The organism is Methylobacterium sp. 142-1Y (assembly GCF_057747795.1).
In genome coordinates, this window is the sequence record NZ_CM173224.1 from 1,025,547 (window position 1) to 1,136,898 (window position 111,352).

Sequence of the window (111,352 nt, forward strand, 5' to 3'; positions counted from 1 at the left end):
TCCGGATCGACAAGCCGGGCGCGCCGGTGCCGCTGGTGCTCGACAACGTGGCCGTCGAGATCACGAGGATCCGGCGTGCCTGACGCGTTTCTCGGACTCGGCAGCAATCTCGGCGACAAGGCCGCGATGCTCGACGCGGCGATCGCGGCGATCGCCGCCACGCCCGGCATCGCGGTGACGGCCCGCTCGCGCAACTACCGCACGCCGCCCTGGGGCGATACCGACCAGGACTGGTTCCTCAATGCCGCGATCGGGATCGCGACGACGCTGTCGCCCCACGCCCTGCTGGAGGCCTGCCTCTCCGCCGAGACCCGCATCGGCCGGGTGCGGGAGCGCCGCTGGGGCCCGCGGGTGATCGACATCGACGTGCTGCATTATGCCGGCGCCACGGTCAGCGACGAGCGGCTGGTGCTGCCCCACCGTTTCCTGCGCGAGCGCGCCTTCGTGCTGGTGCCCCTCGCCGAGATCGCCCCGGACCTGGCGATCGGCGGGGAGACGGTGAGGGAGGCGCTGGCGCGGCTCGACCGGAGCGGGATCGAGCCGGTGGACGGTTCCGCGCTGTCAGGAGAGCCTGCACCGCACGGCAGAGCCTGAATCGGGCGGAGGTCGAGCGCCTGGCTCACGCTTCCCGCGTCACGGCCTCGTCCCGACGCGCCGTCGCGGGCGGCAGCCTCGAAGGCGGGCTCCAGGGATCGCAGGGAAGTCTGGAGCCCACCTTCGGAATCGGCCGATCGTCGATCGGTTCATGCGAAATCCGGGTGTTTGCTTCGTGGTTGCTTCGGGCAATCCAGTCGTATCGCTTTCGCAATGCGGATTTCGGCTTCGCTCCTGCGCGCCCGGGCGCGATGCCCCCGACCAGGCCTCATCCCGTCCGGGTCGCTGCCGGCACCTTCGACGAGGACCTGACCCGAGGACATGCCCCATGCCGGCATCCAGGCGCCGCCGCAAGAGCCTCGATCGGGCGTCTATTTCCGGTTTGTGATCAGCCGATCGACGTTTTGATTGGCCTCCTTGTTCTCCTTGTGCTGCTGCTTGATCTGATTCTCGGTGTATTTCTGCGACATCTCATCCCGCCTGCCTTGCGGAATGGTGTTCTCGGCGGCGAAGACTGGCGTCACCGACAGCAGGCAGGCGGCGCACACGGCGGCGGAAATCAGCGGCTTGATCATGGCCTCTTCCTCTTGGTCAGAGACCGGTCAACACGCACGAAACGGCCGCGGTTTCATGACAAATTCTCCATCACGAGTACGGCTTGACCGAGCCGTTGCTTGCAAGGCAGACCGCCGCACGGCAAGGCTGCACGTCCTGCCGCCGGTTCGGGATGCCGGCACATCGATTCGGTCTCGGGTGAGCCCGAGATCGACGGGCCGTCGAGTCTCACAGGCGCCGCTCCATGAGGCCGCTTGAGCGGATCGTCCGCATGACCCGTGAACGGCCCCCACGGGGCATGAAGCCGGCGGGCTCGTAGAGGGCCCGGAGCAGACACCCATCTTGTCCCACGACACGCCCGCCGCTGTCGATCGCTCCCCTACTCCGCCGGAGCCGGCCTGTGGGCCGCCTCGTGCCCCGGCGGCTCGTCCACCGCGCCGACGAAGCGCCCGAACAGCCGGCCGGTCAGGCGGGACAGGTCGTCCATCAGGAGGAAGATCGCCGGCACGAAGACGAGGGAGAGCAGGGTCGAGACGATCAGGCCGGAGATCACCGCGATCGCCATCGGCGAGCGGAACTCGCCGCCGATGCCGAAGGCCATCGCGCTCGGCACCATGCCGGCCGCCATGGCGATGGTCGTCATCACGATCGGCCGGGCGCGCTTGGCGCCGGCCTGGGTGATGGCGGTGACGCGGTCGACGCCGCGGGCCATCTCCTCGACGGCGAAATCCACCAGCATGATCGCGTTCTTGGTCACCACGCCCATCAGCATCAGGATGCCGATCACCACCGGCATCGAGATCGGCCGGTTGAAGATCAGGAGGCCGAGGATCGCCCCGCCGATCGAGAGCGGCAGCGAGAACAGGATGGTGAGGGGCTGGAAGAACGAGGCGAAGAGCAGGATCAGGACGCCCAACACCATCATCAGGCCGGCGCCCATCGCCATGGCGAAACCCTCGAACACCTCGCCCATCACCTCGGCGTCGCCGGTCTGGCGCAAGGAGATGCCGGGCGGCAGGTTGCGGGCGGTGGGGGTGTTCATCGCGAGCTTGATCTGCTCGCCGAGCGCGTCCGAGCCCTGCATGTTCGCTTCCAGCGCCACGCGCACCGCCCGGTCGTAGCGGTCGATCGCGGTCGGCCCGCGGCCGAGGCTGATATCGGCCACCGCCGCGAGCGGCACGGAGGCGCCGTTCTTCGCCGGCACTTTCAGGCTCTCCAACGCCGCGAGGTCGCCGCGCAAGGCCATCGGCAATTGCACCCGGATCGGGATCTGCCGGTCGGTGGCGTTGAACTTGGCGAGGTTCTGGCCGATGTCGCCGATCGTGCCGACGCGGACCGTCTCCGCGATGGTGTCGGTCGAGACGCCGAGATCGGCGGCGACGCCGGGTTTGGGGCGGATGCGCACCTCGGTCCGGTCGAGGGGGGCGGTCGACATCACGTTGACGAGGTTCGGCAGGGCTGCGACCTCGCGCTGCATCCTCTCGGCGACGTCGGTCACCTGGGCGGTGTCGCCGCCGGCGACGATGAGGGTGAAGTCGCGCTGGCCGCCCTCGCGCAAGGACCAGTAGCGCACGTCCGGCTCGTCGCGCATCAGGTCCATGATCGCCGCTTCCACGTCGGCCTGCTTGCGCACGCGGGCGTTCTTCGGCGTCAGGTTGATGGTGAAGGTGGCAAGCCGCACCTCCTTCTTACCCGGCAACTGGCGGCCGCCATCGACGAAGACCGAGCGGACCTCCGGCAGGGTACGGATGCGCTGGGCGATCCGGTCGGTGACGGCGATCGTGTCCTCCAGCCGCGCGCCCGGGGGCAGCTCGACCACCATCAGGGTGCGGGCGGCATCCTCCTTGGGCAGGAAGCCCGCCGGCAGGAGGCTCGTCGACATGATGGAAGCGGCAAACAGCGCGAGGCCGACGACCAGGGTCACGTATTTGTGCCGCACCGACCACAGCACGACGCGGTTGTAGACCCGCATCACCGGGCCCTCGCGCTCCTCGTGGTGGCCGTGGTCGCGCAGGAAATAGGCCGCCATCATCGGGGTGATGAGGCGGGCCACCAGCAGCGACATGAACACGGCCGCCGCGATAGTGAGGCCGAACTGCTTGAAGTACTGCCCGGCGATGCCGCCCATGAACGAGACGGGGGCGAAGATCGCGATCAGGGTGGCGGTGATGGCGATCACCGCCAGGCCGATCTCGTCGGCGCCCTCGATCGCCGCGCGGTAGGGCGACTTGCCGAGCCGCATGTGGCGGACGATGTTCTCGATCTCGACGATCGCGTCGTCGACGAGGATGCCGGTGACCAGCGTGATGGCGAGCAGGCTCACCGCATTGAGCGAGAAGCCCATCGCGCTCATCGCCCAGAAGGTCGGGAAGACCGAGAGCGGCAGGGCCACCGCGGCGATCAGCGTCGCGCGCCAGTCGCGCAGGAACAGGAACACCACCAGCACCGCCAGCCCCGCGCCCTCCATCAGGCTGTGCATGGCGGATTCGTAGTTGCCGATGGTGTTGGTGACCGACGAATCGATCCGGTCGAAGCGGACGCCCGGATACTCCTTGGCAAACTCCTCGATCTTCTTCGCCACCACCTCGCCGACCGAGGCGTCGCTGGCGCCGCTCGCCCGCGAGATCGCGAAGGCGACGACCGGCTCGCCGTTGAGGCGCGCGAAGGTGCGGGGCTCCTCGGCCCCGTCGGTCAAGGTCGCGAGGTCGTCGAGGCGGACCTTGCGCCCGCCCGGCAGCACGATCGAGGTCGCCGCCAGGGTGTCGAGGGTCGAGGAGGCGGCGAGCGTCCGGATCGACTGCTCCTGGCCGCCGACCTCGGCCCGGCCGCCGGCCATGTCGGCGGAGGTCAGGCGCAACTGCCGGTTCACGTCGGCCGCGGTGATGCCCAGCGCCAGCAGCCGGTCGGGCTTCAAGGTCACCCGGACCTCGCGGGCGACGCCGCCTAGGCGCTCGACGCCGCCGACGCCGCGCAGGCCCTGGATCTGGCGCGCCACCACGTCGTCGACGAACCAGGACAGGTCCTCGGGCGTCATCGCGGGCGCCGAGGCGCCGTAGACCATGATCGGCAGGCCGGCGATCTCGACGCGCGAGATGATCGGCTCGTCGATCGTCCGCGGCAGGTTCATCCGGATCTTGGCGATCGCGTCCTTGACGTCGTTGACGGCGCGGTCGGTGTTGACCTCCAGGCGGAACTCGACCGTCGTGGTCGAGGTGCCCTCGGTGATCGCCGAGATGATGTGCTTGACGCCCTTCACCCCCGCCACCGCGTCCTCGACCCATTTGGTGACCTGGGTCTGCAATTCGCTCGGCGCGGCGCCGGCCTGGGTCACCGTCACCGAGACGATCGGGATGTCGATGTTGGGGAAGCGGGTGATCGGCAGGCTGCGGAAGCTCACGAGGCCGAGCAGCCCGAGCACCAGGAAGAGCACGATCGAGGGGATCGGCTTGCGGATCGCCCAGGCGGAGACGTTCAGGCGCATCGCGCGGATCCGTTCAGGAATGAGAAGCGAGAGGTGTCAGGGACGCCGGCGAATCAGGATGGGGGCGTCAAGGACGCCCCGCCTCGGCGGTCGCGGGCATCGCGGGATAGATCGGCCGCACCCGGTCGCCGTCGCGCAGGAAGCTGCCGGCCCGGGCCACCACGGCCTCCCCGGCCTTGACCCCGTCGCGGACCTCGATGAAGCCGCCGGCCGAGAGGCCGGTGCGGATCGGGCGCAGCTCGACCCGCTCGCCGGAGACCACCAGCACGGTCGGGCCCGAAGCGCCGTAGACCACCGAGGCGAGCGGCACCGCGACGCCGGTGCGCCGCGCCGCCTCGACGGCGCCGCGGGCGAAGGCGCCGATGCGCAGGCGCGGATCGGCCTCGAGCTTGATGCGGACCTTGCCGAGGCGGGTCGCCCGGTCGACTTCCGGATAGACGACCCGGACGCGCCCTGAGACCGCGACCGGCCCGTCTGTGGTGTCGAGGTCGAGGCTCGCCGGGGCGCCGGCGCGCAGCCGCGCGAGCCCGGTCTCCGGCACCTCGCCCTCGAGCTCGATCTCGCCGCGGGCGATCAGGCGAAACAGCGGCTCGGCGGAGGCGCTCGCAGTGGCGCCGACCCGGGCGGTGCGGCGGCTGACGATGCCGCCTTCCGGCGCGCGGATCTCGGTGCGGGCGAGCTTCAGGTCGAGTTCGCTGCGTTGCGCCCGCGCCTGGGCGAGGTCGGCCTGCGCGATGGTCAGCCCGTTGCGGGCGGCCGACAGCCGGCCCTCGGCGCCCTTGGCGGCGGATTCCCGCTGCTCCAGCACCGCCGCGGTGCCGTTGCCGGTCTTCATCAGGCTCTGGGCGCGCTCGAGCGACAGGCTCGCCTCGACCTGCGCGGCCTCGGCCTGCACGATCGAGCTGCGCGCCTGCGCCACCGCGCCCTCGGCGCGGGCGATCGCGGCGGCATTCTGGGCGAGCTGGGTGTCGATCATCTCGCGGGAGAGGCGGGCCAGCACCGCGCCCTTGGCGACCCGGTCGCCCTCCTCCACCAGCAGCTCGGTGATGCGGCAGCCCTCGATCTCCGGCGAGACCAGGATCTCGTCGCGCGGCACCAGGGTGCCGGTGACGACGGCGCGCTCGACGATCTCGCGCTCGGCGGCCACCGCGACGGTGACGGCGGGCGCGGGCGCGGCGGTGACGACGGGGCCGGCGGCGGGCGCGGTCTCGGCGGCGATGGCGGGTGCAGCGGCGAGAGCGGCGAGAAGGGCGGCCGGAACGCCGGCGCGGCGACGGAGGCGGATCATCGGGCGGGTTCCGGAGTGGACGGCCCCGTCGGGACGGGGCCGGTCGGGTCGAAGCGGCCGTCGAGCGCCGCGCCGATCAGGGTCAGCATGGCGTCGATGACGGGGCCGGGGGCGAAATCGGGCGAGAGGGCGCGGCGGACCATGATGCCGTCGGCCATCACCATGGCGAGGCGGGCGAGCGCCTCCGGGTCGGCGCCGGGGAGCGGCGGGTCGCGACGATCTTGTCGGTCGAGACGGTCTTGTCGGTCGAGACGGTCTTGTCGGTCGAGACGGTCTTGCGCCCGGCGGTAGAGGCCGGAGAGGCGCGCCGAGATCTCGCGCTCGAAGTCCCGGCAGATCGCCGCCATGGCGGGGTTGCGGGTCGCCTCGGCCCACATCTCCAGGCAGAGCACCGCCTTCTCGGCCGGGGCCTCGGCGAGGTGGCGCCGCGCCAGGGAAGCGAAGGCCTGCATCAGGTCCGGGGCGGCCTCGATGCCCGAAAAATCCTCGGCCACCGCGGCGCGGTCGCGCTCGGCGAGGCCGGCGACGATCGCGTCCTTCGACGGGAAGTAGCGGTAGAGGTTGCCGGGGCTCATGCCGGCCTCCGCCGCCACGTCGTGCATCGTGGCGCGGTGGAAGCCGTGGCGGACGAAGCAGGCCTCCGCCGCATCGAGGATGCGGGAGCGGCGTCCCTCGGCCGAATCGAGGCGGGCAGGGCTGGCTTGAGGCGGCACGTGGGGAGGCCATGAGAATGAACGTTCATTCTCTACACCCGATTCGGGTGTTCCCGCAACGTTCGATGCCGTGCAACCTCCACCGAGCGGCGCGCGTTGACGGCCAGGATCTCAGTCTTCAGTGGGAGGACAGTGTTCATGGCCATCTTCCAGGTCAGGCAGACCGCGACCGGCGCCATTCTCTGGACCGGCGGCGCCGAGAACGAGCAGCAGGCCCTCGACGCGATGGCGCGCGAGGCGGGTTACGCCGATTTCGCGGCGATCCCGGAATCGTTGCGCGGGGCGGGCACGAAGGTGGACCGCCTGAACCTCGGCTGAGCCGGGCTTCACGCCCGATCGGTCGTCGACGGCGGGCCGGGGTTCGCGCCCCGGCTTTTTCGTGGCCCGTGACCTGCATGGTCGAGAATTTTGAGCGCTTTTGTGGTTAAGAAATTCTTAGCGCGAGAGGCTCTTGGATCGGTCGATTCCGATCTCATAACCAACGGCCCAAGATGCTGACGCATCGCTTCGATCTCGGGCGAGCCCGAGATCGACGGGGCCATTGACCCATCTCGAATTTTCGACACCAAGCCCAGAAGTCCGGGATCTTGGGCTTGGCGGAAAATTCGAGAACGGAACCAAAGGTCGTTTTCAACGACAGTTGGTATCAGTTCGTCACCGGCTTCGCGGTCCCTTGCGGATGAAACATATGGCAGAGTGGACTTGCCGTCGGCGGAGAGATCGGTTCGTCTTTGGTGTGCCAGACCCCGCGTATCAGTTGGATCCGGGCTCCTCTTCAGTCCCCTCGCTTGCGTCACGGGCCGGTCCTCGGGCCAGCCCCGGAGCGCGTCATTTAGATTTGATCTCACGGGAGCCTGCGCCGGCGGCCTGACGGCAAGGAGATCGTGATGAAGGTCCTCTACCCCCGCTGCGCCGCCCTCGATGTTCACAAGGACACCGTCGTCGCAGCCATCCGTCTGGCCGAGAGCAGCGAGGTTCAGCGTGAGGTGCGTACGTTTGCCACCACCACGCCCGCTCTGCTCGACCTCTCCGCCTGGCTCGACGAGCACGCCTGCACCCATGTCGCCATGGAGGCGACCGGCATCTACTGGCGCCCGGTCTGGCAGGTCCTCGACGCCGACAGCCGCACCCTGATCCTGGCCAATGCCGCCCATGTCAAGAACGTGCCCGGCCGCAAGACCGACGTCGCCGACGCGGTCTGGCTCTCCGACCTGCTCGCCCACGGCCTGATCCGCGCCAGCTTCGTGCCCGAGGCTCAGACCCAGGCGATGCGCGACCTGCTGCGCACCCGCAAGCAACTGGTCCGCGAGCAGGCCAGCCACGTCCAGCGCATCCAGAAGACCCTCGAGGAGGCCAACCTCAAGCTCGCCTCGGTGCTCACCGACATCATGGGCCAGTCCGGTCGCGCCGTGCTCGACGCGCTGGTCAAGGGCGAGCGCGATCCGGCTGGGCTGCAGGCGCTGGTCAGCCCGCGGGTGAAGGCGGCGCCCGAGGCGATCCGGGCCGCGCTCACGGGCCGGATCGGGGATCACCACCGTTTCCTGCTCGGTGTGCATCTACGCCAGTACGACGGGTTGGGGCGAGCGATCGCGGAGATCGACGCGCAGGTGGAGCGCGACCTCGGCCCTTTCCGGGAAGCGGTGAAGCTGCTGGTGACGATCCCGGGCATCAGTGACCTCACCGCGCAGGTGATCCTCTCCGAGATCGGCCCCGACATGAGCCGCTTCCCGACCGCCGGCCATCTGATCTCCTGGGCCGGGCTGTGCCCGAGGAACGACGAGAGCGCGGGCAAGCGGCGCTCGACGCGGCTGCGCAAGGGCGCGCCCTGGCTCAAGACGGCCTTGGTGCAGGCCGCCTGGGCCGGAGTGCGCAAGAAGGCGAGCTACATCAGGGCGCAGTTCCAGCGCTTGCGCGGCCGGCGCGGCCCCAAGAAGGCGATCTGCGCGGTCGCCGCTTCGATGTTGACCGCGATCTATCACATGCTCAAGGCCGGCACGGCTTACGTCGATCCCGGGCCTGATCACGGCCGCAAGGCGGCCCCGACCATCCGCGCCAAGGCGCTCGTGCGGCAGATCGAGCGCCTTGGATTTGCGTGCGAAATCAAACCCGTAGAGCCAGTTTCTATTTAGTTGTTCACCGGCTTCGCGGTCCCTAGCGGATGAAATTGTTTCGCGAGCCAAGGGTGGCAAATGCCACCCTGGGCTCGCGAATTTCTATTTGGATCGATCGACGCAACCGCTCGAACAGGCTCCCGGGATGAGCCGGGACCCTGTACCGCCCCGAATCGTCCGCGGTCCGGGGCGGCGGTCTTTCAGATCACGTCACGATCGCGCTGCAATCGCGAAGCTCTCTAAGTCCTTGTTTTGCCGCATTGTCTGCGACGAACCGGTTTCCACTTCGTCGGAAAATGCTCTAGTGTCCTGGCACTAAAGTTCGGCGACGAACGTTGTAGGGGAGGATCCTGCCACGGAGGGCACCGATGCCTCGTCCCCTGCCTGCGGTCAACCTGAGCCCGGCCGAGCGCGGCGCCCTGGAGAAATGGGCGGAGCGTCGCAAGACCGCGCAAGGCTTGGCCACGCGTGCCCGCATCCTGCTGCTGGCCGACGAGGGCGCCTCCAACAAAGCCATCGCGGCCGATCTCGCCCTCGATCCGGCGACTGTCAGCAAGTGGCGCAACCGCTTCCTGCGCGACCGCGTCGAGGGGCTCTACGATCAACCCCGCAGCGGCGCTCCCCGTCGCATCGACGATGACGCGGTCGAGGCCCTCGTGCTCGACACCCTGGAACGCAGGCCCGAGGGCGCCACGCACTGGAGTTCGCGCCTGATCGCCAAACGCCACGGCCTCTCCCACACCAGCGTCCAGCGCATCTGGCACGCCTTCGGGCTCAAGCCGCACCGCACCAAGACCTTCAAGCTCTCCACCGACCCCGACTTCGTCGGCAAGGTCCGTGATATCGTCGGGCTCTACCTCGATCCGCCGACCCGTGCCGTCGTGCTGTGTGTCGACGAGAAGAGCCAGATCCAGGCGCTCGATCGGTCGCAGCCCGTGGTACCGCTCCAGCCGGGCGACGTCGAGCGGCGCACCCACGACTACAAGCGCCATGGCACGACGTCCCTGTTCGCCGCGCTCGACATCGCCACCGGGCGGGTGATCGGGCAGTGCCAGCCGCGCCATCGCGCCAGCGAGTTCCTCACCTTCCTCGACACGATCGAGGCCAACGTGCCCACCGATCTCGACGTGCATCTGGTGATGGACAACTACGCCACCCACACCACGCCCGAGGTGCGGGAGTGGCTGGCACGCCGGCCGCGCTGGCAGGTGCATCACACGCCCACCAGCGCCTCCTGGCTCAATCAGATCGAACGCTTCTTCGCCCTGCTGACCGAGCGTGAAATCCGGCGCGGCGTCTATCGCAGCGTCGAGGACCTGGAGCAGGCGATCAACGCCTTCCTGAAAGCGCACAACGCCGATCCCAAGCCGTTTCGTTGGACCAAGTCCGCCGAACAGATCATCGCCTCGGTCGAGCGCTTCTGCCTCCGAACCGCGCAGCTCGCGGACACATAACCTCGTTCATTGCCGAACTTCAGTGCCAGGACACTAGTGGTTGTCGCGCGGCACCCCATGCGTCTGTGCGATGCGCTGGAAGGCCTCGGAGCCCTTGAGGATCATGCCCTCGGAGAGCTGGTCCACCATCGCGCGCTGGATCGCCTGCCAGGGGGTCTGGCTCGCCGGGTAGGGGTAGCCGCCCCGGGCGTTGAGGTCGTCGCGGCGCCGCTGGATCTCCTCCTCGGGGAGCAGGATGTCGGCGGTGCGCTTGTTGAGGTCGATCCGGACCCGGTCGCCGTTCTGGAGCAGCGCCAGACCGCCGCCGGCCGCCGCCTCCGGCGAGGCGTTGAGGATCGAGGGCGTGCCCGAGGTACCGGACTGGCGCCCGTCGCCGATGCAGGGCAGCGACAGTACGCCCTTGCGGATCAGCTCGCCCGGGGGCTGCATGTTCACGACCTCGGCCGCGCCCGGATAGCCGATCGGCCCGGCGCCCCGCATGATCAGCACCGTGTGCTCGTCGATCTCGAGCGCCGGATCGTCGATGCGGTGGTGGTAATCCTCCGGCCCGTCGAACACCACGACACGCCCCTCGAAGGCGTAGGGATCGTCCGGGTTGGCGAGGTAGCGGTCGTAGAACTCACGGCTGATCACGCTGGTCTTCATGATCGCGGAATCGAACAGCGAGCCCTTGAGGTTGAGGAAGCCGGCGCGCTCGCGCATTGGCTCGCCATAGGGCTTGATGACGTCGCGATCCCAGGTCTGGGCGCCCGCGCAGTTCTCGGCAACGGTCTTGCCGTTGCAGGTGAGCACGTCGGCGTGGAGCTTGCCGGCCTCGAGCAGCTCCGACATCACCGCCGGCAGGCCGCCGGCGCGATAATATTCCTCACCGAGATACTGGCCGGCGGGCTGCATGTTGACCAGGAGCGGGATGTCGTAGCCGACGCGCTCCCAGTCGTCGCAGGAGAGCGGCACGCCGATCAGCTTGGCGATGGCGTTGATGTGGATCGGCGCGTTGGTCGAGCCGCCGATGGCGGTGTTGGCGACGATCGCGTTCTCGAACGCCTCGCGGGTGAGGATGTCGGAGGGCTTCAGGTCCTCCCACACCATGTCGACGATGCGCTGGCCGGTGGCGTAGGCGGCTTGTCCGCGCTCGCGGTAGGGCGCGGGGATCGCCGCCGAGCCCGGCAGCGCCATGCCGAGCGCTTCCGCCAGCGCGTTCATGGTCGAGGCGGTGCCCATCGTGTTGCAATGCCCGGTCGAGGGCGCCGAGGAGGCCACGATGTCGAGGAATTGCTGGTAGTCGATGTCGCCGGCGGCGTGGCGCTCGCGGGCCTTCCACACCACGGTGCCCGAGCCGGTGCGCTCGCCGCGGCTCCAGCCGTTCAGCATCGGCCCGACATTGAGCGAGATCGTCGGGATGTTCACGGTGGCGGCCGCCATCAGGCAGGCCGGCATGGTCTTGTCGCAGCCGGTGAGCAGAACGACGCCGTCGAGGGGATAGCCGTACAGCACCTCGACGAGGGACAGGTAGGCGAGGTTGCGGTCGAGGGACGCCGTCGGCCGCTTGCCGGTCTCCTGGATCGGGTGGCACGGGAACTCGAAGGCCACGCCGCCGGCCGCCGTGATGCCCTCGCGCACGCGCTTGGCCAGTTCGAGGTGATGGCGGTTGCAGGGCGACAGGTCGGAGCCGGTCTGGGCGATGCCGATCAGCGGCTTGCCGCCGCGCAGCTCGCCGACGGTCAGGCCGAAATTGAGGTAGCGCTCGAGGTAGAGCGCGGTCATGCCCGGGTTGTCCGGGTTGTCGAACCAGAGGCGCGAACGCAGGCGGCTGGCGTCGATGCGGGGGCGCGGCGTCTGGGCCATGGCGGGGTCGTCCTTCCCGAATTCGTTCTTGTCGAGAACCGTTCCGGGGAACCTATGGACCCGGCCGGTGCAGGAAGGCAACACCGCCGCGCGCATGCCCGGGCTTCCGCCGCCTGCGACCCCGACGAGCCATAAGTTTATCGTCCGGGCGCTGTCGCAAGGCGGGCGAGCGGTGCTATGAGGCCGGCTGAACCATACCGCTCGATCGTTCGGGGGAGCCGCCCAATGAGCCAAGAGAAGACGACCAACCCGCTGGTGCCGATCGCCATCGTGGTGTCGATCCCGGTCCTCGTCTGCCTGATCATCATGCTGACCGACGAGGGCATCGAGCGCTCGCTGCTCTGGGCCGCGATCAAGACCGGCATCATCCTGATCGTGCTGGGCGGCGCGCTCTCGTTCGGCGTCAGCCGGCTCGCCGAGAAGAACTCGTCGCGCTGATCGAACCGTCCCGACGGCACCAGAAGGCCGCGGGACCGCTAAAGGCGGGGCATGCTCCGCCTCGACCGCATTCGAGGAAACGAGAGACCGCCATGCCCGTGATCGTCCCCGCCTTCTCGCGCATCGGGGAGGAGAACGCCTTCGCGGTCCTCGCCCGCGCGACCGCCCTCGCCCAGGCCGGCCGCGACGTGATCAATCTCGGCATCGGCCAGCCCGACATGCCGACCCCGCCCCACGTCGTCGAGGCGGCGGTGAAGGCCCTGCAGGACGGGCATCACGGCTACACCCCGGCGACCGGCATCCTGCCCTTGCGCGAGGCGGTGTCCCGCGACCTCGACCGGCGTCTCGGCGTCCAGGTCTCGCCCGACAGCGTGATGATCGTGCCGGGCGGCAAGGTCACCATGTTCATGGCGATCCTGATGTTCGGCGAGCCGGGGGCCGAGATCCTGTATCCGGATCCGGGTTTCCCGATCTACCGCTCGATGATCGAGTTCACCGGCGCCACGCCGGTGCCGGTGCCGATCCGCGAGGCGAACGGCTTCGCCTTCTCGGCCGAGGAGACGCTCGCGCTCATCACCCCGCGCACCCGCCTGCTGATCCTGAACTCTCCCGCCAACCCCACGGGGGGCGTGACCCCGAAGGCCGAGATCGACACGCTCGTCGCCGGCCTCGCCGCGCATCCCGACGTGACGATCATGTCGGACGAGATCTACGGCACGATGACCTATGACGGCGAGCGCCACCACACGCTGCTCGCCTATCCGGAGATCCGCGACCGACTGATCTACCTCGACGGCGCCTCCAAGACCTACGCGATGACCGGCTGGCGCCTCGGCTGGTCGGTCTGGCCGGCGCCGCTCTACGATGCCGCCCGCAAGCTCGCGGTGAACTCGTTCTCCTGCGTCAACGCCGCGACGCAATGGGCCGGCATCGCGGCGCTGGACGGGCCGCAGGATTGCGTCGCCGCCATGATGGCCGAGTTCGACCGCCGCCGCCTCCTGGTGGTCGAGGGGCTGAACCGCCTGCCGGGCGTGTCCTGCATCACCCCGAAGGGCGCGTTCTACGCGTTCCCGAACATCTCCGAGACCGGGTGGAAGGCCAAGGCGCTGGCATCCGCGCTGCTGGAAGAAGCCGGCGTCGCGACGATCGGCGGGCCGGATTTCGGCGTGCATGGCGAGGGGTATCTGCGCCTGTCCTACGCCAATTCTGCGGAGAATATTGCGCGGGCGCTGGAGCGGATCGGGGCGTTCCTGGAGGGGAATCGGCGCTGAGGCGCCGGCTCGGCGTTTGTCAGAGCGTCGTGGCCCGATCCTCTCCGTCCGAGCATAGAGTTGGACTGTGACGGATCGCGAGACGAGGCTGAAAACGATCGATGCCGCTCTTGTTCGCGGCATCGCCGATGCCGAGGCGGGACGACTCATGCCTGTCGCAGAAGCCTTCGCCCGCATGTGCGCGCAGCTGGCCTGTGATGAGGATGTCCGTTCTGCCACGTGCAGCACGGCCATATCCAGCACGTCAGACCGAGCCTGAGCGTCTGTCTGAGTGGATTGCTCTGCCGAAAACTGAGAGGGAGCACGAAATATCCCACCCTCCCACCTCATCCTGAGGTGTTAGTCGATCGCAGATCGACTGACCTCGAAGGAGGGCTCCAGCGATCGCAGCGACTTATGGAGTCTCCTTCGAGGTCAGTCCATCTCCGATGGCCTGACACCTCAGGATAAGGTTGTGTGTGGGATTAAGTCGTTGGATCGATCAACAGATCCCGAGAGCAGAACGAAAAATATCTTCACCGTATCGATCATTTTCCAACATGTCATTTCGAAGCCGGGCAGCGGAGTCTGGAATTCAGATAGTCAGGCTGAGAACGGCAACCCGGAACACGCCTCGGCTTCGTCTGCAAGACCTGCGGTTCTGGATCCCGGGCTCCGCTGCGCGGCCCCGGGATGACGCGGAGGGTGTCAATAATTGCTGCGGGAACTCAATACACGGTACCGGGAACAGCCGTGTCACCTCTACCGGCTTCAGCCGCATCACATCACGCCATACACATCATAAACCGGCCCCTGCGGCAATCGCTGCCCCACCCCCACGGCGACCACCCGGTTGAGCCAGGCCAGATCCTCCGCCCCGGTCTCGAAGCGCAACGCCGTGCGGAAGTAATACGCCTCCGGTGTCACCGCCTCGCCGCGGCCGAGGCGGGCCAGCACCTCCGGCGGGCCGGCGCGCAGGCCGGAATACTGGCAATAGACGAGGCCGCCGCCCGAAGCCCGAAACGTGAGCCGCACGTCGAGATGCGTCGTGCCGTCAGGCTCGACCCGCAGCCAGTCGCCGGCAGGAGCAGGCAGCACCTCGGCGTCGAGGCGCGGGCCTGAGACGGTGCCGCCGGTCACCGGCACGACCCGCAGGTCGGTGCCGCGGGAGGGGCCGATCGCTTGCGGCGCGCCGACCGTCAGGGCGATGCGGAACAGGAACTCGGTGCGAAGCGGTAGCGGCGTCTCCAAGACAATCTCCTCCGATTCTCATCGCGCGATATCTTCCACCGCCCGGCGCGCCGCGTCGAGGTCCGGCGGGTCGATGCGGCGGTAGCGGGCCTGGACGAGGCCGAACACCCCGAAGGCGGCGAGGCCGGCGGCGGTGAGGCCGAGCAGCACCCAGCCATAGGGCTCGCCCCGCAGGGCCTGGAGCGCGCCGCCGAGGCCCTTGACCTCGCTCGACCGGCTCGCGAGCGCCGCCGCGATCAGGAAGCCGCCGATCAGCCCGAAGGTGAGCGCCCGCGCGGCATAGCCGAAGCGGCCGAGATGGCGCACCCAATCGCGGGCATCGTGAGGGACGGAGAGGCGCTTGCACACGTCGCCCTTCCAGGCCTTCCACGCGAAGGCGAGGCCGGCGCCGATGACGATCAGCCCGACCGCGCCGACGAGCCACTGGCCGAAGGGCTGCTGCAGGAGCCAGGCGGTCCAGTCCCGCGCGCCCTGGTCCTCCGCCTTGCGGGCGGTGCCGCGCCCGAGGGCCGCCAGCATCATCGAGGCGCCGAGGCCGCCATAGGTGACGCCGCTGACGAGGTGGCCGGCCCGGGTCGCCAGCCCCTTGGCCGAGCGGCCGTAACCGTCGGCATCGGTGAGCGCCTCGACCACCCGCCAGAGCGCGAAGGCGGCGAGGCCGAAGGCGACGATCCCGAGCAGGATCCAGCCGAAGGGCCGCTCCAGCAGGATCAGGAGTGCGCTGCGGCTGCCCCCCGTCTGCCCGCCGACGCCGATCGCCGCCAGCAGGGCGAGGCCGCCGACGAGGCAGTAGGTGACCCCGCGGGCGCCGTAGCCGAGGCGGGCGAGCAGTTCGAGGGCTTGCCGGCCTGCGGCGTGCATGGAAGCCTCGCCCCGGTCAGGCCGCGAGGCCGGATTCGACCCGCGCGATCGCACCCTCGTCGAGGTCGAGGGCCTCCGCCAGCATCCGCAGGAAGGTGCGCTCCTGCATCGTATCGGGGTCGATGGCGAGGCGGGCCGCGGCGTAGACCCGGGCGCCCGATTCGGGATCCTGGACCCGGTCGGCGATCTCGTCGATCGTCGCCGGATCCTCCAGCTCGCGGGCGAGCCATTGCCGGCCGGCGAGGTCGAGGCCGGATTCGGCGACCGCCGCGTCGAGCCGCTCGCGCTCGCGAGCATCGATCACCCCGTCGGCGGCCGAGGCCGCCACCATGATGCGCAGGCAGAGCGTCGCCTCGTCGTCGCTGAGCGCGCCGGCCTCGAAGGGGGTCGCGGGGGACTTCGACGACGGTTGCGCGGCCGGCGCCTCCGCTTGCGTCGCCCGCAGGGCAAGCCCGGCGATGAGCGCCAGCCCACCGAGGGCGGCGGAGGCCGCGAGCCCGCCGCGGCGACTGCGCACCAGGGCATCCAGCACCCGTTTCACCTCGGCCATCACGCCCTCCCGTACCCGTCACAGTTCATCTCTTTGCCGACAACGGTCTCGTGCGGCTCCGGTTCGCGGATGAACGGCGGATCGCCACGCCGGTTGCGCGGCCACGCTCGCAGCGCCATCTTGCGGTCATGCTTCTCGCCCTGGCCTGGCTGGCGCGCACCCTGGTGCTCGCCCTCGTCATCCTGTTCCTGCTGCCGCTCGCCGCCCACGCCCTGTGGTGGTGGAGCCGCGACGACGTCGCTCCCGACTGGTCCACCGCCGACTGGTCGAGCGCCCGGCTCCTGCCCGCCGCAACGGCCGCGCCGGAGGCGAAGGTGCGGATCTACGCCGCCCGGGTCGGGCGCTGGCGGGGCATCTTCGCCCACCACACCTGGATCGTGGTCAAGGAGGCGGGCGCCCCGCGCTACACCCGCTACGACGTGGTCGGCTGGGGCCTGCCGGTGCGGACCGACGCCTACGCGGCCGATGCGCGCTGGTTCGGCAACCCGCCGCAGGTGGTGCTGGCCCTCGACGGCGAGGCGGCGGAGCGCGCCGTGCCGCGGATCCGCGCCGCGGTCGCGACCTATCCGCACCGGGCCGCCGGCAGCTACAGCGCCTGGCCGGGGCCGAACTCCAACACCTTCGTGACCCATGTGCTGCGGGCGGTGCCGGAGCTCGCCGTGGCGCTGCCGCCGACGGCCCTCGGCAAGGATTTTTCGGAGGACGTGGTCGCCTGGACCCCGAGCCGCACCGGATTGCAGCTCTCGGGCAGGGGCTATCTCGGGCTCACCCTCGGCTGGGTCGAGGGGATCGAGGTGAACGTCCTCGGGGCGGTGGCGGGGCTCGACCTGCGCCGCCCGGCCCTGAAGCTGCCGGGCTGGGGCCGCATCGGCATGGACCCGGCCGGTGCCACCGAGACGCTGATCGCCCCGACGGCACGGAACTGACACACGCCGTCGATCCCTGGCAGCGCCACGGGACGGGCGCCTCGCCGCCGACGGGTCGTGTCATGTCGCCCGCTCGCATCGCCGAAGGGGCTCCCCACATCATCTGCACGCAGGTCGTGAACCAAACCATGGTGCAGCGCGTTGAGCCTGACCGCGGGGTTTGCACTGCACATGTCCAGCTCACGATTCGTCAAGGTCGATGCGGCCCCCTCCGCGCTCAACGGGACCTTCGCTCCTGTCCTCACCGGCGTCTCGCGCGGGCTGCACGACCTGTTTCCGCCGGTCGAGCTGGCGCGGCCCGCGCGCAACACGCGGGAGGAGACCGAGCGGGACGCCGTCGCCCCGGTGCTGCGGCAGCGTCAGACCCAGGCGCCGCGGCTGGCCTGATTCTCACCGCCGGATCGTGCTCTCCCGCAGGACGAGCCGGAACCCGAGATCGATCACCGCCGGGGCCGTAGCCCCCCCGTCGAGGAGCCCGAGCAGCAACCCACCGGTCCGCAAGCCGATCTCGGCGGCATCGACCGCGATGGTGGAGAGGCGCGGCACGCATTGGCGGCCGATCTCGAAATCGCCGAAGCCGAGGATCTGCACGTCCTCCGGCACCCGGATGCCGCGGCGCCGGCATTCCATCACGGCGCCGAAGGCCGAGATGTCGGAGACGAGGAACAAAGCCTCGGCGCCGCCGCGGCGCAGGAGCTCGGCCATCGCCTCGGCGCCGTGGGCGAAGGCGCCCGCCGCCCGTCCGTGATGCAGGATCAGATCGTCCGGGAGACCGGCCTCGGCGAGGCCGTCGCGCAGGCCCCTCAGGCGCTCCTCGCCGCGGAAGTCGCGGACCTCGCCGGTCCGATCCGGCCCGAGCCCGGCGATGCGGGTGGCACCGAGGTCCATCAGCGTCTTCGCCGCGAGCCGGCCGACCTCGTAGTTCGAGAAACCCACCGCCCGGTCGAGCGGCGCCTCGGGGCGGTCCCAGATCTCCACCACCGGCACCCCGGCGCGGGCCAGAAGGTCGCGGGTCGTGGGCGAATGCTGCATGCCCGACACCACGATCGCGTCCGGGCGGCGCGATAGCATCGCGCGTAAGACCACTTCCTCCTCGTCCAGCGAGTAGCCGGTGACGCCGATCAGGGGCTGGTAGCCGCGCGGGCGCATCGCCTGGGTGAGGCCGGCGGCGGTGTCGGCGAAGTTCGGGTTGGTCAGGCTGGGGACGATCAGGGCGACGAAGCCGGTGCGCCGCGACGACAATCCCCCCGCCCCGCGATCCGGCACGTAGCCGAGCCGCTCCACCGCCGCCAGCACCCGCGCCCGCGTCTCTTCCGAGACGAGGGCGGCCTGGCTGAGGGTGCGCGAGACCGTCATCGGCGAGACGCCGGCGAGGCGCGACACGTCGCGCATCGTCGGTGCCCGGCGCAAGGGCGCCCGGCGCAACGGTGCCTGGTCCTCGGCCATGGTCGTGCCCGCGCAGAGTCGGCCTAGAAGGCGAGGTGGACCTTGATCGCCTTGGTACGGTCAGCGGCGAGGGCAAAGGCCTCGTCGGCCCGCGACATCGGCATCTCGGCCGAGAGGATCGGCGCGACGTCGATCCGGCCGGCGGCCAGCAGCGCGATGGCGGTGCGGTACTCCTCGTGGAAGCGGAAGGCGCCGACGAAATCGATCTCGCGGGCCATCAGGAGGTTGACCGGCACCGGGACGTCACCCGGCGGCATCATGCCGAGTTGCACCACCCGGCCGCCGGGCCGCACCACCCGGAACAGCGAGGCCAGGGCCGAGGGCGCGCCGGTCGCCTCCAGCGCGACATCGAACGTGCCCTTGTCGGCCTCGTAAGATCCCAGTCGCTCGGGCTCGGCGGCGACGTTGATGGTCTCCGCGGCGCCGATCTCCCGGGCGATGGCGAGGGGCACGTCCGACAGGTCGGTGCAGACGATCCGGCGGGCGCCGGCGAGCTTCGCCGCCATCAGGCACAGGAGGCCGATCGGCCCGGCCCCGGCGATGAGGACGTGGCGGCCGAGCAGTTCGCCCGCGCGCCGGATTCCGTGCAGCGCCACCGCCAGCGGCTCGCCGCAGGCCGCGACCCGCATCGGCATCGCATCGGGGATCGGCACGCACTGGTCGGCACGCGCCAGGAACTGTTCGCTGAAGCCGCCCTGGACGTGCGGGAAGATCGCCGCCGAGCCGAAGAAACGCATGTTGCGGCACAGGTTCGAGCGGCCGGCACGGCAATAATCGCAGGAGAGGCAGGGCCGGCTCGGATCGACCGCGACCCGGTCGCCGGGCCTGACGCTTGCGACCGCCGCGCCGACCCGCGTCACCGTGCCGGCGACCTCGTGGCCGAGCACCATCGGCTCGCGCAAGGAAAAGTCCCCGACCCGGCCCTTGCCGTAATAGGACAGGTCCGAGCCGCAGATGCCGCCGGCGCCGAGCGCCACCACGACCTCGTCGGCTTCCGGCTCGCGCAGCGAGATCGGCTCGATCCGCAGGTCCTTGGCGGCGTGGATGCGCGCGGCGAGCGTCATGGCACCAATCTCCTCCCGGTGGGCTCTCTGGCTGCCGATTCTCCGGCGCCGCGATGCCGCTTGCGTTGGTATCGGTACCATGCTTCCCTTCGGGCATAAGCGCAACCGCGGGATCGGCCCCGAACGGCCGCCGGATGCGGGGCGCATCTGGGAGGGATTTGCCGGTGTCGACCGCCTTGTTCGATCTGTCGGGCCGCCGCGCCCTGGTGACCGGCTCCAGCCAGGGCATCGGCCTGTCGCTGGCGCTCGGCCTCGGCCGCGCAGGGGCGGCGATCGTGCTGAACGGGCGCGATGCGGCCAAGCTCGACGGCGCCGTGGCGGAGCTGCGCAACGAGGGCATCACGGCGCAAGCCGCGGCCTTCGACGTGTCCGACGCAGTTGCGGTGAAGGCGGGCGTCGACCGGATCGAGGCCGAGATCGGCGCCCTCGATATTCTCGTCAACAATGCCGGCATCCAGCGCCGCGCGCCGCTCGAAGACTATCCCGTCGAGACCTGGCACGAACTGATGCGGGTCAATCTCGACAGCGTGTTCTATGTCGGCCAGGCGGTGGCCCGGCACATGATCACGCGCAAGCGCGGCAAGATCATCAACATCGCCAGCCTCCAGAGCGAGGCGGCGCGCTACTCGATCGCCCCCTACACCGCCTCGAAGGGCGCGGTGAAGAACCTGACCAAGGGCATGTGCACCGACTGGGCCCGCCACGGCCTCCAGGTGAACGGCATCGGCCCGGGTTATTTCGCGACGCCCCTGAACCAGGCTCTGATCGAGAATCCGGAATTCGATGCCTGGCTGAAGAACCGGACCCCGGCCGGGCGCTGGGGCCGGGTGGAGGAGTTGCAGGGCGCCGCGATCTTCCTGGCGTCGGCGGCGTCGGACTTCGTCAACGGGCAGATTCTCTACGTAGATGGGGGCGTGCTGGCGACGTTGTGAGGTTGTTCCTTCCGACCGGGCGCTGCCGATAAGCCCTTGCGCTGGCGCAGGAATCCCCTCTCCCCGCGGGCGGGGAGAGGGCTGCTGACCCCTTGTCGGGTCGGCAGCAAGCGGAGGCGCAGCCGAAGCGAGGGTGAGGGGGTCTCGACGAGTGAGGCTTCTCCGGAACCACCCCCTCACCCTCGCCCTGCGGGCTCGCTGCGAACCCAACAAGGGGTTCGCAGCCCTCTCCCCGCCCGCGGGGAGAGGAAAAGCTCGCGCCACACCTTTCCCCGGACAGCCCGCCTCAGCGATGCTGCCCGACCTCGTCGAGCCGAGCCGGTCGCGACGACTCAGAACACCCGCTTCTCCCGGATCTGCCCATCGAAGCCGACATGGAGCATCCGCTCCTTGCCGTCCTGCCCCTTCGCCGCCACGTCGAGGTGGCGCGGGCCGCGGCCGGCGACGCGCACGTCCGAGTAGCCGGCATCCGTGACCGCCCTGGTGAGGGCCGGGACGTCCACGTTCGGCCCGAGCCCGACCTTGTCCTTGGCCCAGTCGAGGCCGCCGGGGGGCGGGCCGACCGGCCGGAGGGCTTCGGTCTTGCCGTCGGCCCGGGTGAGCGCGCTGGCGTGGAGGAAGCCGTTCTCGAACCGGCCCTGCACCGTGACGCTCTCGCCCTTGGCCACCAGGGTGCCGCCCTCCCCGGACCGGCCGGTCTCGACCAGCGCCCGGCCGGTGCCGTCCTGAAGGATGAACTTGTTCCCGAAGATCTCGGCGACCTCGCCCTTGGCGGCGATGGCGCCGGAGGGCTGGAGCGCGCTCACCGCGACCGGGGCGACGGGGGTGAGCCGCGTCTGGGCGGGCTGGGCGAGGGAGAGCCCGACGGCGCCGAGGGCCAGCGGCACCGCGACGGCGCCGACGAGGAGGCCGCGGCGGGGCTTGGCGCGCGGGGTGACGGCGTCGGTCTTCGAGGTTTCGACCGTGCTGGTCTCGATCTCGGTGGCCTTGCCCTCGATGGTGGTGCGGTCGGTCATGTCTGTCGTTCCCGTGTGATGAGGCCCTGTCCGGGTTGGCGCTCTTCTACGTCAGGCCCCGGGAACCGGGCCTGAACCCGGCCGTTCAGGTTCGGTTAAACCGCCGGGACTACGGCGGAATCCGCTTGTGCCACCCGGGTTCGACCGCTCATGAAGCTCCTGCTCGTCGAGGACGATGCGGCGCTCGCCGCCGAGATCCTGCGGGTCCTGCGCGCCGAGAACTGCGCCGTCGACCACGCCCATGACGGCGAGGACGGCGCGCATCTCGGCGACACCGAGACCTACGACGCGGCGGTGCTCGATCTCGGCCTGCCGAAGCGCGACGGGATTTCGGTCCTGCAGGGCTGGCGGGCCGCCGGCCGAACCCTGCCGGTGCTGATCCTCACCGCGCGGGACGCCTGGAGCGACAAGGTGGCGGGCTTCAAGGCCGGGGCCGACGACTACCTGGTGAAGCCGTTCCGGGTCGAGGAGCTGGTGATCCGCTTGCGCGCCCTGGTGCGCCGCGCCGCCGCCCATGGGGCGACCATCGTGACCTGCGGTCCCATCAGCTTCGATCCCGGCCTCGGCGCCTTCACCCGTGACGGGCTGCCGCTCAAGCTCACCGGGCTCGAATGGCGCGTGCTGTCCTGCCTGATCCTGCGCCGCGACGGAGTGGTGCCGCGGGGCGAGCTGATGGAACGGGTCTACGAGGGCGACGCGGAGGTCGATTCGAACTCGGTCGAGGTCATCATCACGCGGTTGCGCCGCAAGATCGCCCCGGCCCGGATCGAGACCGTACGCGGCCACGGCTACCGGCTCACCGCGGGCGAGGCGGCGTGATCGGGCTCGGCCAGATCGGTTCCCTGCGTCGGCGCCTGCTCCTCGGGGCGCTGGCGCTGGGCGCGACCGCGCTGGTCGTGGCGGGAATCGCCATCGCGCTGATCCTCGCCCGGTTCGTGCGGGGGCAGATCGATTCCCGGCTCGATGCGCAGATCGTCGCCCTGGTCTCGGGGCTGGAGCCCGGCCCCGATTTACATCTCTCCCGCGACCTCGACGCGCCGCCCTTCGACCGGCCGGGCTCGGGCTGGACCTGGCAGGTGCAGCGCGGCGGCACGGTCCTGCGCTCCGCCTCCCTCGGGGAGCGCAGCCTGACCGTTCCGGCGCTGCCTGAGGACGAGGAAGGACCCCGCCCGGCGGACGGCACCGGCCCGCAGGGACAGGCCCTGATCCTGCGCATCCTGACGCTGCCGGACGGAACCGTGGTGGCGGCGAGCGCCCCCCGCGCGGCCCTGAACGGCCCGCTCCGGGAGGCGGGCTTGAGCCTCGCCGCCTGCCTGGCGGTGCTGGGGCTGGTTCTGGCGGCCGCCGGCGTGGCACAGGTTCGCCTGGGGCTTCGTCCCCTCGACCGATTGCGGCAGGAGCTGGAGGCGGTGCGGGCAGGCCGGCGCGAGCGGGTGCCGGATTCCCAGCCCGTCGAGGTCCGGCCGCTCGCCGCCGAGATCAACGCCCTCCTCGACCAGAACGCGGCGCAGCTCGCCCAGGCCCGCACCCATGTGGCGAACCTCGCCCATGGCCTGAAGACGCCGCTCGCCACGCTGTCGCTCGCCCTGTCCGAGCCCGGCCGCGACCCGGACGGGCGGCTGTCGCAGTTGGCGGCCCACCTCGACCGCTCCGTGCGCCATCACCTGCGCCGGGCCCGCAGCGCCGCGCTGACCGGGGCGACGCGGCTGCGCACGGAACTGGCCGGTCCGGTCACCGATCTCGCTGCGGCCCTGGAGCGGCTGCACGCCGAGAAGGGCGTACGGGTGACCTGCGCGGTCCCGCCCGGCCTCGCCGCGGCCTGCGACCCGCAGGATCTCGACGAGATGCTGGGCAACCTGGTCGACAATGCCTGCACCTGGTGTACCCGCGCGGTGCGGGTATCGGCGGAAGGCTCCGGCGGCGACGTGGTGGTGGCGATCGAGGATGATGGCCCCGGCCTCGGGCCGGAGGCGCTGGCGGCGGTGGCGCAGCGCGGCCGGCGCCTCGACGAGACCGTGCCGGGCCACGGCTTCGGGCTCGCCATCACGACGGAACTCGCGGAGCTCTATGGCGGCGGGCTGGAACTCGACCGGTCGGCGATCGGTGGCTTGCGGGCAAGGCTGCGGCTGCCGGGGTGAGCTGCGGCCGCTGGAGCCGGAAGTTCGCTCACCTCAGCAGAAGAGACACCCTCCGCGTCATCTCAAGGGGCAGTCGGGCACAAGGATGGCGCAGGTCCTCTCCTCTCCCCGCGGGCGGGGAGAGGGCCGTGTCGACGTTCAGGAGACACGGCAAGCGGAGGCGAAGCCGGAGCGAGGGTGAGGGGGTCTCGACGAGGGAGGCTTCTCCGGAAATACCCCCTCACCCTCGCCCTACGGGCTCGCCGCTCCCCCTGAACGGGGGATCGGCCCTCTCCCCGCCCGCGGGGAGAGGAGAAAACCCGCGCCCCTATGGATTTCATGATCCCGACCGCGCCGACGAGCCCATGGATAACAGAAGAAATCCTGCTAGCTTGTACTCAATGCGAACAGGATCTCACCCCTGCATCTTCGCCAGCATCGCGTCGGAAACGGCAAAATTCACGAAGACGTTCTGCACGTCGTCCTGGTCCTCGATGGTCTCGACGAGGCGGATCAGCTTCTCGGCGGTCTCGTCGTCGACGTCGACGGTATTCTGGGCGCGCCAGATCAGGGCGGTGCGGCGGGGCTCGCCGAAGCGGGCCTCCAGGGTCTTGGCGACCTCGCCGAGGGACCCCTGCTCGCAGGTGACCTCATGGCCGCTCTCGTCGGACTTCACGTCGTCGGCGCCGGCCTCGATGGCGGCTTCCAGCATCGTGTCGGCATCGGCCACCTTGGCGTCGAAGGCGACGAGGCCGACATGGTCGAACATGAACGACACGGCGCCGGTCTCGGCGAGGCTGCCGCCGGACTTGGTGAAGGCCGAGCGCACGTCGCTCGCCGTGCGGTTGCGGTTGTCGGTCTGCGCCTCGACGATGAGCGCGGCGCCGCCGGGGCCGTAGCCCTCGTAGCGGACCTCCTCGTAATTCTCCGCGTCGCCCCCGGCCGCCTTCTTGATGGCGCGCTCGATGTTGTCCTTGGGCATGTTCTCGGCCCGGGCCGCGAGAATCGCGGCGCGCAGGCGCGGGTTCATCGACGGGTCGGGCGTGCCGAGCTTGGCCGCGACGGTGATCTCTCGGGCGAGCTTGGAAAACACCTTCGAGCGGACCGCGTCGACGCGGCCCTTGCGGTGCATGATGTTCTTGAACTGTGAATGCCCGGCCATGGTGCTCCCCGGCGGATTGGTTGATCCTTGCGCGCGGAGAGCGCCCGGCGGGGCTCTCGACGCCGCAAGGCCTTGCGTGAGACAGCCGGCTTATAGGCGCGCGCCCGGGGAGAAGACAATGCGGAAGACACTCGCGCCGCGCGAGGCTTTCGCAACCCTTCGCACTCGCGAAAACGCGGTGGAATCAGGCCTCTAACCCCGAAGGCTCAGTGCGCCGCGCCGCCGATGATCGCCCGGCGCAGGCGGGCCGAGACGAGGTCGATCAGCGCCACGGTGACGAGGATCATCAGCACCAGGAAGGCGACCTGCTGCATCTCCAGCACCCGGATCAGCTCGGTGAGGTACTGGCCGATGCCGCCCGCCCCGACGATGCCGATGATGGTGGCCGAGCGGGTGTTCGACTCGAAGAAGTACAGCACCTGGCTTGCCAGCACCGGCAGCACCGCCGGCACCAGGCCGAACCGCACCCGGTGCAGCCGGGAGCCGCCGGACGCGGTCACGCCCTCCGGCGCCTTGCGGTCGGCGGTCTCGATCGCTTCGGAGAACAGCTTGCCGAAGGCCCCGAAATCCGAGCAGGCGATGGCGAGCGCCCCGGCGAACGGCCCGAGGCCGACGACATTGATCCAGATCAGCGCCCAGATCAGCACGTCGACGGAGCGGATCACGTCGAAGCCGCGGCGCACCCCGAAGCGCAGGAAGGGATTGGGCACCACGTTGCGGGCGGCGAGGAAGGCGACCGGAAAGGCGAGGCAGGCCGCCGTCAGGGTGCCGAGGAAGGCGATCGCCAGGGTCTCGCCCAACGCGGTCAGGAACAGGCCGAACCGCCCTTCCGCGGAAGGCGGCAGCATCATGCCGGCGAACTCGCTTAAGCGATGCAGGCCGTGGAGGATGCGCAGCAGCGAGAAATCGAGCCGCATCATCGCGAACACCGCGAGGCCGACGACCAGGGCGAGGCTGCCGATGACGACCGCGCGGCGCGACCACGCGGCCCGGAAGACCGCCGGGTGGCGGGCGCGCAACCCGTCGAGGTCGGCGAGCGCGGCCTGGCGCAAGGCGGAGGGCGGGCGGTTTCTCACGCGTGGGCCTCCCGGCCGAGGAGGTGGTGGCGCAAGCGCTCGGTGGCGAGGTCGATCGCCACCACGGTGAGGATGATGAGGACGAGGATCGCGCTCACGTCCGAATAGTAGAAGTTGCGGATCGCCACCAGGAATTCCTGGCCGATGCCGCCGGCCCCGACGAAGCCCATCACGCCCGCGCCCCGCACGTTGATCTCGAAGCGCAGGAGCGCGTAGGAGGCGAAGTTGGAGAGCACCTGCGGCACCACCGCGAAGCGCACGGTCTCGAGGAAGCCCGCCCCGGTGCCGGTCAGCCCCTCGACCGGTTTCATGTCGATGTTCTCGACCACCTCGGAGAAGAGCTTGCCGAGCGCGCCGGTGGTGTGGATGGCGAGCGCCAGCACGCCGACCATCGGCCCGAGCCCGAAGGCGATGACGAAGATCAGTGCGAACACCACCTCGGGCACCGTGCGGCACACTTCCAGGAAGCGGCGGGCGCAGAAGCGGATTGCCGGGGACCGCACCAGGTTGGCCGAGGCGAGGAAGCACAGGCCAAACGCCGCGATGCCGCCGAACAGCGTGCCGAGATAGGCCATCAGGATCGTCTCGCCCAGGAGCGCGAGCCATTTCGGCAGGCCCCAGTACCAGGCCGCGACATCCGCCGGCAGGTTGGCGAGGGTCAGCGGCGGCAGGATCTGGCCGAGATAGGCGGTGAAGTTCTGGATGTTGTCGAGGAAGGTGAGCGGCCGCACCTCGGCCATCCAGCCGGCGAGCAGGTACAGGGCCACGATGACGACGAAGACCGCCAGGTTGCGTCGGCGCGCCGAGGCGACGGCGCCGGAATAGGCGGCGAGCAGGGTGTTCTCGCGCTCGGGCGGTAGTGTCTCGATGCGGACGGTCACGGGGTTTTGGGTCTCCGGTGCCGGATCGGCGCCCTCACGTCGGGAGGGCATCCAGCGAGACAGTCGAGCGCGGGTGTCCCCTCTCCCCGCGGGCGGGGAGAGGGCTCCGGCGACCTTGTCGTCGACGGAGCTAGCGGAGGCGCAGCCGAAGCGAGGGTGAGGGGGTGTTTCCGGAGGAGTCTCATCCGGAAACACCCCCTCACCCTCGCCCTGCGGGCTCGCCTCACCTCCTGAACGGAGGTTCGGCCCTCTCCCCGCCCGCGGGGAGAGGAGAAGACCCGTGCGTCACGACCGCTTGCGCTGCTCGTCGTTGTGGCGGAGCATCTCGATGATCGGCTGGTAGTCCTTCAGCGTCACCGGGGTGAGGCCGAGGTCCTTGCCGTTGGAGAGTTTGTCGAAGGCGGCCTTGTCCTTGGTCGGGAAGTCGATGAAGGCCTGGCGGATTGTCTGCTTCAGGTCGTCCGGCAGGCTGGCGAGGACCGCGAAGGGCCCCTCGGGCAGGAACTCGGACTTGAAGACGACGCGGAAATCCGACTGCTTCATCGGCGTGCCGTCGGCGTTCTTCACCATGCCCTTGGTGAGCATCCGGGTCAGGTTGCTGTCGGTGTCGGAGTTCCAGAAATTGGCGGCGGCGTCGGCCGTGCCCTGGGCCAGCGCCAGCACGGCGTTCTCGTGGCTGCCGGCGTAGAAGGTCTTGCCGAAGAACTTGTCGACGTCGTGACCGGCCTTGTGCAGGAAGAAGCGCGGGGCCTGGTTGCCGGAGGTCGAGTTCGGATCGACCAGCGCCAGGCTCTTGCCCTTCAGGTCCTCAATCGACTTGTACGGGCTGTCGGCCCGCACGTAGATCACCGAGTAATAGCCCGACACGCCGGTCTCGTGCTTCTGGTTGACCAGCGGCTCGAGCTTCACGCCGGTGATGGCGGCGCGGGCGAAGGAGGCCGGGCCGTAGAAGGCGATCTGGATGTTGCCGGCCCGCTGGCCCTCGATCACCGCGGCGTAATCATTCGCGACCCGCAGCTTCACCGGAACGCCGAGTTCCTTGGTGAGATAGGCGGTGAGCGGGGTCCAGCGGTCGACGGTGCCCGACGCGTTCTCGGCCGGGATCACGCCCAGCGTCAGCTCGGGATATTTCGCCTTCCAATCCTGCGCGAAGGCGGGGCCGGCGGCGAGCAGCAGGGCAGCGGCGCCCACGAGGGTGCGACGGTTCAGCATCGATCGAGTCCTTCTCGGAACGAAAAAAATCTCAGGCGCTCAGCGCCTCGGCATGGCGGACAGGCGCCCGCACCGGCATCGGCAGCGTCTCGGGCTCGCCGCGGTCCATCACCTCGCCGGCCTCGAGGCCGTAGAGGGTGCGGGCGACGTCCTCGGTGAGGTCGAAGCCGCGACCGTCGAACACCACCCGGCCGGCCGAGAGGCCGATCAGCCGGTCGCAATAGGCGCGGGCGAGGTCGAGGGAGTGCAGGTTGCACAACACGGTGATGCCGTAGCGCTTGTTGGCGTCGGCGAGCGCGTCCATCACCAGGCGGGTGTTGCGCGGGTCGAGGGAGGCCACCGGCTCGTCGGCCAGGATGATCTCCGGCTCCTGCACCAGGGCGCGGGCGATGGCGACGCGCTGCTGCTGGCCGCCGGAGAGTTGGTCGGCCCGGTTGGCGGCGAAGGCCCCCATGTCGAAATTCTCGAGCGCGGCGAGGGCCAGCGCCTTGTCCTCCTCGCTCCACAATTTCAGGAGCGAGCGGTGGGCCGGCACCTGGTTGAGCCGGCCCATCAGCACGTTCGTCATCACGTCGAGGCGGCCGACGAGGTTGAACTGCTGGAAGATCATCGCGCAGCGGGCGCGCCACGCGCGAAGGGCGCCGCCGCGCAAGGCCGTCACGTCGGTGCCGTCGTAGAGGATGCGCCCGCCCGTCGGATCGGCGAGGCGGTTGAGCATGCGCAGCAGGGTCGACTTGCCGGCGCCCGAGCGCCCGATCACGCCGACGAAGCTGCCGCGCTCGATGGACAGGCTGACCCCGTCCACGGCCCGGCGGGCCCCGTATTGACGCGTGAGATTCTCGACAACCAGCATCCGTTCGCCCGACTCCACTGTTCGGCGAACGTAAACGCCCGTTAAGCGACAGCCGGATGACAGTTCGTCAGTGCTTAGCCGGCGTACTTATCAAGGAAGGCTTCGATCGGAAGCTGGCGAAAATCCGGGAGCGCGGCGCGCAACCGGTCGTGGTCCCAGTCCCACCAGGCGAGTTGCAACAGGCGCTCGGACACCGCCTCGCCGAAGCGGCGGCGCACGGGCTGAGCCGGGTTGCCGACCACGATGGTGTAGGGCGCGACGTCCCGGGTGACGATGGCGCCCGCGCCGACCACCGCCCCGGTGCCGATGCTGCGCCCCGGCAGCACCACGACGCCGTGGCCGATCCAGACGTCGTGGCCGATCGTGACGGGCAAGGCCCGGCGCCGGTCGAAGAAAGCCGGCTCGTTCTCTTCTTGCGGCCAGTACGAGGCGGCGCGGTAGGTGAAGTGGCTCTGCGAGGCCCGTTCCATCGGGTGGTTGCCCGGATTGATCCGCACCATCGCGGCGATCGAGCAGAACTTGCCGATCGTGGTGTAGATCACCTCACCGTCGTTGCCGATATAGGAATAGTCGTCGAGACTCGTCTCGGCGAGCTGGGTGCGCGGGCCGATTTCGGTGTAGCGGCCGAGACGGCAGTCCCGGACCTTGGCGGTCGGGTCGACGGTGGGCTCCAGGCCAAGCTGTCCGGCCATGGCATCAACCTCCGAAGGACAGGCGCTGCACCACCCGGAACCGGCCTGCCCCGCCGTCGGGCAGGACGTCTTGGCGCAGCACCGACAGGGCGTCGAGGGTGAGGGGCGCGCTCTCGCCATAGGCCGCCGCCAGGCGCTCGCGCCAGGGCGCACGGTCGGCCTCCGGCAGGGCGTCGGTGAGGGTCATGTGGAAGCGGAATTCCTCGAAGACGTGCGGGTAGCCCCAGGCCGCCAGCAGCGCCCGACCGCGGGGGCTCAGGCGCTCCGGCCTGCGGCGGACGATCTCCGCCTCGGTCAGGGGAGCGCGGAACGGCTCGAAGGCGGCGACGCATTCGGCGGCGAACAGGCCGAGCTCCGGCGGTGCGGCCACCGGGATCAGGGCCGTGAAGGCGCCGAGCGTCGCGACCTGCAAGGGACCTACCGACACCAGCGGATGATCCGCCGCCAGGGTGGCGGCAGCCTCCAGAAGATCGGCCTCGGTGGCGCCAGTTCGCAAACGCATCGGCGCCTTCAGGGTGGCGTGGAAGCCGTAGACCCGCGGCGAGTCGGTCACGCCCGGAAGGTCGGCCAACCCACCCGGACGGGGGATCTCCGCGCCGGTATGGTTGTCATAGCCGAGGACGGCATTGCCGAAGCGGGCGAGGGCTGAACCGGGCTTCGGCGTGAAATAGAGGGCGTAGCGGGGGCTGCCGGTCACGCGGTTCTCCTTGGGCCGCCCGATTCAGCACGCGGGCGTGACCGGATGGTGACGGCGGACAGAGCATCAACCTCCGCCGCCGTCCACTGAGCTGCTCTGACTTGCGAGAAGAGGAGCGGGATGGGCTTTTCTCTCCCACCCGCGACCTCATCCTGAGGTGTTAGTCGATCGCAGATCGACTGACCTCGAAGGAGGGCTCCATAAATCTCAGCGATTCCCTGGAGCCCTCCTTCGAGGCTCGCTTTGCTCGCGCCTCAGGATGAGGTTGTGGGTGGGAGCAAGGGTCAATCGAACAGGCGCTTACACCACCGCCTCCGCCCCCACCGCCGCCAGCGCGAAGGCGTAGATCAGCGCCACCTCCTCCAGCCGGTCGAACCGGCCGGCCGCGCCGCCGTGCCCCGCCTCCATGTTGGTGCGCAGCAGCACCGGCCCACCCCCGGTCATGGTGGCGCGCAGGCGCGCGACCCATTTCGCCGGCTCCCAATAGGTCACCCGCGGGTCGGTGAGGCCGCCGAGGGCCAGGATCGCCGGATAGGCTTTGGCCGCGACGTTGTCGTAGGGCGAATACGACAGGATGGTCTCGAAGGCCTGGAGGTCGGCGCCCGGATTGCCCCATTCGGGCCATTCCGGCGGGGTCAGCGGCAAGTCGCCGTCGAGCATGGTGTTGAGCACGTCGACGAAGGGCACGTCGGCGACGATGCCGGCGAACAGCTCCGGCGCGAGGTTGGCCACCGCCCCCATCAGCATGCCGCCGGCACTGCCGCCATGCGCCACGATGCGGCCGGCTCCCGTGTAGCGCGCCTCGATCAGGGCGCGGGCGCAGGCCACGAAGTCCGAGAAGGTGTTGGGCTTCTTCTCGCGCTTGCCGTCGAGGTACCAGCGCCAGCCCTTCTCGGTGCCGCCGCGGACATGCGCGATGGCGTAGACGAAGCCGCGATCGACGAGCGAGAGCGGGTTGGTGCGGAAGGCCGCCGACATCAGCGAGCCGTAGGAGCCGTAACCGTAGAGGAGGAGCGGCGCGGTCCCGTCGAGGGGGGTGTCGCGCCGGTGCAGCAGCGAGACCGGCACCTGCTCGCCGTCCGGCGCGGTCGCGAACAGGCGGCGGGTGACGTAGGAAGCCGGATCGTGGCCGCTCGGCACGTCCTGGCGCTTGCGCAAGGTCCGGTCGCGGGTCGTCGCGTGATAGTCGTAGGTCTCCGCCGGCGTCGTCATCGACGAGTAGGTGAAGCGGATCAGATCGGTGTCGAAGGCGTGGCCCGGCGAGAGACCGAGGGAATAGGCCTCCTCGGCGAAGGCCACGGTATGCTCGGCGCCGCTCGTCGCGTCGCGCACGATCAGGCGCGGCCGGGCATTCTCGAGTTCGAGCCGCACGAGGTGGCGGGCGAGCACGTGCTGGAAGCGGATCATCACCCCGGCGCGATGCGGGATCAGGTCGCGCCAATTCGCCCGGGCCGGGTCGTCGAGGGGCGCCACCGCGATCTTGAAGTCCTCGGCGCCGTCGGCATTGGTGAGCACGAACAATTCGTCGCCGCGATGCTCGACCGAGTAGATCAGCTTGTGCTCGCGCTTCGCCACCACCCGCAGGGGGGCGAAGGGCGTGGCGCGCTCGGCGAGATGGACCTCCGAGGTCTCGTGGTCGTTCGCCGTCACCACCAGATAGGCGCCGGATTGGGTCTCGCCGATGCCGACGAAGAATCCGGAATCGCTCTCCTCGTAGACCGTGTCGTCGTCGCTCTGCGGCGTGCCGAGGCGGTGCAGCATCACGGTCGCGGGGCGGTGGTTCTCGTCGACCGCGACGTACCAGAAGGCGCGTCCGTCGCCGCTCCACACCACGTCGCCGGTGGTGGCGAGGATCTGGTCCTCCAGGTCCCGCCCCGTCGCGAGGTCGCGGACCCGGATGGTGTAGAGTTCGGAGCCCTTGGTGTCGGCGCTCCAGGCGACCAGCCGATGGTCGTCGGAATGGCTGGCATCCTCCAGGCTGAAGAAGGCGTGCCCCTCCCCTTCCCGGTCGCCGTCGATCAGGATCTCCTCGCCTTCGCCGGCGAGATCGCCGACGAGGCCGGGGGTGACACGGTCGGCCGGGCGGCGGCAGACCAGCGGGTGCTGCCCGCCCTCGCGATAGCGGGTGTAATAGGCGAAGGGGCCATCGAGGTCCGGCACGCTGCCGTCATCCTCGCGGATGCGCCCACGCATCTCGGCGACCAGCGTCTCGCGCAGAGCCTTGGTGCCGGCGAGCGCGGCATCCGCGTACGTGTTCTCGGCGTCCAGGAGGGTGCGGATCTCCGCCGGCAGGGCAGCGGGGTCCTTCAGCACGTCCTTCCAGTTCTCCGCCTTGAGCCAGGCATAGGGGTCGGTCACCGCGCGGCCATGGACCGTGACGGTGACGGGCCGGACGGGCGCCGTCGGCGCGGCGGCAGGCGGGCTCAGGCGAAGGGTCATGCGGCTCCCCGGGATGTTGCACGTCGCATGGATGTGCCGTCCCGGGGGCGCCGCTGCAAGGGCGCGCCTACGCCGCGGCGGCCACTCCTTGAGCGTCGGCCCGGATGCGGTCCATCATCGCCCGGGCGCCGTTCGAGCGCTGCGCCGTCAGGTGCTCGGAAAGGCCGAGCGTCTGGAACAGGCCGAGGGCGTCGGCGCGGGCGGCGTCCGAGGCCGTGCGGCCGTCGAAGAACGCGATCAGGACGGCCACCACGCCCTTGGTGATGTGGGCGTCGCTGTCGCCGAGGAAGTGCAGGCGCGGCTCGGGGCCGGAGCGGTCCACCTTCGTCTCGAGCCAGACCTGGCTGACGCAGCCGCGCACCCGGTTGGCCTCATTGTGGGCTTCCTCCGGCAGGGGCGGCAGCTTGCGGCCGAGCTCCATCAGGTACTGATGGCGGTCGTCCCACTCGTCCAGGAACTCGAAGTTGGAGACGATCTCGTCGATGGGCGGCAGCATGGGACCCGAAGGGATTTATGGGGATGAGACCCGGCATATAGGCGGGAGGCGCCCCGCCCGCCACCATCTCAGGCCAGGCGGGCGGGCCGCCACCGTGTCACGCCGGCAGGGTCAGCTCCAGCGGCGCCTCCGGGGTGCCTTTGCCCGAGACCGCGATCTCGGCCTGGGCCGCATAGGCGGCGATCAGCCGGGGGCCGATCCGCGGCACGCCCTCCGGCGGCTCGCCGGCGACGCCGCCCGAGGTGATCCGCACCCGCACCGGATCGGACGGCTTATCCCCCGGCACCTCGACCCGGGTGACGCAGGCTGAGCCCTCGTCGGTGCCGTCGAGGCATTCGGCGACGATCTCGGCCAGGATCATGCCGAGCGCGTTGACCCGGCGCGGCTCCAGGAGAGCGGTGCGCCCGGTCTCGACCGTCACGGCGATCCGTCCGGCCCGGCGCAGCTGGCCCAACCCTTCCGCGAGGCGGGTCAGGTATTCGGCGAGGTCGACGCTGGCGATCTGCGGCGCCTCGTGCAGGTGCTGCTGCACGAGCGCGATCGCCCGCACCCGTTGGCCGAGGGCATCGAAGGCCGGGCGGCAGGGGCCGGCCGCGGCGCGGCCATAGAGGCCGATCAGGCTGACCGTGACCTGGAGGTTGTTGCGCACCCGGTGATAGATCTCGGCCAAGAGCGCGTCCTGCTCGGCCATCGCCCGCGCGGCGTGCTCCTCGGCCTCCTTGCGCTCGGTGATGTCGAAGCAGGAGCCGGCAAAACCGGTGAAATCGTCGCCCTCGTGCAGCGGGTAGGCGTGGCCGTGGACCCACCGGAAGGCGCCGTCGTGGCGGCGCAGGCGGTACTCGGCGCTGTGGGGCCGGCGCTTGGCGTAGGCCGCCGCGAGAGCGGCCTCGTGCCCGGCCCGGTCCTCGGGATGGAGCCCGTCCTTCCAGCCGTGGCCGAGTTCGTCATCGGCGCTCCTGCCGCGGAATTCCGTCCAGGCCGGATTGACGTAGATGAGGCGCGCCTGGGGATCGGCGCGCCAGATCATGAGCCCGGCGCCTTCGGCGAAGCTGCGGAAGGCCGCGTCCGGCAGTGTCGTGTCCGCGGCCATGTCCCTCGCCTGCTCCTGTCGCCGATCGCGCTCCTTCAGGGCCGGTCAACGTACCGGGGGCGCCGCCGTTCCGGCGCCGTCCTTCGGACAAAAAGCGTCATGCTCAGCGACGGTTGAGAGCGAAGCGGCCCGGACCGGCGGCGGCGATCATCAGGAGGCCGCCGATGATCGAGAGGTTCTTCATCGCCTGGATCTGGTTCATGCGGACGGCGTCTCCCGTCATCGCCCAGAAATTGTGGAAAAACACGATCGTCGTCAGGGTGAAGACGGCGAGCAGCACCGAGGCGGCGCGGGCGTAGAAGCCCAGCGCGATCAGCAGGCCGAGGCCGAGTTCGGCCGCGATGGTGAGCCAGGCCAGCACCTCCGGGTAGGGCAGCCCCTTGCTCGAGACCGCGGCGACGACGCCGGCCGGGTTCATCAGCTTCTGGGCGCCGGAGACGCAGAACAGCACGACGACGAGGATGCGGGCGAGACTGAAGACGGCTTGGCTCATCGGACACTCCGGGATCTGATGGAGCCCGTTGGAAGACCTTGCCGCCGAACAGTCAAGCTGTCGTCAGCGCCCCCCGGTCCAGTCCGCCGGATGAGGGCGGTTCCCCGCCGGCATCGCCTCGCCGGGCTCGAAACGGGCGAGCTCGGCGGCTCGCGCGTTGATCCAGCCGGCATGCAGGCCGATCGGCGTGACGGCGGTGAAGCCGCCGCAGGCGGTGCGGACCCGGCCCTGCTGGGCGGCGCCGCTCGACCAGCTCACCACGCCGACGAGCTGGTAGCCGCCGGGGCCGGCGCGCAGGATCGGCCCGCCGGAATCGCCGAGGCAGGCGCCGGCGCCGGCGGTCTCGGCGAGGGTGTGGCGGTCGGCCACCACCGTGACGGTGTTGGCGACCTGGAGTTCGCCCAGCGAGACGAGGCGGGCCTGGCGCAGCACGCGGGCGGTGCCGCGGCGGTTCTCCGCCACCACGCCGTAGCCGGCGATCGCGACGTTGTCCCCTTGCGCGATGTCGCCGCCGGAGCGGGTGTCGAGGGGGCGGAAATCGGGGCCGAGGCGCTGGTCGAGCTTCAGGATGGCGAGGTCGGTGCCGGGCTGGGTCTCGGGCGTGGTGCCGGGCACGAAATCCGGATGCATCGCCGCCGCGATCGCCCGCAGGCGGCGCTGGCGGAAATTGCGGTCGACGGCCACGACCCAGTAGCCGGCCTTGCGCATCACGCAATGGGCCGCCGTCAGCACGAGGTCGGGGGCGATGAGCGAGCCGGAGCACATCTCGCCGGTGGTGCTCTCGATCCGCACCACCGAGCCGCGCAGGCCGTCGGGATCGCGGGTCACCTCGCCCCGGACCACGGCGCCGGCGGAGCCGCTCCACAGGCCGAGGGGCGCGGCCACCGCGAGGGCAGCGAGAGCGGGGCGGAGGCGGAAGGGAGAGACGCGCATGGAACCACCCTAGAAGCGTGCGGCCACGCTCGACAAGTGAAGTCTGGCGGAAGGGGTGTGGTTCCGCACCGGCAGAGAACCGCGGCAGGAACGAAACCATGAGCGTGACGGTGGCAGGAGGCTCACTCCCAGCGCGGCGCGGCGCCCCAGCCCGCCGTCGTGCGGTCGATCCAGGCCCGCTGCGGCGCGACCAGCACGCCCTGCGAAACGCCGCCGCACGGCGACTTTTCCGATCCCTTGCCGGCCCCGCTCGCCCAGGTGGTCACCGCGAGCACGGCCCCGCCGGCGCCGGCGATCGGCCCGCCGGAATCGCCTTCGCAGGCGCCGGAGGCGCTCGCGCCCTTCAGCCAGACCAGGATCCGGCTCGGGCCGTAGGGCTCGACCAGCGGCAGGGTGGCGATGCGGAAGGTGCCGGTGCTGCGATGGTCGCCGGGCCGCGCCACGCCGTATCCGCCGAGCGTCAGCGGCGTGCCGGCGGCGACCGGCGCCTCGGTCAGGGCGGCCGGGACGAAGCGGGCCGGCAGGGCGGTGTCGGTGCGCAGGAGCGCGAGGTCGATCGAGCGCCGCCGCCCGGCGATGGCGCCGGCATCGTAGCCCGGATGCACCGCCCGGGCAGCGACCCCGAGAAGTACCGGCTCCCCTTTCTCGTCGCGAAAATGCACCCGGTGCTCGGCCCCGGGCGCGGCGCAATGGGCGGCGGTGAGCATCACGTCGCGGGCGAGCACGATGCCGGTGCAGACCCCGCCGCGGGAGGACAGCACCATCACGCTGGAGCGCGCGAGCGCCGCACCGGGCGCCTCGCTCCCGCCGACCACGGCCTGGGCGGGGGTGGCGAGGGTGAGGAGGGCGGCGAGGAATGGGAGGGTTGGGCGGATCACGTCGCTCTCGGGTCGGCGGGTCTGGCGCCCTGCCCTGCCCGATCGGGCGTGGGAGGTCCAGGGTGGTGGGCTGCGATGATCGACGGAGGTGCGGAGATCGGCAGTCGGTCGGATTCGGATGATCGCGGCGGCAGTTTCGAGGCGATCGGCAGACCCGGGCAGATTGTTGGGCGGAGACAGGGACCGAGCCGACATTTTTTGTACGCACGAAAATCTTGCGTGCGAGGCCTCCGCATGGAACGGTGAGACCTGCGGATGGTCTGGGACGAGTTCAAGCGCGAGGGCAACATCCGCAAGCATCGGATGGATTTTGCCGATGCGCGCGACCGGTTCGAATGGATGGACGCCGTGGTCGAGGCGGCCAGGCCCGCGTCGGACGGCCGCCCGCGCTTCCTTGCGATCGGTTTCCTCGATGGGAAGCTCGCGTCCCTGGTCTTTGCCCTCGTCGGCAGCGAGGCCATCTCAGCCATCAGCCTATGGCGGGCAAGCCGCAGTGAGAGGAGTCGCAATGACCACGCGTAAGGCGAGCCTACCCCCCTGACTGACGCCGAGGAGGCGGAGATCCAGGCCGGCATCGCGCAGGATCCCGACAATCCGGAGATCACGGCGGAGCGATTTGCGAGGATGCGGCCAGCCGCCGAGGTGCTGCCGCCCGCACCCTATACAGCATTGACGCGCCCGCGCGGCCGGCCCAGGGCCGACGTGACAAAGGTGCCAGTGACCATCCGCCTGGATCGCGACGTGGTCGAAGCGTTCAAGGTAACGGGCGATGGTTGGCAAACCCGGATGAACGGCACCCTGAAGCGAGCGGGGAGGCGGCTCGGCACGCGTTGAGACGATTGACGCCCGTCAGATCAGCAATCCTACACATCCATTCCCCGCGCCGCGAGGTCCCGGCGCAAGGCGTCGACCGACGTGAAATGATGGGCGTGGAGCCCCGCCTCCCGCGCGCCCGCGACGTTCTCGGGCAGATCGTCGGTGAACAGCACCGCCGACGGCCTCACCCCGAGGCCCGCGAGGCAGCGCTGGTAGCAGGCGACATCGGGCTTGGCCGTGCGGAACGAGGCCGAGGCGTGGATCCGATTCCCGAACAGGGGCCGCAGTTCCGGGCACAGCACGTCGATGTGTCCCGTCAGCAATTCCGAGTTGTTCGTCAGGATGGCGACGGCCGTCGCGGCCCTCACCCGCTCGACCAGCGCGAGGACCTCCGTGTCGGGCGCCATCGCGGCGCGGCGCGCCTCCAGCCAGTCCGTCAGGCTGACCGGATATCCGATCCGCTCGCCGAAGGCCTGGAGATAGGCCCGGGGCGAGAGAGCGCCGCTATCGCCCTGGAACTCCAGGCCGCTGTCCCAGATCGCGGCGTAGATGGCGTCGGCCGGGATGCCGGTGATGCCTGAAAGATAGTCGACGCGCCGGCGGCGGTCGTAGTGGTACAGGACGTTGTCGAGGTCGAACAACACGAGTTCGATGTCAGCGGCCATGCTCGCCGATGCCCCCTGCTCCGAGTCGACCGGGACGGACACAGCTCCGCCGCGTCCGCCGATGACAGCGGAAGCCGACTCGGACCTTTCGTCAACCCCGTCGATCACCGCTCCGTCTCAGGGCTCCGTCATCGCGACCGACGCCGGCACCAGCCGCGGCGGCGCAGGCACAGCGTCCGGTGGCGCCAGCGCCACCGAGGGCGGCACCGGCCCGAGACACCCGGTGCAGACCGAGGCGATCGCCCGGTTGGCCCGGGCGGTGATCCGCGCCTCGAACGCCTCCCGGGCCGCCGCGGCACGGGCGACGGCCGCCTGGCGCGCGGCTTCCGCCTCCCGGGCGGCCTCGGTCGCGTCGGCGCCCGGACCGTCCTCCGGCGCCTCGTCCCGCGGGCGGATGCGCAGCAGCAAGGGCGCGCTCCCCAGATCGGCGATGGCGGCCGCCGGCGTCATCACGGGGGTAGCGTCCTGGGCGAAAGCCGCTCCGGCGCAGCACCAGACGGCGGCGAGGAACGGGAAAGCGGCGGAGCGCATGGCCTCTCCCTGGATGGTGGCCGGCAGGGTCGGCCGGCGCGGTGAACGCAGCCTTAACCATAACCGCCATGCCGCCGGATCGGTTCACCCGCGCCAGGAAAACCACAGTGCCAAGACACAGTGCCAAGACACAGTGCCAAGACACCGACCCAAGACACCGACCCACGACACCGACCCACGACACAGCCTCAAGCCACGGCCGGCCCCAGCCGGACCTCGCGGCACACGAGGATGTGACCGCCCCGACGCTCCCGACCCAGGCACTTTCGCATTCAGGGTGCATTCAGTGCCCGGCGACGATGGTCCCCGGCATGCGCCAGCTCGTTCTTCTCCTGCTCCCCGCCGTCGTCGGCCTCGCCGGCGCCTCGGGCTGGCTCGCGGCCGCGGAGGAGCGGGACGAGACCCCCACCGGGGCGGTGCCGGCCCGGCCGGTCAAGGCCGCCGAGACCGCCCAGACCTGCCTCTCCTCCGGCGACCTGCGCGAGGCGGTGGCGGAGAAGCGGGTGGTCGAGCCGGTGGCGGCGATCCGGGCGGCGCGGGCCGCCGTGCCGCGGGCCGACATCGTGCGGGCCAATCTCTGCCGCCGGGACGAGGTGCTGGTCTACATGCTGACGGCCTTGCGCAAGGACGGGCAGTTCGTGCACGTGATGGTGGATGCCCGGTCGGGGAAAGTGGCCGGCCAGTGGTGAAACGCGGGTCTGCCGCGGATTTGCTGTGAGCGAAGGGATTCGGGTCGTGCGTCTGCTCGTGGTCGAGGATGACCGGGATCTCAACCGCCAGGTCGTGAGCGCCCTGGAGGAGGCGGGCTACGCCGTCGACAAGGCGTTCGACGGCGAGGAGGGCGCTTTCCTCGGCGAGACCGAGCCCTACGACTGCATCATCCTCGACATGGGCCTGCCGAAGGCCGACGGCGTCTCGGTCCTGTCGGGCTGGCGCCGGGCGCAGGTGAAGACGCCGGTCATCATCCTCACCGCCCGCGACCGCTGGAGCGACAAGGTCAACGGCTTCGATGCCGGCGCCGACGACTACGTGACGAAGCCCTTCCACATGGAGGAGCTGCTGGCGCGGGTCCGCGCGCTCCTGCGCCGCACCGCCGGCCACGCCACGAGCCAGATCAGCGTCGGCCCCGTGGTGCTCGACACGCGGTCGGGCCGCGTCTTCGTCGACGGCAGCCCGGTCAAGCTCACCTCGCACGAGTACCGGCTGCTCTCCTACCTGATGCACCATACCGGCCGGGTCGTCTCCCGGGCCGAACTGACCGAGCACCTCTACGACCAGGATTTCGACCGCGACTCGAACACCATCGAGGTCTTCGTCGGGCGCCTGCGCAAGAAGCTCGCGGTCGACCTGATCCAGACCGTGCGCGGCCTCGGCTACCTGATCGACGCGGGCGCCGGCGGAAAGCAGCCGTGACCGGTCCCGGCCGGGCCGCGGCCGAGGCAAAGCCGGAAACGGGGCTCGCCGGCGGCGTCGCCCCCGCCACGCCGCGCCGCTGGTTCGGCTGGCGGCCGTGGCGCAAGCGCTCGATCGCGGTGCGCCTGGCGGTCTCGTCGCTGATCTCGAGCGCGCTGATCCTGCTGATCGCCGGGCTGATCCTCTCGACTCTCTACCGCGAGACCACCGAGCGGGCCTTCGACAGCCGGCTCCTCGTCTACGCCAACGATCTCGCCACCAACCTCGTCTCCCCGTCCGATTCCGAGGCGCGCAGCTTCGGGGCGCTCGGCGATCCGCGCTTCGACCTGCCCCTGTCGGGCTGGTACTGGCAGGTCGGCCGGCCCAATGCCCGGCCGCGGGACCTGCGCACCTCGCGTTCCCTCGTCGGCGTGCCGCTCCAGCCCCCCGACAACGCCGTCGGCGAGGCCGGGGCCGGGCAATTGCGCAAGGGCTACGGCAAGGCGCAGGACGACCGGCCGTTGCGCATCATCGAGCGCACCGTCGATCTCGGCGAGGAGGGCCGCTACATCGTGCGGGTCGCCGGCCCGTCGGACGAGATCGCCGCCGACATGCGGCGCTTCACGCTGGCGCTCACCACCACCTTCTCGCTGCTCGGCCTCTCGCTCGGCCTCACCACCCTGCTGCAGATCCGCTTCGGCCTCGCGCCCCTGATCAAGCTGCGGGCGGCCCTCGGCGCGATCCGCCGCGGCGAGGCCGACCGCATCTCGGGCGAGTATCCGCGGGACATCGCGCCGCTGGCCGGCGAGGTGAACCTGCTGCTGGAGACCAACCGCGAGATCCTGGAGCGGGCCCGCACCCAGGTCGGCAACCTGGCGCATGCGCTGAAGACCCCGTTGAGCATCATCGTCAACGAAGCCTCGGCGGGGGACGCCAACAGCGAACTCGCCGTGAAGGTGCGCGAGCAGGCCGCGGTGATGCGCGACCAGGTGAACTACCACCTCGACCGGGCCCGGGCCGCGGCTTTGGCCGGCGCGCTCGGCACCTTCACCGACGTCGAGCCGGTGGTGGCGGCTCTGGTGCGCACCTTCGGCAAGATCTTCTACGACAAGGACCTGACCTTCGACACCAGCGTCACCCCGGGCTTGCGCTTCCGCGGCGAGCGCCAGGATTTCGAGGAGATGATCGGCAACCTCGTCGACAACGCCGCCAAATGGGCCCATGCCCGGGTCTCGATCCGCGCCGAGGTGATCGGCCAGGGCGAGTACCCGCACCTGATCGTCACGGTGGAGGATGACGGGCCCGGCCTGCCGCCGGAGGCAAGGGCCGCGGTGCTGGAGCGCGGCCGGCGGCTCGACGAGACCAAGCCCGGTTCGGGCCTCGGCCTCTCCATCGTCTCCGACCTCGCCGCCCTGTATCGCGGGCGCCTGCGTCTCGACGCGGCCGCCCTCGGCGGCTTAAGGGCAGTGATCGAAGTGCCGGGGGATGCGAGCCCGGCGGCGCAGCCCTGAGGCTTCGCGGGCGACGGGAACTCAAGTTCGGCATGATCCTGCAGCGGAGCGAAGCGTTCTACGGCCGTGCCGACGTGCGGCAGGGCCGGCCGGCCCTGCGCCTGGTCGAGGATGCCCACTACCTCATGCGGGTGCCCGACCTCGACAAGGTGCCGGTGATCTTCGACGCCGCGCGCCGGATGGTGCCCGAATCCCTCGACCACCACAGCGGCGACCGCACCCCGACCTGGCAGACGACCGAGTGGCCCGCGCATCAGGGCCCGGTGACCGACGAGGCGCCGGAGGGCACCTATCTCTATGTCGGGGCGATCCACCCGCATTACGGCCACTTCGTCATCAACACCCTGGCGCGGTTCTGGCCGCTCCTCGACCTCGACGGGAGGGGCCTGCGCCCGACCCTGCTCTGCCACGGGCCGGGACTCGACGCCGACTGGAGCGGCACCCCGTTCATCCCGGAGATCCTCGGCCGCTTGGGCCTCACCGTGATGGATCTCGCCAGTTTCGGCCGGCCGGTCCGGATCCCGACCCTCCTGGCGCCGCAGGCCGCCCTGCAGCAGGACGATTACGCCTTCCCGGTCATGGCCGATCTGTGTCGGGAGATCGGGCGCGGCTACTACGCGCCCGAGGAGGTCGATGCCGACCCGCAGCCGGTCTACCTCTCGAAGACCCGCCTGACCGGCGGCGTGCGGCGCTTTTCCAACGAGGAGGCGGTGACGCACGTCTTGGAGCGCGAGGGGGTGCGGATCGTCCACCCGGAGCTCCTGAGCTTTCCCGAGCAGGTGCGCCTCTTCGCCCGCCACCGGGTGATCCTCGGGGCCAACGGCTCGGCCTTCCACACCCTGCTCTTCGCGCCGCCGGGTCGGCGGGTGATCGCGCTCGCCGACCGGCTCAAGCTGAGCGGGACCTACCGGCTGATCGACCTCATCACCGGCACGCAGGCGCATTACTACTACCCGGTCGGAACCAGCAGCCACGCCGGCGACGGCTTCACCGTCAACTTCCTGCTGCGGGAGCCCGAGACCGTGGCGGCGGAACTCCTCGACAAGATCGCCCGGATCGACTCCCTGCGGGAGAGCGACCTGCGCGCCGATCCGGGCTCCTGGCACCTCTCGCCGACGATCCCGCCCCTGCCCCGCCGGCCCGGCGGGCTGCTGGGACGCCTGCGCGGGATGTGGCCGGGGACCGGCTGACGCCTGGTGCTTCCCGGGGGCGTTCCCCTCGGGCAGGGACTGCGCTAAGTCCGGCTTCTGCTCCGGAGCGACCTGACCGATGCCCGACCTCGACGCGATCGCCGCCCGCCACGGCGTCGGCCCTGATGCCGTCCGCCACCTCCTCGACGCGCTCGCCCGCGGCCACGGCCGGATGGCGCAGTTCAACCATCCCGATCTCGGCGGCATGGGTCAGTGGTCCGCCGGCGGGATGACGATGATCGGCGACATGTTCAATTCCGGTCTCAAGGCCAGGGTCGTCGCGCTCTGCGACGAGCTGGCGCCGCTCGCCACCGGGGAGAACCAGGGATCGGGCTGGGGATCGAGCCAGAGCCAGGGTTCCGGCTCGGGCGGGTCCTGGAATCAGTCGGAGGGTGGACCTTGGGGCGGCTCCTGGTGGCCGGACGGCCTCGGCCAGCCGGCGACCTCCGGCTCGCAGAACGACACGCGTTACGCCTTCTTCCCCGAATCCCGCCGCCTGGCGATCGAGACCGGCGGCCGGGTGACGCTCTACGACACCGGCGACCACCAGATCGGCGGCGTCTCGCAGCAGCAGGGCTCTTCGTACTCCTTGAGCTTCACCAGCCAGCACGGCCCGGTGCGGCTGGAGGAACTGCCGGTGGTGGGGGAGCCTGCGCAAAACGAGGGCAGGCAGGAGGCGGGCCCCGCGCCCCAGGCCGCGTCCTATGCTGCGCCCGAGCCGGAGGCTTATTCGCCGCCGGCCCCCTCGAAGCCGGCCGATGCCCCGACCGCCCCGACCGGTGACGTCTTCGGAATGATCGAGCGCTTATCGGAGCTGCACCGCAAGGGCGTGCTGACCGAGGCCGAGTTCGCCGCGAAGAAGACGGAGCTGCTGGCGCGGTTGTGAGGAATGTCGGGCCGGGCGTGCCCTACGGCGCATCGTCCGCGTCGAAAGCGGCCTCGACGTTCCGGCCCGCGTAGAGGATTCAGTCGATCACCACTTGGTCGATCGTGACCCTGCGCTCGAATCCCGTCACCCGTGAACCCGGGCGAAGGTCGCCACGTCTTCGCCCGCGCTCCGGAAAGGTCGCGAACCCTTCGCAATGGGCCAGGATCCGCTCGACATAGCCGAGGGCGCGCGTCGTCCCGGCCGTCTCCGCAACATGGTCGTCGATGCCCTGCAGATCGGTTTCGGCCTCCGGTGAGAGGACGACCGTCGGGCTCACCGATCGGCATCCCACAGCCGGGCGGCATGGCGGTCACGAAGACCGGCGCGCACGTCATCCACGGATCGTCCGCGGCTCGGGTCGCCGATCATCGCATCGTAGGCCCTCACGACCTCGTCGCGCAGCCAGGTTTCGACCGCCGTGTCGCGCTCCTGCAGGGCTCTCAGACCGGCCCGCACCACCTCGCTGCCGGTCGCATAGGTGCCGGAGGCGACCAGGCTGTCGATATAGTGCGATTGCTCGTCGGGCAGGCTGAAGGTCCGCTTGGTCGTGGCCGCGATGATCGCAGCTCCCCCGGATGGTCGACGCCGTCGGTATGATTTTTTCATACCGCCTTCGACAAGGGAAGGTAATTACCCAGGGGGTATTTTTCGGCACGCGCGTTTTCCGCCCCCCCCTCTTTCACTTGGAGGGGGGGTTGCTCAGGCGGTGATGGTCGCGAGCAGGGTGGTGAAGGGCGTGGCCTTGGTCCGGAGGGCGGCGGTGGCGACGACGGTGCGCACGTCTGCCTCGCCTTTGGCCGCCCACATCGCCCGATAGCCGTTTGTCACCTTGCGCTGGACCACGGCCGGCCGGAGGTCGCGCTCGCAGGCGTTGTTGGTCACGTCGACCTTCCCCGGGAAGGCCACGAAGGTCAGGAGCTGGTCGCGCGCCCGCTGCATCCGGGTCTGGAGCGCTCGGGTGAGGTCGCAGGTGGCGGGCACCTTCAGGAGGGCGTCGAGATCCCCCTCCAACTCGCGCCGTTTGCGCGCCAGGGTCGAGGCGGCCAACGCGGTCAGCCGGCGGGCGAGCCCGAAGGCGTTGTCGAGCCACCACTTGAACCGCAGGGCGAGCAGGTCGTCGCTGGCTTCGGCTGCATAGGCCACGTCGCGGGCGAGGTGCGCCAGGCAGGTCTGCTGGCGCTCGCCGTGTCCCTGCTGGGCCGAGTACCGGTCCGAGAGCCACACCAAAGGCCGGTGCCCGGCCATCACCTCGCCGACGACAGCAGCAGACCGGCTCGGGGCGGCGTGATGCACCACCGCCTCCTCGCAGCGGAACACCCAGTGCCAGCTGTTGGTGCCCTCGATCCGCACCCCGGTCTCGTCCGAGGCCACCACCGGCGCCTGCCGCAGACGCGCCAGCGCCGCGTCCCGGCCCCCGGCAAAGCAGCCTTGGGCGCGCCGCAGCACGTTCATCAGCCCGCCCTGGCTGAGCTTCAGCCCGAACAGGTCCGACAACGCCGCCTGCAACCGTTCGTAGGACAGCGCCTGGAAGGTCTTCAGGTAGGTCGCCACCGCGTGCAGCCGCGACCCGAAGGGTGTCGCGTCGGCTCCCGCCGGGCGTCGGGCGGCGACCCGGGTCCGGCAGGCCGGGCAGGTCACGCACAGGCGCCGGTGCTGCTCCACCACCGGGCGAACCAGCGGCAGGTCGATCCGCTCGTGCACGCTGACGACCTCGGCCGGAAGGTCGGCCGGCAGTGGTTCGCCGCACGACGAGCAGGCGCAGGGCCGATGCTCCACCACCTGATCCGGATCCGGGGTCAGCGCCCGCTTGTGGCCCTCATGCCCGGGCTTGGCCCCGCCGGGACGGGACTTCTCCCGCCTCTCCTTGCGATCCGTGGCCGGCGGCTTGGACGAGGTGCGCGAGGTCTTCTCCGGCCGGTGCAGCTTCAGCACCAGCTCGATCAGTTCCTCCTTGCTCAGGCGCTCCAAATCGCTGCGGCTCATCCCGACAGGGAATCAGCCAAACCATCAGACGGCAAGGGGGGGCGACATGACACCTAAGCCGCGACCGAGCCGCCCGTCACGGCACCCCCCTGGGTAATTACAAGGGAAGAGCTGCCGCGCGCTATCTCGCCACCGCGCTCCACCCATACTCCTCCGCCGCCGCGACCTTGCGGTGGAAGGCGAGCCTGCGGTCGTATTCGAGCGGGTCCTTCGGCTTCACCAGGGCGCCGGGGGGCACGTTGAGCCAGTCGACGAGGCGGGTCAGCATGAAGCGGAGCGCCGCGCCGCGGGCGAGCAGCGGGAGCGCCGCGACCTCGCGCGGGTCGAGGGGGCGCACGGCCTGGTAGGCGGCGATCATCGCCTGGCCCTTGGTGCGGTTGAACGCGTAATCCGCCTCGAAGCACCAGGCATTGAGGCAGATCGCCAGATCGTACGCGAAGGAATCGGTGCAGGCGAAGTAGAAGTCGATCAGGCCCGACACCTCGTCGCCGAGGAAGAACACGTTGTCGGTGAAGAGATCGGCGTGGATGACGCCGCCGGGCAAATCCTGCGGCCAGGATTCTTCGAGGAGCGCCAGGTCCGCGCGGGTGCGGGCGGCAAGTCCCGGGGCGACGCGGTCGGCTTGCGGCTCGGCCGCCTCGAAGAGCGGGCGCCAGCCCGCGACCGAGAGGGCGTTCGGCCGCTGCATCGGGAAATCGGCCCCGGCGGCGTGCAGGCCGGCGAGCGCCGCGCCCAGCGCCCGGCAATGCTTGACCCCCGGCCGGCGTACCGAGACGCCCTCGAGGAACGACACGATCACGGCCGGCCGGCCGCAGAGCCGCCCCAGGGTGGCACCGTCGCGGGTGCGGATCGGCTGTGGGCAGGCCAGGCCGTTCGCCGCCAGGTGCTGCATCAGCCCGAGGAAGAACGGCAGGTCGCCCTCCTTCACCCGCTTCTCGTACAGCGTCAGGATATAGGCGCCGGTGGTGGTGTGCAGGATGAAGTTGGTGTTCTCCACCCCCTCGGCGATGCCCTTGTAGGACAGGAGATCGCCGATCTCGTAGGCGGCGAGAAAGGCGGCCAGCGCCTCGTCCGGAACCTCGGTGTAGACCGCCACGGCCGTTCTGCTTTGCTCGAAGAGATGGGATGGAGACGCAGCGTCGCGCGTCGCTGCCGGAACCGCAAAAGGTTCGCGCCTCCCTTCCCCTTGTGGGGAGGGGAGGCGCGAACCTTGTAACCGGTCGTGTGATGTTACTCAGCCGCCTCGCTGCGCAGCTCGCGCGGCAGCGGGAAGACCATGTCCTCGGTCGTGGTCGAGACGGTGTCGACCGTGACCTCGTAGCGGGTCGCGAAAGCGTCGATGATCTCTTCCACCAGCACCTCGGGGGCCGAGGCGCCGGCGGTGAGGCCGAGCCGGCGGATGTTGGAGAAGGCGTCCCAGTCCAGATCCTCGGCGCGGTTGACGAGCCGGGTGATCGGGCAGCCGACCCGCTCGGCGACCTCGCGCAGGCGCTGCGAGTTCGAGGAGTTCGAGGAGCCGACGACGATCAGCGCGTCGACGAGGGGGGCGACCTGCTTCACCGCCTCCTGGCGGTTGGTTGTGGCGTAGCAGATATCGTCCTTGTGCGGGCCGACGATCTTGGGGAACTTCTGCTTGAGCGCCTCGACGATGTGGTGGGTGTCGTCGACGGACAGCGTCGTCTGGGTCACCCAGGCGAGGTTGTCGCGGCTCTCGGGCTCCAGCGCCTCGATCTGCTCGATATCCTCCACCAGGGTGATCGAGCCCTTGGGCAGCTGGCCCATGGTGCCGACGACCTCCGGGTGGCCGGAATGGCCGACCAGCAGCACGTGGCGGCCGCGCTTGTGGTGGATCTCGGCCTCGCGGTGGACCTTGGTCACCAGCGGGCAGGTCGCGTCGATGGTGGTCAGCCCGCGGGAATTCGCGTTCTGCGGCACGGTCTTGGCCACGCCGTGGGCGGAGAAGATCACCGGGGCCTTGCCGTCCGGCACCTCGTCGAGCTCGGCGACGAAGACCGCGCCTTTGCGCTTCAGGCTCTCGACCACGTACTTGTTGTGCACGATCTCGTGCCGCACGTAGACGGGCGGGCCGTAGAGGGCCAGGGCGCGCTCGACGACGTCGATGGCCCGCACCACGCCGGCGCAGAACCCGCGCGGCGCGCAGAGGAGGATCTCGAGGGGCGGCTTCGCGGGCGCGGCGGCACCGGCGTCGGTCTGGTTCACGGAGGCGCTCATGATCCGGGATGTGGCGAGGCGGGACGGTCCCTGTCAACCTCTTGTGCCACGCAATCGTGGCGATCAATAGGTCGCGCGCGTGACGGGTCCCCTGCGGCACGCGCGCGACGGTCGGCACGGGACACGCACACGGGATACGCGAAACGGGGTGAAGACCGGGTTAGCCCGGCGGCCCGGTTCGGGGTAAGGGGAGGCTTGAGCCGACCTCGAACCCGGGAGAATCCCGCGCGATGGCGACCGCCGCCGACCACGCCAGCTTCCTGCCGCCGGTCCTGACCTTCCTGTCCGCCGCGGTGATCGGCGTGCCGATCTTCCGCCTGCTCGGGCAGAGCGCGGTGCTCGGCTACCTCGTGGCCGGCGTCGTCATCGGCCCGTCGGGCCTCTCGCTCATCACCGAGCCGGAGACCGCCCGCAGCGTCTCGGAACTCGGGGTGGTGCTGCTCCTGTTCATCGTCGGGCTGGAGCTCGAGATCTCGCGCCTGATCTCGCTGCGACGCGACATCCTGGGCCTCGGCACGCTCCAGCTCGGGCTCTGCGCCCTGGCGCTCGGCGGCCTCGGCTTCCTGTCCGGCCTGTCGGGCGGCGCCGCGACGGTGATCGGCATCGCGCTCGCCCTCTCGGCGACCGCGGTCGCGCTCCAGCTCCTGGAGGAGCGCCGCGACCTCGCGGCCCCTTACGGCCAGCGCGCCTTCGCGGTGCTGCTGTTCCAGGACCTGTCGATCGTCGGCATCCTGGCGCTGCTGCCGCTCGTCGCCCAGACCGGGACGGGCGAGGGCGGCGAGGCCTGGCTCGGCACGGCTTTGCAATCGGCCGGCACGGCGGTCGCGGCGGTGATCGGCGTGGTGCTGGTCGGGCGCTACGGCCTCAACCCGTTCTTCCGGCTGCTCGCCGCCAGCGGCGCCCGCGAGGTGATGACGGCGGCCGCCCTCCTCGTCGTGCTCGGCACCGCCCTCGTCATGGAGGAGGTCGGGCTGTCGATGGCGATGGGGGCGTTCCTCGCCGGGCTGCTGCTGGCCGAATCGAATTTCCGCCACCAGCTGGAAGCCGATATCGAGCCGTTCCGCGGCATGCTGCTCGGCCTGTTCTTCATGAGCGTCGGCATGTCGATCGACCTCGGCCTCGTCGGCCAGAACTGGCTCGGCCTCACCGTCGCCACCGTCGGGGCGATCCTCATCAAGGTCGCGCTGGTGGCAGGCCTCTTTCGGCTGTTCGGCTCGTCCTGGCTCGACGGCCTGCGCGGCGCCGCCGTGCTGGCGCCGGCGGGCGAGTTCGCCTTCGTGCTGCTGCCGGTGGGCCAGGAACTCGGCCTCGTCGACGGGCAGTCCGGGCGCCTCGCCATCGCGCTCGCCGCCATCACCATGCTGATCGGCCCGATCGGCGCCAAGGTCCTCGACGGGGTGCTGGCGCGGCGCACCACCGCCCCGCTCGAACCCGAGCCCGAGGCGATCGAGGGCGCGGAGGCCCGCGTCCTGGTGATCGGCTTCGGCCGCTTCGGCCACATCCTCAACCAGGTGCTGCTGGCGCAAGGCCTCAGTGTCACGGTGATCGACAAGGACGTGGAGCAGATCCGCAGCGCCGCCCGCTTCGGCTTCCGGGTCTATTACGGCGACGGCACCCGCCTCGACGTGCTGCGCTCCTCGGGTGCCGGCAAGGCCGAGGTGGTCTGCATCTGCATCGACGATCCGGAAGCGACCCTCAAGATCGTCGATCTCGTCCATGCCGAGTTCCCGGCCGCCCGCACCTATGTCCGGGTGTTCGACCGGGTGCAGGCGATCGAGGCGATGGGCCGCGACGTCGATTACCAGATCCGCGAGACCTTCGAATCGGCCCTCGCCTTCGGGCGGGCCACCCTGGAGGCGCTGGGCCTCCCCCCCGAGGAGGCGGCCCGCACGGTCGACGACGTGCGCAAGCGCGACCTCGCCCGGCTGGTGCTGCAGCAGGCCGGCGATCCCCTCGACCGGACCGACCCCCTGCGCAGCCTGGTGCGGATCAAGCCCGAGCCCCTGACCGCGCCGCTCCACGCCTCGCACGGCCTCAACCCCGAGACCGAGGACATCATCGCCCGCGAGCGGGCCGGCGCCGATGGGTGAGGTGCGCCCGCCGGAGACCGGCCCCGCTCCCCCGCCCGCCCGCTTCGTCACCGGCTCGACCTTCCGCCACGTCGTGGTGATGGGGGCGACCGGCTCGGTCGGCCTGATGGCGATCTTCGTCGTCGATCTGTTGTCGCTGCTCTACATCGCGCGGCTCGGCGATCCGGTCCTGACGGCGGCGGTGGGCTTTGCCACCATCGTCCAGATCTTCGCGGTCTCGATCAATATCGGGATGATGATCGCCGTCGGCGCCCTGGTCTCGCGGGCGCTCGGCAGCGGCGACGTCGCGCGGGCGCGCCGCCTCGCCGCCTCGTCCCTGGTGCTGGCGGTCGTCGCCTCGGGCCTCGTCACGGCGCTGATGCTGCCGCTGCTCACGCCGTTCCTGACGCTGATCGGCGCTGGCCCCGAGACCGTGCCGGCGGCCCGGACCTTCCTGTGGATCGCCCTGCCCTCGACCCTGCTGATGGCCGTGGGCATGGGGTTCTCCGGCGTGCTGCGGGCGGTCGGCGACGCAAGGCGCGGCATGAACGTCACGCTCGCCGGCGCCGCGGTCACGGTGATGCTCGACCCGCTGCTGATCTTCGGCCTGCATCTCGGGATCGAGGGGGCGGCGACCACCATCGTCATCGCCCGCCTCGCCTTTGCCTGGGTGGGCTATGCGGGCGCGGTGCGCGTCCACCGGATGGTGGCGAAACCGACCCTCGCGGCAGTGATGGCCGATGCCGGGCCGATCCTGCGCGTCGCGTTGCCCACCGTGCTCACCAACCTGGCGCCACCGGTGGCGAGCGCCTTCCTCGCCCACGTCATGGCGGGGTTCGGCACCGCGACGGTCGCCGGCAACGCGGTGGTCGACCGGGTGGTGCCGGTGGCCTTCGGCGGCCTGTTCGCGCTCTCGGGCGCCGTCGGCCCGATCCTCGGCCAGAACTGGGGCGCCGGCCGCTTCGACCGGATGCGCGCGACATTGCGCGACGCCGCCCTGGTCACCGGCCTCTACGTCGCGGCGGTCTGGCTCGCGCTCGTCTTCGCCCGCGGGCCGCTCACCGCCCTGTTCGGGCTCGACGGAGCGGGCGCCGACCTGCTGGCCTTCTTCTGCCTCGCCGGCGGGGCGATCTGGTTCTTCAACGGACTGCTCTTCCTCGGCAACGCCTCGTTCAACAATCTCGGCTTCCCGCTCGCCGCGAGCGCCCTCAACTGGGGCCGGGCGACTTTGGGCACGATGCCGACCGCCTGGCTCGGCGCGCATCTCGCCGGGCCGGAGGGAGCGATGGCCGGGATGGGGATCGGGTCGGCCCTGTTCGGTGTGGTGGGGCTGGCCCTGGCGTTCCGGACGGTGGGGGTGCTGGAGCGGCGGGAGGTCGCGAGCCGTTAGGCGATGGGGGAACGGCTGCCCCCGTGATGTCCCACCCCTCGCGATGTCACCAAGCAGGGGCCGTCCCATCACCGTGCCCCGCTGAAATCCGGCTTGTTCCGGTTCATGGTATCGGCCAGGGCAATTTCAGGAAGGCGACGATGGCCACAAACACGCACGCGGCCGCCCCGGACGGCTCGCCAACGGACCTCGTCCTCGTCCCCCGTGCCGTCCTGGAGGCCGATCCGCACGCCGTCCTCGCGCAATACCGCGCCGCCGTCCCCTGCATCCGCACCGACGACGGCGCGGTCATGGTGCTGCGCGCCCGTGACGTCCATGGCCTCGTCACCGATCCGCGCACGCGGCAGGTGGAGACCGAATTCGCGCGGCTGCGCGGCATCACATCGGGGCCGCTGTTCGAGTTCTTCCGGCAGACGGTGCTCCTCTCCAACGGCGAGGTCCACCAGCGTCGCCGCGCGCCGATCGCCCGCACCTTCGCGTTTCAGGTCGTGGCGGCCCTGCGCCCGCGCATCCGGGCCCTCGCGGAAGGCCTGGTGGCCGAGCATGCGGCCCGCGGCCGGATGGACCTGCTCGACGACTACGCCGCCCCCCTCCCCGCCCGGGCGATCGCGCTGATCCTGGGCCTCCCCGAGCGCGACGTGCCGGACTTCACCGCTTGGGTCTACGCGGTGTCCCGCGCCCTGACCTCGGTCTGGAGACCCGAGGATTTCCCCGAGAGCGACGAGGCGGCGCGCCGGCTCATCGCTTACGTCGAGGACCTGGTGGCGGAGCGCCGCAGCAGCCCGCGGGACGACCTGATCTCCACCCTGCTGCCGTCCATCGCCGAGGACGATCCGGAATCGGCTGCGGAGACGCGCATGCAGATCGTCTCCCTGATCCTCGCCGGCAGCGACACCACGCGGGCGGCGCTTGCGATCCAGACCGGCCTGCTGCTCGCGCACCGGGACCAATGGGAGGCGGTCTGCCGCGACGAGGCGCTGATCCCGGGCGCCGTGGCCGAGGCGTTGCGCTTCGAGCCGGCGGTCGGGTCGTTCCCGCGCTTCGCGCTGGCCGACATTCCCCTGGAGGGCGCCGTGCTGCCGGCGGGCGCGCTGTTGTCGATCTCGACGCTGTCGGCGATGCGCGATCCGGCCCTCTACGCCGATCCGGACGTCTTCGACATTCGCCGGAGCGACCACCCGCGCTGGCACCCGGTCTTCGGCGGCGGCGCGCATCGCTGCCTCGGCGAGGCGCTGGCCCGCATCGAGCTGGAGGAGGGCCTGCGAGCGCTCACTCGCCGGCTGCCCGGCCTGCGCCTCGATCGACCGCTGACCGTGCGCGGTTCGTCCGCGATCCGCCGGGTGGACGCGCTGCCGGTGTCGTGGTCCACAGCGTAAGAATCGGAACAGGCAAGATCCCCTCTCCCGGGTGAGCGCCGTTGCATTCACACATCTCGGTCCGATCGTTCTCCTCATGGAAAGTCGCGCGCCCCTCCCCCCAGGCGATCTCGGGCTTGCCGGAGATCGCTCAAGCTTGTGGGGAGGAGTTGGAGGTGGGGGTGGTGCCGGAGAGACCTCGGCGGTGCCTCCTGCACCATCCACACCCCTGACCCCTCTCCACAAGGGGAGGGGAAAGTGCGCATATTTTCCAGAGGATCAGAGCTCTCGGAGGAGATGTGTGAATGCGATAGCGGGTGCGCGGGAGAGAGGATCACCCCGCCTGTCCGGGGGTGGTTAGAAACGGCGCGAGCCCGTCAGGCCCCCTCCCCCACCGCCCGCCCGTCCCGGGCGGCCAGCCGCACGGTCATGGCCGGCGGCGGGGGCTGGCGCCGCGCGCGACGTCGATGCACCAGGGGCAGGGTCGGGTCTTGCGCGAAGGGCAGGTCGAGGGCGCCGAGCACGTCGCTGCGGGTGAGGCCGATGTCTTTCAGCGCCCGGTCGTCGAGTTCGGCGAGGCGGTAGGCGGCGCGGCGGTTGATCCACAGGGTGACGATCCGGGCCGCGATCTGCACGGCCTTGCGGCCGAAGCCGAAAGCCATCGTGAGGGCACCGTACAGGGGGGCGTAGCTGATCGTCATCGTGGTCTCCCGCGAAGAGCATGCGGCGAACCTCGTCATGCGCCGGCCATCGCTCTTTCCGCTGCACCCGTCATAGCCGCGCTTCGCCGATGCGTTGAGCGAATGATTGAGATATGTCACATCACAAGGATTGATGCGGGAATCGACGACGGAGCGGCCCGGTGCATCCCCTCGACATCGACCAGCTCCGGACCCTGGTGGCGATCGCCGAGAGCGGCTCGTTCACCCGGGCGGCGGACCTCGTGCACAAGACCCAGTCCGCCGTCTCGATGCAGATGAAGCGGCTGGAGGAGCGGGTCGGGCGCGAGATCTTCGCCAAGGCCGGCCGCGGCGTGCGGCTGACCGACGACGGCGAGCGCCTGCTCGATTATGCGCGGCGCATCGTGCGGCTGCAGACCGAGTGCCTGGCGACCTTCGACGAGGGCGACCTCGCCGGGCGGGTGCGCCTCGGCCTGCCGGACGATTACGTCGACCGCTACCTGCCGGAGATCCTCGGGCGCTTCGCCCGGACCCATCCCCGGGCCGAGGTCACGGTGATCTGCGAACCCACCGACATGCTGGCCGAGCGGATCGCCGACGGCGACATCGACCTCGCCATCGTGACGGAGGCCAAGGGGTCTGCGAAGGAGAAGGGACGACGCACCGTCGAGACGATCCGCACCGAGGCCCTGCTCTGGGTCACGTCGAGCCGCCACGCCGTCCATACCGCGCAGCCGGTGCCCCTCGCCCTCGGGCGGCCGGCCTGCAACTGGCGCCGGGCGGCCATCGAGGCGCTGGAGCGCGGCGGGCGCCAGAGCCGGATCCTGTTCGTCAGCTGGAACTCCACCGCGGTCGGGGCCGCGGTGCTGGCGGGGCTCGCGGTCTCAGTGCTGCCCGAAAGCGCCTTGCGCCCCGGCATGCGGGTGCTCGGGCCGCAGGACGGCTTCGCGGCCTTGCCGGCCTGCCGTATCGGACTGATGCGCCACCGCGCGGAGGAGCCCAATCCGCTGGCGGACATCCTGGCCGGTCAGATCCGGCAATGCCTGGACAATCTCGGGATGGCGGCGGAGTGAAGCCGCTTTCCGCATCGCGAAGCGATCAATCGGAAAGCGTATGACGACGGAAAAGCGGCCTCAGCGCAGGGCCGCGACGAACCGGTTGCTGAGGTTCCCGAACAGGCCGCCGGCCGAATCGCCGTAGACCGCGAGTGCGGTCGTCAGAGCGAGGAAGATCAGGCCCGCGATCAGGGCGTACTCGATCGCCGTCGCGCCGGATTGGTCACGTCGGAAGCACCGCGGCGCCGCCGTCCCCCGTGATCTGCCACGCACGTCGCCTTCTCCCGGTCCGTCGCCCGGGACATTACGGCAGATCCCCTCACCGGGGGTTAACCCGATGGGCTAATCCGCCGCTGCGGTGTCCCTCTGCCGGGCGAGACCCCGTTCGTCGTTCCGGGAGGGGGGAGCGCCCCCCTGTCCCGGCCCCCGCTTGCGTCGTCCGCGCGGCGAACCTCGCCGTCAGGCCTTGCCGGTCTCCTTGCGCAGGGCGTCGATGCGCTGCGAGGCCTCGGCCTTGTCGAGATCGGGGTCGTACGCATCGTCGTCCTTGGCCTGCTCGGCCAGGGTCTTGAGGTAGGAGGCCTGGGCCCCGGTCATCGGCTCGGAGCCGGTGGTCCAGTCCTTCGGGTCCTTGATGCGGTTCGAGGTATCCTTCGGGTCCTGCTTCGGGTTCTCGGTCTCGTGGTGGTCGGCGGTCTTGGCGGCGGCGGTCTTGGCGGTCATGAGAGCCTCATGTTCTCTGAATGTTCCGCCCAGATAACGGGGAAGCCCCGGCCCGCGTTCCCGGGTCGACCGTCGCAGCGGCGGCTTGTCCCCGGGAAATCGCAGATCCGGATGCGCGAAGGCCCCGGGCGGTCTCCCGCCCGGGGCCTTCGGTTCAGGCGATCGTCGCGAGGTTCAGGCCGCCTTCGTTCAGGCCGCCTTCGTTCAGGCCGCCTTGGCCCGCGGCTGCACCTCGGCGGTGTAGTCGTCCATCAGTGTCTGGGTCATCGCCGCCGGGGTGAAGCGGTACTGGGCGATCTCCGAGACCGGGGTGACCTCGGCGGCCGAGCCGGTGATGAAGCACTCGGAGAAGCCCGCCATCTCCTCGGGGCGGATGCGCCGCTCGACCACCTCGTAGCCGCGGCGCTTCGCCAGGTCGATCACGGTCTGGCGGGTGATGCCGTTGAGGAAGCGGTCGGCCTGGGGCGTGTGGATCACCCCGTCCTGGATGAAGAACACGTTGGCGCCGGTGCACTCGGCGACGTTGTCCTCCCAGTCGAGCATCAGGGCATCGGCATAGCCCTTGTTCTCGGCCCGGTGCTTGGAGATCGTGCAGATCATGTACAGACCCGCCGCCTTCGAGGCGGAGGGGGCGGTGCGCGGATCGGGCCGGCGGTACTCCGCCAGGTCCATTCGGATGCCCTTCATCTTGGTCGCCGGGTCGAAGTAGCTCGGCCACTCCCACGCCGCGATGGCAAGGTGGATGGTGTTGTGTTGCGCCGAGACGCCCATCATCTCCGAGCCGCGCCAGGCGACCGGGCGGAGATAGGCGTCCTTAAGGCCGCTCTCCTTCAGCACCAGCTTCTTGGCGGCATCGATCTCGGCCACCGAGTACGGGACCTCGAAGTCGAGGAGCTCGGCCGAGCGGCGCAGGCGCTGCGAATGCTCGGTGCACTTGAAGATCTGGCCGCCATAGGCGCGCTCGCCCTCGAACACGCTGGAGCCGTAGTGCAGGCCGTGGCTGAGTACGTGAATCTTCGCGTCCGCCCACGGCACCATGCGGCCGTCGAACCAGATGTGGCCTTCACGCTGGTCGAAGGGAATGACGGACATGACGATGATCCTCGTATGCGTTCGTTTCCGCCAGGCTCGTTCTCGCGCAACGTTCGTGCTTGAGCGGGGCGCGGGGCGTACGTTCGTTTCGCCGGCGGGGTTGACGGGTATCAATGGGGCTGAGATATGTCAACAAGACTGACATAAATGACGAGGGCCCGCGAAGGCCGCAAATCCCGTCGACTTGTCCCGCAAAAGAGGTGCGACCCGTGACCCAGGCCGCCCGGACCCGTCCGGCCCCCATCCCGGACGTCGCCGACGAGGACCTGCCGGATGCAGGCTACTCCCCCGCGCAGGCGGCGCAAGAGTCCGGTCTGCAAGAGTCCGCCCGGCAAGAGTCCGCCCGGCACGAGTCCGTCCTGCCCGACGACGCACAGCCGCATTACGACCTGATCGAGCTCTTGTTCTTCGCCTATCGCGACTTCGTCGCCGATCCGGACCGCATCCTGGCCGAGTACGGCTTCGGCCGCGCCCATCACCGGGTGCTGCATTTCGTCGACCGCCATCCCGGCCTCACCATCGCCGAACTCCTGGATATCCTGCGGATCACCAAGCAGAGCCTGAACCGGGTGCTGAAGGAATTGATCGAGCAGGGCTACATCGCGCAGCGGACGGGCACGAGCGACCGCCGCCACCGCCTCCTCAGCTGCACGCCGGAAGGCCGGCAGCTGGCCCAGCGCCTCGCCGGGGTCCAGGGCCGCCGCGTCCGCCGGGCACTGGCCGAGATGGGTCCGGACTTGCGCGAACCGGCGAGCCGGTTCCTGCTCGCCATGATCGAGCCGGAGGAGCGCGCGGCGGTGAGCCGGCTCATCGCGGGCGGCGAGCCGGCGGCGGAGAGCGAGGCCCGCCCGTGAGCGCCGGCCCCGCCATCGCCCCCCGGGCGGAACTCCCGGACCACGCCCCCCACATCCTGGTGGTCGACGACGACCGGCGCCTGCGCGACCTGCTCGCCCGCTTCCTCGGCGAGAACGGCTACCGGGTCACGGCGGCAGCCAGCGCCGCCGAGGCCCGGGCGCGCGGCCGCAGCCTGGTCTTCGACGCGGTGGTGCTCGACGTGATGATGCCGGGCGAGACCGGCTTCGACTATGCCCGCCAGATCCGCCTGACCTCGAGCGTGCCGATCCTGATGCTCACCGCCCGCTCGAACCCGAACGACCGGGTCACCGGGCTCGAGATCGGTGCCGACGACTATCTCCCAAAGCCCTTCGAGCCGCGGGAATTGATCCTGCGCCTCAACAACATCCTGCGCCGCAACGCCCGGGGACCCGCCGACGGGACGGCCGCCCCCCTCGACGCGGTGCGGTTCGGGCCGTTCCAGTTCCGCATCGAGCGCGGCGAGCTGACCCGCGACGACGAGGCGATCCGCCTCTCCGAGCGCGAGCGCGAGATCCTGACCATCCTGGCGCTGGCGCGTGGCGGCAATGTCGAGCGCGAGGCGCTGACCGGCACCAACGGCGCGGCCAACGAGCGCACCGTCGACGTGCAGATGAACCGCCTGCGCCGGCGCATCGAGGACGACCCGGCCAACCCGCGCTACGTGCAGACCGTGCGCGGCGTCGGCTACCGGCTGGTCCTGGACTGAAGGACGTGCCCGCCCCCACCCTCGCCGGGACGCTCCCGACGCCCCGGCGGGCCTGGCGCCGCCTCGGCCGCGTCATCGGCGACCGGCTGCCGAAGGGGCTCTACGCCCGCTCGCTCATCATCATCATCGCCCCGATGGTGCTGCTGCAATCGGTGATCGCCTACACCTTCATGGAGCGGCACTGGCAGTTGGTGACCCGGCGCCTCTCGGCCGCCGTCACCGCCGACGTGGCAGCCCTCATCGACATCTACGAGAGCTACCCCCAGGACAAGGGCTCCGAGACCCTGGAGCGGATCGCCAGCGAGCGCCTGAACCTCGACGTCGACATCCTGGAGGGCGCCAAGCTCCCGACCCCCGGCCCGCGGCCGTTCTTCTCGCTCCTCGACGAGGCCCTGTCCGACGAGATCCGCCGCCAGATCGCGCGGCCGTTCTGGATCGACACGGTCGGGCGCTCCAGCCTGATCGAGATCCGGGTCGAGATCCCCGGCGGGGTGATGCGGGTGATCGCCCGGCGCAGCCAGGCCTATGCCTCGAACTCGCACATCTTCCTGCTCTGGATGGGCGGCTCCTCGATGGTGCTGCTCGGCGTCGCGATCCTGTTCCTGCGCAACCAGATCCGGCCGATCCTGCGGCTCGCCGACGTGGCGGAGAGCTTCGGCAAGGGCCGGGAGCTGGATTTCCGCCCCCGCGGCGCCCGCGAGGTGCGCAAGGCCGGCCACGCCTTCATCGAGATGAAAAGGCGCATCGAGCGGGCGATGGAGCAGCGCACGACGATGCTCAACGGGGTGAGCCACGACCTGCGCACCATCATCACGCGCTTCCGGCTCTCCCTGGTGCTGCTGCCCCAGACCCCCGAGATCGACGACCTGCAACGCGACGTCGACGAGATGAGCCGGATGCTCGAGGCCTATCTCGCCTTCGCCAAGGGCGATTCCGGCGAGCCGGCCGCCGCCATCGACCTCCGGGCCCTGCTGGAGGACGTCCGCACCGACGTCGAGCGATTGGGCGGCCACGTCTCCGAGGTGACGCTGGAGGGCCAGTCGACCGTGACGGTCCGGCCCGACGCGTTCCGGCGCTGCCTGTTCAACCTCGCCTCCAACGCCGCCCGCTACGGCGACACGATCGCGATCACCGCCCGCCAGGAGGCGCGCTGGCTCGCCGTCTCGATCGACGACGACGGCCCGGGCATCCCGCCCGAGCAGCGCGAGGAGGTGTTCAAGCCCTTCGTGCGCCTCGACGACGCCCGCCAGGATGCCGGGGGATCGGGCCTCGGCCTCGCCATCGCCCTCGACATCGCCCGGGCGCATGGCGGCGACGTGGCGCTCCACGATTCCCCGCTCGGGGGCCTGCGGGCGACGGTGCGGGTCCCGGCGTGAGGACCGGCGCAACCCACCGTTAAGACCGGCATCCTTACCCTCTCGGCCGGAGGCAGGCCGCATGCGGGCGCCGACCGGACCCGACGCGCCTCCCGGAGACGGGCGCCGGCCGCGGGCACGCGACGTACGCTGCGGCCGGCCGGACGCGCCCCGATGCGAGAGATCACGCGATGCCCCTGAATTCCGCACCCAGGCGGTCGATCGCGCCGAGTACGTTGCTGATCCTCCTGGGGGTCCTGAGCGCGCTGCCCATCCTCGTGCGCTACTATTGGCCGGCCGAGGGTGGGCTCGACGTCACCGGGCACCCGATCGGACGCGACTTCATCAACGCCTGGGCCGGGCCGCGCCTCGCCTTCGCGGGACAGCTCGACACCCTGTTCGACCTCCGGGCCTATCACGCGGCGATCGGCACCCTGTTCGGCACCCCGCTGCCGTTCCACAACTGGAGCTATCCGCCCTTCACGCTGCTGCTGCTCGGGCCGCTCGGGCAGCTGCCCTATTTCGTGGCGCTCGCGATCTGGACGATCGGGCTGTTCGCCGCCTTCGCGGGCGTGACGCTGTCCTGTGTGCCCCCCGGGCGGCGCCTGCACGCCCTGCTGCTCCTCTGCCTGGCGCCGGCCTGCCTCATCAACGCCGCCGGCGGCCAGAACGGCTTCCTCACCGGCGCCCTGCTGCTCGGCGGCCTGCTCGCCCTGGATCGCCGGCCGGTGCTCGCCGGCCTCCTGTTCGGCCTGCTCACCTACAAGCCGCAGCTCGGCCTCGTGCTGCCGCCGGTCCTGATCGCGCTGGGCGCCTGGCGGACCATCGCGGCGGCCTGCGCCACCACCGTGGCGCTGGTCGGCGCCTCGGTCCTGGCCTTCGGGGTGGATCCCTGGCGGCACAATCTCGGCGAGACGAGCGCCTTCCTGTACGGCCTCCTCGACTCCTTCGAGGGGTTCTACCCCTACATGATGGCGTCGGTCTTCGCGGGTGCGCGCACCTTCGGGCTGTCGATGGGCGCGTCCTGGGCCGCGCAGATCCTCGTCGCCGTCCCGGTCCTCGCGGCGACGGTCTGGGCCGTGCGCCGCACCCGCGACCCGGTGCAGCGCGCGGGCCTCGTCGCGACGGCCGTCCCGCTCCTGACGCCCTATGCCTTCAACTACGACCTGACCCTCGTGGCGGCCGTGCTGGTCTGGCGGATTTCGGCCGCGGAGCCCGGGGCACAGACGGACAGGATCACGCTCTTCGCCTGGATCAGCCCCACTCTGATGATGCCGTTGCAGATGCTGGGCTTCGGCGGCATGCCGGCGGTGCTGGTGGCGCTGTTCTGGATCCTGGTGTGGGAGGTGGCGCAGCCCCAGCCCGGCCCGGCCCGGGAGCCGGTCCCGGCCCTGCTGTGAGCGAGGGGCGCCGCTCCTGACGGTGCGGCGCCCTTCTCAAATGCCTGCGGCGCCTTGCTTGAACGCCCGCGTCGTCCGGCTCAATGCGCCTCCTGCCAGTTCAGGGCCGCCTTGGCCTCGACGGCGAGCGGCACCCGTAAGGAGACGGCCGGGTGCGGCGCCTCCTCCATCACCCGGGCGATGATCGGCAGCGCCCGCTCGACTTCCTCGTCGGGCGCCTCGAACACCAGTTCATCGTGGACCTGGAGCAGCATCCGGGTCGAGAGGCCGGCCTCGGACAAGGCCCCCTCCATCCGGGCCATCGCCCGGCGGATGATGTCGGCGGCCGTGCCCTGGATCGGCGCGTTGATCGCCTGGCGCTCGACCGAGGCGCGCTCCTGCGGGTTGTTGGAGCGGATCTGCGGATAGTGGCAGACCCGGCCGAACAGGGTCGTGACGTAGCCCTTGTCGCGGCAGATCTTCTTGGTGTCGTCGATATAGGCGCGGATGCCGGGGAAGCGCTCGAAATACTGCTTGATGAAGGCCGAGGCCTCGCCCTGCGGGATACCGAGCCGGTCGGCGAGGCCGAAGGCCGAGATGCCGTAGATGATGCCGAAATTGATCGTCTTGGCGCGCCGGCGCAGGTCCGGGGTCATCTGGTCGAGGGGCACGCCGAACATCGCCGAGGCGGTGGCCGCGTGGATGTCGATGCCCTCCTCGAAGGCCTGGCGCAGCTGCGGGATGTCGGCGATGTGGGCGAGCAGCCGCAGCTCGATCTGGCTGTAATCGGCCGAGATCAGCTTGTGCCCGGCATCGGCCACGAAGGCCTGGCGGATGCGCCGGCCCTCCTCCGTGCGGATCGGGATGTTCTGGAGGTTCGGGTCGGAGGAGGAGAGCCGCCCGGTCGTGGTGGCGGCGAGCGCGAAGGAGGTGTGGACCCGGTCGGTCGCCCGGTCGGCATGCTCCTGGAGGCTGTCGGTATAGGTCGATTTCAGTTTCGAGAGCTGGCGCCATTCCAGGATCCGGCGCGGCAGGTCGTGGCCCTGGCCGGCCAGTTCCTCCAAGAGCGTCGCCGGCGTCGCCCACTGGCCGGACGGGGTCTTCTTGGCGCCGGGCAGGCCCATCTTGCCGAACAGGATGTCGCCGATCTGCTTCGGGGACGAGACAGAGAACTTCTCCCCCGCCATCTCCTGGATCTCGTCCTCCAGCCGCGCGAGCGACTGGGCGAAATCGCCCGAGAGCCGGCTCAGCATCTGGCGGTCGACCTTGATGCCCTCGCGCTCCATCCGGGCCAGCACCGGGACGAGGGGCCGCTCCAGGGTCTCGTAGACGGAGGCGCGGCGCTCGGCGGCGAGCCGCGGCTTCATCAGCCGCCACAGCCGCAGGGTCACGTCGGCGTCTTCCGCGGCGTAGGCCGTGGCCTTGTCGAGGGCGACGCGGTCGAAGGTGATCTTCTGGCGCCCGGTTCCGGCGACGTCCGCGAAGGTGATCGGCTGGTGGCCGAGATGGCGCCGTGCCAGTTCGTCCATGCCGTGCGAGCCCTTGCCGGCATCGAGCACGTAGGAGATCAGCATCGTGTCGTCGAAGGGCCGGACCTCGATGCCGTGGCGGGCGAGCACCAGCCAGTCGTACTTGACGTTCTGGCCGACCTTGAGCACCGCGGGATTTTCCAGCAGCGGCTTCAGGCGCGTCTGCACGGCCTCCCACGAGAGTTGCCCCGGCAGCAGGCCGCCGCCGAACAGGTCCTCGCCGCCGCGATGGCTGAGCGGGATGTAGCAGGCCCGGCCCGGCGCAGTGGCGAGGGAGACGCCGACGAGGTCGGCCTTGTTGGCGTCGAGCGCGGTCGTCTCGGTATCGACCGCGACGACGCCCGCCTCGATCGCCTCGGCGATCCAAGCTTCCAGGCTCTCGACCGTGGTGACGGTCTCGTAAGCACCCGTGTCGAAGGGCTTGACCGCTTCCGCCGCGCGCGCCGCCACGAGGGTCGTCGGCGTCGCCTCGGCGGGCGCCTTCGGCTTCGGGGGCGCATCCGGCAGGGCGAGATCGGCGAAGGGATCGACCTCGGCCTTCGTTTCAGTCGGTGCGGCGTCGGGCGTGTCGCCGAAGAACGGCGTGACGTCGCTGCCGCCCTTCTCGTTCGAGAAGCCGGCCTCGGCGCCCTCCGGCAGCAGGGAGGGATCAGGCCGCACGGCCTCGGGGTCGACATGCAGCATCTGGGCGATGCGGCGCGTCAGGGTGTTGAACTCCATCGCCTTGAGGAAGCCGACGAGGCGCTCGGGATCGGGCTTCGGCAGGGCGAGAGCGTCGAGGGGCACCGGGACCGGCACGGCTTCGTCGAGGGCGACGAGGCGGCGCGACAGCCGGGCCTGGTCGATGTGACTCAGCAGCGTCTCGCGGCGCTTGGGCTGCTTGATCGTGGAGGCCTTCTCCAGGAGCGCGTCGAGGCTGCCGAACTCCTTGATGAGGGCGGCCGCGGTCTTGAGCCCGATGCCCGGCACGCCCGGCACGTTGTCGGAGGTGTCGCCGATCAGCGCCAGGGCGTCGCCGATCTGCTCCGGGTTCAGGCCCTCCCAGCGCTCGATGATCGCGGCGCGGTCGAGGTTGCGCTCGGGGCGGTAGCCCGGCTTGCCCTTCTGGCCCGATTCGAAATCGTAGAACCGCACGAGATCGCCGACGAGCTGCATCAGGTCCTTGTCGGACGAGACGATGATGACGCCGGCCCCCCGGCCTTCCGCCTGGCGGGAATAGGTCGCGATCAGGTCGTCGGCCTCGTAGCGCTGCAACTCGATCGGATGCAGGCCGAAGGCGCGGACCGCGTCGCGCATCAAGGGCATCTGGCGCTTGAGGTCGTCGGGCGCGTCGGGCCGGTGGCCCTTGTAGTCCGGAAAGATTTCCTTCCGGAACGAGCCCTCGGACTTGTCGAACACGATGGCGAGGTGGGTCGGCATCACCCCGGCCGCGCCCTCCTGCACGAACTGGGCGAGCTTGGCGCAGAACAGCCGCACCGCCCCGGTCGGCAGGCCGTCGGAGGGCCGGAAGTTGTAGCGCTCGGGCTGGTTGATCGACTGGAAATAGGCCCGGAAGATGAACGACGAACCGTCGACCAGGAGCACCTGATCGCCGGGGCCGACGGGCTTCGTCTCGGGGGCGGTCTCGGTGCTCATGCGGGCTGACATCTTTTCGGCGGGCGTGTGATCCCCGTCTTAGTGCGTCGCGTAGGCGAGGCAAACCGCGGCGCGGGCGCGCTCCCCGGGGAATGGGTGCGCTCCCGACACACATCAAGGCAAGGGAGTGTGCCTCCCGCACACCAGGCGCCCGCGAAAGCGCCATGGGCCTAGCCCGGAAGCTTGACTTGGCGCATGCGGAGGCTTGGTGTCAGGTTCGAGAGAGCAACCGTCATTCGCCCGGGGACCAGGGTGCCGCCTTCGCGCGGGCGCCGCCCGGGCCCAGGGACCGGCCCATGCGCAAGACACCCCCTCGCAAGACACCCCTTCTCGCCGCCCTCCTGCTGGGGCTCACCGCCGCCGGCCTGTCCGCCGCGCAGGCCCGCTCGGCCCGCCAGGAGATCGCCCCGGCCGAGGAGCGCGAGTTCCCGTTCGACGCCCAGATCCCCGGCTGCCAGGATGCCGGCGTGCTGGAGAAGATCACCTACCAGTTCGCCGAGAAGGAGGCGAAGTTCTGGAACTCGACGCTGACGATCGCGGCCTACGACAGCATCGAGCGCACCGCCTGGCGGCCCTGGGGCCTCGACTTCTACCCGCGCCGCTTCTGCACCGCGGTCGCCACCACCTCGGACGGAATCCGCCGGCGGGTGGATTACTCGGTGCGTGAGAGCCTCGGCATCATCGGGGCGACCTACGGCGTCGAGTTCTGCGTCCACGGCCTCGACCGCAACCTCGCCTATGCCTACGCCTCGGCGTCGTCCTGCCGCGAGGCCCGGCCCTGATGCGCGCCCTCGCCGGTCTTCTCCTCGCGGCGAGCGTCGCGGGCTCTCTCGCCGCCGGCCCCGCCGCCGCGCAGGGGCGCGGGGGCGAGCCGGGCTCGTTCGACTTCTACGTCCTGGCGCTGTCCTGGTCGCCGACCTATTGCGCGCTGACCGGCGAGCGGCGGAACGACCGGCAATGCGACACCGGCCGCAACCCGGGCTTCGTGGTCCACGGCCTGTGGCCGCAATACGACCGCGGCTTCCCGAGCGAGTGCGGCGCATTTTCCCGCAGCCCGAGCCGCCCGGCGCTCGCCGAGGCCGAGGGCGTCTTCCCGAGCGAGGGCCTGGCCCGGCACGAATGGCGCCAGCACGGCACCTGCTCGGGCCTCGACCCGGCCGCCTATTTCCGCGCGACCGCCAAGGCCCGCGCGGCGGTGACGATTCCCGCCGCCCTGTCGGCCCCCAGGGAAGACCTGCGCGCCGCCCCCATCGACATCGCCCGCCAGTTCGTCGCCGCCAATCCGGGCCTGCGCCCGGACATGATGTCGGTCACCTGCAAGGCGGGCCGGCTCGAGGAGGTGCGGATCTGCTTCACCAAGGACCTGCGCGGCTTCACCGCCTGCCCCGAGGTGGCGCGCCAGAACTGCCGCGCCGGGGAGGTGACGGTGGGGGCGGGGCGGTAAGGGGCGCTGCCGATCCAATTCACCACCTCATCCTGAGAGCCTGTTTGAGCAGCAATTTCTGAAAAATACTTGAGATTATTGGGGGGATATCCTACCCACCACCTCATCCTGGGGCGCTGGCGATCGACGATCGCATTCGACCGCAAGGAGCCTCGAAGGAGGGCTCCAGAAGCCTCTGCGATCCCTGGAGGCCTCCTTCGAGGTCAGCCGATCCCCGACCGGCTAGAGCACTTCACGATCGTGTTGCAATCGCGAAGCTCTCTCGGTTTTTGATTGTGCCGCATTTTCTGCGACGAACCGGCATCCACCTCGTCGAAAATGCTCTGACACCTCAGGATGAGGTTGTGGGTGGGATATGCCCTGTCGGTTACGGCGTCCGAAGACCATCGGAACACCCTGACCGCATCCCGCTCGATCTGCGGGCGCAAACCTGGATGTAGGCCGCTGGGCGTGCCGTAATCGACCCGTCCTCCGACCGCCGCCTCGATCGCCTCGTAGGCTGCCATGACAGGCAGGAAGCCGAACGCGACACCGGGCGCAGGATCGACGAACGCGTCGATATCCGAATCCTCCTGGGCCTCGTCCCGGGCATGGGAGCCGAACAGCTAGAGCGCGGCAACCCCGATCGCCCGCAACACGGGCTCGGTGGACTTCAAGCCGGCAAGGACCTCGTCGCGGCGCATGCGATGATGATAGGGCTTCCCGCGCCGATTCTCATGCGGGACGGCGAGACGAGGACCGTAGGACCCGTGAATTACCGCCACGCCTTCCACGCCGGCAACCACGCCGACGTGCTCAAGCACTGGGTGCTGACCCGGGTGCTGGCGCATCTCCAGCGCAAGGCGACGCCGTTCCGGGCGATCGACACCCATGCCGGCCTCGGCTTCTACGACCTCACCGCCGACGAGGCCGGGCGCACCGGGGAGTGGCACGACGGCATCGGCCGGCTCGATGCGCCCTTCCCCGGCGCGGCCGAGGCGCTGCTCGCCCCCTATCGCGCGGCGGTGGCGTCCGTCCGGGCGCGCCACGGCGCCACGATCTATCCGGGCTCGCCGGCCCTGATCCGCGAGTTCCTGCGCCCCGGCGACCAGGGCGTGTTCGTGGAATTGCACCCGGCCGACGGCGCGGTGCTGCATGCCCGCTACAACCAGGATTCCCGCACCAAGGTGCTGGCCCTGGACGGCTGGACCGCGCTCCCCGCCCTCATCCCCCCGAAGGAGCGCCGCGGCCTGGTGCTCATCGACCCACCCTACGAGGTGCCGGGCGAGGTCGAGCGGCTGGGCCGCGAGCTGCTGAAGGCGGTGGGGAAATGGGCGACCGGCACCTACCTCGCCTGGTACCCGATCAAGGACGTGGCCGTGATCGACCGGCTGGCCGCCACCCTCGACGCGGCGCTGCCCCGACCCGCCTTACGCCTCGACCTCCTGATCCACCGGCCCGACCCGACCCGTTTGAGCGGCAGCGGGCTCATCGTGGTCAACCCGCCCTGGACCCTGCGCGAGGAGGCCGACACCGTCCTGCCGGCGCTCGCCGAACGCCTGGCACAATCCGGCTACGGCGCCTTCCGCTGCGCAGCCCTGGGGCCGCCGGCCTGACGAGCGTCCCGTCTCGACATGGTGCGCCCCTCGGGTCGGTTTCCTGCCGTCATGCGGTCCGCGTCGTAGCCCTCCTCCTCCTGCGCTAATCGCATTCATACGATTTCCGATTGATCGCTTCGCGATGCGGAAATCGGCTTCGCTCACGCGCCGCGCGGGCTGGTGATACGGCGTCCGGAAGGAATCTTCCGGAAGCCGTATCACACGTCTCGGTCCGAGCGCTCTTCCCTTCGAGGGCGGCCTGCCCTCCCCCCGGGACATGCGGGCCGGGGACGAGGGCGACAGGTGTTCGATGCCATGGGTGACGGGCTGCCCCCGGTCGAGGGGTCGGGTCAGCTCGATGTGATCCAATCCGTGATCGATGAACACGCGCCCATTCGTGCGGGTGGGACGCAGCCCCATCGGGCGGTTCGCTGCGTCCGAAAATAGCCCAGGTCCGACCGATCCGCCGCATGCATCGTACAGGGGCACCCGTTCAGGCGAGGGGGAGAGACGCCGGGCTCCGTCCGCGCCGGCCGCCAGTGCCTGCGCGTCGAGGATGGCGCGTGCGAGTGCGATGACCTGCCTCCGGAGCGGATGGGAGGGTTCCGGATGAGCGTACAGGAAGCCGATGGCGGTTCACGCCGCGTCGGCGGGGGTCAGGCGAGGCCGCGCGGGAGCGCGCCATGCCGGATCGCCGGGTTGAAGCGGATCGCCGCGGTGTCGCGGCGCTCTCCGAATCGATCACCACGAAGTCGGGGGTTATTGCGCCCGAAACGGTTGCGCGTCCGCCGGAACCCGTCGTGCGGCTTGCGACGCAGTGGCTGCCGGTTCGTCGCGGAAATTGCGGTAAAATCTCGCGGCTCGAACGGCGCCGCGGCGTCAGGAGAGACCCGGCGGGACACGCGATGCGCCGGCAGCGCCCACCGCAAGGGGTCGCGGATCTCGGTCTCGGCCCGCTTTACCGTCTTGCTTGTCTCGGCGCGCCGCTTCCCGTTCCGATGCTTGTGTGTACAAGCATCTAATGCTATTATCGATGTTTAAGCTATCGGAGAGCCGGTTTTTATGGGTGGGAAGCATGAGAAATGGGAACGCTTGACGCGCTCGATATCCGACATCGAGGCCGCTCTCGCACACAATCTAGAGTTTCGTCACGGGCTCGGATTGAATGAGTACCGCGCGCTCAAGCATCTATCAGATGCAAGCAATTCCGAGTTACGCATGCAAGACCTTGCGCAAAAGCTAGGATTAAAACAAAGTTCTATTTCCCGAATGACCGATAAGTTAGAAAAAATGGGCCTAACGGTACGCGATACATGCCCGAGCGACAAAAGGGGGGTGTACTGCGTTATTACAAAATTAGGTCGAGAGAAATTAATAATAGCCTCGACACTCTATGAAAGCGATCTTTCAAAAAATCTGAAAAAATACAATCTCGATCGACTGCTAGATATGATTTGAGCGCCCTCAAAAAATCGTCTTTGAAACCGGCATGGCGATAGAATTTTATTCGTAGGCCGTCATTCGGCGATACTGTCGTCCAGTTTTCATAATTCTCGCCGTTTGCAGTGTTGACACGCAGGTCACCGTCCATGTATGTGATTGCGCATGCAAATATCTGCTGGGTTCCGGTGGGTCGAGGGTGGTGCATGACGGACGGCATACTTTCGCATCGCTTGCGCCATTGGGCCTGCGTGCAACCGGGCACAACGGCACTGATCTACCGGGACTGCCGCATCAGCTTCGAGACGTTGCAAGACATGACCGTTCGCGCGGAACGTCACCTCGCAACCTCAGGTCTTCCCCCGGGAAGCGTGGTCGCGCTTCGATCCGGAAAGGAACCGGAACGACTTTCGGCTGTCATCGCGCTCAATCGCCTCGGGCATACGACTCTCATCGCCCCCGACAACCTGGGTTCGACGGCGAAATTCGCGGTCTATCGAGAGGCGAACGTCGTTGCAGAGGCTCATGTCGACGCCGAGCGTCTCGCCCTCGAGGCTTGCGGCGGGGCGGCGATGTCGGACTCCGGCCGTGTTCCCCCGAGCGGGGCGGGACCTCTCATCCTCACGACTTCGGGAAGCACGGGTGTTCCGAAGGGCGTTCTCCTGTCCGACGCAGGGTTGTCCCGCTTCTTCGCATGGGGGGAGACGCAGTTCGCGCTGAGCACGGGACGTCGTGTTTTCAGCTACGCGCCGTTGAACTTCGACTTGAGCCTGCTCGAGATCTGGGCGGCCCTCCACGCCGGGGCGACCGTGATCGCGGTCTCCGCCCGGGAGGCGGTAGACGGGCGCCTGCTCCGGGACATGATACGGGAGCATCGCCCTCATCTGCTGGAGGGGGTTCCGCTTCTCTATCGCTTGCTCCTCCAGGGCGCGGACTGCCCTCTTCCCGCTCCATCGGATCTGATCGTCACCGGCGAGGCGTCGAGCGGGGATCTGAGACGGTTGATCGCCGAGCACTTCCCCCGGTCGCGCTGCCACAACGTCTACGGATCCACGGAAACGAACGACAGCTTCATATTCAGCACAAGCTCTGCTGATTTCGGCACGATTGACAGATTTCCGATAGGTCGTCCGATCGAAGGAACCCGTTATCGCATCGTCACGGATGAAGGATACGACCTCGAGGGGGCGGGCGTCGGCGAATTGCATACTTCGACGCCCTTCGCTGCCCTGGGATACACGAATAAGGAAAGGACCGGCGCTTCGTTTTATCGACACGACGATTGCTCGTTCTATCGAGCCGGCGACGTGGTTCGGCGAGACGAGGACGGAGCCCTCGTCCTGCTCGGACGGAAGGATCTCAACATCAAGGTGCGGGGTGTCCGCACGAACCTGAGGGATATCGAGATCGCTCTCGAGCGGCATCCATCCGTGCGGGCCGCCGTCGTCAGTCCCCTGCGGGATTCTGCCGGCGACGGGTCCATCCTCCATGCGTCGGTGCAAATCGACGAGGATGCGGCCGTCACGGCCCTCGCCCTCCGTCGCCACTGTGCCGATCATTTGCCGCGCACGGCGCTGCCGCATCGCTTCACGGTCGATGCGGCTCCCATTCCCCGAACCCCGACGGGAAAGCCGGATCGGCGTGCGATCCAGGTTCAACTCGAAGCAGGAATTTGCATGAGCAAGCATCTTTATGCGATATGAAGCGCGAAATCCTGTTCGCCTTCGCCATCACGGTCGGGGAGATGCGACGGCGGCTGGACACATGCGTCGCCTACGCCAACCACCGCAGACAGTTCGGTGCCAACATCGGAAGCTTCCAGGCGGTCTCCAATCGCCTTGCCGACATGAAGATCAGGTATGAATTGAGCCAGAAATGGCTCTACTATGTTGCCGACAAGATCCGAAGCAACGACGACATCGCGAGCGACATCGCGATCGCCAAGATCTTCGTCGGTGAGTCCGCCGTTGCGAGCGCTCTCGACGCGATACAGATCCACGGCGGCAGGGGCATCCTGTCGGAGACCAAGCTCGACGCCGACCTGGCGAGTGCAGTCGCCGGTCCGATCTACTCCGGAACGAACGATATACAACGCGGACGCATTGCAGCCTTGCTGGGGGTCAATCTATGATAGGCAGCCGCTACTCGCCTCTTGCCTCGCGCGCATTCCCGGTTCCCTCGATCGAACCCTTCGCACCCTGCGCGGTCCTCGATTGCGACGACGAGGCGGTCCAGGCCTTCGTCGACCGGGCGCTGAGGGGGGTGCGCCTCGACGATCGATCGATCGCCGTGGCTCTGTACTACGCCGTCAAAGACGAGATCTTCTACGAGATCTTCGGTACCTATCTCGGCAGTCGCATCTCCGCCAGCCTGGCGATTGCCGCCGGCCGGGGCTTCTGCCTCCACAAGGCCCTCATCTATGCCGCGGCGTGCCGGACGGCCGGCATCCCTTGCCGGGTTCTCGCCGCGACGGTCCGGAACCACGTCACCTCGTCGGCGATCGAGGCCCTCGTCGGCGGAGATGTCTTCCTGCATTGGTACAACGAGGTCAACGTGGGTGGGGAGTGGCTCAAGGCAGCGCCGGTCTTCAACAAGCTGACCTGCAAGATGTACGGGATCCAGCCGCTCGAGTTCGACGGTCGACGCGCAGCGATCGAGCAGCCCTACCACGAGGGCGGAACGATGCGATTCCTGTCGGACCCGATCCGGTTCGACAACCCGACGGCGGACGCCATCCTCCGGCTGGTGGCTCAGCATCATCCCAAGATGATCTCGCCGGACGGATACGTCCCGCGGGAGCGATCGGCGAGAGGCCGGCCGGCGCGCCACACGGCCGGCGAGGTCGCGGCGGCTTGCGCGAGCACGAGGCGGGTCGATGCGTAAGATCGCGATCTACACCGATTACGTTTGCCCTTACTGCCTGCTGGCGGAGAAGGTCGTCCAGGACGCGATCGGTGACCTGCCGGTCGAGATCGAGTGGCGCGCCTTCGAACTCCGTCCCGAACCCGTTCCGACCTTGCGGGTCGAAGATCCCTACCTTCCGGCGATCTGGCAGCGATCCGTCTATCCGATCGCGGCGCGACTCGGCATTCCGATCCGGCTGCCGTCATGGTCGCCGCAGCCGCGGACCGCCAAGGCGTTCGAGGTTCTGGCGCTCGCCAAGGAGCGGGGTGCCGGGCACGCCTACTCTCTGGGCGTCCTCCGCGCCTTCTTCCAGGAGGACCGCAACATCGGCGATCCGGACGTCCTCGTCGAACTCGCCGCGGAGGCCGGGCTCGATCGGAACGAGGTGAGGAAGGCCCTCGACGAGGGCACGTATGAGCAGAGCCATCGGGAGGCCCTGCGGCACGCCCGCGAGGACATGGCCATCACGTCCGTACCGACCATCGTCGTCGGCGAGCAGGTGTTCCGTGGGATGCCGACGGTCGATGAATTGAAGTCGGCGATTTTGCTTGCAAAACATTCCTGATAAGTTTTCATCATAGTACAATTTATAAAATAAAAGACTAACATCCATCATGGCATACATAAAGCATGGATATATCAATGTTGCCGCACCCGCAGCGACAAGCAGGAGAGACATCATGAGCTGGTTATACCTCGCCATCGCCGTCATCTTCGAGATCGCCGTCGGTATCGCCGCCGGCAAGGCCAAAGGCTTCACCGATCTGCGCTGGACCATCGCGACATTGGTGAGCGGCGCGATCGCCACCTTCTTCCTCAGCCTCGCGCTGCTGACGTTCGACGTCGGAGTGGGATATGCGATCTGGACCTCGGTTGCAGGCGTCGGGATCACCATACTGGGCGCGATCTTCTTCGGGCAAAAGCTCGGCATGATGAAGATCGTCGGCATCGCTCTCGTCATCGGGGGCGTGGTCGGCCTGCGGCTCAGCGGCGCCGCGTGACCCACCCCGGCTGGCCTCTCGAAGGCCGGCACCGGAGTATCGCGCGGTCGCGCCGCAGTCGAACGATGCTCCTGATCTCTGTTTCTGCAACTTGTTGCATGACGAGCCGTGATCGGCTTCCTCGACACACGCTCGTACATTGGAGGATTCAGATGTCGACAACCACCGAGAACCCGAGCCCCGGCCGGAGCTGGGCGATGCTCCTGCTCGCCGGCGCCTTCGAAGTCGGGTACGCCTTGAGCGTCGGCGGCAGCAAAGCCTTCACCGTCCTGCCGTGGTCGATATCGGCTTTCGTCTTCTTCCTGCTGACGCTGTACTGCCTGAGCGTCGCCCTGCGGACGATCGATGTCGGGATCGGCTATGCGGTGTGGGCGGGGATCGGCTCCGTCGGAGCTGCGATCCTGGGCGCCTTCATCTTGGATCAGCCGTTGACGCTGGTTCAGGCGTTCTGGCTTGGCGTCATCATCGTCGGCGTCGTCTGGCTGAAGCTCGCCGACAGCGCGAGCCTGAAAACAAAAAATTTCAAGATGTCATAGCATTTTAAATGATCGGATAAATTCCATGCAAAATCTCCCACCTTCACGGCTGACAGAGCGCATGAAGGAGACCGTCGCTTATTCGATCGAGCATGTCGACAAGGGCGGCATCCCATTCACGGCTTTCGTTCTCGATCGGCACGGAACCGTTCTCGGGCACGGCGTCAATCGTGTTCGACTGCACTGTGATCCGACAGCCCATGCCGAGGTCGAGGCCATCAGGGATGCCTGTCGTACCCACGGCATCCAGTGCACCTCGGGCGCCACGCTCCTGGCGTCCGGCGAGCCCTGCGCCATGTGCTATATGAGCTCTCTCTTCTCGGGTATCTCGAAGGTGTATTTCGCCGCGAGCCGGGACGAGGCCGCGTCGTACGGCTTCGACTATCGGTCGAGTTACGATCTCTACGCGGCAGACCCGACAACCTGGGGAAACCTTCGCCCCGAGGCGCTTCGCGTCGATGACGGTCTGGTCCCGTTTCAGAAGTTTGCGCAACGGAGCGTCCGATGAGCCGTCACGACGCCCTCACCGCTCGCGCCTCGCTCGAGCCTCGCCGGTGGCGCAGGGACGGTTGGGATGCCGGCCTGCGCTTCGGCGCCATCGTGCCCCATGCGGATATCGGTCCGGAATGCGAACTCGGAGCGATGGCGTGGCCGAATGTGTCGGTGCATGCCGGCAGGCTGTACTTCTCCGCGATGCGCGCGGGCGGCGAGATGGACGAGACGATCCCCCATGCGCCGGTCGCATCCTTCGCCGATGCTCCTTATCTGGACGATGCGGTCGAGCACCTCGCGGCCTCGCCTCTCGACGTGATCGGGCTTGCCTTCACCAGCTCGGCGTACAAGCATGGCAGCAGCGGCGAGCAGCAACTCGTCGAGCGGCTGGCACCACGTGCCCGAGGCATCCCGTTGACGACGACCTGCCTCGCGGCGGCAGCGGCCTTCGACGCGCTCGGCTCCAGACGAATCGCGCTTGTCAATCCGCCCTGGTTCGATGCCGATCTGGATCAGGCCGGGGCCCGCTATTTCGAGGAGCAGAGCTTCAACATCGTCCACCATGGCCCCTGCGGCCTGCCGAGCGGGCAGCGCCACATCACGCCGGACGGCCTGTTCAGCTGGATCCGCAAGATCGTCTCCGATCATCGTGTCGATACCGTCTTCATCGCAGGGAACGGTCAGCGAGCGGTAGGTATCATAGACGAGGTAGAGTCGACACTCGGCATCAGAATGGTCACCGCCAACCAGCTTATCTTCTGGCATGGCCTCAAGCTGACAGGCAAAAGCGTTGAAACCAGGAGCTATGGCAGATTGTTTCAAACACGATTTTGATAAATTGTACTAAATTACGCTGTGAGATGGTGGAATATAAATTTTATTTTGAATGATGCTTGAAGTATCATAGTTATAAAATATATTTAACCAGTGCGATATGCACAAAATCCGTCTGGAGCAGCGCTCGGTTGCAACGCGGTCGGGCGCTGCTCTCGCATGAGGAAGGCTTGGCGGGGACAGACCGAGAGCCCCAGGAACCGGTGCACGGTCCATGGCTGGCTCCAAAGACGGCCCGCAGGGGACGCCCGTCGACCCGCCCCCCCTGCTTGCAGGCAGGTGAGCAGTTGCCGGGCCCGCTCCCGAGCTGCAGTATGGCGCTTCTGCACGCCGACGCCGCACGCGAATATCGACAGGATCCGGCTCGTCGCCCGCTCGATCGTTGTCGCCGGTGGTGAAACCGGCCCTTCCGCGTGTGTGGTGCAGGCGTCGCGGTTATGACGCCCGTACCCGGGCCGCAGCAGGCCGAGCCGTCCTTCGCCCGCTTCAGCGTCGGCACGCGGCAGCCGGGTTAGGCACCTTGCTCTCGAAGGTCAGCGTCGGCCGCCCCTGTTTTCGCACATCGCATCAATCCGACAGGGCCGGCTGCATGAAGTCTGCGGCGAAGGTTGGTGCGCCGTGAGATCGGCTCGGCCCATGCCGGAAAAACACATGTCTTTCGTACAGTCGAGCCTCGAGCGCCGCATCAGGCTGGGAGCCGACGTTCGACGATCGCGCGCACGTTGTCTGAAACGTCACGCAAGTCGACATAGGCGGGATGCCCGAAAGCAAATCCTCAAAACCGACGGAAGCTAAAATCTCGACCTGCATAGACACATCTTGAAATCAAAAAATATGCAGACGATCCTGTTTTGTCAATTGATTTTGTGCCGGAACGATATCTAAAATTTGCTACTTCGCGTCGTCCGGCGCGCCGCAGACGAGGGAGCTTGCGGTGAAAAAACACCGACGTGTTCGATCAGTACGACATGGTCGTCTCGCTGACGCAAAAGACGATCAACGATCAACTCCTCAGCTTGACCAAATCTGGTATCGTTCATCAAAATTTAATTATATATCAATCTTGGGATAGTAACGGCAATTCAATTAGCAGGGTTGCCGAAAGCCTTGATGAAATTCCGAGGACGGATGGAAAAATATCGGCATCCTATATTGATGGAGAACTTATACCGTCGATTGAGATTACAAGCAGTGGATCGACCGTTCAGTTCAATCTCCGATTTCGTGGCGGGACGGCTCACTTCTGGAGTGGGTTCGGACCAGCCGCGACACTGAAATCCTATCCCATGGCGGGCTGGATCTGCCCGATCGACGTCAACCTCGACCTTGCCGCGCTCAAAAAGATCGACGGGGCCAACGTGCCTCGGATCGTTCAAGACCAGCTCGCGCATTTCGATCCGAGCATGTTCAGCGTCAATCACCTTTTCATGGATTTCGACTCCGCCAACCTCTACGCGGATGCCGCGGCGTGTTCCGTGAACGGACAGCCTGATGAGATAAAGCAGCAGTTCAGCGAATTCATGGGAGATTACCTATCGATCTTCACGGCCAAAGGAACCGCTGCGGGAAAAGCTGCGAACCCGTTCATCTTGGGCTACGTCCCGACGGCGACGTCGAGCGCGTCCATCGCCGATTCCAAGGTTCCGCCCCTGCTCCGCCCGATCGGTACGACGTTCACGGTCTATCACGACCCGAACCATGCCGACCTGAGCAACATCAACTTCGTTCTCGCGACGCGGGGCGGCGTCGACGGCATCCAGGCATCGCCGGGCATCTTCGACAGCAACTGGATCGGTCCCAGCGACCAATGCGACGGCAAGATGATCTACTCACATAAGGTGCTTGTCGAACCGCTCCTGCTGAAACCGCTCTACGACACGATCAAAGATGATGTTTACAACGCGGTCTCCGGCAAACTTTCCGTTTCACAGAATAACAGCTATGATCAGGGGAGAAGCCTGTCGGACGGAATCTTCACGTTCCGAATCTCGAACATCGACACGGGCGACGACCAGTATGTCAACACGTTCCAAGCCGACCTCCCGGCGCGTGGTGCAGCACCGACGATCGCGATCACGAACGGCTCCATCTACATCTACAAACACGTCTCGAAATCCGAGTGGCCCGAAGACGCAACGGCGTGGGCCAACGCCACGACGAAATGGCATGGCAGCATCTCGATCACGGCCAGCAAGGACAAAAGCGGAAATCCGACACTGCTGCCACAGATGTCCTACACCCTCGACAGCCAACATACCGATCATGGAGAAAATGGTGAAGCAAAATTCCTGGAAATCATAGGCAATATATTGGGAGGATTTCTCGACTCGCTCGTGCCGCTTGATAATAATTTTTTCTCGAATCTTTTCAAATCCCTGCTTTCGATCGATGTGCCCGATCTTGGATCGCCCGCTCAGGCGATGAGCAATATCGGGAAATCGATCGACGGGGCGCTGATCCTGCCGGGCGGACAGACGTTCTTCTTCAAGGATCCCGCGATCGATCAGGACGCCAACCTGTCCCTGCTGCTCACCTACAAGACGGAGAACTGACATGCCGGTGTCCGACATCGATCGGGTCAGTGTCGCCGGGGCGGGATCGTTCGCCGGTACGAATCTGGAACTGACCGTCTCCTGCGAATTGATGCACAACCAGTTGCCGGGCTCCCCCATCTCGCCCACGGCGACGAAGCTCGCCGTGGTGCAGGACGGGAGCGGCAATCCGGTCGTCTTCAGCATCGGCACGGACGGCCGCCTCCGCCTGATCAAGGCGAGGGCGGGCCTCTCCAACGGCTTCGCGGAGATCGACCTCAGCGCGCAGTTCGCCGGCTACGGGGTCGCGACGGCCTTCGACGTCGTCGAGGACCTCGAAGGGCGCATCAGCATCGCGGTGGCGATCGCCCGCGCCGACACGTCGGCGACCGACGTCTTCCTGGCGACCAAGCTGCCGAACGATTTCGGCGACGCGACCTGGTCTGCCTTCGTCGCGCTGATGGGGCCGCCGCTCGGCGGCATCGACCCGCGCTTCGCGGCCGAGGACGTCCTGCTCGGGACGTCCGACGGCGACATGGACCCGCTCCTCACCGTGGTGGGTCCGCTGAACGGCAAGCGCATCTACTACCAGGCGACCTCGAAGGCGACGGGGGCGACAGCTTTCGGCTTCCCCGAGACGGTGACGAAGCCGGCCGCGATGGCCAACGCCTTCAAGGAGGGCGGCCAGGGCGTCTGGTTCCTGTACGACGAGGGCGACGGTTGCACGCTCGAATGCACCACGCTTGCGACCTCGTCCGGGCCGAGCCTCACCTTCGATCTCAGCCCGGGGGGCGGCTCGTCGATCCCGGCCATGATGTATCGCTGCATCGCCACGGCGACCGGAACCGACACGGACCCCTTCTCGATCTCCTCGGACGTCTACGTGGGAGCCGACACGGGCATCTACGTCTTCCGGAGCGGCGTGTCGGAGAAGATGCAGCGCATCTCGGACGGCATCACCGATTGCCGGCAGATCATCGTGCGTCAGGACAGCCGGGGAATCGCCGTCTGGGCCCTGAGCGCCGGCGCCGACCGTCTCCACTACATCCTCGGCGCGAAGGACCCGAATGATCCGGATGCGGACTACACGTGGAACACGCCCATCGTCTTCAGCGAGTCCGCGGTCCGGCTCGCACCGCTGCGCCTCCGGACCCGCAACGCCAACGAGATCTTCCTCGTCGATACCGCGCTGAACGTCTCCCACCACTGGCAGGACCCGAAATCGACGCTGTGGCAGAGGCGCGTCATCACGGCGCCGGCCGGCGACTACCTGTTCGACGTCGCGACGTTCACTTCGCGGCTCCACCTGGACGACGCGGCGGGGAACCCGGTCCGCGATGTCGAGATGGACATCACGGCCTCGGAATGGACCTACGTCACGATCAACGGCATGGTCTACAGCCTCGACTCCGAGACGCCCTGCCGGATCAAGACGGACGCGCTCGGCAGCCTGACGATCGTCGCGACCGCCGGCGACATCGCGACGCCGATCATCCACATCGCGTCGGCGGCCCTCGACAAGGTCGTGAACCTGTATCCCAACGGGAAGGTGCAGAAGGGCCTGAGGGCGATCGAGACCGGCGACGACCTCAAGAATGCGAAGGCGCCGGACGGCACGGCGATCGTCCCGCCGATCTCCTCCGACAAGCTCGCGGCCGTGGCCGCCAACATCAATCGGCTGGCGGGCATCGGCACCAAGGACATGTCGGCGCCCCTGTCGGGCACGACGTTCGTCGCGATCGCGGACGTCAAGCACGACGGCTCGGTCGACGCGACGCCGCTCGCGGACGGCTTCTCCGTCGGGATGCACCGCGCCGGCGGAGTCTGGCACCCCACGCCCCATCCGGCCATGGAGATGGCGAGCCTCGGCGGCGTCCTCACCGAGTTCGAGGCCCTCGCCGGCGACGCCCTGCACTACCTCGAAACCGCCGTCGACGAGGCGATCGGCGCGATCGAGGGGGCCTCGACGGAACTCGAAGGCGGCATCAGCTTCGTCATCCAGAAGGTGAAGGACGGCGTCGAGGACGCCCTGCAATTCGTCGTTCGGCTGCCCGGCAAGGTTCTGACGGTGGCGCTGACGACGCTGAGCTCGGTCTACAAAGCGTTGAGCTGGGTGCTCAAGCTCATCAAGGTCGCCCTGATCGACGTGATGAAGTGGCTGGGCCACCTCTTCGGATGGGACGACATCTGGACCGTCCACAAGGTGATCACCAGGATGGTCGATAACGGCATCGAGGCCGCCGTGGCCTTCGTCGACAAGGAGATCGACTGGCTGATCGGGAAGGTGGACGCCGCCTTCGACGGCCTGGAGGAGCGCATCGAGAAGGCCGTCCTGCCGTCCGGCAGTCCCGGTGCCATCGGCGCGGCGGTGACGAAGACGCCGCAGGGCCTGGCGTCGCGATCCGCGCCGAGCGGATTCGCGCAGTATCAGATCCACCACGGCGGCATGCTCAACAGCACGGCCGCCGATCCGGTGACCTCGATCCTCGATCTGGCACGCGACTTCGTCGAGGACGTCATGATCCCGACGATGAAGTCCCTCGGCGGCGACCTCCTCAAGGACATCGACGACATCCGCGCGCTCGCCGAGAAGCCGGATCTCGGCGGCCTGCTCCGGTTCGTGGTCGACACGATCAAGACCATCATCGATCCTTTGAAGACACTGATGAAAGGCGCACTGAAGTTCGCCAAGGACGTTCTGAACTTCATCAAGAGCGCCCTGGTCGATCCGGTCGACATCCCCTTCCTGTTAGGGTTCTACCGGTTCGTGACGACCTTGTGCGGCAACGGCGAGACGCTGACCGCGGTGAACGGGATGGCCCTGCTCCTGGCCGTCCCGATCGTCGAGTCCGCCCGGCTGACGGGCGTGTCGCTCGACCTCGTGCATCAGGCGGACCGGTTCACATCGCCCGACGTGTTCACCCATTTCCTGTCCAAGGCGGGAGGCGGGGGGCAGAGCCCCGCGCCGCTCGCGCGGATCACCGGGGAGACGACTGAGCAGATCGGAGGATCGCAGGACGGCGCCGCCCTCGCCCGGGAGCCCCGCGCCGTGGAGCGCTACGCCTTGGCGGCGCAAGGGCCGTCGGACGCGGCCGACGCGAGCGTCGCCGACGCTTTCGCGGAGTTCAGGAAACAGTATGTCATCTGGGGTACGACGGTCGCGGCGACCGCCGGCCTGTACAAGAACATCGCACAAGCCCTCAAGGTTCAGGCGCCGAAGACCGGCATCATGAGCTACCTGCGCAGCGACAGGCTGATGATCGCTCTCAACGTCATCCGCAACGTGTCCAGCGTGCCGCTCACCTTCGACACGACGTCGCCGATGACCGAAGCGTCGGGCGCGTTGAAGATCTTCGCCTATTCCGGATCGGTCTTCTACACGGTTGCGAGCGGACTCGTGTATGCGGGTAGCGGCTGGATCGATACGGTGCAGGTCAATCCTCAGGTCAAGACATCGGCAGCGCTCGGCGGCACGCTGCAGGCGATGACGGGTTTCTGCGCCGCCGCCGTGCTGTTCCCCGCCGATCTCTTGGCGTCCAAGTTACAGCATATGCCGTTGAATTTGCTCGCCGACGAACTCAGCAACGGCTACGCTGCGCTTGGCGGATTGTGCAAGCCGATGGCTCTCGCGGACGAGGAGCCGATCACCGACCGCGGCATTCTTTTCTCCGGGAGCGCGCTCTACGCCGCGGCAGCCCTCGGATCGACCATAGGGGCCATCAATCCATTCATAGCCGACATCGAAGAGGTGGAGACTTTGGTCCACTACATCTCGGTCTGATCCGGCGGCCCGCCCGGGTCGCCACTGTCCGGGCGGACGTCGATGGGGGCGTGACCTAACGCAACGCCTCCAAGAGCGGCTTCAGCTTGTAGCACCGCTTGTGCTCGGCGATCAGGTCGCCGATCCGGACGGTCCACGCCGTCTGCCGGCCCTGCGCCGAGCAGCCCTGCTTCGCGCGGCCGAGCCAGGCGGCGGCCTGCTCGTAGGCGTGGGGTCCCCGGGTCAGGAGGGGCTTCGCCTTCGCCTCGGCGAAGCGGATCACCCAGGCCGGGTCGCGCTCCAGGGCCGCTTCGGCGAGATGCATCAGCACGGCCTCGTCGATCCGGCCGAGGCGCACCAGCACATCCCGGCGAGGGCGGCCTCGTCCCCGGCAGCGCGGGCGAGGTTGAGGTATTCGTCGATGCGCGCCGCGGCCGCGAGCACCCGCAGGCGCACGGCGATCGGCTCCGGATTCTCATCCTCGCTCTCCGGTAGGGCCGCTCCCGTCTTGCCGGCGAGCACCGCCCGCAGGGCCGGATCGTCCCAAGCCGTCCTCAAGGCCGCGGTGACGAGGAAGAAGCCATCCTCGGGCGCGTAGTCGTTGAGGTCGTCCTCCCAGCCCCCGATCGTCTCGCGCAGGGACTCGCGCTCATCGGCGCTGAGGTCGCTCATCAGCGCCGCCTCGGCCATCATCCGGTCGAGATCCGTGAACAGGCGGTACATGTCCTCGTCGGTCTCGACGTAGTAGCCGAGCCATTGCTCGATGAACGGCTCGGCCACCGCCACCAGGATCTTGAGCGCGTTGCGTCCGTCGCCGGCCTCCAGGAACGGTACCGCCTTGTCCACCAGCCCCTTCGGCGCGTCGGCCGGGCCGTGGGCCTCGTAATCGTCCCGGTAATCGCGCTTGATCTGCCGGCCGAGAAGCGTACGGGCCTGCGCGGCGATCGCGCCGGATCGACGGGGCCGCGGCCGGGCAGCGCAGCAAGCTCGGCCTCGATCCGGCCGGCGAGGTCGGGATCGGCCTCGGCCCGGCGCACCAGCAGGTCGGCCAGGGCCTCGCGCGGCAGGTCGTCGAGGAGCCGGCGCAGGGTCGACCGCTCGGCCACCGCCCCCGGGCTCGGCCGCGGCGAGCAGGGTCGCGACGACGTGCTTGCAGGCCCCGCCCCACTCGTAGGGGCAGGTGCAGCGGTCATCCGCCACGCCGCGATCCGTCAGCCGGACCCTGACCCGTTAGGGCGCGTTCTCGCTGCCCGCGACCGCGGCGACGAGCTGGTCGCCGCGGCGCACGAGGTCGGACACGGCGCCCGAGCGCGCCACCACGCGGCCGCGCTCGACCACCTCCGGGTCGGCGAGCGCCTTGATCGCCGCCTCGCCCGGCAGGGAAGACTCGGCCTTCGCCTTACGAGTAGCCGGCTTGCCGGGGGCCTTCTTGCAGGGGGCTTTCTTGCCGCCCCGTTTCCCGCTCACGCGGCGATCCGCCCCTCCAGCGGGAAGACCTTGGCCGGGTTCATCAGCCAGGCCGGATCGAACACCGCCCGCACCCGCATCTGCTGGTGCAGATCCTCCGGGTTGTACTGGACATTCATCAGGTCGCGCTTCTCGATGCCGACGCCGTGCTCGCCGGTGAGGCAGCCGCCGACCTCGACGCAGAGCTTCAGCATCTCCTCGCCGGCGGCCTCGGCCTTCTCCATCTCGCCGGGCGTGTTGATGTCGAACAGGATCAGGGGGTGCAGGTTGCCGTCGCCGGCATGGAAGACGTTGGCGCAACGAAGACCATAGGATTGGGTGATCTCGCCGATCCGCTCCAGCACGCGCGGCAATTGCCCGGTCGGGATGGTGCCGTCCATGCAGATGTAGTCAGAGATGCGCCCCGTCGCGCCGAAGGCCGACTTGCGGCCCTTCCAGATCGCGGCGCTCTCGGCCTCCGATTGCGACACCTTCAGGCTCGTCGGGTTGAAGGGCTTGGCGATCTCGACGATGCGGGCGAGCATCGCGTCGCATTCCTCCTTGCAGCCCTCGACCTCGATGATCAGCATCGCCTCGGCATCGAGCGGGTAGCCGGCGTGCGCGAAGGCCTCACAGATCGTGATCGCCTCGCGGTCCATGTATTCGATCGCCACCGGGATGATGCCGGCGCCGATGATCGCCGCCGTGCAGGCGCCCGCATCCTCGACCGTGCCGAAGCCCATCAGCGCCGGGCGCGCGCCCTCCGCCGCCCGCAGGATCCGCACGCTTGCCTCGGTGACGATGCCGAGCTGGCCCTCCGAGCCGCAGATCAGGCCGAGCAGGTCGTAGCCGGCGGCGTCGAGGTAGTCGCCGCCGATCTCCACCACGGTGCCGTCGACCAAGACGAGCGTCACGCCCATCAGGTTGTTGGTGGTGACGCCGTATTTGAGGCAATGCGCCCCGCCCGAATTCATCGCGATGTTGCCCGCGATGGTGCAGGCGAGCTGGCTCGACGGGTCGGGGGCGTAGAAGAAGCCCTCGTGGGCCACCGCCGCGCTGATGGCGAGGTTGGTGATGCCGGCCTGGACCCGGGCGGTGCGGTTCGAAAAATCGACGTCGAGCACCCGGTTCATCTTGGCCACGCCGAGGATCACCGCATCCTCCTGCGCGATGGCGCCGCCGGCGAGCGAGGTGCCGGCGCCGCGGGGCACCACCTTGACCCCGGCCTCGTGGCAGTAGCGCATCACCGCCGACACTTCGGCGGTGGTCGAAGGCAGCACCACGGCGAGCGGCATCTTGCGGTAGGCGGTGAGGCCGTCGGTCTCGAAGGCGCGGCGCTCGTCCTCGCTCGTCACCAGCGCCTCCGGCGCCACCAGGCCGCGCAGGCCCTCCACGATCGCGTCGCGGCGGGCGAGGATCGCGGGATCGGGCAACGGGAAGGCGATGGTCATGGCGTATCCTCGGAATCTTGCGGGGAGTCTCGCGGAATTTCATCCGACCGGTCGGGCGGTCGCTCGTGCGCCATCATAAGGCAGGCGAGGGACCGCGCCCATCCATCCGTTCGCCCCGCACCTTCGTCCGATTGCGTCGAGCCGCGGCACAGCTTCTTTTCGCCGCACGGGACCCGTCGCGAACCGTCGGCGTTTTTAACTGGTCCAAATTGCAGGCTGGGCCATATCCCGGGTGGCCGGTCGCGAACGACGTCCGTTGGAGGGAACCTCATGCGTCAGCTCATCCTCGGTGCCGCCCTGGCGGCCCTTCTCCCCTTCGCCGCCCAGGCCCAGGACGCCGCCGCCGGCGAGAAGGTCTTCACCCAGTGCAAGGCCTGCCATGCCTTCGGCAAGAACGGCGTCGGTCCGGACCTCAAGGGCCTCATCGGCCGCAAGGCCGGCACCCACGAGGGCTACAACTACTCGGCCGCGATGAAGAATTCCGGCCTGACCTGGGATTCGGCCACCTTCATGGAATACATCAAGGACCCGAAGGCCAAGGTCCCCGGCAACAAGATGATCTTCGCCGGCGTCAAGGACGACAAGAAGATCAAGGACCTGGAAGCCTACCTCGAGACCCAGAAGTAAGCGCCGAACCGGCCCCGGCGGCGCCCGCCGGGGCCGGGTCGTCAATCGCCGATGCCGTCCCGGCCCTGGACGGCCATCAGGGTGGCGGTCAGCATCGCGACGAGCCGCTCGCGGCCGTCATTCTCCGCAAACACCTCGGCCTGGGCCAGGGTCAGGGTCCGGCCGGCCTTCACCACTCGCCCCCGCGCCACGATGCGGTTGCCTGCGGCCGGGGCCAGCAGGTTGATCTTGAACTCCGCCGTCAGCACCCCGGCGCCGGGCGGCATCACGGTGAGGGCGGCGTAGCCCGCGGCGCTGTCGGCGATGGCGCTCACCGCCCCGGCATGGACGAAGCCGTGCTGCTGCGACACCGCCGGGCCGGGAACGAGCGCGATCTCGACTTCACCGGGCGACACCGCCCCGAGGCTGGCGCCGAGGGTCCGCATCAGGCCCTGCCGGTCGAAGCTGGCGCGCACGCGCGCGTCGGGTATCTGGTCGGTCAAAGGACCCCTCCCTGTGGATTTTCTTGGTAAGGCACGTTGAGGCACGGCCGCGGCCGCGCTGTCCAGCGCCCTCAACACCCGAGTCCGCCCATGACCACCCCCGATTCCGACCCGGCCGGCTGGCGCCCCTTCGACGATCCGGGCTTCCTCTCCCTGGTCGGCCCGGTTCTGCTGCGCGAGGAGGGCGAGACGATCAGCTTCGCGTTCCGGGCCGAGCCCAAGCACGCCAACCTGATCGGCGTGGTCCAGGGCGGCATGATGATGACCTTCGCCGACCGGGCGCTGGGCTTTGCCGCCATGCGGGCCGCCGGCGGGGCGAACTGCGTCACGGTGCAGTTCGAGATGCAGTTCGTCTCGGCGGGCCGGATCGGCGAGACGATCACGATGACGCCCGAGGTGGTGCAGCGCACCCAGAGCCTGGTCTTCCTGCGCGGCGACGCGCGCAGCGCGGGGCGCATCGTCGCCACCGCCACCGGGGTGTGGAAGATCCTGCGCCGCCGGCCGGAGACTCAACCGACGTGAGACTCGCCCGGCCTGCCGCGGCCGGCCTCCCAGGCGGTGACGAACTTGGTCATGATGGCGCGCTTGCGCTGCGACAGGGTCACCCTCACGCCCGTGGGCGGCTGGTCCCGGTCGTTGGCCAGGGCCACCGTGAAGGAATCGTCCGGGTTCGCCGCGGGCTTGCGGGTGACCGGCTCGGTCGCGACCGTGATCGGGTCTCCACCGAGCTTGTCCGCCGCCAGGCTGCGCACCTGGCCTTCCGCCACGGCCTGCGCCCGGCCCCGGTCGTAGCCGGCGACCTGCATGTCGGAGACGACGGCGAGCGCCGTCGCATCGGCGATGGCCTGGAGCTGCTGCTTGCGGACCAGCCACGTCGCATAATCGACGCCGAATCCGACGCTGCCCATCACGATGGGAAACAGGATCGCGAAGACGAAGGCGACGCCTCCTCCCTGCTGACGAGCGAAGGAGACGACTTTAGCCATGACGTCCCAATTCATCAGCATCTTTTTCCGTTACCTCGTTACGCTATGAAACTTTTCGTAAAGACACAATTAATATGACTGAATAAATTTCGAATTTGAATCGTCGGGCGATTCAACCGCAAGTTATTGACGATTTGAGGGGGTTTTATTTTTATCGATCCGTTTCGGTCGATCGCGACCGCTTCAGGATCTGGGATAGGGGTTGCCTGGATCGCCAGTGGCGATCTCTTCCGCTACGGCTGCACCCCCGGGAGCCCCTGTCCCGCTCGCCCGACGCGCCCGCGCCGGACGGCAGGGCGAGTGGAGGCCCCCGAACGGGACCGATGGCGACTTCCCCGTGGCGACGCCTGCACAAGCCGCCCCGATCCGCTATGTAGAGGCGGATGACGCACGATCCGAACGGCGCCCCGCCCGGCGGGGTCCTCGAACGACTGACCGCGGCGCTGGGCGCCGAGGGGAGCCGGCGCGGCCCGCCGCCGGTGGATCGCTGGCATCCCGATTATTGCGGCGAGATCCCGATGCGGATCGCCGGAGACGGGACCTGGCACTACAACGGCAGCCCGATCACCCGGCCGGCCCTGGTCAAGCTGTTCTCGACGATCCTGCGGCGCGACCCCGACGGGCGCACGGTGCTGGTGACGCCGGTGGAGCGGGTCGGGATCGAGGTCGAGGACGCGGCCTTCCTGGCGGTCGAGATGGCGGTGGAGGGCGAGGGCGAGACCCGCGCCATCGCCTTCCGCACCAACCTCGACGATGTCGTGCCCCTCGACGAATCCCACCCCTTGCGGGTCGAGCGCGACCCGGAGGGCGGGTTCAAGCCCTACATCGCCGTGCGGCACGGCCTCTGGGCCCGCCTCACCCGGGCGCTCGCTTACGACCTCGTGGACCTCTGCGAGGAGCGCGAGGAGGCGGGCGAAAGCTGGTTCGGGCTCGCCGCCGGGGGGCGCTTCCACCGCATCGCCCAATCGACCGAGCTGTCGTGACCGATCTCACCGCGCCGCAAATCCTGGGTTCTTCTGCCCTCGATCTCTTCCTGGAGCGCGCCCGCGACCGGCTGCGGCCCGAGCCACCGGGTCCGCACGACGACACCTCGACCCCCCGGGGCGACCACGACCTCGAGCCCGACGTGCTGGAGGCCGCGCTGTCGCGCCCGGCCCGGCTCGCCGCGGTGCTGGTGCCGGTGATCCCGCGCGACGACGGCGTCGCGGTGCTGTTCACCCTGCGCTCGGCGCACTTGCGCGACCATTCGGGCCAGATCGCCTTCCCGGGCGGCAAGATCGATCCCGGCGACCCTTCAGCCCTCGCGGCGGCCCTGCGGGAGGCGCAAGAAGAGATCGGCCTCGATCCTGCGGCGGTGACGCCGCTCGGCTACCTCGATCCCTACCTGTCGGGCACCGGCTTCCTGGTGACCCCGGTGGTCGGCCTGGTGGCGCCGGACGCCCGGTTGAGCCTCAATCCGCAGGAGGTGGCCGAAGCGTTCGAGGTGCCGCTCGACTTCCTGATGAACGTCGCCAACCACGCCCTGCACAGCCGGGAATGGCGCGGGCGCCAGCGGCGCTACTACGCGATCCCCTTCGGCGAGCGCTACATCTGGGGGGTGACCGCCGGCATCGTGCGCAACCTTTACGAACGGCTCCGCGACGCGGACGCGTGAAGACATCGAGTCGGAATTCATGGCCCGCGCGCTGATCGACGACATCCTGCTGTTCCTGCTCCCCTTCGCGGCCTTCGGGGTGTGGCTGGTCTTGCGCCAGCGCAGCCCGCTGCGCTGGATCCACTGGAGCGACCAGGCCGCGCGGCTCGCCATCGCGGGGGCCGCCCTGGTCATCCTCTCCTTCGTGGCGGTTGCGCTGACCTCCGAGCGGCACCGGGACGGCTTCGTGCCGACCCATCTCGAGAACGGCCGGGTGGTGCCGGGGCAGTTCCGGTGAACCCCTCCTTCGAGCATCCCGGCCTCGACGAGCACTCTTTACGGGCGGTGCTGGCGCGGCCGCGCCTGACCACGGTGCTCGCCGCCCTCGACGCTCCGGGCGAGGAGACCCGCCTCGTCGGCGGCGCGGTGCGCGACGCGCTGCTCGGCCGCCCGGTCGCCGATATCGACCTCGCCACCACGCTCCTGCCCGAGGCGGTGGTGGCGCGGGCGAACGCGGCGGGCCTCAAGCCCGTGCCGACCGGCATCGCCCACGGCACCGTGACGGTGGTGGCGGAGGGCGAACCGTTCGAGGTCACGACCCTGCGCGAGGACATCGAGACCGACGGGCGCCACGCCGTGGTGCGCTTCGGCCGCGACTTCGGCCACGATGCCGCCCGGCGCGACTTCACCGTCAACGCCCTCTCGGTCACGCCCGACGCCTACGTGCACGACACGGTCGGAGGCCTCGCGGATCTGGCGGCGGCCCGGGTGCGCTTCATCGGCGAGGCGCGCCAGCGCATCCGCGAGGATTACCTGCGGGTCTTGCGCTTCTTTCGCTTCCACGCCCGCTACGGCGCCGGCGACCCCGATCCGGAGGGGCTCGCCGCGTCGATCGAGGCGCGGGACGGGCTGGCGCTGCTCTCCCGCGAGCGGGTGCGGGGGGAACTCCTGAAGCTCCTCGTCGCTCCGGGCGCGCCCGCCGTCACCGCCATCCTGTCGCAGACGGGACTGCTGCAGCGCCTGATCGGCGGCGTCGGCGATCTCGGCCGGCTTGCCCGCCTCGCCGCCGCGGAGGCCGAGCCGGATGCCGTGCGCCGCCTCGCCGCCCTGGCGGTACGCTCGCAGGCCGATGCCGAGCGCCTGCGGGAGGATTTGCGCCTGTCGAAGGCCGAGCACGGGCGGCTCTCCGCTTACGCCGGGGCCGAGGCCGCCCTGCACGGCAAGCGCGATCCCCTGACGGTCGCGGATGTGCGGCGCCTCGTGGCCGTGCACGGGGCGGGGGCGGCGACGGATGCCGCCCTGGTGCTGAGGGGAGAGCCGCGGCCCGAACTGACCCCGGAGGCCGCCGATGCGCTCGCGCGCTTCGGAGCCGGGGCCGAGCCGGCGCCGGTCCTGCCGATCACAGGCGCCGCGCTCGTGGCGGCGGGCGCCCCGCCCGGCCGCGGCCTCGGCCGGGGCCTGGCGGCGGCCCGCAGGGCCTGGCTGGCGGAAGGCTGCCCGACCGACCCGGCCGCCAAGGCACGGCTGCGCGCCCTGGCGCTCGAGGCGGCCGGCGGAACCGGCGAAGAGGCGGGTCGTTCGCCCCAGGTCAAGAGGTAGCATCGCCGGACCTGCCCGGAGAGAGGACCGGGATGGCGTGGATCGCGACGATGATCGGGGCGATGGACCTGTCCACCCTGGCGAGCGGGGCGCGCCAGGGGCAGCAGGCCAAGCCGGCCTGAGACACGCCGACTTGAGGGATTGTCGATCCGAGGACGCGCCCGGGGGATCGCGACCTCGATGCCGGGGGATCGGTTTGCCGCCGGATGGGTTATGATGCCTTGCTGCCGCGGGCCCGCTTCGTGCCTCGCCCCACCCGCGCGAGGCGCTTGTCCGGCGCCGCCCGATGGAGACCGACGATCGATGCTGCCCCTGCTCCGCACCGCCCTGGCCGCCGCCCTCGTCCTCGGTGCCGTGCGGCCCGGCAGCGCGCACGAGCTGTGGCTGACGCTCAGCACCGCCGACCAGGCGCCGCAGGTCCGGGTCAATTACGGCCACGCCTCGAAGCGCCAGGCGCCGCGCGCGCCCCAGCTCATCCAGCTCGTCGCCCTGACGCAGGACGGCGGGAGCACGGACCTGCGCGGGAGCCTCAAGCCCGCCCCGCCGGACGTGCCCCCCGCCCTGCTGGCCCCCCTCGGCACCAAGCCCGGCCGCACGCTGGTCGCGGCGACCTACGATGCCGGCTTCTGGACGATTCTTCGCGACGGCACCCGCCTCCATGCCAGCCGGCGCCTGGTGCCGGAGGCCCGCGAGGGCCGCTGGTCGGTGAAATACGCCAAGGCCGCCTTCGGCCCCGGCGCGCCCTGGCTGCGGGTGGTCGGCCACACCCTGGAGATCGTGCCGGTCGAGGTGCCGGGGCCCACCGCCGGGGCGATCCGGGTGCGGGTGCTGTTTCGCGGCGCGCCCCTGCCGGGGGCCGACCTCTATTACGGCGAGAGCGGCATGGAGCCGGAGCGGGCCGGGGTACCGGCCTACACCACCGATCCGGAGGGCATCGCCACGGTGCCGATCCGCAAGGCCGGCAGCCAGGTGCTCACGGTGAGCCAGACGGTGAGCCCGTCGGCCACCCCGACGCTGGCCGACGAGGACATCTACACCGCGACCTTCGCGTTCCGGCTCGACGAGCCGTCGGTGAATTGAGCGAGCCTTACGCCGCCGGTTCGACCGGAGCGATCGACGCGAACACGCAATCCTCCGCGCTGCCGTCCTCGTGCACCAGCATGGCGAAGGTGCCGGGCGCCGACAGCGTCGTCATGTGGGCGTGCCAGGCGCCGCCGCGATAGACGATCCCGGTGTCCCCCGGCACCCGGAAGGCGCGCAAACCCGCCTCGTCCGGCCGCCCATCGGCGTCGGGCGCCACCACCACCAGATACTCGCCGACGGCGAGCGGCAGGAAGGCTTGCGCCGAGTGCGGGTGCCGTTCGAGCCGCCGCAGCGGCATCGTCCCGGCGAAGGGCTCGCTGCGGACCAGCGCGAGATTGAGGGGTACACCCGGGCGCCCGTTCTCGATCTCGGCCGCCCGGTCCTGCCGCGGGCCGGCCGCCGGGCCGACCAGCAGCGTGCCGTACGGCGCGAAGGCCTCGGCGGTGATCGGCTCGATCGGAAGGGTGCGCATCGCGTCGGGTCCTCTCAGCGGCGATCCTCCCGTATCAGATCCGCGCCCTTCTCGGCGATCATCATCACGGCGGCCTGGGTGTTGGCCGAGACCTCGGTCGGCATCACGCTGGCGTCGATCACCCGCAGGCCCTGAAGGCCGCGCACCCGCAGGCGCTCGTCCACCACCGCCTCCGGACCCGGCCCCATGCTGCACGTCCCGACCGGATGGTAGATGGTCTGGCCGTTGCGGCGGGCGAAATCGAGCCACTCGTCGTCGGTCTGCACGCCCGGGCCGGGATTCAGCTCGTGGGCGCGGTAGGGGTCCATGGCGGGCTGATCGATCACCCGGCGGGCGAGGCGCATGCCCTCGATCAGGGCCTCCTGGTCGCCGCGCACGCTCAGGAAGTTCGGGCGGATCGCCGGTGGGCGCATCGGATCGGACGAGACCGCGTGGATGGTGCCGCGGGATTCCGGCCGCAGCTGCGTCACGCCGATCGTCATGCCGGGCTCGCGGTCGAGGGTGCGGTCGGCGGCGTTGGCGTAGCTCGCATGCATGAAGAAGTACTGCACGTCGGGCCCGGCGAGGTCGGCCCTCGTGCGCACGAAACCGTGGGCGAGGCCGGTGCCGAGGGTCAGGATGCCCCGGCGGGTCAGGACATATTGCCCGACCGCGAGGCCGAGGCGCCAGCCGCGGGTCGCCTCGTTGAGGGTCACCGGCACCTTCACGCGCCAGTTCATCCGCGTGGCGTAGTGATCGCGATAATTCTCGCCGACTCCCTTCAGGGCGTGGCGGACCGGGATTCCGGCCTGCGCCAGCACCTCCGGCCGGCCGATGCCGGAGAGTTCGAGGAGGTGCGGCGACTGCACGGCGCCGGCCGCCAGGACCACCTGGCCCCTCGCGCTCACCCGCTCCTCGCGCCCGTCGCGGCGGTAGGTGACGCCGGTCACGCGGGTGCCGTCGAGGTCGAGGCGCAGGACGTGGGCGTCGGTGCGCACGATCAGGTTCGGGCGCTTGCGGGCCGGCTGCAGGTAGGCGTTCCGGGCGCTCCAGCGCCGGCCGTGGCGCTGGTTGGCCTGGTAATATCCGAAGCCCTCCTGCGAGGCGCCGTTATAGTCCGGGTTCTCCGGGTACCCGGCCTCGGTCCCGGCGCGGATGAAGGCGTCGGCGAGCGGGTTCCGCACCCCCACCCGGGTGACGTGGAGCGGCCCGCCCCGGCCGCGCAGGGCGGGGTCTCCGTCCTCGAAATGCTCGAGCTTGCGGAAATAGGGCAGCACGTCGTCCCAGGCCCAGCCGCGGTTGCCGCTCTGGGCCCAGGTGTCGAAGTCCTGGGGCTGGCCGCGCACGAAGATCATGCCGTTGATGAGCGTCGAGCCGCCGAGCCCCTTGCCGCGGGGAACCACGATGGCGCGCTCGTGGGTGTTCGGCTCCGGCTCGGTGGAGAAGCGCCAGTTGAAGGCGCCGCCGGTGAGGAGTTTCGGGAAGCCCGCCGGGATGCCGACCCAGAAACCGGTCCCCTCCCCGCCCGCCTCGAGCAGCAGCACGCGGGTGCGCGGGTCCTCGCTCAGGCGGTTGGCCAGCACGCAGCCCGCCGTGCCCCCGCCGACGATGACGACGTCGAACGCGTCCATGGTTCCTCCCCGTATTTGTTGGTTCTTAGCGTTGCGGCTCGCCCCTGAACCCTCCCCCGTCCCAAGTCGGGCATGCCCGACTTGGGCTCGTGGATGCGGAACTCGGACTTGCCCGAGTTCCGTCGGGGGAGGGTTCGCCGCGTGTCCCGTCTAGAGCGCTTCACGATCGCGCTGCAATCGCGAAGCTCTCTAAGTCTATGTTTTACTGCATTTTCTTCGACGAACCGATGTCCACTTCGTCGGACAATGCTCTAGCCCCGCGCCAGCACCTTTCCCGGATTGAGCATTCCCTCCGGATCCAACGCCGCCTTGATCCGCCGCGCCAGCGCCATCTCGTCGGGATGCCGGTGACGGGCGAGCTCGGCGACGCGGTACTGGCCGATGCCGTGCTCGGCCGAGATGCTGCCGCTGAAGCGGTCCACCACCCCGTGGACGAGGCCGTTGATCGCCTCGGACGAATGGTCCGGCCCGATCAGCACGTTGTAGTGGATGTTGCCGTCGCCCATGTGGCCGAAGGCGTTGACGCGGGTGCCCGGGGCGCCTGCCGCCAGCACCCGGCCGGCCTCGTCGAGGAAGGCGGGGATCGCGGTGATCGGCACCGAGACGTCGTGCTTGACGCTTCTACCCTCGCGGGCCTCGCACTCGGTCACGTGCTCGCGGAGCGCCCAGAGGTCGGCGGCCTGGCGGCCGGATTCGGCCAGCACGCCGTCGAGGGCGTCCTCGCGCTCCAGAGCGGAGCCGAGCACGCCCTCCATCGCCTCGCGAAGCCCCGAGAGCGACGAGGCCGCCTCGATCAGCACGCTCCAGCCCGCCTGCCCGACCGGACTCTTCAGGCCCGCATGCTTCTCCACCAGGCCGAGCGAGGTGCCGGAGATCAGCTCGAAGGCCTGGATGCTGTCGCCGATCTCCTCCTGCGCCAGGGTGAACAGGCGGAGCGCCGCCGCCGGATCGGGCACCGACAGCAACGCCGTCGCGCTGTGGCGCGGCTTGGGCACGAGGCGCAGCACGGCGGCCGTGACGATGCCGAGGGTGCCTTCCGTGCCGATGAAGAGCTGCTTCCAGTCGTAGCCGGCATTGTCCTTGCGCAGCGCCCGCAGACCATCGACGACGCTGCCGTCGGCGAGCACCACTTCGAGGCCGAGGACGAGGCCGCGGGTCATGCCGTAGCGCACCACGTTGATCCCGCCGGCATTGGTGGCGATCACGCCGCCGATGAGCGCCGAGCCCTCCGCCGCGAAGCTCACCGGCAGGAGCCGCCCGGCCGCCTCGGCGGCATCCTGCGCGACTTTCAGGACGCAGCCGGCCTCGGCGGTCAGGGTCAGGCCGACGGGATCGACCGCCCGGATCGCAGTCATGCGCGCGAGCGACAGCACCACCTGCGTCCCGGAGCCGTCCGGCACGCCGCCGCCGGCAAGCCCCGTATTGCCGCCCTGCGGCACCAGGGCGGCGCCGGCCTCGGCGCAGAGCCGCACCACGTCGGCCACCTCGGCGGTGGAGGACGGACGCACCACGCAGGCCGGCCGCCCCGGGAAGAGCCGCCGCCAGTCGATCGCGAAGGGGGCCATGTCGGCCTCGTCGGTGAGGAGGCCGGCGGGACCGAGGCGCGCCCCGAGGCGGTGGATCAGGTCGTCGTGAAGGGGCTGGTGGGCCGGAAGGGTCATCGGCGTCCTCCGGGGGTCGCGCGGGCGGGATCGGGAATCGCGCCGGCCTCGCCCGGATGGCCGCCGGGGTCAAGCCCGCGCGGGCAGCGGCGGCGTCATCGCGCACCACCGATGGGAAAGACCATTTCAGCCGCGCCGGCCGGATCGGGGCTTTCATCCAAGTTTTCGGCGAAGGCGTGCGCCTCTGCCGGCGGAAAGTACTTGCAATACATTCAAACGTATATAAAACCCCGCACAATGCCCGAATGGAGATGACGATGCCCGACCGGCGCGTGATTCTCGTCCTGCCGACGCAGGAGGCGCTGCACGATTCGGCCATGATGAGGCTGAATGGCGGCGGCGGAATCCAACGGCGGCTCACCGGATTGCCAGTCCGAGCGGACATAGACACACGCTTTTCTGCCGTCCCGCTCGGGGATAGTCAGTCCGGCTCGCCCGTCTCGGTGTCGTCACCCGACGGCGCCTCGCACTACGCCGTCCGGGCGACGATCGACGCCGCGGCCGAGCCGGCGGCGCTGACGACGGAGGGCGCGGCGATCTTCTCCGATCCGCCGATCGCGCATTTCACGGCGCCGGCCGGCGTCCCGGGCGGCACGGCGGCCGAGGTGGCGCAGCGCCTCGGCGTGTCCGGGCTCGCCGCGCGCCGGCTCGACGGCGCGGGCGTGGCGATCGCGGTGGTGGATGGGGGGATCAACCTCGCGCACCTGGCGTCGCGAGACGTCGCAGCCTCGCTCGACGCCGCGGTGACCTGGCCGCCCCAGCCGGCGGAGGCCGGCCACCACCCGGTCGGCCCCGGCACGCTCTGCGCCTATGGCGCCCTGATCGCCGCCCCGCGGGCGACGCTGCTCGACCTGCCCATCCTGCCGGCGACGGGGCCCGGCCTCCTCAGCGACGCGCTCCAGGCCTATGCCCGCCTTCTCGCGGCGGTGCGGGCGGACAAGCCGCGCTTCAAGGCGCTCGTCGTCACCAATTCCTGGGGGCTGGGCCACGAGAGCTGGGATTTTCCGGCCGGGCATCCCGGACGCTACGTCGACAATCCGGGCCACCCCTTCAACCGGATCGTCGGAACGCTGTCGCGCTACGGCGTCGACATCCTGTTCGCGGCCGGCCATGGCGGCCAAGATGGTTCCGGGGCCCGGAGCCGGTCCGCCATCATGGGGGCGAACGCTCATCCGGACGTCATCACGGTGACCGGCGCGACCCTGCGGGGCCGGCGGACGGCCTACGCCTCGGAGGGGCCCGGCATCCCCGGCATGGTCTACGCCAAGCCCGACCTCGCGAGCTATACGGACTTCCTCGGCTCGGAGGCGGGCGGGCCCGGCGAGGCCGATGCCGGGACCTCCGCCGCCTGCCCGGTCGCCGCCGGCTGCGTCGCCGCGCTTCGGACCCGGGTGCCGCACCGGGTCCTCAATCCCCGCGACCTCACCGTCGCGCTCCGGGCCGACGCTCTCCGCCGCGGCCCGTCGAGCTGGCACCAGAGCCTCGGCTACGGGGTGATCGCGCCGTTGCGCACCGCCATGCGCCTCGGGCTGTGACCCGGGTCACGGCTGCATCCGCAAGAAATCCGCCATCAGGGCGAGCTGGCCATCCAGCATCGGCAGGCCCGGATGGGTGCGGCAGCCCCGCGCCGCCGCCGCCGCGAGCAGCGGGGTCTCGGCCGGCTGCATGATGATCTCGGCCACGAGCTGGTTTGGCGTGAGCCCGGCGGGATCGAGGGGCAGGGCATCGTCGGGGCGCAGACCCAGCGAGGTGGCGTTGACCACGAGGTCGTGGCCCACCGGATCGGGGCCGCCGAGGGCCAGCGTCAGGTCGGGGACGAGCCGGCGCAGGCGAGAGAACAGGTCCTCCACCCGCGCGGGCGTGCGGTTGTGCACGGTGAGACGGCTCACCCCGGCCTCGGCGAGGGCGAAGGCGATGGCGTTCGCCGCCCCGCCGGCCCCGGCGAGGTAGACGCTGCGGCCCCGCGGGTCGTGGCCCGCCGCCCTCAAGCCGGCGACGAAGCCGGCCCCGTCCAGGATCTCGCCGACGAGGCGGCCGTCGGGCTCGCGCCGCACGGCGTTGACGGCGCCGACCAGCCCGGCCGCGTCGCTGACGGAATCGAGGAGCGGCACGATCGCGGTCTTGTGCGGCACGGTGACGATCGCGCCGCCGAAGCTCCGCACCGCCCGCAGGCCCGCCAGCACCGTCGCGAGATCGGCCGCCGCGACGTGGAGCGGGACCATCACCCCGTCGACCCCGCGCTCGGCCATGATGCGGTTGAGCCCCTGCGGCGCCTTCACCTGGGCGATCGGGTCGGCGAGGATCGCGAAGACGCGGGTGCGGCCGGTGATGTCTGTCATTGCGCCGTCTCTCCTCCGAAGCGCGCGGTGCGGATCATGCGTGCCGGCGCACGAACGGGACCGGCTTGCAGGCTCATACGACTTCCGATTGATCGCTTCGCGATGCGGAAGTCGGCTTCGCTCAAGCGCCGCGCGGGCTGGTGATACTAAATCCGGAAGGGATCTTCCGGATTTAGTATCAGGCTCTTGTTCGACCGCAGATTGTCGTTGCGAACCCGACCGCCGCCCCTGCGACATCCGCTGGGCCCCGGCGGGCCGGGACATCACTCCGCCTCACCATCGATGATCCGCCCGATGGCGTCGAGGAGGGAGGTATCCTCGCCGGCCATCCTGTCCATCCCGGCCATGCGGGCGATCACCGTGGCGGCGACCCGCTCCTCCACGGTACCCTCCGCATAGGCGAACAGGATCGCGGCGCGCTCGCCGTCGCGGTGGCAGCGGCCCTCGATCTGGCTCAGCTGGATCGCGCTGTGGCGCATGTCGTGGACGATCAGGCTGCGCGGGCGCTCGCCGCCGGGCAATTCGTTGCGGTGGAGCGAGATCGATTCGGTGACGGTGAACACCACCGCGTCGAGTTCGCCGCGCTGGAAGGCGACCCGGACCGCCTCGTTGGTCTCCGATTTTTGCGTGCCGTCGATGGTGCCGGCGCGCCAGCCGCGGCCGGTCAGGCCGGCGGCGAGCGCCGCGCCGGTCTCCAGGAACGCCACCGAGACCGCCACCTGCTCGCCGGCCTGCAACAGATCCTCGGCGAGGTCGAGCGTCCCGTTGACCCGGATCAGGCTCGCCTTCTGGCGGAAACGCAGATCGGCCGCCCAGCCGGCGGCGCGCCGGTTCGAGCCCCCGGCCAAGCCCCATTCGCGGCGGAACTCGCGCCAGGTCGCGTCGTAGAGGCGCTTGGCCGGTGCATCGAGGGCGGTGGGGGCGAGGTCGCGCTGCACCTCGGGCCAGCCGGCGATGTCGGCCGGCCGCCGCCGGAGCCCGATCGCGTTTCGGCCGCGATAGAGGAGGCCGGCCATCGTCTCCTGGTCGCGGGCATTCGGCTCCCACGACCAGTTCTGCCAGCGCCCCTTGGCCCGGCCGATCGTCAGGTGCTGCATCAGGGCGCGGAAATCGGCCAGGGTCTCGACCGGGCGGCCGACGGCGTGGCCGAGCAGGGCGCCGAGATAGGACAATTCGTGCGGCGCCTGGCCCGCAGTGGCGCTGGCATAGACCGTGAAGGCCGCGGCCTCGGCGACCCGGCGGCAGGCCTGGCCCTGCTGCGAGTTCGGGTTGCGCAGGCGGTGGGCCTCGTCGAACACCACGATCGGCCAGACGCGCTTGGGGAGGCCGAGCTTGGCGAGCTCGTTGTTCTTCGCCCGCACCGAGCGGCGGGCGCTGGCAGCGGGGAGCGCCAGCAGGGACTTGGTGCGCTCGTAGTTCGTGAGCGTCACGTCCTTCTCGGCCAGCCCCGAATCCCGGATCGTGCGCCGCCATTGCGGCATCGCTCCCTTCGGGCAGACGATCAGCACGGCGCGCTCCGGCATCGCCGCCACCGCACCCCAGACCGACAGCGTCTTCCCGAGCCCCGTCATGTCGCCGAGGAGAAAGCCCGGCCGCCCCTCCGCCCGCGCGGCCAGGATGGCGCGGGTCGCCTCGACCTGATGCGGGCGGGGGACCAGACGGGGCGGCGCGGAGAGGGAGGACATCGGCCCCGTATGCCGGGGGGCGGGACCGCGCTCAAGGGCGCCCCTGAACTCTCCATCCTCTGCGCAGGGCTGTCCGGGGATAAGGAATGGCGCGGGAACCCTCCTCTCCCCGCCCGCGGGGAGAGGGGAAACCCACGCCCTTATTCTTTCCCCGGACAGCCCTGCCCTTCGCAGGGAGGGCTCCCCGCCGCGCGTGGGACCGATCGCTACCCCGCCCCCGGATCGACCTCGTCGCCTTGCCGGTCCCCGGCATGGGCACCGGACTTGTTGCTCTCGCCGTCGCCGTCCTTCGGCACCGCCGCGACGCCCTTCAGGTCGTCGGCGGTGATCCTGTCGTCGCGGGCCGGCTTGCCGTCCCGGTCGTCCTTGCGCTCCGCCATGCCGTGCTCCCCTCTCGCCGCCTCGATCACCGATCGACCTCGCCGCCTGTCTTCTCGGTCCGGTATTCGCCGTCCGCGACCTTCTCGCCTTCGCGGGGACCCTGCGCGGCGATCTGGTCGGAATGGCCGCCGGAGCTGCCGCCGACCGAGACCGGCGGCCGGCCAGGGGTGCCGGCCGAGGACCATTCGCGCTTCAGCTCGGCCTCGTCGCGGCCGCCCCCCTCCTGCCGGGTGATCGCCGCCTGCTCGGGGGTCTGGTGGCCGCCGCCGACCGCCGGCTCGCCCCGGCTGCCCACGACGTCGTCGGGCTTGCGCGTCATCGCGTCACTCTCCCTCGTCCTGGCCGACCGCCGCCGTCGCCCGGTCGATCGCTTCCTTGGTGGCGGAGTTCCGGGTGGCCGGCGTCTGCGCGGCGGGGCCGCCGGTCGAGGGATCGCTGATCCGGCGCAGGTTCTCCGGCGGCGTCTCGTCCTCGGTGGCCTGGCTGCCGTCGGTGGCGCCGATCGCATCGAGACGATTGAAGTCCGAGGCGGTCCGGGCATCCTGCGCCTGGCCCATCGGGTCGTGGGTCATGTCCTCTTGCGTTCGCGGCGGCACCCCGACATCCAGGGGCGAATCCCGACCGAGATCCTGGCCGTTGCGGTCGGTATAGGGATCGAAATCGCGCAAGCTGGGCCGCGCCTGATTCGTCTTGTCCATGAGGGTCTCCTGTCGCGGCCGCCTCGTCCGTGTCGGGGACAACACCGGGGACGGTATGATGTTTCCGCGGGTCAGCCGCGCCCGAGGTCCCATGCCCCGGCCCGTGACAACCGCCGCGCTTGCTGGCAGGACGGCGCGACATCCACGGAGAACCTGACGCCCGTGACCACCGCCAATTCCCGTCAAGCCGACCATCCGATCGACGCCCGGTTCCTCGAGCGCTGGTCGCCCCGCGCCTTCACCGGCGAGGCGGTGCCTCTGCCCGACCTGATGACGATGATCGAGGCGGCGCGCTGGGCCCCCTCGGGCTACAACTCGCAGCCCTGGCGCTTCGTCTACGCCCTTCGCGACACCCCCGCCTGGGAGACGTTGTTCGGGCTCCTCGTGCCGTTCAACCAGGGCTGGGTGAAGAATGCCGGCGCGCTGGTGTTCCTGGCCTCGAACGGCATGATGCAGACGCCGGACGGGCTGAAGCCGTCCTACAGCGCCTCCTTCGATGCCGGCACGGCCTCGGCCCTGTTCCAGCTCCAGGCGGTGACGATGGGCTGGCACGCCCACGGCATGACCGGCTTCGACCACGAGCGGGCGCCGGCCGCGCTCAACCTGCCGCCCCACCACCGGGTCGAGGCCGCCTTCGCGGTCGGCCGCAAGGCGGATCCCGCGACCCTGCCGGAGGAGACCCGCGCCCGCGAGACCCCGAACAGCCGCCACCCCCTGGCCGACTTCACGTTCGAGGGCGGGTTCACGCCGCGCGAGGCGTGATCCCGACTGCTTACGAGGATTGGCGCTCCGGGTTCCGCTGGCGCATCCCGGAGCGCTACAACATCGCGGTCGACGTCTGCGACCGCTGGGCCGCGACCGATCCGGACCGCACCGCGATCCTCGACGTGTCGGCGAGCGGCCGGGTGGAATCCTGGAGCTTTGCCGCCTTGCGCGAGGCGTCGAACCGCTTCGCCAACGGCTTGCGGGCCCACGGCATCCAGGCCGGCGACCGGGTGGCGGTGCTGCTGCCGCAATCCCCCGCCGTGGTGGTGGCCCATCTCGCGATCTACAAGCTCGGCGCCGTGGCCCTGCCGCTCGCGGTCGTGTTCGGGCCGGAAAGCCTGCTCCACCGCCTCGGCGATGCCGGGGCGCGGGCCGTCGTGACCCATGCCGGCGGCGTGGCCAAGCTCGATCCTTTGCGCGACGTGCTGCCGGACCTCGACCTCGTCGTCTCGACCGACGGCGTCGGCGATCGCGCGCTCGGCTATGCCGACCTTCTGGCGGCGGCCTCGCCCGACCTCGTCCCGGTCGACACGCGGGCCGACGACCCGGCCCTGATGATCTACACCTCCGGCACCACCGGCCCGCCGAAGGGAGCCCTGCACGGCCACCGGGTGCTGCTCGGCCACCTGCCGGGATTTGCCATGATGCACGACTTCATGCCGAAGCCCGGCGACCGGATGTGGACCCCGGCCGACTGGGCCTGGGCCGGGGGCCTGCTCAACGCGCTGCTGCCGAGCCTGCATCACGGCGTCGCCGTGGTGGCGCGCAAGGCGGAAAAGTTCGAGCCCGAGGAGGCGTTCCGGCTGATGGCCGACCTTTCGGTCGCCAACGCCTTCGTGCCGCCGACGGCGCTGAGGATGCTGCGCACCGTCGCCGATCCGAACGGGCGCTTCGACCTGCGCCGCCTTCGCACCCTGGCCTCCGCCGGCGAGATGCTGGGGCCGGAGACCTTCCACTGGGCGCGCGAGGCGCTCGGGCTCACCATCAACGAGGCCTATGGCCAGACCGAGTGCAACCTGGTGCTCGCCTCCTGTGCGGGCTTGGGCGTGGCGCGCGCAGGCTCGACCGGTCGACCGGTGCCGGGCCACAGCGTCGCGGTGATCCGCCCGGACGGCAGCCCGGCGGCTCCCAACGAGACCGGCCAGATCGCCGTCGCCCGGCCCGATCCGGTGATGTTCCTGCGCTACTGGAACGACCCGGAGGCGACGAAGCGCAAGTTTCTCGGCGACTGGATGACCACCGGCGACCAGGGCCGGATGGACGCGGACGGCTACGTCCACTTCGTCGGCCGCGACGACGACGTCATCACCTCGTCGGGATACCGGATCGGCCCCGGCGAGATCGAGGATTGCCTCCTGCGCCACCCGGCCGTCGCGCTCGCCGCCGCGGTGGGCAAGCCCGATCCGGTCCGCACCGAGATCGTCAAGGCCTTCGTGGTCCTGCGCCCCGGATACGCGGCGTGCGAGGCCTTGGCCGCCGAGATCCAGGCCTTCGTACGCAAGCAGCTCTCGGCCCACGAATATCCGCGCGAGATCGCGTTCCGGTCGAGCCTGCCGCTCACCACCACCGGCAAGATCATCCGGCGGGTCTTGCGCGACGAGGCATAGGAGACGGTATCCGATTCCAGACGCCGGGCTGCGCCGCTGGGTCATCCTTTTCTCTTCATCGCATGGCGGCAGCGCTGGATGACGGGAATGGCTACCGCCGAACGTCGCTCCCAAATGTATCGCGGCCAATGCAACGGCGGTTAACTCGCCAAGCGTCCGACGATATAACCCGAATGGGCGGCTGTTAGACTTAAGCTCTGACCGGATCTGAAGCGCGAATTAACTCGCGGCGGGCTAGGAAGCCGGCATGTACCAGCGTCATGGCTCTGCAGCCCGCGCCGCGATCGGGCGTTTCGTTCGCTGCCTTCCGGCCTTCTTCATGCCGGATCGCCCTTGCCTGCTCCTGCTGGTCGGCGGCCTCGTGCTGCCGAACGTCCTGGCGCTGGCCATCGACACCGTCGCGGGCGTGCCGCCGCGGACGAGCGCCATCGCGCTCTACGCGGTGATCGCCCTCATGGCCGGCAGGCTGCCGGGCTACGCCCTGGTGCTGCTCGGCCTGTCGACGATGGTGTTCGATCTCGTTTTCGCCGTCGCCCGGATGTTCTTCCTCGATCCCGACGGGCTGATGCACCTGATCGACCTCGACGTGCTGGCGACGCTCCTGGCGACACCGGTCTACGCGGCCGGCGCCGTCGCGGTCGTCGGGGTCACGCTCGCCTACCTGGCCTTCCTGGTGCGGGCCGGCCCGGCAATGCGCCGGGGCAACCGCCCCGTCTTCGCGGCGGCGGTCGCCGCGCTGCTGATCGGCGACGGCCTCGTCAACGGCTCCACGGCCTACGATTTCGGAACCCTGGCGAGCACCGGCAAGGCGTTCGAGTCGGGGAGCACCCGGTCCGGGTTCGATGCTCTGCCCGACCAGAAGCGGCCGCCCCGCCGGGTCCTGATGGTCCTGGTCGAGGGCCTGGGCGTCCTGCGCGACGGCAACCAGCGTGCGATCCTGACGGCGCCGTTCGACGATCCGGCCCTGCGCCGGCTCTACACAATGACGACCGGCACGAGCGCCTTCTTCGGTGCCACCGCGTCGGGCGAGATGCGCGAGCTGTGCCGCACCTACCGCGCGCACCGCGAGGTCTTCGCCGGGGAAGATCCGACCTGCCTGCCCGACCGGTTCGCTGCCCTCGGCTACCGGACGGTCTCGGTGCACGGCTACCATGCCGGCTTCTACGGCCGCGCGCACTGGTACCCGTTGGCCGGCTTCCAGAGGAGCCTGTTCGGCGAGACCTTGGGAGCTCTCTTCCCGAAGACCTGCGGCGGCCCGTTCCCGGGACCTTGCGACACCGATCTGGCGCACGTCGTCGGCGCCGAGCTGGACGCGCCCGGGCCGTCCTTCGTCTACTGGCTCACCCTGAACTCGCACGTGCCGGTGCCGCGGCACGAGGCGACCCCGCGGCAGGATTGCGGACAGCCGGGCAGCCGATTTCCCGATCCGGAGGTCTGCGCCATGGTGGAGATCTGGCAGGACCTGTTCGCGGCGGTCTCGCACCTCGCGCTCACCCATCCGGGGACCGAGATCCTGATGGTCGGCGACCACGCCCCGCCGCTGTGGCGCCGGGCCGCCCGCGACGCGTTCAAGCCCGGCCGGGTGCCGTGGATCCGGCTCGCGCCGATCCCGGTCGCCACCGCGGGGCTCGCCGCGGCCAAGCCCTGAAAAGTAAGCGCCTGAAGACCGGCCTGAACGCGAGGAAGGCGGCGGAGCCGTGCCCCGCCGCCTCCGATACGGTCTCGCTGGTCGCTGTGCCGTGCGCGGATCAGAAGCTCAGCGCCACCTTGGCCTCGCGCAGCTGCGCGATCTGGCCTTCGATCTCGAGCTTGCGGTCGTAATCGTCGGTGGCATCGTAGAGCATCTCGGCCGCCGCGATGTCGGCATCGATGATCGCCGGGGTCAGTTCCTCGAGGGGGGTGGCGCGCTCGGCGATCACGGTCAGCGAGGTCGCGTTGATCTCGGCGAAGCCTCCGCGCACCAGCACCCGCTTGCCGTGCTGCGGGCTCTCGGTGATGACCAGCATGCCGGTCTTGAGGGTGGTGAGCACGGGCGCGTGGCCGGGCAGCACCGTCATCTCGCCCTCGGAACCCGGAAGCTGCACGGCGTCGACCGGGCCGGAATACAGGATCCGCTCGGGGCCGACGAGGTCGAACTGGAAGGTGGCCATGGGGTCAGGTCGTTTCCGGTTTCGTCAGACGCACGAAAGGGCCCGGTCGTGAGACCGGGCCCGTCTTAAGTCGCTGCCGATCAGGCCGCGGCGGCGAGGCGCTGGGCCTTCTCCTTGGCCTCCTCGATCGAGCCGACCATGTAGAAGGCGGCCTCGGGGAGGTTGTCGTACTCGCCGTCCACCAGGCCCTTGAAGCCCTTGATGGTGTCCTCGAGGGCCACGAGCTTGCCCGGCGAGCCGGTGAAGATCTCGGCGACGTGGAACGGCTGGCTCAGGAAGCGCTCGATCTTGCGGGCACGGGCGACGGTGAGCTTGTCCTCCTCGGACAGCTCGTCCATGCCCAGGATCGCGATGATGTCCTGGAGCGCCTTGTAGCGCTGCAGCACCTGCTGGACGCGGCGGGCGACGTTGTAGTGCTCCTCGCCGAGGATCGCCGGCGACAGCATGCGCGAGGTCGAGTCGAGCGGATCCACCGCCGGGTAGATGCCCTTCTCGGCGATCGAGCGCGACAGCACGGTCGTGGCGTCGAGGTGGGCGAACGAGGCGGCGGGCGCCGGGTCGGTCAGGTCGTCCGCCGGCACGTAGATCGCCTGCACCGAGGTGATCGAGCCCTTGGTGGTGGTGGTGATGCGCTCCTGCAGGGCGCCCATGTCGGTGGCGAGCGTCGGCTGGTAGCCCACCGCCGAGGGGATGCGGCCGAGCAGCGCCGACACTTCCGAACCCGCCTGCGTGAAGCGGAAGATGTTGTCGACGAAGAACAGCACGTCCTGGCCCTCATCGCGGAAATGCTCCGCGACGGTGAGGCCGGTCAGGGCGACGCGGGCGCGGGCGCCCGGGGGCTCGTTCATCTGGCCGTAGACCAGGGCGCACTTGGAGCCTTCCGCGGAGCCGTGCTCCTTGGGGTCCATGTTCACCTTGGACTCGATCATCTCGTGGTAGAGATCGTTGCCCTCGCGGGTCCGCTCACCGACGCCCGCGAACACCGAGTAGCCCGAGTGGGCCTTCGCGATGTTGTTGATGAGCTCCATGATGAGCACGGTCTTGCCGACGCCGGCGCCGCCGAACAGGCCGATCTTGCCGCCCTTGGCGTAGGGCGCCAGCAGGTCCACCACCTTGATGCCGGTGACGAGGATCTGCGCCTCGGTCGACTGCTCGGCGTAGGACGGGGCCGGCTGGTGGATGGCGCGGAGCGACTCGGTCTTGATCTCGCCGGCCTCGTCGATCGGCTCGCCGATGACGTTCATGATGCGGCCGAGCGTGTTGGCGCCGACGGGCACGCGGATCGGCGAGCCGGTATCGGTGACCTCCTGGCCGCGGACCAGGCCCTCGGAGGTGTCCATGGCGATGCAGCGCACGGTGTTCTCGCCGAGCTGCATGGCGACCTCGAGGACGAGGCGGTTGCCGTTGTTCTTGGTCTCGAGGGCGTTCAGGATCTCGGGCAGGTGACCCTCGAACTGCACGTCGACGACCGCGCCGATGACCTGGGTGATGCGGCCGGCCTTGGTCGAGCCGGCGACGGGGGTGGCAGTGTTCGCCATGATGCTAATCCCTGATTGCGTGCGGTCAGAGCGCCTCGGCGCCCGAGATGATCTCGATCAGCTCCTTGGTGATCATCGCCTGGCGCGTCCGGTTGTAGATCAAGGTCTGCTTCTTGATCATCTCGCCGGCGTTGCGCGTGGCGCTGTCCATGGCGCCCATGCGCGCGCCCTGCTCGGAGGCGGCGTTTTCCAGGAGCGCCCGGAGGATCTGGACGGTGAGGTTCTTCGGGAGAAGGGCGGCGAGAATCTCGCCCTCGCCGGGCTCGTACTCGTAGACCGCGTCGGCCGAGGCGCCGGTGGTGGCGGCCTCCGTCGGGGCGATCTCCGCCGGGATGATCTGCTGCGCCGTCGGGATCTGGGCGATCACCGAGCGGAAGCGCGAGTAGAACAGGGTCGCGACGTCGAACTCGCCCGCGTCGTAGCGGCCGAGCAGGTTGCGGGCGATGCCTTCCGCGTTCTCGAAGCCGAGCTGGCGCACGCCGCGCAGCTCGATCAGCTCGACGATCTGGTCGCGGAACTCGCGACGCAGGACGTCGTAGCCCTTCTTGCCGACGCAGATGATCTTGACCGTCTTGCCCTGCGCCATCAGCCGCCGGGCATGGTCACGGGCGAGCCGCGAGATCGAGGAGTTGAACGCGCCGCACAGGCCCCGTTCCGCCGTGCAGACGACGAGCAGGTGGGTGCGGTCCTGGCCGGTGCCGGAGAGCAGCCGGGGCGTCTCCGCCCCGGGCGTCAGGTTGGCGGCGAGGTTGCCGAGCACCTGCGCCATGCGCTCGGCATAGGGCCGGGCGCTCTCCGCCGCCATCTGCGCCCGGCGCAGCTTGGCGGCGGCGACCATCTGCATCGCCTTGGTGATCTTCTGGGTCGCCTTCACCGAGGTGATGCGATTGCGCAGGTCCTTCAGACTCGCCATCGGAGCGTCCTTTGGTGTCGAGCCGGAGGCTTACTGGAAGGACTTGGCGAAGGACTCGACCACGCCCTTCAGCTTGGCGCCGCTGTCGGCCGACAGCTCCTTGGAGGAGCGGATCGTGTCGAGCAGGTCGGCGTGGCGGGTGCGCAGGGTCGAGAGCAGGCCATCCTCGAAGGCGCGGACCCGGTTGACGGGAATCGCGTCGAGGTAGCCGTTCACGCCGGCATAGATCACCGCCACCTGCTCTTCCATCTTCAGCGGCGAGAATTGCGGCTGCTTCAGGAGCTCGGTCAGGCGGGCGCCGCGGTTGAGCAGCTTCTGGGTCGAGGCGTCGAGGTCCGAACCGAACTGCGCGAAGGCCGCCATCTCGCGGTACTGCGCCAGCTCGCCCTTGATCTTGCCGGCGACCGACTTCATCGCCTTGGTCTGGGCGGCGGAGCCGACGCGGGACACCGAGAGGCCGACGTTCACCGCCGGGCGCACGCCCTGGTAGAACAGGTCGGTCTCGAGGAAGATCTGGCCGTCGGTGATCGAGATCACGTTGGTCGGGATGTAGGCCGAGACGTCGTTGGCCTGGGTCTCGATGACCGGGAGCGCGGTCAGCGAGCCGTTGCCGGCGGCGTCGCCCATCTTGGCGGCGCGCTCCAGCAGGCGGGAATGCAGGTAGAACACGTCGCCCGGATAGGCCTCGCGGCCCGGCGGGCGGCGCAGCAGCAGCGACATCTGGCGGTAGGCCACAGCCTGCTTCGACAGGTCGTCGTACACGATCACGGCGTGCATGCCGTTGTCGCGGAAGTACTCGCCCATGGCGCAGCCGGCGAAGGGCGCCAGGAACTGCATCGGGGCGGCGTCGGAGGCGGTGGCGGCGATGACGATGGAGTACTCCATCGCGCCGTTATCCTCGAGCACCTTCACGAACTGCGCGACGGTGGAACGCTTCTGGCCGACCGCGACGTAGACGCAGTACAGCTTGGCCTTCTCATCGGTGCCGGCATGGGCCGGCTTCTGGTTCAGGATGGTGTCGAGCGCGACGGCGGTCTTGCCGGTCTGGCGGTCGCCGATGATCAGCTCGCGCTGGCCGCGGCCGATCGGGATCAGGGCGTCGATCGCCTTGAGGCCGGTCGCCATCGGCTCGTGCACCGACTTGCGCGGGATGATGCCCGGGGCCTTCACGTCGACCCGGCTGCGCTTCTCGGCGACGATCGGGCCCTTGCCGTCGATCGGGTTGCCCAGCGCGTCGACGACGCGGCCGAGCAGGCCCTTGCCGACCGGCACGTCCACGATGGCGCCGGTGCGCTTGACGGTCTGGCCTTCCTTGATCTCGCGGTCGGAGCCGAAGATCACGACGCCGACATTGTCCTGCTCGAGGTTCAGGGCCATGCCGCGCACGCCCGACTCGAACTCGACCATCTCGCCGGCCTGGACGTTGTCGAGGCCGTAGACGCGGGCGATGCCGTCGCCGACCGACAGGACCTGACCGACCTCGGTGACCTCGGCCTCCTGGCCGAAGTTCTTGATCTGCTCCTTCAGGATGGCGGAGATCTCGGCGGCACGGATGTCCATCTGGACCTTCCCTCGTTCGTTCGTGTCGGGCGTTGTTCTGGGTCGGCGGGTGCGTCGGGGCCCTTAGCGGGCGCCCTGCATCGCCAGGCGGATGCTGTTGAGCTTGGTGCGCAAGCTAGCGTCGACCATGCGCGAGCCGAGCTTGACGACGATGCCGCCGATCAGGCTCGGATCGATGCGGAGATCGAGATCGACCTCGGCCTTCGCGACGTCCTTGAGGGACGCCTTGATGTCCTGGAGCACCGCGTCGGAAGGCTGCTCGGCGAGCCGCACCTCGGCGCGGACGATGCCCTTCGATTCGCGCACCAGCTCGCGATAGGCGCGGATCATGTCCGGCAGGGCGAACAGGCGGCGGTTGGCGGCCGACAGGCGGATGAAGTTGCCGGCCAGCCCCCCGATGCCGGCCTTGGCCAGCACGGCCTCGATCGCCTTGACCTGATCCTCGGCCGAGAAGGCCGGGCTGCGCACGAGGCGCCGCAGGTCGGCGCTCTCGGTCAGCAGGGCGTCGAACCGGTCGAGCCCCTCGGCCACCGCGTCGACGGCCCGCTCGTCGCGCGCGAGCTCGAACAACGCCGAGGCGTACCGCCCGGCGACGCCCGCCAGGGGGGAACCCGATTCCGATGCGTTCTGAGCCACCAGCGCTCTCTCTTCATGTCCTGGCCCGACGGGTCCGGCCGATCGCGCCGGTCTGGAAAAGAGCGGCGGCGGCGCGCGGCCCGTCGATGATGGGAAAGGCTCCGGCGCGAGAAGACTGCCCCCTCCCCCGGCGCGGCGCCGGCCTAGCATGGGTTTTTAAGGGGCGCAAGGCGAGCGGAGGCGCGGCAATCGCGAGGCGGGCCGTAGGCTTAAACCCATCCGGCGCCTCGCGGTTGCGTCAACGGGGCGGCACTTCGACGATGGTCGGATTGCGCTCGCGCGAAGCGCCTCCTGCCGGACGCGGCAGGGATTCTTCCTCCGCGGCGCCGGGCCGAGGAGGTTTCGTCACGGTTTCCGAATGATTTCGCAGGTCGGCCATCGTCAGCTCCCGCAGGCGATCTCGTCGCATTCGGCCACGCTGGCGAGGACCCGGGCGAGGCTCTTCGGTCCCGGATAGCCGAGAAGCGCCGAGGTGCCGACGACGTAGGACGGGGTCGCGTGCAGGCCGAGATTCGCGGCGAGCCGCATCTGGCTCTTCAGGGCCTCGCGCACCTCGTCCGAATCCGCCCCCTGCTCGATCGCCGCCCGGTCGAGGCCGAGGCGGGCGGCTGCGTCGAGCGCCCGGAGCCCGTCGATCCGTCCGGAGGTGCCGGGTCCGAGCAGCGCCGTGTAGAGCTTGGCGGTCGCGGCCGAGCCGCCGGTGCGCTGCACGGCCATCGCCACCTTGGCGGCCTGGGCCGACTGCACCGACAGGATCGGGTTGTTGATCAAGCCGATGCGCAGGTCCGGATTGGCCTTGACGAGGTCGTCGAGGTCGCGCGCCGCCGCCCGGCACCACGGGCAATTGTAGTCGAAGAATTCGTAGAGGGTGACCGAGGCCTCCCGCGGCCCGAGCCAGGTCACGCCGCGCAAGGTCCCGATCTCGGAGGCGAGTTCGCCCGGCAGGCGGGTGTTGGGGATCGGCTGGCCGTTGTCGCCGGTCACCGCGCGCCACTGGCCCTCCGTCTGCGCCAGGGCCCCGGTGGTGAGGACGGGGATGGCCGCCAGGGAGGCGGCCAGGAGGGAGCGGCGGGACAGGGACATGGGCGGATTTCCGGGGCGACGGGACCTCGTCACGCCTCAAGGTCTAGCTCGGCCATTTTGGCCGGATGATGGCCTCACACCAGGCTTGGCTGTTCAGGGCGATGCCCAATCCCCGATCTGCCCATCCGGGCCATGTACGTGATGGCGCGTGTGACGGCATCGGCCAAAGGCAAGGATAAAGCGCGATTCCCCTCTCCCGAGTGGGAGAGGGGTCAGGGGTGAGGGTGGCTCGGTGTCCGCAATGACCCTGAACCGTCGAGCTGTGCGGCTAGACACTCAGCGCTCTACGCGGAAGCGTGCCACCCTGCGCGATCTTCGATCGCCCATACCCATCTCCCACTCGGGCTAGCGGATTCACACTTCTCCTCAGAGAGCTAAACCACTGTAACTGTGCGCGTTTTCCCCTCCCCCTTGTGGGGAGGGGTCAGGGGTGGGGGTGGTGCAGGAGGCACCGCAGCGCTCTATCCGGCACCACCCCCACCTCCAACTCCTCCCCACAAGCTTGAGCGATCTCGGGCAAGCCCGGGATCGCCTGGGGAGGAGAGGCGCGCGACTTTCAAATGGAGAAGCGCTCGAACCGAGATGTGTGAATACGCTAGCCCACTCGAGAGAGGGGATCCCGCGACTTATTCTTCAAGCGCACTTGAAGTGACGATATCACATCGTCTCGGCCAAAGCCTTCTCCACCGCGGCCTCCAGCGCCTCCGGCTTCACCCGCGGGGCGAAGCGTTCGATCACCCGCCCGTCGCGGCCGATCAGGAACTTGGTGAAGTTCCACTTGATCGCCTGGGTGCCGAGCAGACCCGGCTTTTCCTGCTTCAGATGGGAGAACAGCGGCTCGGCCTTCGCCCCGTTGACCTCGACCTTGGCGAGGAGCGGGAAGGTCACGTCGTATTTGAGCGTGCAGAACCGGGCGATCTCGGCGGCGTCGCCCGGCTCCTGGGCGCCGAACTGGTTGCAGGGAAAGCCCAGGACCACGAGGCCGGCGTCGCGGTGGCGCCGCCACAGCTCTTCGAGCCCGGCATATTGCGGGGTGAAGCCGCAGGCCGAGGCGGTGTTGACGACGAGCAGCACCTTGCCCCGGTACTGCGCCAGCAGGTGGGGCGTGCCGTCCGGGGCGGCGGGGGCGAAGTCGTGGATTGTGGTCATGACGGCCTTATGGCGGAGCCCGCCCCTGCCGTCAGCCTCCGAGCCTGGTTGAGCACGATTTTCCAACCAAGACTTGAGGTGATCGGGGCAATCCCAAACATTCACCTCATCCTGAGGTGCGACCGCAGGGAGCCTCGAAGGAGGGCTCCAGAAACCACCGAGACTTCTGGAGCCCTCCTTCGAGGTCAGTCGATCTTCGATCGACTAACACCTCAGAATGAGGTAAATAGGCAGGATATTTCGATGCTCACTGTCAGATTTCGACAGTCGAAGCTGCTTGGACAAGCGCTCAGAACCGGGCCGCCACCCCACCCATGATCGTGCGCGGGAGGCCCGGCGTCGCGTAGCGGTTCTGCCACGAGCGGTCGAAGTAGCGCTCGTCGAACAGGTTGTCGACGTTCAGGTACACCCGCACGTCGGGCGTGATCGTGTAATACGAGATCAGGTTGGCGAGGGTGTAGTCCGGCAGCTTGAAGGTCGGGCGGGCTTCGCCGGCCAGGCGCGAGCCGACATAGGTGATCCCGCCGCCGAGCCCGAGGCCGCGCAAAGGCCCGTCCTGGAACTCGTAGACGCTCTGCACCGCAAGACTGTTCTGCGGGATATTGGCGAGCCGGGCGCCGACCGGGGCGGTGGTAGCCTCGGTGAGCGCGGCATCGACGAAGGCGTAGGTGCCGATCACCCGCCAGCCCGGGGCGAGGAAACCCACCACGCTCATGTCGAAGCCGCGGCTCCGCGCCGCCCCGGCCGCGGTGTTGAAGCCCTGGTCGACCGGATCGGTGACGAGCTGGTTGGTGCGCCGGATGTCGAAGAAGGCGGCGGTGGCATCCAGCCGGCCGTCGAGGAGGCTGAGCTTGACCCCGGTCTCGACGCTCTCGGCCTGCTGGAACGGGAAGGGCCGGCCAGTGCGGTCGGTGCCGGGATTGGGCCGGAACGACTGGGAGTAGTTGCCGTAGATCGAGGCAATCTCGGTCACGTCGTAGACCAGGCCGATGCGCGGCGTCGCCGCATTGCCCTGCTGCCGCGTGATCGTCTTGTTGATATAGTTCGCCGTATCGAGGGCGATGTCCTCGACCCGCACGCCGACGAGGGCATGGAGCTTCGGCGTCAGGTCGATCTGGTCCTGGACGTAAGCAGCATAGCTTGTGGTGTTCTGCAGGAAGTCGCTGAACGGCCGCGTGGGGACGGGAAGCGGCTGGCCGTAGACCGGCGCCAGCAGGTTCAGAGCGAAAGGATTGATGGCGGGGTTCGAGATGAGGGGGATGGCCTCGCGGTAGCGCAAGGCGTCGCGCTCGAGGCCGACGAGCAGGGTGTGGCGGAAGGCACCGGTCTCGAACTTGCCGGCGAGGTTGATCTGCAGGTCGAGGTCCGACCAGGTCAGTTCGCGCCGGTCGTA

Annotated in this window: 112 protein-coding genes (2 of these 112 only partly in view); 52 read left to right on the forward strand and 60 right to left on the reverse strand. The window is 69.5% G+C overall.

Translation table 11 applies throughout. The features are described from left to right. Positions 1-83 carry the end of a dihydroneopterin aldolase gene (gene folB, locus AC3AOF_RS04850; protein ID WP_488347827.1) on the forward strand. The gene continues 283 nt to the left of window position 1, outside the view, so 83 of the gene's 366 nt are visible here — the last part of the coding sequence; its start codon lies off the left edge, out of view; its stop codon occupies positions 81-83. Continuing rightward, positions 76-594: a 2-amino-4-hydroxy-6-hydroxymethyldihydropteridine diphosphokinase gene (gene folK, locus AC3AOF_RS04855; protein ID WP_488347828.1), complete on the forward strand. Its 519-nt coding sequence runs from the start codon at positions 76-78 to the stop codon at positions 592-594. The genes folB and folK overlap by 8 nt, the downstream gene beginning before the upstream one ends. Positions 595-965: 371 nt before the next feature. Here the strand turns inward: folK and AC3AOF_RS04860 are convergent, their stop codons facing one another. From AC3AOF_RS04860 to AC3AOF_RS04875, 4 genes are all read right to left on the reverse strand, one after another. After that, entirely contained in the window at positions 966-1,169 is a 204-nt protein-coding gene (locus tag AC3AOF_RS04860) for a hypothetical protein (RefSeq protein ID WP_236991847.1), read from the reverse strand. A gap of 359 nt (positions 1,170-1,528) precedes the next feature. Then, positions 1,529-4,630: an efflux RND transporter permease subunit gene (locus AC3AOF_RS04865; RefSeq protein WP_488347829.1), complete on the reverse strand. Its 3,102-nt coding sequence runs from the start codon at positions 4,628-4,630 to the stop codon at positions 1,529-1,531. Positions 4,631-4,697: 67 nt separating this feature from the next. After that, on the reverse strand, positions 4,698-5,918 hold the full coding sequence (locus AC3AOF_RS04870; protein ID WP_488347830.1) for an efflux RND transporter periplasmic adaptor subunit: 1,221 nt from the start codon (positions 5,916-5,918) through the stop codon (positions 4,698-4,700). Next, entirely contained in the window at positions 5,915-6,631 is a 717-nt protein-coding gene (locus tag AC3AOF_RS04875; protein WP_488347831.1) for a TetR/AcrR family transcriptional regulator, read from the reverse strand. The genes AC3AOF_RS04870 and AC3AOF_RS04875 overlap by 4 nt, the downstream gene beginning before the upstream one ends. A gap of 138 nt (positions 6,632-6,769) precedes the next feature. Between AC3AOF_RS04875 and AC3AOF_RS04880 the strand changes: the two genes are divergently transcribed. The 3 genes from AC3AOF_RS04880 (at position 6,770) to AC3AOF_RS04890 (ending at position 10,196) form a co-directional block, all read left to right on the forward strand. Further along, the gene (locus AC3AOF_RS04880; RefSeq protein WP_236991843.1) at positions 6,770-6,949 is read left to right on the forward strand and encodes a hypothetical protein; all 180 of its coding nucleotides are present in this window, start codon (positions 6,770-6,772) and stop codon (positions 6,947-6,949) included. A gap of 569 nt (positions 6,950-7,518) precedes the next feature. Further along, the gene (locus tag AC3AOF_RS04885; RefSeq protein WP_236987776.1) at positions 7,519-8,760 is read left to right on the forward strand and encodes an IS110 family RNA-guided transposase; all 1,242 of its coding nucleotides are present in this window, start codon (positions 7,519-7,521) and stop codon (positions 8,758-8,760) included. Between the two features lie 350 nt (positions 8,761-9,110). Continuing rightward, positions 9,111-10,196: an IS630 family transposase gene (locus tag AC3AOF_RS04890; RefSeq protein WP_488347419.1), complete on the forward strand. Its 1,086-nt coding sequence runs from the start codon at positions 9,111-9,113 to the stop codon at positions 10,194-10,196. A gap of 33 nt (positions 10,197-10,229) precedes the next feature. Here AC3AOF_RS04890 and AC3AOF_RS04895 read toward each other — a convergent pair whose 3' ends face one another. Next, a complete protein-coding gene (locus tag AC3AOF_RS04895) occupies positions 10,230-12,041 on the reverse strand; it encodes an IlvD/Edd family dehydratase (protein ID WP_488347832.1) in 1,812 nt (603 codons plus the stop codon). A gap of 225 nt (positions 12,042-12,266) precedes the next feature. On the opposite strand from AC3AOF_RS04895, the gene AC3AOF_RS04900 reads away from it, so the two are divergent. Both AC3AOF_RS04900 and AC3AOF_RS04905 read left to right on the forward strand, forming a co-directional pair. Next, on the forward strand, positions 12,267-12,479 hold the full coding sequence (locus AC3AOF_RS04900; protein WP_236991842.1) for a hypothetical protein: 213 nt from the start codon (positions 12,267-12,269) through the stop codon (positions 12,477-12,479). 92 nt (positions 12,480-12,571) lie between these two features. Further along, entirely contained in the window at positions 12,572-13,750 is a 1,179-nt protein-coding gene (locus AC3AOF_RS04905) for a pyridoxal phosphate-dependent aminotransferase (protein ID WP_236991841.1), read from the forward strand. Positions 13,751-14,509: 759 nt separating this feature from the next. Here AC3AOF_RS04905 and AC3AOF_RS04910 read toward each other — a convergent pair. The 3 genes from AC3AOF_RS04910 to AC3AOF_RS04920 are packed head-to-tail and all read right to left on the reverse strand — an operon-like array spanning position 14,510 to position 16,391. Then, entirely contained in the window at positions 14,510-14,980 is a 471-nt protein-coding gene (locus AC3AOF_RS04910; RefSeq protein ID WP_488347833.1) for a DUF3237 domain-containing protein, read from the reverse strand. A gap of 18 nt (positions 14,981-14,998) precedes the next feature. After that, positions 14,999-15,841, reverse strand: coding sequence for a DUF1206 domain-containing protein (locus AC3AOF_RS04915; protein WP_488347834.1), 843 nt, complete (start codon positions 15,839-15,841; stop codon positions 14,999-15,001). A gap of 16 nt (positions 15,842-15,857) precedes the next feature. Then, positions 15,858-16,391: a tellurite resistance TerB family protein gene (locus tag AC3AOF_RS04920; RefSeq protein WP_488347835.1), complete on the reverse strand. Its 534-nt coding sequence runs from the start codon at positions 16,389-16,391 to the stop codon at positions 15,858-15,860. A gap of 128 nt (positions 16,392-16,519) precedes the next feature. On the opposite strand from AC3AOF_RS04920, the gene AC3AOF_RS04925 reads away from it, so the two are divergent. Both AC3AOF_RS04925 and AC3AOF_RS04930 read left to right on the forward strand, forming a co-directional pair. Then, positions 16,520-17,317: a DUF3750 domain-containing protein gene (locus AC3AOF_RS04925; RefSeq protein WP_236991837.1), complete on the forward strand. Its 798-nt coding sequence runs from the start codon at positions 16,520-16,522 to the stop codon at positions 17,315-17,317. 171 nt (positions 17,318-17,488) lie between these two features. After that, the gene (locus AC3AOF_RS04930; protein WP_488347836.1) at positions 17,489-17,704 is read left to right on the forward strand and encodes a hypothetical protein; all 216 of its coding nucleotides are present in this window, start codon (positions 17,489-17,491) and stop codon (positions 17,702-17,704) included. A 3-nt stretch (positions 17,705-17,707) separates the two neighbouring features. Here the strand turns inward: AC3AOF_RS04930 and AC3AOF_RS04935 are convergent, their stop codons facing one another. Together AC3AOF_RS04935 and AC3AOF_RS04940 are read right to left on the reverse strand one after the other, a co-directional pair. Continuing rightward, positions 17,708-18,709, reverse strand: coding sequence for a LacI family DNA-binding transcriptional regulator (locus AC3AOF_RS04935; protein ID WP_488348957.1), 1,002 nt, complete (start codon positions 18,707-18,709; stop codon positions 17,708-17,710). Between the two features lie 77 nt (positions 18,710-18,786). Next, complete coding sequence (locus AC3AOF_RS04940) at positions 18,787-19,827, reverse strand: L-idonate 5-dehydrogenase (RefSeq protein WP_488347837.1); 1,041 nt, start codon at positions 19,825-19,827, stop codon at positions 18,787-18,789. Positions 19,828-19,991: 164 nt separating this feature from the next. On the opposite strand from AC3AOF_RS04940, the gene AC3AOF_RS04945 reads away from it, so the two are divergent. After that, positions 19,992-20,759 carry an SDR family oxidoreductase gene (locus AC3AOF_RS04945; RefSeq protein ID WP_488347838.1) on the forward strand — a complete coding sequence of 256 codons (768 nt, stop codon included), beginning with the start codon at positions 19,992-19,994 and terminating at the stop codon, positions 20,757-20,759. Between the two features lie 332 nt (positions 20,760-21,091). On the opposite strand, the gene AC3AOF_RS04950 is transcribed toward AC3AOF_RS04945, so the two are convergent. After that, entirely contained in the window at positions 21,092-21,775 is a 684-nt protein-coding gene (locus AC3AOF_RS04950) for a DNA-binding protein (RefSeq protein WP_488347839.1), read from the reverse strand. 150 nt (positions 21,776-21,925) lie between these two features. On the opposite strand from AC3AOF_RS04950, the gene AC3AOF_RS04955 reads away from it, so the two are divergent. Both AC3AOF_RS04955 and AC3AOF_RS04960 read left to right on the forward strand, forming a co-directional pair. Further along, positions 21,926-22,594 carry a response regulator transcription factor gene (locus AC3AOF_RS04955; protein ID WP_488347840.1) on the forward strand — a complete coding sequence of 223 codons (669 nt, stop codon included), beginning with the start codon at positions 21,926-21,928 and terminating at the stop codon, positions 22,592-22,594. After that, positions 22,591-23,913, forward strand: coding sequence for a sensor histidine kinase (locus AC3AOF_RS04960; RefSeq protein ID WP_488347841.1), 1,323 nt, complete (start codon positions 22,591-22,593; stop codon positions 23,911-23,913). The genes AC3AOF_RS04955 and AC3AOF_RS04960 overlap by 4 nt, the downstream gene beginning before the upstream one ends. A 394-nt stretch (positions 23,914-24,307) precedes the next feature. Here AC3AOF_RS04960 and AC3AOF_RS04965 read toward each other — a convergent pair whose 3' ends face one another. The 13 genes from AC3AOF_RS04965 to AC3AOF_RS05025 all read right to left on the reverse strand — a co-directional run bounded on the left by AC3AOF_RS04965 (position 24,308) and on the right by AC3AOF_RS05025 (position 36,794). After that, positions 24,308-25,054: a YebC/PmpR family DNA-binding transcriptional regulator gene (locus AC3AOF_RS04965; protein WP_048453006.1), complete on the reverse strand. Its 747-nt coding sequence runs from the start codon at positions 25,052-25,054 to the stop codon at positions 24,308-24,310. A gap of 206 nt (positions 25,055-25,260) precedes the next feature. Continuing rightward, positions 25,261-26,130 (reverse strand): phosphonate ABC transporter, permease protein PhnE, encoded by an 870-nt coding sequence (gene phnE / locus AC3AOF_RS04970; protein WP_236991830.1) that lies wholly within the window; start codon positions 26,128-26,130, stop codon positions 25,261-25,263. Next, positions 26,127-27,011, reverse strand: coding sequence for a phosphonate ABC transporter, permease protein PhnE (gene phnE / locus AC3AOF_RS04975; RefSeq protein ID WP_236991829.1), 885 nt, complete (start codon positions 27,009-27,011; stop codon positions 26,127-26,129). The genes phnE (AC3AOF_RS04970) and phnE (AC3AOF_RS04975) overlap by 4 nt, the downstream gene beginning before the upstream one ends. A 285-nt stretch (positions 27,012-27,296) precedes the next feature. After that, entirely contained in the window at positions 27,297-28,223 is a 927-nt protein-coding gene (gene phnD, locus AC3AOF_RS04980) for a phosphonate ABC transporter substrate-binding protein (protein ID WP_488347842.1), read from the reverse strand. Between the two features lie 31 nt (positions 28,224-28,254). Next, on the reverse strand, positions 28,255-29,076 hold the full coding sequence (gene phnC, locus AC3AOF_RS04985; protein WP_488347843.1) for a phosphonate ABC transporter ATP-binding protein: 822 nt from the start codon (positions 29,074-29,076) through the stop codon (positions 28,255-28,257). Between the two features lie 74 nt (positions 29,077-29,150). Next, entirely contained in the window at positions 29,151-29,768 is a 618-nt protein-coding gene (locus AC3AOF_RS04990) for an LbetaH domain-containing protein (protein WP_488347844.1), read from the reverse strand. A gap of 4 nt (positions 29,769-29,772) precedes the next feature. Continuing rightward, a complete protein-coding gene (locus AC3AOF_RS04995; protein ID WP_488347845.1) occupies positions 29,773-30,465 on the reverse strand; it encodes a DUF1045 domain-containing protein in 693 nt (230 codons plus the stop codon). A 300-nt stretch (positions 30,466-30,765) separates the two neighbouring features. Further along, the gene (locus tag AC3AOF_RS05000) at positions 30,766-32,904 is read right to left on the reverse strand and encodes a S9 family peptidase (protein WP_488347846.1); all 2,139 of its coding nucleotides are present in this window, start codon (positions 32,902-32,904) and stop codon (positions 30,766-30,768) included. 67 nt (positions 32,905-32,971) lie between these two features. Then, a complete protein-coding gene (locus AC3AOF_RS05005) occupies positions 32,972-33,400 on the reverse strand; it encodes a SufE family protein (RefSeq protein ID WP_236991823.1) in 429 nt (142 codons plus the stop codon). Positions 33,401-33,497: 97 nt separating this feature from the next. After that, positions 33,498-34,490, reverse strand: a complete 993-nt coding sequence (locus AC3AOF_RS05010) for a sensor histidine kinase (RefSeq protein ID WP_488347847.1) — start codon at positions 34,488-34,490, stop codon at positions 33,498-33,500. A 103-nt stretch (positions 34,491-34,593) separates the two neighbouring features. After that, on the reverse strand, positions 34,594-34,983 hold the full coding sequence (locus tag AC3AOF_RS05015; RefSeq protein ID WP_236991821.1) for a DoxX family protein: 390 nt from the start codon (positions 34,981-34,983) through the stop codon (positions 34,594-34,596). 63 nt (positions 34,984-35,046) lie between these two features. After that, entirely contained in the window at positions 35,047-35,916 is an 870-nt protein-coding gene (locus AC3AOF_RS05020; protein ID WP_236991820.1) for a S1 family peptidase, read from the reverse strand. Between the two features lie 122 nt (positions 35,917-36,038). Further along, a complete protein-coding gene (locus AC3AOF_RS05025) occupies positions 36,039-36,794 on the reverse strand; it encodes a trypsin-like serine protease (protein WP_488347848.1) in 756 nt (251 codons plus the stop codon). Positions 36,795-37,049: 255 nt separating this feature from the next. Between AC3AOF_RS05025 and AC3AOF_RS05030 the strand changes: the two genes are divergently transcribed. Then, positions 37,050-37,316: a BrnT family toxin gene (locus tag AC3AOF_RS05030; RefSeq protein WP_236991818.1), complete on the forward strand. Its 267-nt coding sequence runs from the start codon at positions 37,050-37,052 to the stop codon at positions 37,314-37,316. Between the two features lie 15 nt (positions 37,317-37,331). Beyond that, positions 37,332-37,628: a BrnA antitoxin family protein gene (locus AC3AOF_RS05035; protein WP_488348958.1), complete on the forward strand. Its 297-nt coding sequence runs from the start codon at positions 37,332-37,334 to the stop codon at positions 37,626-37,628. Between the two features lie 29 nt (positions 37,629-37,657). Here the strand turns inward: AC3AOF_RS05035 and AC3AOF_RS05040 are convergent, their stop codons facing one another. Both AC3AOF_RS05040 and AC3AOF_RS05045 read right to left on the reverse strand, forming a co-directional pair. Beyond that, a complete protein-coding gene (locus AC3AOF_RS05040; protein ID WP_236991817.1) occupies positions 37,658-38,275 on the reverse strand; it encodes an HAD family hydrolase in 618 nt (205 codons plus the stop codon). A 117-nt stretch (positions 38,276-38,392) separates the two neighbouring features. Further along, positions 38,393-38,806 carry a hypothetical protein gene (locus AC3AOF_RS05045; RefSeq protein ID WP_488347849.1) on the reverse strand — a complete coding sequence of 138 codons (414 nt, stop codon included), beginning with the start codon at positions 38,804-38,806 and terminating at the stop codon, positions 38,393-38,395. A 311-nt stretch (positions 38,807-39,117) separates the two neighbouring features. Here AC3AOF_RS05045 and AC3AOF_RS05050 point away from each other — a divergent pair, with 311 nt between their 5' ends. From AC3AOF_RS05050 to AC3AOF_RS05070, 5 genes are all read left to right on the forward strand, one after another. Further along, positions 39,118-39,495 (forward strand): PepSY domain-containing protein, encoded by a 378-nt coding sequence (locus AC3AOF_RS05050; RefSeq protein WP_236991815.1) that lies wholly within the window; start codon positions 39,118-39,120, stop codon positions 39,493-39,495. 46 nt (positions 39,496-39,541) lie between these two features. Further along, entirely contained in the window at positions 39,542-40,219 is a 678-nt protein-coding gene (locus AC3AOF_RS05055) for a response regulator transcription factor (RefSeq protein WP_236991814.1), read from the forward strand. Beyond that, positions 40,216-41,709, forward strand: coding sequence for a sensor histidine kinase (locus AC3AOF_RS05060; RefSeq protein ID WP_442919315.1), 1,494 nt, complete (start codon positions 40,216-40,218; stop codon positions 41,707-41,709). Before AC3AOF_RS05055 ends, AC3AOF_RS05060 begins: the two co-directional genes overlap by 4 nt. Positions 41,710-41,741: 32 nt before the next feature. Then, on the forward strand, positions 41,742-42,899 hold the full coding sequence (locus AC3AOF_RS05065) for a glycosyltransferase family 61 protein (protein WP_488347850.1): 1,158 nt from the start codon (positions 41,742-41,744) through the stop codon (positions 42,897-42,899). A 79-nt stretch (positions 42,900-42,978) separates the two neighbouring features. Next, positions 42,979-43,785: an SHOCT domain-containing protein gene (locus AC3AOF_RS05070; protein WP_488347851.1), complete on the forward strand. Its 807-nt coding sequence runs from the start codon at positions 42,979-42,981 to the stop codon at positions 43,783-43,785. 79 nt (positions 43,786-43,864) lie between these two features. Here AC3AOF_RS05070 and AC3AOF_RS05075 read toward each other — a convergent pair whose 3' ends face one another. The 5 genes from AC3AOF_RS05075 to ispH all read right to left on the reverse strand — a co-directional run bounded on the left by AC3AOF_RS05075 (position 43,865) and on the right by ispH (position 48,042). Then, positions 43,865-44,104: a type II toxin-antitoxin system RelE/ParE family toxin gene (locus AC3AOF_RS05075; RefSeq protein ID WP_488347852.1), complete on the reverse strand. Its 240-nt coding sequence runs from the start codon at positions 44,102-44,104 to the stop codon at positions 43,865-43,867. After that, positions 44,101-44,385 (reverse strand): type II toxin-antitoxin system ParD family antitoxin, encoded by a 285-nt coding sequence (locus AC3AOF_RS05080; RefSeq protein ID WP_488348959.1) that lies wholly within the window; start codon positions 44,383-44,385, stop codon positions 44,101-44,103. The genes AC3AOF_RS05075 and AC3AOF_RS05080 overlap by 4 nt, the downstream gene beginning before the upstream one ends. 141 nt (positions 44,386-44,526) lie before the next feature. Continuing rightward, entirely contained in the window at positions 44,527-45,810 is a 1,284-nt protein-coding gene (gene tnpC / locus AC3AOF_RS05085; protein ID WP_236993540.1) for an IS66 family transposase, read from the reverse strand. Between the two features lie 121 nt (positions 45,811-45,931). Then, positions 45,932-46,906, reverse strand: a complete 975-nt coding sequence (locus AC3AOF_RS05090) for a homoserine kinase (RefSeq protein WP_488347853.1) — start codon at positions 46,904-46,906, stop codon at positions 45,932-45,934. 134 nt (positions 46,907-47,040) lie between these two features. After that, positions 47,041-48,042 carry a 4-hydroxy-3-methylbut-2-enyl diphosphate reductase gene (gene ispH / locus AC3AOF_RS05095; RefSeq protein WP_236991809.1) on the reverse strand — a complete coding sequence of 334 codons (1,002 nt, stop codon included), beginning with the start codon at positions 48,040-48,042 and terminating at the stop codon, positions 47,041-47,043. Between the two features lie 230 nt (positions 48,043-48,272). Here ispH and AC3AOF_RS05100 point away from each other — a divergent pair, with 230 nt between their 5' ends. The 3 genes from AC3AOF_RS05100 to AC3AOF_RS05110 all read left to right on the forward strand — a co-directional run bounded on the left by AC3AOF_RS05100 (position 48,273) and on the right by AC3AOF_RS05110 (position 52,877). Beyond that, complete coding sequence (locus tag AC3AOF_RS05100; RefSeq protein ID WP_236991808.1) at positions 48,273-50,132, forward strand: monovalent cation:proton antiporter-2 (CPA2) family protein; 1,860 nt, start codon at positions 48,273-48,275, stop codon at positions 50,130-50,132. After that, entirely contained in the window at positions 50,125-51,501 is a 1,377-nt protein-coding gene (locus AC3AOF_RS05105; protein ID WP_236991807.1) for an MATE family efflux transporter, read from the forward strand. The genes AC3AOF_RS05100 and AC3AOF_RS05105 overlap by 8 nt, the downstream gene beginning before the upstream one ends. A gap of 140 nt (positions 51,502-51,641) precedes the next feature. Further along, on the forward strand, positions 51,642-52,877 hold the full coding sequence (locus AC3AOF_RS05110) for a cytochrome P450 (protein ID WP_488347854.1): 1,236 nt from the start codon (positions 51,642-51,644) through the stop codon (positions 52,875-52,877). A 356-nt stretch (positions 52,878-53,233) separates the two neighbouring features. Here the strand turns inward: AC3AOF_RS05110 and AC3AOF_RS05115 are convergent, their stop codons facing one another. Further along, entirely contained in the window at positions 53,234-53,557 is a 324-nt protein-coding gene (locus AC3AOF_RS05115; RefSeq protein WP_488347855.1) for a DUF1127 domain-containing protein, read from the reverse strand. 161 nt (positions 53,558-53,718) lie between these two features. Here AC3AOF_RS05115 and AC3AOF_RS05120 point away from each other — a divergent pair, with 161 nt between their 5' ends. Then, positions 53,719-54,609: a LysR substrate-binding domain-containing protein gene (locus AC3AOF_RS05120; protein WP_488347856.1), complete on the forward strand. Its 891-nt coding sequence runs from the start codon at positions 53,719-53,721 to the stop codon at positions 54,607-54,609. 60 nt (positions 54,610-54,669) lie between these two features. Here AC3AOF_RS05120 and AC3AOF_RS05125 read toward each other — a convergent pair whose 3' ends face one another. The 3 genes from AC3AOF_RS05125 to AC3AOF_RS05135 form a co-directional block, all read right to left on the reverse strand. Then, positions 54,670-54,864, reverse strand: coding sequence for a Flp family type IVb pilin (locus AC3AOF_RS05125; RefSeq protein ID WP_236991803.1), 195 nt, complete (start codon positions 54,862-54,864; stop codon positions 54,670-54,672). Positions 54,865-55,050: 186 nt separating this feature from the next. Then, positions 55,051-55,314: a DUF3072 domain-containing protein gene (locus AC3AOF_RS05130; protein ID WP_236991802.1), complete on the reverse strand. Its 264-nt coding sequence runs from the start codon at positions 55,312-55,314 to the stop codon at positions 55,051-55,053. A 204-nt stretch (positions 55,315-55,518) separates the two neighbouring features. Beyond that, entirely contained in the window at positions 55,519-56,406 is an 888-nt protein-coding gene (locus AC3AOF_RS05135) for a branched-chain amino acid aminotransferase (RefSeq protein ID WP_236991800.1), read from the reverse strand. A 359-nt stretch (positions 56,407-56,765) separates the two neighbouring features. Between AC3AOF_RS05135 and AC3AOF_RS05140 the strand changes: the two genes are divergently transcribed. The 4 genes from AC3AOF_RS05140 to AC3AOF_RS05155 all read left to right on the forward strand — a co-directional run bounded on the left by AC3AOF_RS05140 (position 56,766) and on the right by AC3AOF_RS05155 (position 60,743). Further along, a complete protein-coding gene (locus AC3AOF_RS05140) occupies positions 56,766-57,260 on the forward strand; it encodes a MarR family winged helix-turn-helix transcriptional regulator (RefSeq protein WP_236992881.1) in 495 nt (164 codons plus the stop codon). Further along, positions 57,257-57,988, forward strand: coding sequence for a response regulator (locus AC3AOF_RS05145; protein ID WP_236991799.1), 732 nt, complete (start codon positions 57,257-57,259; stop codon positions 57,986-57,988). The genes AC3AOF_RS05140 and AC3AOF_RS05145 overlap by 4 nt, the downstream gene beginning before the upstream one ends. A 5-nt stretch (positions 57,989-57,993) precedes the next feature. After that, the gene (locus tag AC3AOF_RS05150; RefSeq protein ID WP_488347857.1) at positions 57,994-59,364 is read left to right on the forward strand and encodes an ATP-binding protein; all 1,371 of its coding nucleotides are present in this window, start codon (positions 57,994-57,996) and stop codon (positions 59,362-59,364) included. 215 nt (positions 59,365-59,579) lie between these two features. Beyond that, a complete protein-coding gene (locus AC3AOF_RS05155; protein ID WP_488347858.1) occupies positions 59,580-60,743 on the forward strand; it encodes a glycosyltransferase family 87 protein in 1,164 nt (387 codons plus the stop codon). 80 nt (positions 60,744-60,823) lie between these two features. Here AC3AOF_RS05155 and polA read toward each other — a convergent pair whose 3' ends face one another. Next, on the reverse strand, positions 60,824-63,886 hold the full coding sequence (gene polA / locus AC3AOF_RS05160; protein ID WP_488347859.1) for a DNA polymerase I: 3,063 nt from the start codon (positions 63,884-63,886) through the stop codon (positions 60,824-60,826). Positions 63,887-64,182: 296 nt separating this feature from the next. On the opposite strand from polA, the gene AC3AOF_RS05165 reads away from it, so the two are divergent. Beyond that, the gene (locus AC3AOF_RS05165; protein ID WP_236991795.1) at positions 64,183-64,668 is read left to right on the forward strand and encodes a hypothetical protein; all 486 of its coding nucleotides are present in this window, start codon (positions 64,183-64,185) and stop codon (positions 64,666-64,668) included. Beyond that, entirely contained in the window at positions 64,668-65,330 is a 663-nt protein-coding gene (locus AC3AOF_RS05170) for a ribonuclease T2 family protein (protein ID WP_236991794.1), read from the forward strand. The genes AC3AOF_RS05165 and AC3AOF_RS05170 overlap by 1 nt, the downstream gene beginning before the upstream one ends. A gap of 203 nt (positions 65,331-65,533) precedes the next feature. On the opposite strand, the gene AC3AOF_RS05175 is transcribed toward AC3AOF_RS05170, so the two are convergent. Further along, complete coding sequence (locus AC3AOF_RS05175; RefSeq protein WP_488348960.1) at positions 65,534-65,935, reverse strand: nucleotidyltransferase family protein; 402 nt, start codon at positions 65,933-65,935, stop codon at positions 65,534-65,536. A gap of 144 nt (positions 65,936-66,079) precedes the next feature. Between AC3AOF_RS05175 and AC3AOF_RS05180 the strand changes: the two genes are divergently transcribed. From AC3AOF_RS05180 to AC3AOF_RS05235, 12 genes are all read left to right on the forward strand, one after another. After that, complete coding sequence (locus tag AC3AOF_RS05180; protein WP_236992880.1) at positions 66,080-66,925, forward strand: 23S rRNA (adenine(2030)-N(6))-methyltransferase RlmJ; 846 nt, start codon at positions 66,080-66,082, stop codon at positions 66,923-66,925. Between the two features lie 1,044 nt (positions 66,926-67,969). Next, positions 67,970-68,365: a MarR family winged helix-turn-helix transcriptional regulator gene (locus AC3AOF_RS05185; protein WP_236991791.1), complete on the forward strand. Its 396-nt coding sequence runs from the start codon at positions 67,970-67,972 to the stop codon at positions 68,363-68,365. A gap of 188 nt (positions 68,366-68,553) precedes the next feature. After that, positions 68,554-70,050, forward strand: coding sequence for an AMP-binding protein (locus AC3AOF_RS05190; protein ID WP_488347860.1), 1,497 nt, complete (start codon positions 68,554-68,556; stop codon positions 70,048-70,050). Next, positions 70,047-70,478, forward strand: a complete 432-nt coding sequence (locus tag AC3AOF_RS05195) for an acyl-CoA dehydrogenase family protein (protein WP_488347861.1) — start codon at positions 70,047-70,049, stop codon at positions 70,476-70,478. The genes AC3AOF_RS05190 and AC3AOF_RS05195 overlap by 4 nt, the downstream gene beginning before the upstream one ends. Beyond that, positions 70,475-71,230 carry a transglutaminase-like domain-containing protein gene (locus tag AC3AOF_RS05200; RefSeq protein ID WP_488347862.1) on the forward strand — a complete coding sequence of 252 codons (756 nt, stop codon included), beginning with the start codon at positions 70,475-70,477 and terminating at the stop codon, positions 71,228-71,230. Before AC3AOF_RS05195 ends, AC3AOF_RS05200 begins: the two co-directional genes overlap by 4 nt. Next, a complete protein-coding gene (locus tag AC3AOF_RS05205; protein ID WP_488347863.1) occupies positions 71,223-71,816 on the forward strand; it encodes a DsbA family oxidoreductase in 594 nt (197 codons plus the stop codon). The genes AC3AOF_RS05200 and AC3AOF_RS05205 overlap by 8 nt, the downstream gene beginning before the upstream one ends. Positions 71,817-71,865: 49 nt before the next feature. Next, positions 71,866-72,252 carry a DMT family transporter gene (locus AC3AOF_RS05210; protein WP_488347864.1) on the forward strand — a complete coding sequence of 129 codons (387 nt, stop codon included), beginning with the start codon at positions 71,866-71,868 and terminating at the stop codon, positions 72,250-72,252. A 152-nt stretch (positions 72,253-72,404) separates the two neighbouring features. Then, positions 72,405-72,788, forward strand: a complete 384-nt coding sequence (locus AC3AOF_RS05215) for a DMT family transporter (RefSeq protein ID WP_488347865.1) — start codon at positions 72,405-72,407, stop codon at positions 72,786-72,788. Positions 72,789-72,849: 61 nt separating this feature from the next. Further along, positions 72,850-73,296 (forward strand): nucleoside deaminase, encoded by a 447-nt coding sequence (locus tag AC3AOF_RS05220; protein ID WP_488347866.1) that lies wholly within the window; start codon positions 72,850-72,852, stop codon positions 73,294-73,296. Beyond that, positions 73,293-74,114: a maleate cis-trans isomerase family protein gene (locus tag AC3AOF_RS05225; protein WP_488347867.1), complete on the forward strand. Its 822-nt coding sequence runs from the start codon at positions 73,293-73,295 to the stop codon at positions 74,112-74,114. Before AC3AOF_RS05220 ends, AC3AOF_RS05225 begins: the two co-directional genes overlap by 4 nt. A 950-nt stretch (positions 74,115-75,064) precedes the next feature. Continuing rightward, positions 75,065-76,666 carry a hypothetical protein gene (locus tag AC3AOF_RS05230; protein WP_488347868.1) on the forward strand — a complete coding sequence of 534 codons (1,602 nt, stop codon included), beginning with the start codon at positions 75,065-75,067 and terminating at the stop codon, positions 76,664-76,666. Between the two features lies 1 nt (position 76,667). Continuing rightward, positions 76,668-80,426: a hypothetical protein gene (locus AC3AOF_RS05235; RefSeq protein WP_488347869.1), complete on the forward strand. Its 3,759-nt coding sequence runs from the start codon at positions 76,668-76,670 to the stop codon at positions 80,424-80,426. A 55-nt stretch (positions 80,427-80,481) separates the two neighbouring features. Here AC3AOF_RS05235 and AC3AOF_RS05240 read toward each other — a convergent pair whose 3' ends face one another. The 4 genes from AC3AOF_RS05240 to AC3AOF_RS05255 all read right to left on the reverse strand — a co-directional run bounded on the left by AC3AOF_RS05240 (position 80,482) and on the right by AC3AOF_RS05255 (position 83,302). Then, complete coding sequence (locus tag AC3AOF_RS05240) at positions 80,482-80,763, reverse strand: hypothetical protein (RefSeq protein ID WP_488347870.1); 282 nt, start codon at positions 80,761-80,763, stop codon at positions 80,482-80,484. Beyond that, a complete protein-coding gene (locus tag AC3AOF_RS05245) occupies positions 80,730-81,251 on the reverse strand; it encodes a hypothetical protein (protein WP_488349078.1) in 522 nt (173 codons plus the stop codon). The genes AC3AOF_RS05240 and AC3AOF_RS05245 overlap by 34 nt, the downstream gene beginning before the upstream one ends. Positions 81,252-81,635: 384 nt before the next feature. Further along, positions 81,636-81,872, reverse strand: a complete 237-nt coding sequence (locus tag AC3AOF_RS05250) for a hypothetical protein (RefSeq protein WP_488347871.1) — start codon at positions 81,870-81,872, stop codon at positions 81,636-81,638. After that, positions 81,869-83,302, reverse strand: coding sequence for an FAD-linked oxidase C-terminal domain-containing protein (locus AC3AOF_RS05255; RefSeq protein ID WP_488347872.1), 1,434 nt, complete (start codon positions 83,300-83,302; stop codon positions 81,869-81,871). Before AC3AOF_RS05255 ends, AC3AOF_RS05250 begins: the two co-directional genes overlap by 4 nt. Positions 83,303-83,572: 270 nt before the next feature. On the opposite strand from AC3AOF_RS05255, the gene AC3AOF_RS05260 reads away from it, so the two are divergent. After that, entirely contained in the window at positions 83,573-83,929 is a 357-nt protein-coding gene (locus AC3AOF_RS05260; RefSeq protein ID WP_048436119.1) for a c-type cytochrome, read from the forward strand. Positions 83,930-83,970: 41 nt separating this feature from the next. On the opposite strand, the gene AC3AOF_RS05265 is transcribed toward AC3AOF_RS05260, so the two are convergent. Further along, the gene (locus AC3AOF_RS05265; protein WP_488347873.1) at positions 83,971-84,411 is read right to left on the reverse strand and encodes a PaaI family thioesterase; all 441 of its coding nucleotides are present in this window, start codon (positions 84,409-84,411) and stop codon (positions 83,971-83,973) included. A 90-nt stretch (positions 84,412-84,501) separates the two neighbouring features. On the opposite strand from AC3AOF_RS05265, the gene AC3AOF_RS05270 reads away from it, so the two are divergent. Continuing rightward, the gene (locus AC3AOF_RS05270) at positions 84,502-84,933 is read left to right on the forward strand and encodes a PaaI family thioesterase (protein WP_236991775.1); all 432 of its coding nucleotides are present in this window, start codon (positions 84,502-84,504) and stop codon (positions 84,931-84,933) included. Here the strand turns inward: AC3AOF_RS05270 and AC3AOF_RS05275 are convergent. Beyond that, a complete protein-coding gene (locus AC3AOF_RS05275) occupies positions 84,921-85,412 on the reverse strand; it encodes a pilus assembly protein TadG-related protein (protein WP_236991774.1) in 492 nt (163 codons plus the stop codon). The genes AC3AOF_RS05270 and AC3AOF_RS05275 overlap by 13 nt on opposite strands. Before the next feature lie 368 nt (positions 85,413-85,780). Between AC3AOF_RS05275 and AC3AOF_RS05280 the strand changes: the two genes are divergently transcribed. The 5 genes from AC3AOF_RS05280 to AC3AOF_RS05300 all read left to right on the forward strand — a co-directional run bounded on the left by AC3AOF_RS05280 (position 85,781) and on the right by AC3AOF_RS05300 (position 89,709). Beyond that, positions 85,781-86,380, forward strand: a complete 600-nt coding sequence (locus tag AC3AOF_RS05280) for a DUF1285 domain-containing protein (protein WP_488347874.1) — start codon at positions 85,781-85,783, stop codon at positions 86,378-86,380. Continuing rightward, a complete protein-coding gene (locus AC3AOF_RS05285) occupies positions 86,377-87,051 on the forward strand; it encodes a CoA pyrophosphatase (protein WP_488347875.1) in 675 nt (224 codons plus the stop codon). The genes AC3AOF_RS05280 and AC3AOF_RS05285 overlap by 4 nt, the downstream gene beginning before the upstream one ends. Positions 87,052-87,070: 19 nt before the next feature. After that, the gene (locus tag AC3AOF_RS05290; protein WP_236991771.1) at positions 87,071-87,328 is read left to right on the forward strand and encodes a DUF6111 family protein; all 258 of its coding nucleotides are present in this window, start codon (positions 87,071-87,073) and stop codon (positions 87,326-87,328) included. Beyond that, positions 87,325-88,629 carry a CCA tRNA nucleotidyltransferase gene (locus tag AC3AOF_RS05295; RefSeq protein WP_488347876.1) on the forward strand — a complete coding sequence of 435 codons (1,305 nt, stop codon included), beginning with the start codon at positions 87,325-87,327 and terminating at the stop codon, positions 88,627-88,629. Before AC3AOF_RS05290 ends, AC3AOF_RS05295 begins: the two co-directional genes overlap by 4 nt. 303 nt (positions 88,630-88,932) lie before the next feature. After that, complete coding sequence (locus tag AC3AOF_RS05300) at positions 88,933-89,709, forward strand: DUF4198 domain-containing protein (RefSeq protein ID WP_236991769.1); 777 nt, start codon at positions 88,933-88,935, stop codon at positions 89,707-89,709. Positions 89,710-89,716: 7 nt separating this feature from the next. Here the strand turns inward: AC3AOF_RS05300 and AC3AOF_RS05305 are convergent, their stop codons facing one another. The 3 genes from AC3AOF_RS05305 to AC3AOF_RS05315 all read right to left on the reverse strand — a co-directional run bounded on the left by AC3AOF_RS05305 (position 89,717) and on the right by AC3AOF_RS05315 (position 93,455). Next, positions 89,717-90,184 carry an ureidoglycolate lyase gene (locus tag AC3AOF_RS05305; RefSeq protein WP_488347877.1) on the reverse strand — a complete coding sequence of 156 codons (468 nt, stop codon included), beginning with the start codon at positions 90,182-90,184 and terminating at the stop codon, positions 89,717-89,719. A 14-nt stretch (positions 90,185-90,198) separates the two neighbouring features. Beyond that, the gene (locus AC3AOF_RS05310) at positions 90,199-91,794 is read right to left on the reverse strand and encodes a GMC family oxidoreductase (RefSeq protein ID WP_488347878.1); all 1,596 of its coding nucleotides are present in this window, start codon (positions 91,792-91,794) and stop codon (positions 90,199-90,201) included. A gap of 251 nt (positions 91,795-92,045) precedes the next feature. Further along, positions 92,046-93,455: an FAD-binding oxidoreductase gene (locus tag AC3AOF_RS05315; protein WP_488347879.1), complete on the reverse strand. Its 1,410-nt coding sequence runs from the start codon at positions 93,453-93,455 to the stop codon at positions 92,046-92,048. Positions 93,456-93,898: 443 nt separating this feature from the next. Between AC3AOF_RS05315 and AC3AOF_RS05320 the strand changes: the two genes are divergently transcribed. Then, entirely contained in the window at positions 93,899-94,990 is a 1,092-nt protein-coding gene (locus AC3AOF_RS05320) for a S8 family serine peptidase (protein ID WP_488347880.1), read from the forward strand. 6 nt (positions 94,991-94,996) lie between these two features. Here the strand turns inward: AC3AOF_RS05320 and AC3AOF_RS05325 are convergent, their stop codons facing one another. The 5 genes from AC3AOF_RS05325 to AC3AOF_RS05345 all read right to left on the reverse strand — a co-directional run bounded on the left by AC3AOF_RS05325 (position 94,997) and on the right by AC3AOF_RS05345 (position 98,558). Then, entirely contained in the window at positions 94,997-95,794 is a 798-nt protein-coding gene (locus tag AC3AOF_RS05325) for a shikimate dehydrogenase family protein (RefSeq protein ID WP_488347881.1), read from the reverse strand. Between the two features lie 263 nt (positions 95,795-96,057). Beyond that, entirely contained in the window at positions 96,058-97,479 is a 1,422-nt protein-coding gene (locus tag AC3AOF_RS05330; RefSeq protein WP_488347882.1) for an SNF2-related protein, read from the reverse strand. A gap of 206 nt (positions 97,480-97,685) precedes the next feature. Continuing rightward, positions 97,686-97,859, reverse strand: coding sequence for a hypothetical protein (locus tag AC3AOF_RS05335; RefSeq protein WP_236991762.1), 174 nt, complete (start codon positions 97,857-97,859; stop codon positions 97,686-97,688). 26 nt (positions 97,860-97,885) lie between these two features. Next, positions 97,886-98,179 carry a hypothetical protein gene (locus AC3AOF_RS05340; protein WP_236991761.1) on the reverse strand — a complete coding sequence of 98 codons (294 nt, stop codon included), beginning with the start codon at positions 98,177-98,179 and terminating at the stop codon, positions 97,886-97,888. Positions 98,180-98,183: 4 nt separating this feature from the next. After that, the gene (locus AC3AOF_RS05345) at positions 98,184-98,558 is read right to left on the reverse strand and encodes a hypothetical protein (RefSeq protein WP_488347883.1); all 375 of its coding nucleotides are present in this window, start codon (positions 98,556-98,558) and stop codon (positions 98,184-98,186) included. 153 nt (positions 98,559-98,711) lie between these two features. Between AC3AOF_RS05345 and AC3AOF_RS05350 the strand changes: the two genes are divergently transcribed. The 3 genes from AC3AOF_RS05350 to AC3AOF_RS05360 all read left to right on the forward strand — a co-directional run bounded on the left by AC3AOF_RS05350 (position 98,712) and on the right by AC3AOF_RS05360 (position 102,578). Beyond that, positions 98,712-99,320: a nitroreductase family protein gene (locus AC3AOF_RS05350; RefSeq protein ID WP_488348961.1), complete on the forward strand. Its 609-nt coding sequence runs from the start codon at positions 98,712-98,714 to the stop codon at positions 99,318-99,320. Further along, positions 99,317-100,930 carry an acetate--CoA ligase gene (locus tag AC3AOF_RS05355; protein ID WP_488347884.1) on the forward strand — a complete coding sequence of 538 codons (1,614 nt, stop codon included), beginning with the start codon at positions 99,317-99,319 and terminating at the stop codon, positions 100,928-100,930. Before AC3AOF_RS05350 ends, AC3AOF_RS05355 begins: the two co-directional genes overlap by 4 nt. A 247-nt stretch (positions 100,931-101,177) precedes the next feature. Next, on the forward strand, positions 101,178-102,578 hold the full coding sequence (locus tag AC3AOF_RS05360) for a sulfatase-like hydrolase/transferase (RefSeq protein ID WP_236991757.1): 1,401 nt from the start codon (positions 101,178-101,180) through the stop codon (positions 102,576-102,578). Between the two features lie 100 nt (positions 102,579-102,678). Here the strand turns inward: AC3AOF_RS05360 and atpC are convergent, their stop codons facing one another. The 9 genes from atpC to AC3AOF_RS05405 form a co-directional block, all read right to left on the reverse strand. Beyond that, on the reverse strand, positions 102,679-103,080 hold the full coding sequence (gene atpC / locus AC3AOF_RS05365) for an ATP synthase F1 subunit epsilon (RefSeq protein WP_236991756.1): 402 nt from the start codon (positions 103,078-103,080) through the stop codon (positions 102,679-102,681). A gap of 80 nt (positions 103,081-103,160) precedes the next feature. Continuing rightward, complete coding sequence (gene atpD / locus AC3AOF_RS05370) at positions 103,161-104,618, reverse strand: F0F1 ATP synthase subunit beta (protein WP_236991755.1); 1,458 nt, start codon at positions 104,616-104,618, stop codon at positions 103,161-103,163. A 25-nt stretch (positions 104,619-104,643) separates the two neighbouring features. Then, positions 104,644-105,531, reverse strand: coding sequence for a F0F1 ATP synthase subunit gamma (locus tag AC3AOF_RS05375; protein ID WP_236991754.1), 888 nt, complete (start codon positions 105,529-105,531; stop codon positions 104,644-104,646). Positions 105,532-105,561: 30 nt separating this feature from the next. Continuing rightward, the gene (gene atpA / locus AC3AOF_RS05380) at positions 105,562-107,091 is read right to left on the reverse strand and encodes a F0F1 ATP synthase subunit alpha (RefSeq protein WP_236991753.1); all 1,530 of its coding nucleotides are present in this window, start codon (positions 107,089-107,091) and stop codon (positions 105,562-105,564) included. A gap of 63 nt (positions 107,092-107,154) precedes the next feature. Beyond that, on the reverse strand, positions 107,155-107,727 hold the full coding sequence (locus AC3AOF_RS05385) for a F0F1 ATP synthase subunit delta (RefSeq protein WP_236991752.1): 573 nt from the start codon (positions 107,725-107,727) through the stop codon (positions 107,155-107,157). 238 nt (positions 107,728-107,965) lie between these two features. Further along, complete coding sequence (locus AC3AOF_RS05390) at positions 107,966-108,106, reverse strand: hypothetical protein (RefSeq protein WP_236991751.1); 141 nt, start codon at positions 108,104-108,106, stop codon at positions 107,966-107,968. A 2-nt stretch (positions 108,107-108,108) separates the two neighbouring features. After that, positions 108,109-108,810 (reverse strand): DsbA family protein, encoded by a 702-nt coding sequence (locus AC3AOF_RS05395; protein WP_488347885.1) that lies wholly within the window; start codon positions 108,808-108,810, stop codon positions 108,109-108,111. A 657-nt stretch (positions 108,811-109,467) separates the two neighbouring features. Then, the gene (locus AC3AOF_RS05400; RefSeq protein WP_488347886.1) at positions 109,468-109,959 is read right to left on the reverse strand and encodes a glutathione peroxidase; all 492 of its coding nucleotides are present in this window, start codon (positions 109,957-109,959) and stop codon (positions 109,468-109,470) included. 289 nt (positions 109,960-110,248) lie between these two features. Continuing rightward, positions 110,249-111,352 carry the 3' portion of a TonB-dependent siderophore receptor gene (locus AC3AOF_RS05405; protein ID WP_488347887.1) on the reverse strand. It continues 990 nt past the right edge of the window, so 1,104 of the gene's 2,094 nt are visible here — the last part of the coding sequence; its start codon lies beyond the right edge, outside the window; it ends in the stop codon at positions 110,249-110,251.

Bases quoted from the DNA above. Each gene is read 5' to 3' on its own strand.
- AC3AOF_RS04860 (WP_236991847.1), bottom strand. From the start codon at position 1,169: ATGATCAAGCCGCTGATTTCCGCCGCCGTGTGCGCCGCCTGCCTGCTG.
- AC3AOF_RS04865 (WP_488347829.1), bottom strand. From the start codon at position 4,630: ATGCGCCTGAACGTCTCCGCCTGGGCGATCCGCAAGCCGATCCCCTCG.
- AC3AOF_RS04870 (WP_488347830.1), bottom strand. From the start codon at position 5,918: ATGATCCGCCTCCGTCGCCGCGCCGGCGTTCCGGCCGCCCTTCTCGCC.
- AC3AOF_RS04880 (WP_236991843.1), top strand. From the start codon at position 6,770: ATGGCCATCTTCCAGGTCAGGCAGACCGCGACCGGCGCCATTCTCTGG.
- AC3AOF_RS04885 (WP_236987776.1), top strand. From the start codon at position 7,519: ATGAAGGTCCTCTACCCCCGCTGCGCCGCCCTCGATGTTCACAAGGAC.
- AC3AOF_RS04890 (WP_488347419.1), top strand. From the start codon at position 9,111: ATGCCTCGTCCCCTGCCTGCGGTCAACCTGAGCCCGGCCGAGCGCGGC.
- AC3AOF_RS04895 (WP_488347832.1), bottom strand. From the start codon at position 12,041: ATGGCCCAGACGCCGCGCCCCCGCATCGACGCCAGCCGCCTGCGTTCG.
- AC3AOF_RS04900 (WP_236991842.1), top strand. From the start codon at position 12,267: ATGAGCCAAGAGAAGACGACCAACCCGCTGGTGCCGATCGCCATCGTG.
- AC3AOF_RS04905 (WP_236991841.1), top strand. From the start codon at position 12,572: ATGCCCGTGATCGTCCCCGCCTTCTCGCGCATCGGGGAGGAGAACGCC.
- AC3AOF_RS04915 (WP_488347834.1), bottom strand. From the start codon at position 15,841: ATGCACGCCGCAGGCCGGCAAGCCCTCGAACTGCTCGCCCGCCTCGGC.
- AC3AOF_RS04920 (WP_488347835.1), bottom strand. From the start codon at position 16,391: ATGGCCGAGGTGAAACGGGTGCTGGATGCCCTGGTGCGCAGTCGCCGC.
- AC3AOF_RS04925 (WP_236991837.1), top strand. From the start codon at position 16,520: ATGCTTCTCGCCCTGGCCTGGCTGGCGCGCACCCTGGTGCTCGCCCTC.
- AC3AOF_RS04930 (WP_488347836.1), top strand. From the start codon at position 17,489: ATGTCCAGCTCACGATTCGTCAAGGTCGATGCGGCCCCCTCCGCGCTC.
- AC3AOF_RS04935 (WP_488348957.1), bottom strand. From the start codon at position 18,709: ATGCGCGACGTGTCGCGCCTCGCCGGCGTCTCGCCGATGACGGTCTCG.
- AC3AOF_RS04940 (WP_488347837.1), bottom strand. From the start codon at position 19,827: ATGACGCTCGCCGCGCGCATCCACGCCGCCAAGGACCTGCGGATCGAG.
- AC3AOF_RS04950 (WP_488347839.1), bottom strand. From the start codon at position 21,775: ATGACCGACCGCACCACCATCGAGGGCAAGGCCACCGAGATCGAGACC.
- AC3AOF_RS04955 (WP_488347840.1), top strand. From the start codon at position 21,926: ATGAAGCTCCTGCTCGTCGAGGACGATGCGGCGCTCGCCGCCGAGATC.
- AC3AOF_RS04965 (WP_048453006.1), bottom strand. From the start codon at position 25,054: ATGGCCGGGCATTCACAGTTCAAGAACATCATGCACCGCAAGGGCCGC.
- phnD (WP_488347842.1), bottom strand. From the start codon at position 28,223: ATGCTGAACCGTCGCACCCTCGTGGGCGCCGCTGCCCTGCTGCTCGCC.
- phnC (WP_488347843.1), bottom strand. From the start codon at position 29,076: ATGCTGGTTGTCGAGAATCTCACGCGTCAATACGGGGCCCGCCGGGCC.
- AC3AOF_RS04990 (WP_488347844.1), bottom strand. From the start codon at position 29,768: ATGGCCGGACAGCTTGGCCTGGAGCCCACCGTCGACCCGACCGCCAAG.
- AC3AOF_RS05000 (WP_488347846.1), bottom strand. From the start codon at position 32,904: ATGACCCTTCGCCTGAGCCCGCCTGCCGCCGCGCCGACGGCGCCCGTC.
- AC3AOF_RS05005 (WP_236991823.1), bottom strand. From the start codon at position 33,400: ATGCTGCCGCCCATCGACGAGATCGTCTCCAACTTCGAGTTCCTGGAC.
- AC3AOF_RS05010 (WP_488347847.1), bottom strand. From the start codon at position 34,490: ATGGCCGCGGACACGACACTGCCGGACGCGGCCTTCCGCAGCTTCGCC.
- AC3AOF_RS05015 (WP_236991821.1), bottom strand. From the start codon at position 34,983: ATGAGCCAAGCCGTCTTCAGTCTCGCCCGCATCCTCGTCGTCGTGCTG.
- AC3AOF_RS05020 (WP_236991820.1), bottom strand. From the start codon at position 35,916: ATGCGCGTCTCTCCCTTCCGCCTCCGCCCCGCTCTCGCTGCCCTCGCG.
- AC3AOF_RS05030 (WP_236991818.1), top strand. From the start codon at position 37,050: ATGGTCTGGGACGAGTTCAAGCGCGAGGGCAACATCCGCAAGCATCGG.
- AC3AOF_RS05040 (WP_236991817.1), bottom strand. From the start codon at position 38,275: ATGGCCGCTGACATCGAACTCGTGTTGTTCGACCTCGACAACGTCCTG.
- AC3AOF_RS05045 (WP_488347849.1), bottom strand. From the start codon at position 38,806: ATGCGCTCCGCCGCTTTCCCGTTCCTCGCCGCCGTCTGGTGCTGCGCC.
- AC3AOF_RS05050 (WP_236991815.1), top strand. From the start codon at position 39,118: ATGCGCCAGCTCGTTCTTCTCCTGCTCCCCGCCGTCGTCGGCCTCGCC.
- AC3AOF_RS05065 (WP_488347850.1), top strand. From the start codon at position 41,742: ATGATCCTGCAGCGGAGCGAAGCGTTCTACGGCCGTGCCGACGTGCGG.
- AC3AOF_RS05070 (WP_488347851.1), top strand. From the start codon at position 42,979: ATGCCCGACCTCGACGCGATCGCCGCCCGCCACGGCGTCGGCCCTGAT.
- tnpC (WP_236993540.1), bottom strand. From the start codon at position 45,810: ATGAGCCGCAGCGATTTGGAGCGCCTGAGCAAGGAGGAACTGATCGAG.
- ispH (WP_236991809.1), bottom strand. From the start codon at position 48,042: ATGAGCGCCTCCGTGAACCAGACCGACGCCGGTGCCGCCGCGCCCGCG.
- AC3AOF_RS05100 (WP_236991808.1), top strand. From the start codon at position 48,273: ATGGCGACCGCCGCCGACCACGCCAGCTTCCTGCCGCCGGTCCTGACC.
- AC3AOF_RS05105 (WP_236991807.1), top strand. From the start codon at position 50,125: ATGGGTGAGGTGCGCCCGCCGGAGACCGGCCCCGCTCCCCCGCCCGCC.
- AC3AOF_RS05110 (WP_488347854.1), top strand. From the start codon at position 51,642: ATGGCCACAAACACGCACGCGGCCGCCCCGGACGGCTCGCCAACGGAC.
- AC3AOF_RS05115 (WP_488347855.1), bottom strand. From the start codon at position 53,557: ATGACGATCAGCTACGCCCCCCTGTACGGTGCCCTCACGATGGCTTTC.
- AC3AOF_RS05130 (WP_236991802.1), bottom strand. From the start codon at position 55,314: ATGACCGCCAAGACCGCCGCCGCCAAGACCGCCGACCACCACGAGACC.
- AC3AOF_RS05135 (WP_236991800.1), bottom strand. From the start codon at position 56,406: ATGTCCGTCATTCCCTTCGACCAGCGTGAAGGCCACATCTGGTTCGAC.
- polA (WP_488347859.1), bottom strand. From the start codon at position 63,886: ATGAGCACCGAGACCGCCCCCGAGACGAAGCCCGTCGGCCCCGGCGAT.
- AC3AOF_RS05165 (WP_236991795.1), top strand. From the start codon at position 64,183: ATGCGCAAGACACCCCCTCGCAAGACACCCCTTCTCGCCGCCCTCCTG.
- AC3AOF_RS05170 (WP_236991794.1), top strand. From the start codon at position 64,668: ATGCGCGCCCTCGCCGGTCTTCTCCTCGCGGCGAGCGTCGCGGGCTCT.
- AC3AOF_RS05185 (WP_236991791.1), top strand. From the start codon at position 67,970: ATGGGTGGGAAGCATGAGAAATGGGAACGCTTGACGCGCTCGATATCC.
- AC3AOF_RS05190 (WP_488347860.1), top strand. From the start codon at position 68,554: ATGACGGACGGCATACTTTCGCATCGCTTGCGCCATTGGGCCTGCGTG.
- AC3AOF_RS05195 (WP_488347861.1), top strand. From the start codon at position 70,047: ATGAAGCGCGAAATCCTGTTCGCCTTCGCCATCACGGTCGGGGAGATG.
- AC3AOF_RS05200 (WP_488347862.1), top strand. From the start codon at position 70,475: ATGATAGGCAGCCGCTACTCGCCTCTTGCCTCGCGCGCATTCCCGGTT.
- AC3AOF_RS05205 (WP_488347863.1), top strand. From the start codon at position 71,223: ATGCGTAAGATCGCGATCTACACCGATTACGTTTGCCCTTACTGCCTG.
- AC3AOF_RS05210 (WP_488347864.1), top strand. From the start codon at position 71,866: ATGGCATACATAAAGCATGGATATATCAATGTTGCCGCACCCGCAGCG.
- AC3AOF_RS05215 (WP_488347865.1), top strand. From the start codon at position 72,405: ATGTCGACAACCACCGAGAACCCGAGCCCCGGCCGGAGCTGGGCGATG.
- AC3AOF_RS05220 (WP_488347866.1), top strand. From the start codon at position 72,850: ATGAAGGAGACCGTCGCTTATTCGATCGAGCATGTCGACAAGGGCGGC.
- AC3AOF_RS05225 (WP_488347867.1), top strand. From the start codon at position 73,293: ATGAGCCGTCACGACGCCCTCACCGCTCGCGCCTCGCTCGAGCCTCGC.
- AC3AOF_RS05235 (WP_488347869.1), top strand. From the start codon at position 76,668: ATGCCGGTGTCCGACATCGATCGGGTCAGTGTCGCCGGGGCGGGATCG.
- AC3AOF_RS05255 (WP_488347872.1), bottom strand. From the start codon at position 83,302: ATGACCATCGCCTTCCCGTTGCCCGATCCCGCGATCCTCGCCCGCCGC.
- AC3AOF_RS05260 (WP_048436119.1), top strand. From the start codon at position 83,573: ATGCGTCAGCTCATCCTCGGTGCCGCCCTGGCGGCCCTTCTCCCCTTC.
- AC3AOF_RS05270 (WP_236991775.1), top strand. From the start codon at position 84,502: ATGACCACCCCCGATTCCGACCCGGCCGGCTGGCGCCCCTTCGACGAT.
- AC3AOF_RS05275 (WP_236991774.1), bottom strand. From the start codon at position 85,412: ATGAATTGGGACGTCATGGCTAAAGTCGTCTCCTTCGCTCGTCAGCAG.
- AC3AOF_RS05280 (WP_488347874.1), top strand. From the start codon at position 85,781: ATGACGCACGATCCGAACGGCGCCCCGCCCGGCGGGGTCCTCGAACGA.
- AC3AOF_RS05290 (WP_236991771.1), top strand. From the start codon at position 87,071: ATGGCCCGCGCGCTGATCGACGACATCCTGCTGTTCCTGCTCCCCTTC.
- AC3AOF_RS05300 (WP_236991769.1), top strand. From the start codon at position 88,933: ATGCTGCCCCTGCTCCGCACCGCCCTGGCCGCCGCCCTCGTCCTCGGT.
- AC3AOF_RS05305 (WP_488347877.1), bottom strand. From the start codon at position 90,184: ATGCGCACCCTTCCGATCGAGCCGATCACCGCCGAGGCCTTCGCGCCG.
- AC3AOF_RS05310 (WP_488347878.1), bottom strand. From the start codon at position 91,794: ATGGACGCGTTCGACGTCGTCATCGTCGGCGGGGGCACGGCGGGCTGC.
- AC3AOF_RS05315 (WP_488347879.1), bottom strand. From the start codon at position 93,455: ATGACCCTTCCGGCCCACCAGCCCCTTCACGACGACCTGATCCACCGC.
- AC3AOF_RS05325 (WP_488347881.1), bottom strand. From the start codon at position 95,794: ATGACAGACATCACCGGCCGCACCCGCGTCTTCGCGATCCTCGCCGAC.
- AC3AOF_RS05330 (WP_488347882.1), bottom strand. From the start codon at position 97,479: ATGTCCTCCCTCTCCGCGCCGCCCCGTCTGGTCCCCCGCCCGCATCAG.
- AC3AOF_RS05335 (WP_236991762.1), bottom strand. From the start codon at position 97,859: ATGGCGGAGCGCAAGGACGACCGGGACGGCAAGCCGGCCCGCGACGAC.
- AC3AOF_RS05340 (WP_236991761.1), bottom strand. From the start codon at position 98,179: ATGACGCGCAAGCCCGACGACGTCGTGGGCAGCCGGGGCGAGCCGGCG.
- AC3AOF_RS05345 (WP_488347883.1), bottom strand. From the start codon at position 98,558: ATGGACAAGACGAATCAGGCGCGGCCCAGCTTGCGCGATTTCGATCCC.
- AC3AOF_RS05360 (WP_236991757.1), top strand. From the start codon at position 101,178: ATGTACCAGCGTCATGGCTCTGCAGCCCGCGCCGCGATCGGGCGTTTC.
- atpC (WP_236991756.1), bottom strand. From the start codon at position 103,080: ATGGCCACCTTCCAGTTCGACCTCGTCGGCCCCGAGCGGATCCTGTAT.
- atpD (WP_236991755.1), bottom strand. From the start codon at position 104,618: ATGGCGAACACTGCCACCCCCGTCGCCGGCTCGACCAAGGCCGGCCGC.
- AC3AOF_RS05375 (WP_236991754.1), bottom strand. From the start codon at position 105,531: ATGGCGAGTCTGAAGGACCTGCGCAATCGCATCACCTCGGTGAAGGCG.
- atpA (WP_236991753.1), bottom strand. From the start codon at position 107,091: ATGGACATCCGTGCCGCCGAGATCTCCGCCATCCTGAAGGAGCAGATC.
- AC3AOF_RS05390 (WP_236991751.1), bottom strand. From the start codon at position 108,106: ATGGCCGACCTGCGAAATCATTCGGAAACCGTGACGAAACCTCCTCGG.
- AC3AOF_RS05395 (WP_488347885.1), bottom strand. From the start codon at position 108,810: ATGTCCCTGTCCCGCCGCTCCCTCCTGGCCGCCTCCCTGGCGGCCATC.
- AC3AOF_RS05400 (WP_488347886.1), bottom strand. From the start codon at position 109,959: ATGACCACAATCCACGACTTCGCCCCCGCCGCCCCGGACGGCACGCCC.